The sequence below is a fragment of the Kitasatospora sp. NPDC088548 genome (genome assembly GCF_044753005.1).
GTDB lineage: Bacteria > Actinomycetota > Actinomycetes > Streptomycetales > Streptomycetaceae > Kitasatospora.
This window is the reverse complement of sequence record NZ_JBIVMI010000022.1, coordinates 56,556-151,482: the sequence shown is the minus strand read 5'-3', so window position 1 is coordinate 151,482 and position 94,927 is coordinate 56,556. Positions and strand designations below refer to the sequence as shown.

The 94,927-nt window shown below is 72.4% G+C and carries 85 protein-coding genes and 1 tRNA gene (1 of these 86 running past the window's edge); 24 read left to right on the top strand and 62 right to left on the bottom strand.

All coding sequences use genetic code 11. The features are described from left to right. Window positions 1-252 precede the first annotated feature (252 nt). The 8 genes from ACIP82_RS26240 to ACIP82_RS26205 all read left to right on the top strand — a co-directional run bounded on the left by ACIP82_RS26240 (window position 253) and on the right by ACIP82_RS26205 (window position 8,078). Window positions 253-1,116 carry a helix-turn-helix domain-containing protein gene (locus ACIP82_RS26240; RefSeq protein ID WP_400656726.1) on the top strand — a complete coding sequence of 288 codons (864 nt, stop codon included), beginning with the start codon at window positions 253-255 and terminating at the stop codon, window positions 1,114-1,116. After that, complete coding sequence (locus ACIP82_RS26235) at window positions 1,109-1,312, top strand: DUF397 domain-containing protein (RefSeq protein ID WP_400656724.1); 204 nt, start codon at window positions 1,109-1,111, stop codon at window positions 1,310-1,312. The genes ACIP82_RS26240 and ACIP82_RS26235 overlap by 8 nt, the downstream gene beginning before the upstream one ends. Before the next feature lie 41 nt (window positions 1,313-1,353). Next, window positions 1,354-1,557, top strand: coding sequence for a DUF397 domain-containing protein (locus tag ACIP82_RS26230; protein ID WP_400656722.1), 204 nt, complete (start codon window positions 1,354-1,356; stop codon window positions 1,555-1,557). A gap of 720 nt (window positions 1,558-2,277) precedes the next feature. Then, window positions 2,278-3,513 (top strand): branched-chain amino acid ABC transporter substrate-binding protein, encoded by a 1,236-nt coding sequence (locus ACIP82_RS26225; protein WP_363607378.1) that lies wholly within the window; start codon window positions 2,278-2,280, stop codon window positions 3,511-3,513. Window positions 3,514-3,644: 131 nt separating this feature from the next. Then, window positions 3,645-4,574: a branched-chain amino acid ABC transporter permease gene (locus ACIP82_RS26220; protein ID WP_363607377.1), complete on the top strand. Its 930-nt coding sequence runs from the start codon at window positions 3,645-3,647 to the stop codon at window positions 4,572-4,574. Next, on the top strand, window positions 4,571-6,514 hold the full coding sequence (locus tag ACIP82_RS26215) for a branched-chain amino acid ABC transporter permease (protein ID WP_400656719.1): 1,944 nt from the start codon (window positions 4,571-4,573) through the stop codon (window positions 6,512-6,514). The genes ACIP82_RS26220 and ACIP82_RS26215 overlap by 4 nt, the downstream gene beginning before the upstream one ends. Before the next feature lie 8 nt (window positions 6,515-6,522). After that, entirely contained in the window at window positions 6,523-7,365 is an 843-nt protein-coding gene (locus ACIP82_RS26210; protein WP_400656738.1) for an ABC transporter ATP-binding protein, read from the top strand. Beyond that, the gene (locus ACIP82_RS26205) at window positions 7,362-8,078 is read left to right on the top strand and encodes an ABC transporter ATP-binding protein (RefSeq protein ID WP_400656717.1); all 717 of its coding nucleotides are present in this window, start codon (window positions 7,362-7,364) and stop codon (window positions 8,076-8,078) included. Before ACIP82_RS26210 ends, ACIP82_RS26205 begins: the two co-directional genes overlap by 4 nt. A 55-nt stretch (window positions 8,079-8,133) precedes the next feature. Here the strand turns inward: ACIP82_RS26205 and ACIP82_RS26200 are convergent, their stop codons facing one another. Further along, window positions 8,134-8,793 (bottom strand): ANTAR domain-containing response regulator, encoded by a 660-nt coding sequence (locus ACIP82_RS26200; RefSeq protein ID WP_400656714.1) that lies wholly within the window; start codon window positions 8,791-8,793, stop codon window positions 8,134-8,136. Window positions 8,794-8,893: 100 nt separating this feature from the next. Here ACIP82_RS26200 and ACIP82_RS26195 point away from each other — a divergent pair. Next, a tRNA-Leu gene (locus tag ACIP82_RS26195) sits at window positions 8,894-8,966 on the top strand. Between the two features lie 63 nt (window positions 8,967-9,029). Next, complete coding sequence (locus ACIP82_RS26190) at window positions 9,030-9,272, top strand: hypothetical protein (RefSeq protein WP_400656711.1); 243 nt, start codon at window positions 9,030-9,032, stop codon at window positions 9,270-9,272. Between the two features lie 54 nt (window positions 9,273-9,326). On the opposite strand, the gene pyk is transcribed toward ACIP82_RS26190, so the two are convergent. Next, window positions 9,327-10,757: a pyruvate kinase gene (gene pyk, locus ACIP82_RS26185; protein ID WP_363607373.1), complete on the bottom strand. Its 1,431-nt coding sequence runs from the start codon at window positions 10,755-10,757 to the stop codon at window positions 9,327-9,329. Between the two features lie 279 nt (window positions 10,758-11,036). On the opposite strand from pyk, the gene ACIP82_RS26180 reads away from it, so the two are divergent. From ACIP82_RS26180 to ACIP82_RS26165, 4 genes are all read left to right on the top strand, one after another. Continuing rightward, the gene (locus ACIP82_RS26180) at window positions 11,037-12,125 is read left to right on the top strand and encodes a hypothetical protein (RefSeq protein WP_363607372.1); all 1,089 of its coding nucleotides are present in this window, start codon (window positions 11,037-11,039) and stop codon (window positions 12,123-12,125) included. A 14-nt stretch (window positions 12,126-12,139) separates the two neighbouring features. Next, window positions 12,140-13,795 carry a VWA domain-containing protein gene (locus tag ACIP82_RS26175; protein WP_400656707.1) on the top strand — a complete coding sequence of 552 codons (1,656 nt, stop codon included), beginning with the start codon at window positions 12,140-12,142 and terminating at the stop codon, window positions 13,793-13,795. Beyond that, complete coding sequence (locus ACIP82_RS26170) at window positions 13,782-14,336, top strand: hypothetical protein (protein ID WP_400656705.1); 555 nt, start codon at window positions 13,782-13,784, stop codon at window positions 14,334-14,336. Before ACIP82_RS26175 ends, ACIP82_RS26170 begins: the two co-directional genes overlap by 14 nt. 217 nt (window positions 14,337-14,553) lie before the next feature. After that, window positions 14,554-14,982 (top strand): phage tail protein, encoded by a 429-nt coding sequence (locus ACIP82_RS26165; protein WP_363607369.1) that lies wholly within the window; start codon window positions 14,554-14,556, stop codon window positions 14,980-14,982. Between the two features lie 51 nt (window positions 14,983-15,033). Here the strand turns inward: ACIP82_RS26165 and ACIP82_RS26160 are convergent, their stop codons facing one another. Next, a complete protein-coding gene (locus tag ACIP82_RS26160; protein ID WP_400656702.1) occupies window positions 15,034-18,015 on the bottom strand; it encodes an AAA family ATPase in 2,982 nt (993 codons plus the stop codon). A gap of 574 nt (window positions 18,016-18,589) precedes the next feature. Between ACIP82_RS26160 and ACIP82_RS26155 the strand changes: the two genes are divergently transcribed. The 3 genes from ACIP82_RS26155 (at window position 18,590) to ACIP82_RS26145 (ending at window position 22,137) form a co-directional block, all read left to right on the top strand. Then, entirely contained in the window at window positions 18,590-19,303 is a 714-nt protein-coding gene (locus ACIP82_RS26155) for a LuxR C-terminal-related transcriptional regulator (RefSeq protein ID WP_400656736.1), read from the top strand. Window positions 19,304-19,595: 292 nt separating this feature from the next. Beyond that, complete coding sequence (locus ACIP82_RS26150; RefSeq protein ID WP_400656700.1) at window positions 19,596-21,434, top strand: bifunctional metallophosphatase/5'-nucleotidase; 1,839 nt, start codon at window positions 19,596-19,598, stop codon at window positions 21,432-21,434. A gap of 133 nt (window positions 21,435-21,567) precedes the next feature. Next, window positions 21,568-22,137 carry a Uma2 family endonuclease gene (locus ACIP82_RS26145; protein ID WP_400656698.1) on the top strand — a complete coding sequence of 190 codons (570 nt, stop codon included), beginning with the start codon at window positions 21,568-21,570 and terminating at the stop codon, window positions 22,135-22,137. 13 nt (window positions 22,138-22,150) lie between these two features. On the opposite strand, the gene ACIP82_RS26140 is transcribed toward ACIP82_RS26145, so the two are convergent. The 20 genes from ACIP82_RS26140 to hisI all read right to left on the bottom strand — a co-directional run bounded on the left by ACIP82_RS26140 (window position 22,151) and on the right by hisI (window position 43,748). Next, window positions 22,151-22,942 (bottom strand): maleylpyruvate isomerase family mycothiol-dependent enzyme, encoded by a 792-nt coding sequence (locus ACIP82_RS26140; protein WP_363607364.1) that lies wholly within the window; start codon window positions 22,940-22,942, stop codon window positions 22,151-22,153. Between the two features lie 152 nt (window positions 22,943-23,094). After that, window positions 23,095-24,552: an aldehyde dehydrogenase family protein gene (locus ACIP82_RS26135; RefSeq protein ID WP_400656695.1), complete on the bottom strand. Its 1,458-nt coding sequence runs from the start codon at window positions 24,550-24,552 to the stop codon at window positions 23,095-23,097. A gap of 70 nt (window positions 24,553-24,622) precedes the next feature. After that, a complete protein-coding gene (locus ACIP82_RS26130) occupies window positions 24,623-25,489 on the bottom strand; it encodes a helix-turn-helix transcriptional regulator (RefSeq protein WP_363607362.1) in 867 nt (288 codons plus the stop codon). 272 nt (window positions 25,490-25,761) lie between these two features. Continuing rightward, window positions 25,762-27,222, bottom strand: a complete 1,461-nt coding sequence (locus ACIP82_RS26125; protein ID WP_363607361.1) for a glutamate synthase subunit beta — start codon at window positions 27,220-27,222, stop codon at window positions 25,762-25,764. Next, complete coding sequence (gene gltB, locus ACIP82_RS26120) at window positions 27,215-31,816, bottom strand: glutamate synthase large subunit (RefSeq protein ID WP_363607387.1); 4,602 nt, start codon at window positions 31,814-31,816, stop codon at window positions 27,215-27,217. The genes ACIP82_RS26125 and gltB overlap by 8 nt, the downstream gene beginning before the upstream one ends. A gap of 529 nt (window positions 31,817-32,345) precedes the next feature. Continuing rightward, a complete protein-coding gene (locus ACIP82_RS26115; protein ID WP_363607360.1) occupies window positions 32,346-33,083 on the bottom strand; it encodes a VIT1/CCC1 transporter family protein in 738 nt (245 codons plus the stop codon). Window positions 33,084-33,227: 144 nt separating this feature from the next. Continuing rightward, window positions 33,228-34,259 (bottom strand): prolipoprotein diacylglyceryl transferase, encoded by a 1,032-nt coding sequence (lgt, locus tag ACIP82_RS26110; RefSeq protein ID WP_400656692.1) that lies wholly within the window; start codon window positions 34,257-34,259, stop codon window positions 33,228-33,230. Between the two features lie 141 nt (window positions 34,260-34,400). After that, window positions 34,401-35,264, bottom strand: coding sequence for a thioredoxin domain-containing protein (locus ACIP82_RS26105; RefSeq protein ID WP_400656690.1), 864 nt, complete (start codon window positions 35,262-35,264; stop codon window positions 34,401-34,403). A 52-nt stretch (window positions 35,265-35,316) separates the two neighbouring features. After that, window positions 35,317-35,829, bottom strand: a complete 513-nt coding sequence (locus tag ACIP82_RS26100) for a MauE/DoxX family redox-associated membrane protein (protein WP_400656688.1) — start codon at window positions 35,827-35,829, stop codon at window positions 35,317-35,319. Between the two features lie 125 nt (window positions 35,830-35,954). After that, a complete protein-coding gene (locus tag ACIP82_RS26095) occupies window positions 35,955-36,230 on the bottom strand; it encodes a hypothetical protein (protein WP_363607356.1) in 276 nt (91 codons plus the stop codon). A 230-nt stretch (window positions 36,231-36,460) separates the two neighbouring features. Then, the gene (gene trpA, locus ACIP82_RS26090) at window positions 36,461-37,270 is read right to left on the bottom strand and encodes a tryptophan synthase subunit alpha (RefSeq protein ID WP_400656686.1); all 810 of its coding nucleotides are present in this window, start codon (window positions 37,268-37,270) and stop codon (window positions 36,461-36,463) included. A gap of 2 nt (window positions 37,271-37,272) precedes the next feature. Beyond that, window positions 37,273-38,523 carry a tryptophan synthase subunit beta gene (gene trpB, locus ACIP82_RS26085; RefSeq protein ID WP_363607354.1) on the bottom strand — a complete coding sequence of 417 codons (1,251 nt, stop codon included), beginning with the start codon at window positions 38,521-38,523 and terminating at the stop codon, window positions 37,273-37,275. A 49-nt stretch (window positions 38,524-38,572) separates the two neighbouring features. Then, window positions 38,573-38,722, bottom strand: a complete 150-nt coding sequence (gene trpM, locus ACIP82_RS26080) for a tryptophan biosynthesis modulator TrpM (protein ID WP_400656683.1) — start codon at window positions 38,720-38,722, stop codon at window positions 38,573-38,575. Between the two features lie 10 nt (window positions 38,723-38,732). Beyond that, window positions 38,733-39,539 carry an indole-3-glycerol phosphate synthase TrpC gene (gene trpC / locus ACIP82_RS26075; RefSeq protein ID WP_363607353.1) on the bottom strand — a complete coding sequence of 269 codons (807 nt, stop codon included), beginning with the start codon at window positions 39,537-39,539 and terminating at the stop codon, window positions 38,733-38,735. A 193-nt stretch (window positions 39,540-39,732) separates the two neighbouring features. Next, entirely contained in the window at window positions 39,733-40,173 is a 441-nt protein-coding gene (locus ACIP82_RS26070; protein ID WP_363607352.1) for a DUF2752 domain-containing protein, read from the bottom strand. Between the two features lie 88 nt (window positions 40,174-40,261). Next, the gene (locus ACIP82_RS26065; RefSeq protein WP_363607351.1) at window positions 40,262-40,507 is read right to left on the bottom strand and encodes an HGxxPAAW family protein; all 246 of its coding nucleotides are present in this window, start codon (window positions 40,505-40,507) and stop codon (window positions 40,262-40,264) included. Between the two features lie 152 nt (window positions 40,508-40,659). Next, a complete protein-coding gene (locus tag ACIP82_RS26060; protein WP_400656678.1) occupies window positions 40,660-41,286 on the bottom strand; it encodes a TIGR02234 family membrane protein in 627 nt (208 codons plus the stop codon). Continuing rightward, the gene (locus ACIP82_RS26055) at window positions 41,283-41,783 is read right to left on the bottom strand and encodes a Uma2 family endonuclease (protein ID WP_363607349.1); all 501 of its coding nucleotides are present in this window, start codon (window positions 41,781-41,783) and stop codon (window positions 41,283-41,285) included. Before ACIP82_RS26055 ends, ACIP82_RS26060 begins: the two co-directional genes overlap by 4 nt. Window positions 41,784-41,815: 32 nt before the next feature. Next, entirely contained in the window at window positions 41,816-43,336 is a 1,521-nt protein-coding gene (locus ACIP82_RS26050; protein WP_363607348.1) for an anthranilate synthase component I, read from the bottom strand. A 40-nt stretch (window positions 43,337-43,376) separates the two neighbouring features. Continuing rightward, window positions 43,377-43,748, bottom strand: a complete 372-nt coding sequence (gene hisI / locus ACIP82_RS26045; RefSeq protein ID WP_400656674.1) for a phosphoribosyl-AMP cyclohydrolase — start codon at window positions 43,746-43,748, stop codon at window positions 43,377-43,379. A 153-nt stretch (window positions 43,749-43,901) separates the two neighbouring features. On the opposite strand from hisI, the gene ACIP82_RS26040 reads away from it, so the two are divergent. Together ACIP82_RS26040 and ACIP82_RS26035 are read left to right on the top strand one after the other, a co-directional pair. Beyond that, window positions 43,902-44,471, top strand: a complete 570-nt coding sequence (locus ACIP82_RS26040) for a hypothetical protein (RefSeq protein ID WP_400656671.1) — start codon at window positions 43,902-43,904, stop codon at window positions 44,469-44,471. 82 nt (window positions 44,472-44,553) lie between these two features. Beyond that, complete coding sequence (locus ACIP82_RS26035; RefSeq protein WP_400656669.1) at window positions 44,554-45,192, top strand: TIGR03085 family metal-binding protein; 639 nt, start codon at window positions 44,554-44,556, stop codon at window positions 45,190-45,192. A gap of 68 nt (window positions 45,193-45,260) precedes the next feature. Here ACIP82_RS26035 and hisF read toward each other — a convergent pair whose 3' ends face one another. From hisF to hisD, 8 genes are read right to left on the bottom strand one after another with little or no spacing between them, the layout of a single operon-like run. Further along, on the bottom strand, window positions 45,261-46,031 hold the full coding sequence (gene hisF / locus ACIP82_RS26030; RefSeq protein WP_363607344.1) for an imidazole glycerol phosphate synthase subunit HisF: 771 nt from the start codon (window positions 46,029-46,031) through the stop codon (window positions 45,261-45,263). Next, window positions 46,028-46,459 carry a RidA family protein gene (locus ACIP82_RS26025; protein ID WP_363607343.1) on the bottom strand — a complete coding sequence of 144 codons (432 nt, stop codon included), beginning with the start codon at window positions 46,457-46,459 and terminating at the stop codon, window positions 46,028-46,030. Before ACIP82_RS26025 ends, hisF begins: the two co-directional genes overlap by 4 nt. Then, window positions 46,456-47,181, bottom strand: coding sequence for a bifunctional 1-(5-phosphoribosyl)-5-((5-phosphoribosylamino)methylideneamino)imidazole-4-carboxamide isomerase/phosphoribosylanthranilate isomerase PriA (gene priA / locus ACIP82_RS26020; protein ID WP_400656666.1), 726 nt, complete (start codon window positions 47,179-47,181; stop codon window positions 46,456-46,458). The genes ACIP82_RS26025 and priA overlap by 4 nt, the downstream gene beginning before the upstream one ends. Window positions 47,182-47,203: 22 nt before the next feature. Continuing rightward, window positions 47,204-47,839: an imidazole glycerol phosphate synthase subunit HisH gene (gene hisH / locus ACIP82_RS26015; RefSeq protein ID WP_363607341.1), complete on the bottom strand. Its 636-nt coding sequence runs from the start codon at window positions 47,837-47,839 to the stop codon at window positions 47,204-47,206. 37 nt (window positions 47,840-47,876) lie between these two features. Beyond that, window positions 47,877-48,029: a hypothetical protein gene (locus ACIP82_RS26010; RefSeq protein WP_363607340.1), complete on the bottom strand. Its 153-nt coding sequence runs from the start codon at window positions 48,027-48,029 to the stop codon at window positions 47,877-47,879. Then, entirely contained in the window at window positions 48,026-48,619 is a 594-nt protein-coding gene (gene hisB, locus ACIP82_RS26005) for an imidazoleglycerol-phosphate dehydratase HisB (protein WP_363607339.1), read from the bottom strand. The genes ACIP82_RS26010 and hisB overlap by 4 nt, the downstream gene beginning before the upstream one ends. 7 nt (window positions 48,620-48,626) lie before the next feature. After that, the gene (locus ACIP82_RS26000) at window positions 48,627-49,724 is read right to left on the bottom strand and encodes a histidinol-phosphate transaminase (RefSeq protein ID WP_400656662.1); all 1,098 of its coding nucleotides are present in this window, start codon (window positions 49,722-49,724) and stop codon (window positions 48,627-48,629) included. Further along, entirely contained in the window at window positions 49,721-51,028 is a 1,308-nt protein-coding gene (gene hisD / locus ACIP82_RS25995; RefSeq protein WP_363607337.1) for a histidinol dehydrogenase, read from the bottom strand. Before hisD ends, ACIP82_RS26000 begins: the two co-directional genes overlap by 4 nt. A 91-nt stretch (window positions 51,029-51,119) precedes the next feature. Here hisD and ACIP82_RS25990 point away from each other — a divergent pair, with 91 nt between their 5' ends. From ACIP82_RS25990 to ybaK, 3 genes are all read left to right on the top strand, one after another. Continuing rightward, entirely contained in the window at window positions 51,120-52,700 is a 1,581-nt protein-coding gene (locus tag ACIP82_RS25990; protein WP_363607336.1) for an oxidoreductase, read from the top strand. A 55-nt stretch (window positions 52,701-52,755) separates the two neighbouring features. Next, window positions 52,756-53,493, top strand: coding sequence for an LON peptidase substrate-binding domain-containing protein (locus tag ACIP82_RS25985; protein ID WP_400656734.1), 738 nt, complete (start codon window positions 52,756-52,758; stop codon window positions 53,491-53,493). Between the two features lie 82 nt (window positions 53,494-53,575). Continuing rightward, entirely contained in the window at window positions 53,576-54,070 is a 495-nt protein-coding gene (gene ybaK, locus ACIP82_RS25980; protein ID WP_400656659.1) for a Cys-tRNA(Pro) deacylase, read from the top strand. Window positions 54,071-54,086: 16 nt separating this feature from the next. Here ybaK and ACIP82_RS25975 read toward each other — a convergent pair whose 3' ends face one another. The 6 genes from ACIP82_RS25975 to ACIP82_RS25950 all read right to left on the bottom strand — a co-directional run bounded on the left by ACIP82_RS25975 (window position 54,087) and on the right by ACIP82_RS25950 (window position 60,532). Further along, window positions 54,087-54,977 carry a hypothetical protein gene (locus ACIP82_RS25975; protein WP_400656657.1) on the bottom strand — a complete coding sequence of 297 codons (891 nt, stop codon included), beginning with the start codon at window positions 54,975-54,977 and terminating at the stop codon, window positions 54,087-54,089. Between the two features lie 64 nt (window positions 54,978-55,041). Next, complete coding sequence (locus ACIP82_RS25970) at window positions 55,042-55,854, bottom strand: ABC transporter permease (RefSeq protein ID WP_363607332.1); 813 nt, start codon at window positions 55,852-55,854, stop codon at window positions 55,042-55,044. Window positions 55,855-55,909: 55 nt separating this feature from the next. Beyond that, window positions 55,910-56,908 (bottom strand): ABC transporter ATP-binding protein, encoded by a 999-nt coding sequence (locus ACIP82_RS25965; protein ID WP_363607331.1) that lies wholly within the window; start codon window positions 56,906-56,908, stop codon window positions 55,910-55,912. 84 nt (window positions 56,909-56,992) lie between these two features. Then, on the bottom strand, window positions 56,993-58,210 hold the full coding sequence (locus ACIP82_RS25960) for an NYN domain-containing protein (protein ID WP_363607330.1): 1,218 nt from the start codon (window positions 58,208-58,210) through the stop codon (window positions 56,993-56,995). A gap of 253 nt (window positions 58,211-58,463) precedes the next feature. Next, the gene (locus ACIP82_RS25955; RefSeq protein ID WP_400656653.1) at window positions 58,464-59,492 is read right to left on the bottom strand and encodes an aspartate-semialdehyde dehydrogenase; all 1,029 of its coding nucleotides are present in this window, start codon (window positions 59,490-59,492) and stop codon (window positions 58,464-58,466) included. 110 nt (window positions 59,493-59,602) lie between these two features. After that, window positions 59,603-60,532: a dihydrodipicolinate synthase family protein gene (locus ACIP82_RS25950; RefSeq protein WP_400656651.1), complete on the bottom strand. Its 930-nt coding sequence runs from the start codon at window positions 60,530-60,532 to the stop codon at window positions 59,603-59,605. A gap of 51 nt (window positions 60,533-60,583) precedes the next feature. Between ACIP82_RS25950 and ACIP82_RS25945 the strand changes: the two genes are divergently transcribed. Continuing rightward, window positions 60,584-61,471, top strand: coding sequence for a LysR substrate-binding domain-containing protein (locus ACIP82_RS25945; RefSeq protein WP_400656649.1), 888 nt, complete (start codon window positions 60,584-60,586; stop codon window positions 61,469-61,471). Between the two features lie 30 nt (window positions 61,472-61,501). On the opposite strand, the gene dnaE is transcribed toward ACIP82_RS25945, so the two are convergent. The 9 genes from dnaE to ACIP82_RS25900 form a co-directional block, all read right to left on the bottom strand. Then, complete coding sequence (gene dnaE / locus ACIP82_RS25940; protein ID WP_400656647.1) at window positions 61,502-65,035, bottom strand: DNA polymerase III subunit alpha; 3,534 nt, start codon at window positions 65,033-65,035, stop codon at window positions 61,502-61,504. Between the two features lie 140 nt (window positions 65,036-65,175). Beyond that, window positions 65,176-65,997 (bottom strand): hypothetical protein, encoded by an 822-nt coding sequence (locus ACIP82_RS25935; protein ID WP_363607326.1) that lies wholly within the window; start codon window positions 65,995-65,997, stop codon window positions 65,176-65,178. A gap of 19 nt (window positions 65,998-66,016) precedes the next feature. After that, on the bottom strand, window positions 66,017-66,619 hold the full coding sequence (locus ACIP82_RS25930) for a dienelactone hydrolase family protein (RefSeq protein WP_400656645.1): 603 nt from the start codon (window positions 66,617-66,619) through the stop codon (window positions 66,017-66,019). 61 nt (window positions 66,620-66,680) lie between these two features. After that, complete coding sequence (locus tag ACIP82_RS25925; RefSeq protein WP_363607324.1) at window positions 66,681-67,583, bottom strand: ABC transporter permease; 903 nt, start codon at window positions 67,581-67,583, stop codon at window positions 66,681-66,683. Continuing rightward, complete coding sequence (locus ACIP82_RS25920) at window positions 67,580-70,432, bottom strand: alpha/beta fold hydrolase (RefSeq protein WP_400656641.1); 2,853 nt, start codon at window positions 70,430-70,432, stop codon at window positions 67,580-67,582. Before ACIP82_RS25920 ends, ACIP82_RS25925 begins: the two co-directional genes overlap by 4 nt. A gap of 120 nt (window positions 70,433-70,552) precedes the next feature. Beyond that, window positions 70,553-71,023 (bottom strand): GNAT family N-acetyltransferase, encoded by a 471-nt coding sequence (locus ACIP82_RS25915; protein WP_400656639.1) that lies wholly within the window; start codon window positions 71,021-71,023, stop codon window positions 70,553-70,555. An 11-nt stretch (window positions 71,024-71,034) separates the two neighbouring features. Continuing rightward, complete coding sequence (locus ACIP82_RS25910) at window positions 71,035-71,973, bottom strand: RluA family pseudouridine synthase (RefSeq protein WP_363607321.1); 939 nt, start codon at window positions 71,971-71,973, stop codon at window positions 71,035-71,037. Window positions 71,974-72,005: 32 nt separating this feature from the next. Continuing rightward, window positions 72,006-72,605, bottom strand: coding sequence for a signal peptidase II (lspA, locus tag ACIP82_RS25905; protein WP_363607320.1), 600 nt, complete (start codon window positions 72,603-72,605; stop codon window positions 72,006-72,008). Window positions 72,606-72,776: 171 nt separating this feature from the next. Continuing rightward, complete coding sequence (locus ACIP82_RS25900) at window positions 72,777-73,283, bottom strand: TraR/DksA family transcriptional regulator (protein WP_363607319.1); 507 nt, start codon at window positions 73,281-73,283, stop codon at window positions 72,777-72,779. Window positions 73,284-73,883: 600 nt separating this feature from the next. On the opposite strand from ACIP82_RS25900, the gene ileS reads away from it, so the two are divergent. Then, window positions 73,884-77,012: an isoleucine--tRNA ligase gene (gene ileS, locus ACIP82_RS25895; RefSeq protein WP_400656634.1), complete on the top strand. Its 3,129-nt coding sequence runs from the start codon at window positions 73,884-73,886 to the stop codon at window positions 77,010-77,012. Between the two features lie 154 nt (window positions 77,013-77,166). Here the strand turns inward: ileS and ACIP82_RS25890 are convergent, their stop codons facing one another. From ACIP82_RS25890 to rsmH, 16 genes are all read right to left on the bottom strand, one after another. Beyond that, window positions 77,167-78,516, bottom strand: coding sequence for a DivIVA domain-containing protein (locus ACIP82_RS25890; RefSeq protein WP_363607317.1), 1,350 nt, complete (start codon window positions 78,514-78,516; stop codon window positions 77,167-77,169). Between the two features lie 59 nt (window positions 78,517-78,575). Next, on the bottom strand, window positions 78,576-78,857 hold the full coding sequence (locus tag ACIP82_RS25885) for a YggT family protein (protein ID WP_148645520.1): 282 nt from the start codon (window positions 78,855-78,857) through the stop codon (window positions 78,576-78,578). A gap of 92 nt (window positions 78,858-78,949) precedes the next feature. Then, window positions 78,950-79,549: a cell division protein SepF gene (locus ACIP82_RS25880; protein WP_363607316.1), complete on the bottom strand. Its 600-nt coding sequence runs from the start codon at window positions 79,547-79,549 to the stop codon at window positions 78,950-78,952. A gap of 302 nt (window positions 79,550-79,851) precedes the next feature. After that, window positions 79,852-80,658 (bottom strand): YggS family pyridoxal phosphate-dependent enzyme, encoded by an 807-nt coding sequence (locus ACIP82_RS25875; RefSeq protein ID WP_363607315.1) that lies wholly within the window; start codon window positions 80,656-80,658, stop codon window positions 79,852-79,854. Then, window positions 80,658-81,389 carry a peptidoglycan editing factor PgeF gene (pgeF, locus tag ACIP82_RS25870; protein WP_400656629.1) on the bottom strand — a complete coding sequence of 244 codons (732 nt, stop codon included), beginning with the start codon at window positions 81,387-81,389 and terminating at the stop codon, window positions 80,658-80,660. The genes ACIP82_RS25875 and pgeF overlap by 1 nt, the downstream gene beginning before the upstream one ends. A 19-nt stretch (window positions 81,390-81,408) precedes the next feature. Then, complete coding sequence (gene ftsZ / locus ACIP82_RS25865) at window positions 81,409-82,629, bottom strand: cell division protein FtsZ (RefSeq protein ID WP_363607313.1); 1,221 nt, start codon at window positions 82,627-82,629, stop codon at window positions 81,409-81,411. Window positions 82,630-83,037: 408 nt separating this feature from the next. After that, window positions 83,038-83,814, bottom strand: coding sequence for an FtsQ-type POTRA domain-containing protein (locus ACIP82_RS25860; RefSeq protein ID WP_363607312.1), 777 nt, complete (start codon window positions 83,812-83,814; stop codon window positions 83,038-83,040). Continuing rightward, window positions 83,807-84,913, bottom strand: coding sequence for an undecaprenyldiphospho-muramoylpentapeptide beta-N-acetylglucosaminyltransferase (gene murG, locus ACIP82_RS25855; protein WP_363607311.1), 1,107 nt, complete (start codon window positions 84,911-84,913; stop codon window positions 83,807-83,809). Before murG ends, ACIP82_RS25860 begins: the two co-directional genes overlap by 8 nt. A 6-nt stretch (window positions 84,914-84,919) precedes the next feature. After that, complete coding sequence (gene ftsW / locus ACIP82_RS25850; protein ID WP_400656626.1) at window positions 84,920-86,296, bottom strand: putative lipid II flippase FtsW; 1,377 nt, start codon at window positions 86,294-86,296, stop codon at window positions 84,920-84,922. A 236-nt stretch (window positions 86,297-86,532) separates the two neighbouring features. Continuing rightward, window positions 86,533-87,966 (bottom strand): UDP-N-acetylmuramoyl-L-alanine--D-glutamate ligase, encoded by a 1,434-nt coding sequence (gene murD / locus ACIP82_RS25845; protein ID WP_400656731.1) that lies wholly within the window; start codon window positions 87,964-87,966, stop codon window positions 86,533-86,535. Then, window positions 87,963-89,024, bottom strand: a complete 1,062-nt coding sequence (gene mraY / locus ACIP82_RS25840) for a phospho-N-acetylmuramoyl-pentapeptide-transferase (RefSeq protein WP_363607310.1) — start codon at window positions 89,022-89,024, stop codon at window positions 87,963-87,965. The genes murD and mraY overlap by 4 nt, the downstream gene beginning before the upstream one ends. Further along, window positions 89,024-90,427 (bottom strand): UDP-N-acetylmuramoyl-tripeptide--D-alanyl-D-alanine ligase, encoded by a 1,404-nt coding sequence (murF, locus tag ACIP82_RS25835; RefSeq protein ID WP_400656624.1) that lies wholly within the window; start codon window positions 90,425-90,427, stop codon window positions 89,024-89,026. Before murF ends, mraY begins: the two co-directional genes overlap by 1 nt. Next, window positions 90,424-92,076, bottom strand: coding sequence for a UDP-N-acetylmuramoyl-L-alanyl-D-glutamate--2,6-diaminopimelate ligase (locus ACIP82_RS25830; protein WP_400656622.1), 1,653 nt, complete (start codon window positions 92,074-92,076; stop codon window positions 90,424-90,426). Before ACIP82_RS25830 ends, murF begins: the two co-directional genes overlap by 4 nt. A gap of 6 nt (window positions 92,077-92,082) precedes the next feature. Further along, window positions 92,083-94,248: a penicillin-binding transpeptidase domain-containing protein gene (locus ACIP82_RS25825; RefSeq protein WP_400656619.1), complete on the bottom strand. Its 2,166-nt coding sequence runs from the start codon at window positions 94,246-94,248 to the stop codon at window positions 92,083-92,085. Further along, the gene (locus ACIP82_RS25820) at window positions 94,245-94,757 is read right to left on the bottom strand and encodes a cell division protein FtsL (protein ID WP_363607306.1); all 513 of its coding nucleotides are present in this window, start codon (window positions 94,755-94,757) and stop codon (window positions 94,245-94,247) included. Before ACIP82_RS25820 ends, ACIP82_RS25825 begins: the two co-directional genes overlap by 4 nt. Window positions 94,758-94,830: 73 nt before the next feature. Beyond that, a protein-coding gene (gene rsmH, locus ACIP82_RS25815; protein ID WP_363607305.1) for a 16S rRNA (cytosine(1402)-N(4))-methyltransferase RsmH crosses the window boundary here: on the bottom strand, window positions 94,831-94,927 show its end. It continues 878 nt past the right edge of the window; 97 of the gene's 975 nt are visible here — the last part of the coding sequence; its start codon lies off the right edge, out of view; it ends in the stop codon at window positions 94,831-94,833.

Here is a 94,927-nt window from a genome sequence, read left to right as displayed (position 1 = left end):
GTGACGCCACGCATGGCTGCTCTGCGGTGCGGGGGCAGCAGGCGCCTACTGCCCGGGAAACAGGCGTTACTGACGATCCGTCGGACCGACCGTGAGATAGACCATAACGCACGAGCGCTTAAATTTAAGCCCGATGCGAGAAGGTTCCCTCTCAGGGGGGATGCTGGCCATACGAGGCGACACTCCGGCACCAAATAGACCCATTCGCGAGCAGCGCGGCACACTGGCCTCAGCACCCGCAGAGAGGACACCATGGCCCTTCGCCCCAACCCAACCCTTCGTCAGCGCCGCCTCGGCGCCGAACTGCGGAGGATGCGAGAGCAGGCCGGCTTCGGAGGCAGCCACCTCGCCCGCACGCTCGGTGTGACCCCTGCCCAGGTGACTCAGATGGAGAACGGGAAGACCGGCGTCAGCGTGGAGCGTCTGCGCGCGATCACCGCGGCCTGCAGGTGCGCCAATGGACCCCTGGTCGACGCACTCGCCGACATGATCGGGGAACGAGGAAAGGGCTGGTGGGAGGAGTACCGCCACAGCTTGACCACCGACCTGCTTGACGTGGCGGAGATTGAGGGCCACGCCCAAAGAATCTTCACCTACACGATCACCTTCGTTCCTGGGCTGCTCCAAACCCCTGCATACGCAACCTCCGTGTTCACCCGCGCGATCCCGCCCCTGCCGCGCTCCGATGTCGACCTCAGGATGGCCTTCCGCATTCAGAGGCAGCACATCATCCGATCGGGCGCGACGCCCTACACGGCATTCGTCCACGAGGCCGCACTCCGCATGCAGTTCAGCGGACCACGGGTTCTCGCTGCGCAGCTCGGCGCTCTCATCCAGGACTCCGAGAGCCCCGGCATCTCAGTTCGAGTTGTGCCGTTCGATATCGAGTCGCTGCCTGGCCCCAGCGAGAACTTCACCTACATCGAGGGCCCTGTCCCCGAGCTGGACACGGTGCAGATTGACACCAGCTTCGATTGCCAGCTCTTCGACGCTCCCGCCCAACTGTCAAGTTACCGCGAGATCCTCGCCCGAATGGCATCCGTAGCCCTCTCGGAAGAAGACTCACGAGACTTCATCCAATCCATCAAGAAAGAGATAGTGAGCAAACATGGGTAGCCCCGCATGGCAGAAGTCCAGCTACAGCGGCGCAAACAACGCCTGTGTCGAGGTGCGTACCGTCAACGGGCTGGTCGAACTCCGCGAGTCGGACAGCGGTGACATCATCGTCCGCACCACCCCCGTCAAGTTCGCCACGTTCCTCCAGGGCGCCAAGGCCGGCGAGTTCGACCACCACGCCAGCCCCACCACCTGACCCAGACCGACCAGCAACACACCTCACGACCCGGGGCTGAAATGTCCAACACCGACTGGCAGAAGTCCAGCTACTGCGCCTCGAACGACGAGTGCGTCGAGGTCCGCACCGTCGACGGGCTGGTCGAGCTGCGTGAGTCCGACGAGGGTGACGTCATCGTCCGCACCACCCCCGTCAAGTTCGCCACGTTCCTCCAGGGCGCCAAGGCCGGCGAGTTCGACCACCACGCCAACTCCACCGCCTGATAGCCCATGGCGGCCCTCGCTCACCCGAGCGAGGGCCGCCATGCATCAGGCAGCAGGCGTCGGCCCGCAGCGCCGTCCGGAATGTCGAGCGGCGGCCGGTCACGGCACCTCGGGGAGCAGCGGAGGCCGCAGGCGCAGCAGAAGATGCCGTTCGCCGCGAGCGCGGGGCTTCCGGTTCCGACTGATCGTCACATCCCTTGTCCGCCCCCTTGTTTGACCTCCATCTGCCCTGGGCAGGCGTTGGAACAGACAAGGGGGCGGTGACATGTTCACACACTTGCAAAGATGTAACAGTACGTAACAAGTAGGAAATCCAAGCATTCGGCGGCTCCAGGGCCTCTCGGCCACCTCGGAGCCCCTCTCCAGCCCCTCCACTGTCCGATATCCGGACACCTGCGTTCGGCGCCAGTGCGGCGGACAGGCATGTCCGATTATCGAACAGGCCAGTAGTCACAAGCATTTCTGGGCCTTACAGTCGGCTACTGTCGAGTAGATCCCCGGCAGTTCCGGGTCGATCGAGCCAGAACGACCACATAATGAGACAGCTGCTCTGTGTGCTCATAACAAGAGAATCACAGCCTCGCCACATCACTGCCCGAGTAGCCCAGAGGCATCTAGAGTCACGGCCAGTCACCGCGCCACCGGATTGGGCCAGGCCCATCGCGCACCCCGGCTCCCGCCACTCAGGCGCGGCGCCTTCCTGAACCGAAGGGGACCCTCGTGCGTCATCGTTCAGCAGTTGTCGTGAGCATTGCCGTGATCGGCGCTCTCAGCCTCAGCGCCTGCGGCTCCCGCGACGATAAGAAGTCCGGTGACGGCAACAACACCGGCGGGGCCACCACCACCGTCACCATCGGCATCGACGCCCCGCTCACCGGCGACCTCTCCGCCCTCGGCCTCGGCATCAGGAACTCCGCCGAACTCGCCGTCAAGCAGGCCAACGAGAAGAACGAAGTCCCCGGCGTCACGTTCCAGATCAAGGCCCTCGACGACACCGGCAAGCCCGGCCCCGGCCAGCAGAACGCCACCCAGCTGGTCGCCGACAAGAGCGTCGTCGGCGTCGTCGGACCGCTCAACTCCAGCGTCGCCCAGTCGATGCAGCAGATCTTCAACGACGCCAACCTGGTCGAGGTCTCCCCCGCCAACACCGGCGTCGCCCTCAGCCAGGGCGAGAACTGGGCCACCGGCACGAAGGTCCGCCCCTTCAAGTCCTACTTCCGCACCGCCACCACCGACGCCGTCCAGGGCCCCTTCGCCGCCCAGTTCCTGGTCAACGACGCCAAGAAGACCAAGGTCTTCCTCATCGACGACCAGAAGACCTACGGCGCCGGCCTCGCCGCCACCTTCAAGGGCGAATTCACCAAGCTCAAGGGCACCATCGTCGGCGAGGAGCACGTCAACCCCGACGACCGCGACTTCTCCGCCATCGCCACCAAGGTCAAGAGCTCCGGCGCCGAAGCCGTCTACTACGGCGGCGAATACCCCGCCGCCGGCCCCCTCTCCCTCCAGCTCAAGGAAGCCGGCGTCAACATCCCCCTGATGGGCGGCGACGGCATCCAGAGCGGCGACTTCATCAAGCTCAACCCCAAGAGCCAGGGCGACTACGCCACCGCCGTTGGCCTCCCCGTCGACCAGCTCCCCACCGCCGCCAAGTTCATCGCCGACTACAAGGCCGCCGGCTACAAGGACGCCTACGAGACCTACGGCGGCTACGCCTACGACAGCAGCTGGGCCATCATCCAGGGCGTCAAGAACGTCGTGACCGCCAACGGCGGCAAGCTCCCCGCCAACCCCCGCGCCAAGGTCGTCGAAGCCGTCCAGAAGGTCACCTTCGATGGCGTCACCGGCAAGGTCTCCTTCGACGAGTTCGGCGACACCACCAACAAGCAGCTCACCGTCTACACCGTCAAGGACGGCAAGTGGGCCGTGGAGAAGTCCGGCACCTTCAACGGCTGAGCCTGACCAACCGTCAAGCCGCCCACCACACACAGGAACAACCCGCGCGGGGGCACCACCAGTGCCCCCGCGCGCACCCACATCCCACCACCCACGCGGACCCACGCGACACGCACAACGGAGGCCCAGCGGTGCACGATCTACCGCAACAGCTGGCCAACGGCCTGATCCTCGGCGCCCTCTACGGGCTCGTCGCGATCGGCTACACGATGGTCTACGGCATCGTCCAGCTCATCAACTTCGCCCACGGCGAGATCGTCATGGTCGGCGGCTTCGGCGCCCTGACCGCCTACCTCGCCCTCCCCGGCGGCACCACACTCTGGCTGGCCCTACCGCTGATGCTGCTCACCGGCATCCTGGTCTCCACGCTCACCGCCGTCGCCGCCGAGCGCTTCGCCTACCGGCCGCTGCGCACCGCACCCCGACTCGCCCCGCTGATCACCGCGATCGGCCTGTCGATCGTCCTCCAGCAACTCGTCTTCTCCTTCTACCCCGACGCCAAGAAGGCCCGGGTCTTCCCCAAGATCCCCGGCGACCCCTTCGAACTCGGCTCCGTCACCATCCAGCGCAGCGACATCTTCCTGATCATCGCCGCCCCGCTCTGCATGCTCGCCCTCGGCTGGTTCGTCACCCGCACCCGCTCCGGCCGCGCCATGCAGGCCACCAGCCAGGACCCCGACACCGCCAAGCTCATGGGCATCGACACCGACCGGATCATCGTCATGGCCTTCGCCATCGGCGCCGCCTTCGCCGCCGTCGCCGCCGTCGCCTACGGACTGCGCAGCGGCCAGGTCGACTTCCGAATGGGCTTCATCCTCGGCCTCAAGGCCTTCACCGCCGCCGTCCTCGGCGGCATCGGCAACATCTACGGCGCCATGCTCGGCGGCCTCGCCCTCGGCCTCGCCGAAAGCCTCGCCACCGGCTACATCCAGCACCTCCCCGGCATGCACCTCTTCGGAGGCGGCGCCTGGAAGGACGTCTGGGCCTTCGTACTCCTCATCGTCGTCCTGCTCGTCCGACCCCAGGGCCTGCTCGGCGAGCGCGTCGCGGACAGGGCGTGACCACCATGACCACCACCCCGGGCACCGAGACCACCCCGGTCATCCCGCTCCCCGCCCGCGCCGCCGCCCTCCTCACCGGCCTCGGCGCCACCGCCACCGCCGCCTCCGCCCTGATGTCCTGGACCTGGACCTCCGACTTCCCCGGCGACCTCACCTACTACGGCTCCCCCGCCGGCCTCCAATGGCTCGCCCTCACCGGCGGCCTGCTCACCCTCACCCTGCTGCTCGCCACCCACGGCACCCCCGGCCTGCGCTGGGCCGCCCCCGCCCGCAGCCACAACGCCGTCCTCCTCGCCGCCGTCGGCGCCTTCGCCGTCAGCTGGTTCTCCGTCATCGCCATCGCGGCCCACCTCGGCGGCCTCGCCAACCTCGACCCCGGCGGCTGGGTCGCCGCCCTCGGCTCCCTGCTCGCCCTCGCCGGCAGCCTCGCCCTCCCCCTCGACCGGCGCGACCGGGTACCGCTGCGCCTCCTCGACCGCAGGCTCTTCCTGCTCGTCCCCGCCGCCCCGATCGCCTGGTTCGGCGCCCACGCCGTCCCCGGCGACAAGCCGGTCGCCCCCGTCCTCACCGCCCTCGCCGGCGCCCTGCTGATCGCCGCCGGTCTCGTCGTCCTCATCCAGCTCGGCCACCTCGCCCACACCTGGCTGCGCCCGGGCACCGTCCGGCGCCCGCTCCCCGCCGCCCGTGAACTCCCCTCCTGGGCCGAGGTGCTGCTCATCGTCGCCGCCTTCGCGGTCGGCCTGTTCGCGATCACCTTCGGCATCGACACCGAGTACGGCGAACTGTTCACCGGCTACCTGCTGCTGGCCGCCGGCGTGGTCGCCGCGCTCGGCAAGGCCGGCCTGCTGGCCCGGCTGCGCGCGCTCACCGTCAAGCACCGCCCGGTCACCACCGGCGCCGCCTTCGCCGCCGCCGCCGGCTTCCCGTTCACCCAGACCAGCGACCAGTACACCTCCGTCGCCGCCAACATCCTGATCTTCGCCACCGTCGCCCTCGGCCTGAACATCGTCGTCGGCCTGGCCGGCCTGCTCGACCTCGGGTACGTCGCCTTCCTCGGCGTCGGCGCCTACGCCGCCGCCCTGGTCTCCGGCTCCCCCGCCTCGCCGATCCACGTCCAGCTCCCGTTCTGGGCCGCCATGCTGACCGGCGCCGCCGTCTCCATGGTCTTCGGCGTCCTCATCGGCGCCCCCACCCTGCGGCTGCGCGGCGACTACCTCGCCATCGTCACCCTCGGCTTCGGCGAAATCTTCCGCATCACCATGCTCAACCTCAACGGCACCACCGGACCCAAGGTCACCAACGGCTCCAACGGCATCCCGCGCATCCCCGACCTGGAGATCTTCGGCTTCGACCTGGGCAAGCCGCACACCGTCGCCGGCGTCGAACTCGGCCGGTTCTCCAACTACTACCTGCTGATGCTGCTGGTCACCGCCTTCGTCGTGCTCGTCTTCGCCCGGGTCGGCAACTCCCGGATCGGCCGCGCCTGGGTCGCCATCCGCGAGGACGAGACCGCCGCCGAGGCCATGGGCATCAACGGCTTCCGGCTCAAGCTGCTCGCCTTCGCCCTCGGCGCCTGCCTGGCCGGCCTCGCCGGCACCGTCCAGGCCCACGTCAGCTACACCGTCACCCCCGACCAGTACACCTTCGCCGAAGCCCTGCCGCCGAACTCCGCCTTCCTGCTCGCCGCCGTCATCCTCGGCGGCATGGGCACCATCAGCGGCCCGCTGGCCGGCGCCACCCTGCTCTTCCTCATCCCCAAGAAGCTCGAATTCCTCTCCAACTACCAGCTGCTCGCCTTCGGCATCGCGCTCATCGTGCTGATGCGGGTCCGCCCCGAGGGCCTCATCCCCAACCGGCGGCGGCAGCTGGAGTTCCACGAGGCCGACATCCCGGCGCAGGCGTCCGGCGACGCGGTCGCACTCACCAAGGCAGGGGCGTGACCAGCCAGATGACCACCACCGACGCCCCCGCCGCGGCCGGTACTCCGGCCGCCCCCGCCAAGCCGCTGCTGGAGGTCTCCGGCGTCACCATGCGCTTCGGCGGCCTCACCGCCGTCAACAACGTCTCCCTCACCGTCGGCGAAGGCGAGATCATCGGCCTCATCGGCCCCAACGGCGCCGGCAAGACCACCTTCTTCAACTGCCTCACCGGCCTCTACGTCCCCACCGAGGGCCGGGTCGCGTACCGGGGCACCGTGCTCCCGCCCAAACCCCACCTGGTCACCCAGGCGGGCATCGCCCGCACCTTCCAGAACATCCGGCTCTTCGCCAACATGACCGTCCTGGAGAACGTCCTGGTCGGCCGGCACACCAGGACCCGCGAGGGCCTCTTCTCCGCCATCCTGCGCGGCCCCGGCTACCACCGCGCCGAGGCCGAGAGCCGGGCCCGGGCCATGGAGCTGCTGGAGTTCACCGGGCTGGCCGACAAGGCCGAGCACCTCGCCCGCAACCTCCCCTACGGCGAGCAGCGGAAGCTGGAGATCGCCCGGGCCCTCGCCTCCGACCCCGGGCTGCTGCTGCTCGACGAGCCGACCGCCGGCATGAACCCGCAGGAGACCCGGGCCGCCGAGGAACTCGTCTTCGCCATCCGCGACCAGGGCATCTCCGTCCTCGTCATCGAGCACGACATGCGGTTCATCTTCAACCTCTGCGACCGCACCGCCGTACTCGTCCAGGGGCAGAAGATCGTCGAGGGCGACCGCGAGACCGTCCAGAGCGACGAACGCGTCATCACCGCCTACCTCGGCGCCCCGCTCGAAGGCACCACCGCCGCTACGGAGACCGACCAGTGACCGCACTCCTCGAGGTCCAGGACCTCCGCGTCGCCTACGGCAAGATCGAAGCCGTCAAGGGCATCAGCTTCACCGTCAACCAGGGCGAGGTCACCACCCTGATCGGCACCAACGGCGCCGGCAAGACCACCACCCTGCGCACCCTGTCCGGGCTGCTCAAGCCCACCGGCGGGACGATCACCTTCGACGGGCAGGACCTCACCGCCGTCCCCGCCCACAAGATCGTCGCCCTCGGCCTCGCCCACTCCCCCGAAGGCCGGCACATCTTCCCCCGCATGACCATCGAGGAGAACCTCCTCCTCGGCGCCTTCCTGCGCAGCGACACCGCCGGCATCACGGCCGACGTCGGACGCGCCTACGGCCTCTTCCCCATCCTCGGCGAACGGCGCGGGCAGGCCGCGGGCACGCTCTCCGGCGGCGAACAGCAGATGCTCGCCATGGGGCGGGCGCTGATGTCCCGGCCCAAGCTGCTGATGCTGGACGAGCCGTCGATGGGCCTCTCGCCGCTGATGATGCAGAAGATCATGGCGACGATCGTGGAGCTGAAGGCCTCCGGCACCACCATCCTGCTGGTCGAACAGAACGCCCAGGCGGCGCTCTCGCTCTCCGACCACGGCTATGTGATGGAGACCGGCCGGATCGTCCTCAAGGGCACGGGGGCGGACCTGCTGCACGACGAGTCCGTGCGGAAGGCCTACCTCGGCGAGGACTGAGCACCACGACGCGCCAGGGCCCGGCAGGCGTACCTGCCGGGCCCTGGACCTTGTCTCAGCCCTCGGACCCGGCCTCCTCGGCCTTCTTCTTGTCCTGGGCCTCGCCCTCCTCGATCACGGCCTCGGCGACCGCCGCCATCGTCATCCGGCGGTCCATCGAGGTCTTCTGGATCCACCGGAACGCGGCCGGCTCGTTCAGGCCGAACTTCGTCTGCAGCACGCTCTTCGCCCGGTCCACCAGCTTCCGGGTCTCCAGCCGCTGGGTGAGATCCGCGATCTCCTCCTCCAGCGTCCGCATCTCGGTGTACCGGGAGACGGCCATCTCGATCGCGGGCACCAGGTCGCTCTTGCTGAACGGCTTCACGATGTACGCCATCGCGCCCGCGTCCCGCGCCCGGTCCACCAGCTCCCGCTGCGAGAACGCCGTCAGCATGAGGACCGGCGCCAGGTGCGCCTCGTGGATCCGCTCGGCCGCCGAGAGGCCGTCCAGCACGGGCATCTTCACATCCAGGATCGCCAGATCCGGGCGGAGCTCCTCGACCAGCCGGAACGCCGTCTCGCCGTCACCGGCCTCGCCGACGACGGTGTACCCCTCCTCTTCGAGCATCTCCTTCAGGTCGAGGCGGATCAGCGCCTCGTCCTCGGCGATCACAATTCGGGTGATCTGGGGCATTTCGGTCTCAAGCGGCTCGGGCTGCTCGTCGGCGGTGCTCACGGGGCTCCTCGTTCCGGCGGGGTACTGCATGCACGAGGGTACCTAGACACGGTATGTTTGAACTCAAGCAGGGTCGGGGGCAACCTTCGAATCTGTGGGCGCCCCGGTAGCCCAGCGGAAGAGGCAATGGTCTCAAACACCATCCAGCGTGGGTTCGAATCCCACTCGGGGTACTTTTCCTTTAATTCAAAGGCGACCCAGGGCGGCCTGACGGTTGGCGATCTTCATCATTTCGAATGAAGATTCGCACGTCTCTTTTATCGTCGAGCGCGGCAACTCAAGGCCGCCGCCACGTCCACGCCCTCCGCATCGCCTGCGGCGACGCGCGGCCCGGGCTCATCGAGAAATGCTCACGGGCGATCACCGCCGTCGGCGTGCGGTGGAAGGCCGTCGCCCGTCCCTGTGGCGCCGTCAACGTCTCCGTCGCCCGCAAGCCCTGCGTCGCCCTCATGGACGCCCGCATCGGGCCCAAGTACTGACGGGGGCGCGGCCCCGCCCCCGGGGGAGGGAGGCCGCGCCGGCGTCAGGGGCGGTCAGGTGTCCAGCGTCCCCACGTGGTGGACGCGGACGAGGTTGGTGGAGCCGGTGAGGCCGGGCGGGGAGCCGGCCGTGATGACGACGATGTCGCCCTTCTGGCAGCGGCCCAGGGAGAGGAGGGCCGCGTCGACCTGCTCGACCATCTCGTCGGTGGTGGGGGCGAACGGGCCGAGGAAGGTCTCCACGCCCCAGGTGAGGGCGAGTTGGCTGCGGACGGCGGGTTCGTAGGTGAAGGCGAGGACGGGGATGGGCGAGCGGTAGCGGGTGAGACGGCGGGCGGTGTCGCCGGACTGGGTGAAGGCGACGAGGTACTTGGCGCCCAGGAAGTCGCCGATCTCGGCCGCCGCGCGGGCCACCGCGCCGCCCTGGGTGCGGGGCTTGCTGCCCGCGGTGAGCGGGGGGAGGCCGACGGCGAGGACGTCCTGTTCGGCGGCCTCGATGATCCGGCCCATGGTCTTGACCGTCTCGACCGGGAACTTGCCGACCGAGGTCTCACCCGAGAGCATCACCGCGTCGGTGCCGTCGAGGACGGCGTTGGCGACGTCGGAGGCCTCGGCCCGGGTGGGGCGGGAGGTGTTGATCATCGAGTCGAGCATCTGGGTGGCGACGATGACCGGCTTGGCGTTGCGCCGGGCCAGCTTGACGGCGCGTTTCTGAACCATCGGGACCTGTTCGAGGGGCATCTCCACGCCCAGGTCGCCGCGGGCCACCATGATGCCGTCGAAGGCGTCCACGATGGATTCCAGGTTCTCGACCGCCTGCGGCTTCTCCACCTTGGCGATGACCGGGACGAAGCGCCCCTCCTCCGCCATCACCCGGTGGACGTCCTCGATGTCGCGGCCGCTGCGGACGAAGGAGAGCGCGATCAGGTCGGCACCGGCCCGCAGGCCCCAGCGCAGGTCGGCGACGTCCTTGTCGCTGAGCGCGGGTACGGAGACGGCGACGCCGGGGAGGTTGAGGCCCTTGTGGTCGGAGACCAGGCCGCCCTCGATGACGATGCAGTGGACGCGCGGCCCGTCGACGTGGGTGACCTCCAGGGTGACCCGGCCGTCGTCGACGAGGATCCGCTCACCGCGCGACACGTCCGCGGCGAGGCCCGGATAGGTGGTGCCGCAGATGTCCTTGTCCCCCACGACGCCGTTGTCGGTGGAGATGGTGAACTCGTCGCCGCGTTCGAGAAGTACGGGCCCGTCCGCGAAGGTGTCGAGCCGGATCTTCGGGCCTTGAAGGTCGACGAGCACGCCGACACTGCGGCCCGTCTCGTCGGCGGCCTTGCGGACCCGGTGGTACCGCTCCTCGTGCTCAGCGTGGGAGCCGTGGCTCAGATTGAATCGGGCGATGTCCATCCCGGCGTCGACCAGGGACTTGATCTGGTCGTACGAGTCGGTGGCGGGCCCGAGAGTACAGACGATTTTTGCTCGGCGCATACTGCTGAGGGTAGGCATTACCCGCGCGTAACAACGACGTTCGTCCGGTCAGCGGGATGACCTTTGCCGGAAGGTGAGTTGAACAATCTGACACATCCTCGGACCGGTGTGCGACCCGGGGTGGCGTCACGGCCGGCGAACCCTCCGTCGATGCGATTCCGTGAAGGGGTGTTCACCTCCGGTTCATCGTGACTTCGGCCGCCGCTCGCGGCCCGGCGGGACGCTCGTCACCCGGGTGGACACCCGGGCGACGGATCGGACGAGGGGGAAACGTTCGGTATGAAGCGTGCATTCGGGGTGCTCGCGGCACTGCTGCTGCTCGGCGGGGTGGCGTATGCGCTGCTGAAGCCGTCCGACTCCGACCCGGCCGACGGGGCCGTCACGGTCACCGGCGTGATCGGGTCGGAGAAGCGCGCCTTCTTCCAGGATCCCGACGTGATCGCCGAGTTGGCCAAGCAGGGCCTCAAGGTGAACACCGAGACCACCGGTTCATGGCTGATGGGAGAGGTCAAGCTCAACACGATGGACTTCGCCTTCCCGGCCAGCATCTCGGCGGCCGAGGCACTCCGGAACCAGCTGACGATCAAGGACGCGCCGGTGCGCCCGTTCTACTCACCCCTGGTGATCCTGGCCCACGGGCCGGTGGCGGAGGTCCTGGCGCAGAACGGGCTGGCCAGCATGGACCCGGCCACCAGGGTGTGGACGTTCAAGATGGACGCCTATCTCGACGCGGTCAAGGCGGGGCGCAAGTGGCAGGAGCTGAAGGGGGCGGACGCGCATCCGGAGCTCTCCGGGTCCGTCTACCTGACCACCACCGACCCCGCCTCGTCCTCCTCGGGGGCGCTGTACCTCGCGGTCCTCTCCTACCTTCAGAACAACCACCAGGTGGTGTCGGACCCGGCCGGGGTGGCCGCCACCAAGGACGTGCTGCGCACGGTGACCACCATGCAGGGCGACCAGAAGAGCAGCAGTGACGAGCCGTTCAAGGACTTCGTCTCCGGCTTCGGCAACCCACTGGTGCTCGCCTACGAGTCCCAGGCGGCCGAGCTGGCCGTGAAGGGGACGCCGACGGGCGACATGGTGGTGCTGTACCCGGACACCACCGTCTCCTCCGACCACACCATCGTCGGGCGCACCGAGGGCGGGCGGAAGCTGGCCAACCTGCTGCGCGACAACGCCCGGCTGCGTGAGCTGGAGGCCCGGTACGGCTTCCGTCCGCAGGCCGACCCGGCCGCGTTCGCCACGGCGGTGAAGGGCAGGACGAACCCGACCTTCGCCCCCGATCTCGCGGCGGCGAAGCTGAAGCAGGCCCCGGTGCCGTCGTCCGAGGTGCTGACCATGCTGACCGACGCGGCCAAGGGGAAGTGAGGGTGAAGAGCCTGATGAAGCACAGGGGTTGGAAGGGTTCCGGGCAACTGCTCGCGGCGGGGCTGACGCTGCTGCTGGTGACGGCGTGCACGTCCGGCGGGGACGGCCCGCCGAGCCCCCGGCCGAGCGACCCGCCCGCGCCGACCGCGAAGGCGGGGGTGCTGCGGATCCTGGCCGGCAGTGAACTCCAGGACATGGCACCGGTGCTGGAGGAGGCGCGGAAGGCCACCGGGGTGACCGTCCAGTTCTCCTGGACCGGTTCGCTGGACGGTGCGGACACCGTCTCCTCCGGCCGGGCGGACGGCAAGTACGACGCGGTCTGGTTCCCGTCCAACCACTATCTGCGGCTCGACGACGGCGGGAGGTCCAAGCTGCTCTCCGAGACCCCGGTGATGGCCTCGCCGGTGGCGGTGGGCGTGCGCGCCTCGGTGCTGGGCGAGTTGGGCTGGGGCGACGGTTCGAAGGTCACCTGGGCGCAGCTCGGGGACGCGGCCTCGGCGGGCAAGTTGTCGTACGGAATGGCCGATCCGTCCCGTTCGAACTCGGGTTTCTCGGCGCTGGTGGCGGTGGCGTCGGCGTTCTCGGGCGCCGACTCCGCGCTCACCGAGGCGGATGTGCGGAAGGCGACGCCTTCGCTGAAGCAGTTCTTCACCGGGCAGAAGCTCACCTCCGGGTCCTCGGGCTGGCTGGCGCAGGCGTACGGCCGGGCGGAGCCGGGCCGGGTCGGGGCGCTGGTCAACTACGAGTCGGTGCTGCTGTCGTTGAACAAGTCGCTCGCCCCGGAGCAGCAGTTGACGGTGGTGCGGCCGCTGGACGGGGTGGTGTCGGCGGACTATCCGCTGTCGTTGCTGGGTTCGGCCGCGCAGGGTGAGCGGGATTCGTTCAAGCGGCTCACCTCGTATCTGCTGAAGGAGGACGTGCAGCGCCGGATCTCGGAGCTGACGCTGCGCCGTCCGGTGACGCCGGGTGCGGCGGCGGCGCCGTCGCTGCCCTCGGACCGGCGGCGTGAACTGCCGTTCCCGGGCAGCAAGGTGGTCGCGGACGGGCTGTTGGCCTCGTACCAGAACGAGCTGCGCCGCCCGTCCCGGACGGTGTACGTGCTGGACACCTCGGGTTCGATGGCGGGTGACCGGCTGGCCGCGCTGAAGGCGGCGCTGGGGCGGCTGACGGGGGCGGACGACACCCGGTCGGTGCGGCGGTTCCGGGACCGGGAGGAGGTCACGCTGATCTCGTTCGCGTCCAAGGTGAAGTACGCGAAGACGCACGCGGTGCCGGCGACGGGTACCCAGCCGGGCCCGCAGGCCGAGCTGGCGGCGATCAACGCGGATGTGCAGGCGCTGTCGGCGGACGGCGGGACGGCGGTCTACAGCTCGCTGGAGGAGGCGTACCGGGTGATCGAGCGGCAGCAGGCGGCGGCCGCGGACGACCGGTTCACGTCGATCGTGCTGATGACGGACGGGGAGAGCAACGAGGGCGCCACGGACGGCGACTTCAGGAAGTTCCATCAGGAGCTGTCCTCGGCGCAGAAGGCGGTGCCGGTGTTCCCGATCCTGTTCGGGGACGCGGCGAAGAGCCAGTTGCAGGGGATCGCGGATCAGACCGGCGGCAAGCTGTTCGACGGCACGGGTTCGCTGGACGGGGCGTTCGAGGAGATCCGTGGCTACCAGTAGCGGTGGCGGTTCGGGCGGCCGGCGGGTGCTGGGGTATCTGGAGTCCACCCGCAATCTGGTCGGCTGCGCGGCCGGTGCGGGCGGGCTGGGGCTGCACTTCGCCGGGCTGGGCGGTTCGTGGTGGCCGGGGGTGGTGGTCGCGCTGTACGGCGCGGGCGCGCTGCTGACACCGGGGGGCCGCCGTGCCGAGGGCCTGGACGCGGGCCGGGGCGGGGTCGAGGAGTCGGCCGGTCCCGGTCCCCTGGAGCGGGTCGTCCCGCCGCCCTCCGTGCCCGCGCTGGCGGCGGAGGTGGACGCGCTGGCCGAGGCGCTGCGCGGGGTGCCGCTGCCGGACTCGGCGAAGCTCCCCGAGCTGCTGGAGCAGTTGCGGGCCGCGGCGCCGGGGCCGGAGGCGGAGCGGATCGTCCGGTACCGGCTGCCGGTGGCGGTGGACGGCTACCTCCGGGCCCGGACCTGGCAGCGCTGGACGCCGGGCGCTCCCGATCCGGGGGCGGAGCTGGACCGCGAGATCGAGCGGATGACGTCCGGGCTGGCCGGCTGAGCCGTCGGCCGGGCCGGTGCCTGGCTGTGCCGGCCCGTCGTGGGCCGTCCGGGTTGCCCGATCGGGCAACGGGGACGGCCCACGACGGCGTCCGGAGGTCCCTGGCGGCGGGCGGGGGGCAGCGGGGAGGCTGTTGCCCGGCAGCGGCTCGGCCCGGAGCGCGCGGGCCGCGGCCGCTGACGAAGACGCACGCCCCTGTCTCCGAGAGAGCCCGCCCGTGACCCTCCCCCACTCCGGTACCGCCGTCCATTTCCAGCTGCAGATCGGCGGCATCGATCTGGGCGACTTCTCCACCTGTAGCGGCCTCGGCGCCCAGGTGGAGGTCGAGCAGCGTCAGGAGGACGGCAACGACTCCTTCGTCTGGCAGCAGCCGGCCCGGATCACGTACCCGAATGTGACGCTGTCGCGCGGGCTGACGCCGGACACGGCCAAGGTGGCGAGGTTCCTGGCCACCCTGTCGACCAGGGTGACCAGGGGAATGGCGCAGATCACCGCGCTGACGCCGGCCCTGGCCACCGGGCCGGTACTGGCGACGTGGGCGCTGCGCGAGGCGGTGCTGGTCCGCTGGACGGGCCCGTCCTTCGAGCCGGGGCGCTCCGGGGTCGCGACCGAGAGCATCGAGCTGGCCCACCACGGCTTCCTCTGAGCCCGTCGGCCCCGGCTGCCGACCACCGGGCCCGCCGCCCGCCCGGCCCGCTCACCCCTCCAGGGCCCCGGCCAGTTCGGCCCGCCGCCGCACCCCCAGCTTGCGGAAGCTGTTCGTCAGATGCGTCTCCACCGTGCGCACCGCCACATGCAGGATCCCGGCGATCTCCGCGTTGGAGTGCCCGGCCGCGGCCAGTCGGCAGATCCGCAGCTCGCTGTCGGTGAGCGCCTCCGTGCCGGCCTGCCCGCCCCGGGCGATCCGGGCGCCGGAGGCCCGCAGGAACTCCAGCGCGACCCCTCGCAGCCGCTGGGCGCCGAGCCGTTCGGCCCGGCCGGCGGCCTCCCGGAGGGTCCGGCGGGCGGCGCCGCGCCGGCCGCTCTCGCCGAGCAGCCGCCCGTGGGTGATCAGCGCGGGGATCAGCTCGGTCTCCACCTCGGCGCCGCGCAGGAGTCCGACCGACTCGGCGGCGAGGTCCAGCCCGTGCCGGCCGCCGGTGGCGGCGGCGAGGGCGCGCAGGGCCCGGCCGACGGTGCGCGGGGTGCCCCAGACCCGGGCGAGCCGCAGCTCCTCCTCGGCGAGGGCGACGGCCGGGCCGGGCTCGCCGAGCAGCGTGTGGCAGTCGGCGGCGGCGGAGCGCCAGGGGGTGACGATCGGGCTCCAGACCTGCCGCTCGTCCTGTCGGCGCCCGCACTCCAGGAGGTCGGCGAGCGCGTCGGCCGGGGCCCCGGAGGCGAGGTGGAGCAGGCCGCGGGCGTACAGGAACTCGTTCCACTCCCAGGAGCCGCACACCCGGTCCTCGCCGGCGGCGCGGGCGAGCCCGTGGGCCTGCCAGAGCCGCCCGGTCTCGGTGAGGGCGATGACGGCCTGCGCGACCAGGTGGGCGTTCTCCTTGCCGAACAGCCCGGCGCAGCGGACGGGGGCCGGCCCGGTGTCCGCCGGGTCGCCGTGCCACCAGGACGGCTCGCCGTCCGCGAGACCACCCGCGCGGCCACCCGCGCGACCGCCCGGGTGACCGCCCCCGCCGCCCTGCCCCGCCGGTGGGACGGGGGCGGTGAGCGCGAACTCGTCCAGCAGGGCCTGGTATTCGCCGCGCATCACCAGCAGTTCGGCGTGGACGCTCAGCAGGCACTGGTAGCCGGGCTCCAGGGAGGACGACGGGTAGGCGGCCATGCCGCGCTCCACCAGCCGTTCCGCCTCGGGGAGCAGGTCCGCCCACTGGGCCAGGGTGGCGGCGGAGACCAGGACGTACGAGCGGCCGAGCGGGTCGAGCCGGCAGTCGGCCAGCTCCCGGACGCGCTCGGCCACCTCGGCGGCGGAGAGCACGCCGCTGGTCGAGTCGAACTCGGTGAGCAGCGCGTACGCGGGCGGGGCGAGGCGGTGCGGGGAGCGGACGGCGATCCGGCGCAGGCCCTCGACCACCTGGAGCCAGCTCTGGCCGTCGTGCGCGGCGATCAGCGCGGCGGCGCCCTGGACGGCGTGGACCAGGTCCTCGTGGCCCGCGAAGCGCTCGGCCAGCTCCTCCATCACCTCCAGCGCGGCGGGGGTGTCGCCGCGGGCGGCCAGCGCGGCCCCGAGCGTGTTGGCGGTGTGGAAGACCCCCTCGTCGGACTGCTGGAGGTGGACGGCCTCGGCGAGGTGCCGCACGCCCGCGGTGCGCTCGGCCCGGCCCAGGGTGACTTCCAGCCGACCGAGTTCGGTGAGGACGAGGCCGCGCCGGCGCTCGCCCAGCGGCTCGGCGAGGACGCGGCGCAGCAGGGCGACGGCCTCTGCGGGGCGGTCGGCCCGCGCGGCCGAGCGGGCGGCGCGGCGCAGGGCGTCGACGGCCCAGCGGGGGGCCGGGGCCAGGGTGAACAGCAGGTGCCCGGCGACGAGTTCGTCGGGTTCGCCGTTGCGGTGGAGGAAGTCGGCGGCGGCGAGGTGGACCGTGGCGCGGTGGTCGGGGCCGCTGCCGGCGAGGACGGCGTGGGCGAGGAGCGGGTGCGCGAACCGGGGCCAGTGGCCGGGCCCGGGGGTGTCCAGCAGTCCCTGGGCGGTGAGTTCGGCCAGCCAGCCGGTGATCTGCTCGGGGTCGGTGCCGGCGAGTTCGGCGAGCATCGACGCGGGGTCGCAGTGGCCGGTCACCGGTTGCCGCGGGGCCTGGGCGGCGGGGTGTTCCTGGAGCCGGGCGAGGGCCCGGGCGGCGGTGACGGCCCGGTCGCCGCCGCCGCGCAGCCACTCTTCGACGGCCTCGGGGAAGGCTCCGCCGGGCAGTCCGGCGCAGCTGGCGGGCAGCGCCGGGAGGCCGGGTCCGCCGGGGTGCTCGCCGAGGTCGTCGAGCAGGGCGCCGAGCAGCAGGGGGTTGCCGCCGGTGGCGCGGACGCAGTCGGCGGCGAGTCCGGGGGGTGCGGCGGGCCCGAGCCGGTGGCCGGCCAGCCGGACGGCGGCGGGTGTGCCGAGCGGTTCGAGCCGGCAGGTCTCGGCCAGTTCGGGGGACAGGCCGTGGCCGAACCGCGCGGGCACCGCGCCGAGGCCGCGCTGTCGGCGTTCGGTGACCAGCAGCAGGACGGGCAGGCGGTCGATCCGCCGGCTGACCTGGAGCAGCCAGCGCCGGGAGGGCTCGTCGGCGAACTGGATGTCGTCGATCGCCAGCAGCAGCGGGCTGTGCGCGGTGTGCAGGCGCAGCAGCGACCAGAGGGCGGCCTCGGTGTCCGGCCCCCGGGAGGCCGCCGCCGGGGCGGTCTGCGCCCGGTAGGGGTGGGGGCCGGTCTCGAACAGCTGGCGGGCGGCGGCGTGGGCGGTGGCCGACTCGTCGGCCGAGCAGCGGGCCCACAGGACGGTGCTGCCGCGGGCGGCCTCCTGGCGGGCGGCCTCGCCGAGCAGGGCGCTGCGGCCGGTGCCGGCGGCGCCGGTGAGCCGCAGGACGCTGCCGGTGCCGGCCCTGGCGCGTTCGGCGAGGTCGGCGATCAGCTGCAACTGTGCTTGGCGTTCGACAAGTTGACGGGTCGCGGGCGCGGACCGACCGGGCTGCCGCCCGCGCGTGCTGACGGTACTCATCTGCTGTTCCTTCCCCCGGGCCCGCGCCTGGGGTGACCGATCGGGCACTTATCGCTAAGACGCCGGGAAGCGGCTTGACGGTTCGTCAATGTGTCGGTTACGGGTGTGATTCTCGTCGCATCCCGGCCGCTCGCGAGCGTCGCCCGGTCGGCGGCGGCGGATCCGTTGGCTCTCCCTCCCCCGCCGGGGCCCGGAGCGCGGCCGTCCGTTCCGGCACCGGGGCGGGTCGGCCCGGTCCGTCCGGCGCGACGCCGCCGCCGCGGCGCCCGTCCCGCGGTCGGCGGCGGCCCGATCTCGTGGGGCACCACGATGGCCGGGGGGCGCCTGGGGCGGGGAGCATGGGGTCCTGACCGGGCGACCATCGAGCCCGGCCACATACCGCCGCACGGCCCACCACCTGTCGGATACATGCCACGCCCCCCAGTGCGGAGGCCCGACCACCCCGGTGGCGGGCCCGACTCTCCAGGAGGGGGCCAGATTGACTGTCCTGCACACCGGACACGACCCGCGCGGTACCACCCGGCGCACCGCCGCCGGGCCGGCCGCGTCCGGCAAACCACTCGCACCGGCTCCACTGCGCGAGACGGCACGCGTCGTCCCGCCGCAGCGCCCCGCACCCGCCCAGCACGCCACCGCGCACACCGCACCCCCGCGCGCCGGCGCCGGCGCCCGGACCAGTGTCGCGGTCCACGCCGCCGATCCGATCTCGCGGGCCGGCGCCGAGGCCCAGCTGCGCCAGTGTCCCGGCCTGGAACTGGCCGAACAGGAGACGGCCGGCACTCCCGGCGCGGTCACCGTGGTGATCGCGGAGGCCGTCGACGCCACCACCACCGCCAGTCTGCGCCGCCTGGTCCGCGGCGACCAGCGGGTCGTCCTGGTGGTCGAGCGGATGCGCGAGGGGGAGCTGCTGGACGCCGTGGAGTGCGGGGTCGCGGCGATCCTCTGGCGCCGCGAGGCGACCGCCGCCCGGCTGGGCCAGGCGGTGCTCGCCGCGGCGCGCGGCGACGGCGACCTGCCGGCCGACCTGCTCGGCCGGCTGATCGCCCAGATGGGGCGGCTGCAGCGCAGCGTCCAGAAGCTGCCCGGCTACACCCCGCCGGGCCTGTCCGAACGCGAGTCCGACGTCCTGCGCCTGGTCGCCGAGGGGTGGGACACCGCGGAGATCGCGGCGAAGCTGTCGTACTCCGAACGCACGGTCAAGAACGTGCTGCACGGTCTGACCACCCGCCTCCACCTGCGCAACCGGGCGCACGCCGTGGCCCACGCCCTGCGCGAGGGCTACATCTAGGCCGCCGGACCGCCGACGCCCGGTACGGCCCCGTCCGCCCCCACTCCCCCATCGCCCCGCCGCGCCCTCCCCACGGGCCGGCGGGTGCCGCCGTCCCGGCCCCGGGACACCCCGCGCCCGCCCGTCTCGGCGTCACGAACGAGTCGCCAAGATCTCACTTGCCGGAAACGTCGGGGGGCTATCAATCCGGCAGGTCGCGCGGCACACTTCTACGCGCGTCCTTCTACGCGCGTCGCTGCGTCACACCCACCAGTTGACGGTCCATTCGCAGTCCCACCCGGGAGAGTCGTCCATGCCCCTGAACCGCCGTGACTTCGTCACCCGGTCCGCCGCCACCGCCGCCGGCGCCGCCCTGGCCGGCAGCGCCGGCCTCGCCGCCGCCTCCCCCGCCGCGGCCGCCGCGGCCGCCGGGCCGGACGACGCCCGCGCCAAGGGCAAGAGCCCCAAGAAGCAGGCCTTCACCGTCATGGGCACCACCGACCTGCACGGCCGGGTGCTCAACTGGGACTACTTCACCGACGCGGTCTACGCCGACAAGGCGCACAACGAGGTCGGCCTCGCCAAGATCTCCACGCTGGCCAAGCAGGTCCGCGAGGAGAAGGGCTGGGACCGCACCCTGCTGATCGACGCCGGCGACACCATCCAGGGCACCCAGCTGACGTACTACTACGCCCGGGTCGACCCGATCGCCACCGACGCCGACACCGCGCCCGAGCACCCGATGGCGCTCGCCATGAACACCATGGAGTACACCGCCGCCGCGCTCGGCAACCACGAGTTCAACTACGGCATCGACACCCTGCGCGCCTACGAGGAGCAGCTGGACTTCCCGCTGCTGGGCGCCAACGCGCTGCACGCCAAGAACGACAGGCCGGCCTTCCCGCCGTACGTGATCCGCAAGATCAAGCTGAGCGGCGGCCCGGCCGTCAAGGTCGGCATCCTGGGCCTGACCAACCCGGGCATCGCGATCTGGGACAAGGCGAACGTCTCCGGCAAGATGACCTTCCCTGGCATCGTGGAGACCGCCCGGATCTGGGTCCCCAAGCTGAAGGCGGCCGGCGCGGACGTCGTCGTGGTGGCCTGCCACTCGGGCATGGACGAGGCGACCTCGTACGGCGACCAGCTGCCCTGGGCCGAGAACGCCTCGGTCGCCCTGGCCGAGCAGGTCGCGGGCATCGACGCGGTGCTGGTCGGCCACGCGCACAAGGAGATCGCGCAGCGGCTGGTCGTCAACAAGGAGACCGGCAGGACCGTCGTGCTCTCCGAGCCGCTCTGCTGGGGCCAGCGGCTGACCTGCTTCGACTTCGAGATGGAGCTCGACAACGGCGCCTGGAAGGTCGCCTCGCTCTCCTCCCGGGTGCTGAACTCCAACACCGTCCCGGAGGACCCGGAGATCGTCGACCTGATGACCGACCAGCACAAGAAGGTGGTCGAGTACGTCAACCAGGTCATCGGCACCGCGAAGACCGAGCTGTCGATCGCCGAGGCCCCGTTCAAGGACGTCCCGATCATCGACCTGATCGGCCGGGTCCAGGCCGACGTGGTGAAGGCCGCGCTGGCCGGCGGCCAGTACGCCAAGCTGCCGGTACTGGCCCAGGCCGCGCCGTTCAACCGCACCGCGGTCATCCCGGCCGGCCAGGTCAAGCTGCGCGACGCGGCCGGCCTCTACATCTACGAGAACACCCTGGAGGCCCGTGTCCTGACGGGCGCCCAGCTCAAGGACTACCTGGAGTTCTCAGCCCGGTACTACAACCAGCTCGCCCCGGGCGCGCCGGTCGACAAGGCCACCCTCACCAACGCGCAGAACACCCCGGACTACAACTACGACTCGGTGTACGGCCTGAGCTACGACATCGACATCGCCCAGCCGATCGGCTCGCGGATCGTCAACCTCTCCTTCGAGGGCAAGCCGATCGACCCGACCGCCCAGTTCGTGCTCGCGGTCAACAACTACCGGGCCAACGGCGGCGGCAACTTCCCGCACGTCGCGGCCGCGCAGAAGGTCTGGGCGAACTCGGACGAGATCCGCAACGCGATGATCGCCTGGGTCAAGGCCAAGGGTGTCATCGACCCGGCCGACTTCGCCACCGAGTCCTGGCGCCTGGTCCGCGCCGGCCGGCCGGTGTTCTGAGTCCAGCCGTTCCGACGGGCAGCCCCGGGCCGCACGGCCCGGGGCTGCCCGGTTTCCACGCCACCCCGGCCCTCACCCGCCACCGGAACGGCGCTCACCCCGTGCGCGGGCCCGGCGGTGCGAGGATGACGGCATGACCGAGTTCGACGTCCCCGAACGGCATACCCAGCTCCTGGCGTACGCGCGGAGCCTGACCCCGCCGTCGGGATGGAAGATCGAGGTGTCCGGTGACGAGATCATCATGACGGCCGGTCCATCGGTGATCCATCAGCGGAACCTGCTGATCGTCCGGGAGCAGTTCGACGCACACCGGCCCGCCGACCTGATGCCGAGCGAGAACACCGGCCTCGCGTCGCCGAACGTCGGCAAGCTCCGCAACCCGGACCTGACCTACATCCCGGTCTCGGTGGTCGAGTTCGGCGGCAACGACGTGCCGGCCGAGCTGGCCACGATCGCCGTCGAGATCGTCTCGCCGCCGAACCCGGAGAACGACCTGGTCGGCAAGGTTCGCGACTACCCGCTGACGCACATCCCGCTGTATCTGCTGATCGACCCGCGCGATGGCGTGCTCGTCCTCTACTCGGCCCCCTCCGGAGGCGTCTACCACCAGCGGTGGAGCGGCAGGTTCGGCGACCGGGTGCCGATCCCGGAGCCGTTCGCGTTCGACCTCGCCACCGACGCACTGATCCGCTACCCGGCCTGACCGCCGTACCCGCTCACCCGAAGCTGACCCGCTCCAGCCAGAAGTCGAGCAGGGCCGCGTCGCCGGCCACCTCGACGGCCCCGCCCCCGGCGGGGCGCCGCTTGTAGACCAGCAGCAGCAGGTCGGTCAGCGGAGCCCGCACGGTGACGGCGGCCGGCTCCCCGGAGCGGCGCCAGGCGAGGGCGTCGCCGGTGAGGTCCACCAGCCAGCCGGCCGCCGGCCCGGGCGGCAGATCGGTGGCCCGGAAGGCCAGGGTGCGGCCGGGGCCGAGCAGTTCGCGCATCCCGGGGCGGATCTCCAGGAGTACCGGCAGCGCACCGAGCTCCATCCACTCGTCAAGACCGTCCAGGGCCACCTCCCGGTCGACGGCGAACTCCGCGCCGAGGGCCAGGGTCGCGTCGGCCCGGTGGATGACGGTCTCGTGCAGGAACCGGCGCGCGTAGAAGGGCGCGCCGCCGCCCGGGACGGGCGACCACAACGCCGCCCCCGGGTCGGCGGCCCGCAGGGTGGCGGCGAGCCGCTCGGCGCCCTCGGCGAGCCAGGGGCCGAGTACGGCCGGGTCCTCGTCCGTGTAGGCGGAGAGGTCGCGGAGGTCGCCGTCGGGGACGGGCGCGGTGGCCCGGGTCCGCACGATCGTCTCGGCCCAGCGCTGGGCCCCGCCGAGGTGACGCAGCAGCTGGCCGACGTTCCAGTCGGGGCAGGAGGGGACCGGGACGGTGAGATCGGCGCCCTCGATCCGGGCCGCCAACAGCCCGGTCTGCGCGGCGATTTCGGAACAGAAGCGGTCATAGTCCAGAGAGCTCATGACGCCACGGTAGATCGAACAGCGGAAGCGCGACACCACCGGCGGCCCCGGCCGGGTCCGGAACGGCAACGGCCCGCCGCCCCAGGAGGGGTGACGGGCCCTTGGACGCCCCGGCGCACCGGCACACAAGGCCGCTCGGGACGGGAAGCGACTCAGAACGGGAAGCGGCTGCGCCCGTGCTGGACGGAGATCCACTTCACCGTGGTGAACGCGTCCACCGTCGACTCGCCGTTCAGCCGGCCCACGCCCGAGTTCTTCTCGCCGCCGAAGGGGACGACCGCCTCGTCGGCGATGGTGCCGTCGTTGACGTGGATCATGCCGGTCTCGATCCGCTTGGCCACCCGGACGCCACGCTCGACGTCCGCGGTGTGCACCGCGCCGCTGAGGCCGAACGGGGTGTCGTTGGCGAGCCGGACCGCCTCGTCCTCCCCGTCGAACGGGACCACCAGCACGACCGGGCCGAACAGTTCGCGCTGGAGGATCGGCGCGCCGGCCGGCAGGCCACCGAGCACGACCGGGTCCATCAGGCTGCCGCTGGTCCCGCCGCGCAGCAGCGCGGTGGCGCCGGAGGCGATCGCCTGGTCGACCTGGACGGTGAGGGAGTCGGCCTGGACGGGGTTGATCAGCGGGCCGATCTGGGTGGCCGGGTCCTTCGGGTCGCCGACCTTCAGCGAGGCGACCTTGCGGACGAACTTCTCGGTGAACTCGGCCTCGATGCCGCGGTCCACCAGCACCCGGTTGGCGGCCATGCAGACCTGGCCCTGGTGGGCGAAGCGGCTGAACACCGCCGCGTCCACCGCGTAGTCGATGTCGGCGTCGTCCAGCACGATCAGCGCGCTGTTCCCGCCGAGTTCCAGTACCGTCCGCTTGAAGTGCGAGGCGGCGACGGTGGCGACGTGCCGGCCCACCTTGTCGGAGCCGGTGAAGGAGATCACCTTGGGCACGGGGTGCTCGATGAAGGCGTCGCCGATCTCGGCGATGTCGGTGACCACGACGTTCAGCAGGCCGGCCGGCAGGCCCGCCTCCTCGAAGATCCTGGCGATCAGGGTGCCGCCGACCACCGGGGTCTCCTGGTGCGGCTTGAGCACCACGCCGTTGCCGAGGGCCAGGGCCGGGGCGACGGCCTTCAGCGACAGGAACAGCGGGAAGTTGAACGGGCTGATCACACCGACCACGCCGACCGGGAGGCGGTAGAGGCGGTTCTCCTTGCCGTCCACCGGCGAGGGCAGCAGCCGGCCCTCGGCGCGCAGTGACAGCTGCATCGACTCGCGCAGCATGTCCTTGGTGAGGGCGAGTTCGAACCCGGCCTTGAGCGCGGTGCCGCCCAGCTCGGCCATGATGGCCTCGGTGATCTCCTGCTCGCGCTCCTCGACGATGCGCAGCGCGCGCTCGAAGACCAGCCGGCGGGCGTAGGGGTTGGTGGCGGCCCACTCCTTCTGCGCCCGCTCGGCGGCCCGGTACGCCTGGTCGATCTCCTCGACGGTGGCGACGGTGATGGCGGCGATCTTGTCGCCGGTGAAGGGATCCACGTCGACGATGTCCCAGGATCCGCTGCCGGCCCGCCACTCGCCGTCGATGTACTGCAGCGCCAACTCGGAAAGGTACGACATCTGATCCCTCTCGTGCCGATTGGGGAAAACCCTACGATCAGATCTGATCGGCACTCATCGTACTGACGCTTTACAGTTCTTGGCGTACGGAGCGAAGAAGTTCCCGTGTCCGCTCGGGGGACAGGCCGTCGCCCAGCAGGCCGTTCATCGCGTCCGTGTACTCGGCCACCTCGGCGGGCTTGTCCAGATAGAGCGCGGTGGTGAACTGCTCCAGGTAGACCACGTCGGAGAGCTCCGGCTCGGCGAAGCTCAGCACCGAGAACGCGCCGCCCTCCGCGCGCAGGCCGCCGAAGCCCAGCGGCATCACCTGCAGCACCACGTGCGGCAGTTCGGTCAGCTCCAGCAGCCGGTCGATCTGCGCCCGCATCACCCCGGATCCGCCCCAGGGGCGGCGCAGCGCGGCCTCGTCCAGGACGGCCAGCAGCCGGGGCGCCCGCTCGGCGGTGAGCACCTCCTGGCGCTTGAGCCGGACCTCCACCCGCCGTTCGATCTCCTCGGCCTCGGTGACATGGCCGCCGACGGCGATCACCGCCCGCGCGTAGTCGGCGGTCTGCAGCAGGCCGTGGACGAACTGGACCTCGTAGCTGCGGATCTCGGCGGCGGCCTCCTCCAGTCCGACGTAGGTCTGGAACCAGCCCGGCAGGACGTCGCCGTACCCGTGCCACCAGGACGTCGCGTTGGCGTCCCGGACCAGCCCGAGGACGGAGGCCCGCTCCTGCTCGGCCTCGACGCCGTACAGGGTGAGCAGGTCGGCGACGTCGCGCTCCTTGAAGCCGACCCGGCCGAGCTCCATCCGGCTGATCTTCGACTCGGAGGCCCTGATCGAATAACCGGCCTCCTCCCGGCTGACACCCCGGGCCTCGCGCAGCCGGCGCAGCTGGGATCCCAGCAGCAGGCGCCGTACCGTGGCACCCCCGCCTGCCTGAGTCGTGCTCATCGCGTGAACCTCCGCACCTCGCGCAGCCCCCCGGCCGTCGGCGGCAGTCTGCCACCTGGCACCGACAAACAACAGCCCGTGAGCACAGGCGCTCACGGTGTGCTAGTCCCCCGCACCACCGCACCCCGGTGACCTGGCCCGCAGCACAGAACGGCGCCTGCCCTCCACTGGTCGGGGAGAGGGCAGGCGCCAGGGACCGCGTTGGCCCGGCGACGCTGACGGGAGAGCGGCTCATGTTGCCCGGCGATGCGGCGCCGGACGTTCAGGGGGTGTCAGACCACCAGGGGGCGGTCGGTCGGGCGGATCGGGGCGGGCAGCGGGGTCTTGCCGCCGAGGTACCGGTCCACCGCGGCCGCGGCCGAGCGGCCCTCCGCGATGGCCCAGACGATCAGCGACTGTCCGCGCCCTGCATCACCGCAAACGTACACGCCGTCCACGGTGGTGGCGAACTTGCCGTCCCGCGCGACGTTGCCACGGGCGTCCAGCTCGACGCCGAGCTGCTCGACCAGGCCGTTGCGGACGTCCGTGCCGGTGAAGCCCATGGCCAGGGTGACCAGCTGCGCCGGGATGGCCCGCTCGGTGCCGGGGACGGGCTCGAACCGGCCGTCCTTGAACTCGACCTCGACGAGGTGGAGCTCCTGGACGTTGCCGTCCTCGTCGCCGGTGAAGCGGGTGGTGTTCACGGCGTAGATCCGGTCACCGCCCTCCTCGTGCGCGGAGGTGACCTTGTAGGTCATCGGCATGGTCGGCCAGGGCTGGTGGCCGGGGCGCTCGTCGGCCGGCCGGGGCATGATCTCCAGCTGGGTGACGGAGGCCGCGCCCTGGCGCAGCGCGGTGCCGAGGCAGTCGGCGCCGGTGTCGCCGCCGCCGATGACGACGACGTGCTTGCCCTTGGCGCTGATCGGGGACTCGACGAAGTCGCCCTCCTGCACCTTGTTGGCCAGCGGCAGGTACTCCATGGCCTGGTGGATGCCCTTGAGCTCGCGCCCGGGCACCGGCAGGTCGCGGGCGGTGGTCGCACCCGCCGCGACCACGACGGCGTCGAAGCGCTCGCGCAGCTGCTGGCCGGTGATGTCCTCGCCGACGTGGACACCGGTGCGGAACCGGGTGCCCTCCGCGCGCATCTGCTCGACGCGGCGGTTGATGTGGCGCTTCTCCATCTTGAACTCGGGGATGCCGTAGCGCAGCAGGCCGCCGATGCGGTCGGCGCGCTCGTACACCACCACGGTGTGCCCGGCCCGGGTGAGCTGCTGGGCGGCGGCGAGTCCGGCCGGGCCCGAGCCCACCACGGCGACGGTCTTGCCGGAGAGCCGCTCGGGGATCTGCGCGGCGACGCCGCCCCGGTCCCAGGCCTTGTCGATGATGGTGACCTCGACGTTCTTGATGGTCACCGCGTCCTGGTTGATGCCGAGGACGCACGCGGACTCACAGGGCGCGGGGCAGAGCCGCCCGGTGAACTCCGGGAAGTTGTTGGTCGCGTGCAGGCGCTCGATGGCGCCGGACCAGTCGTCCCGGTAGGCGAGGTCGTTCCACTCGGGGATGAGGTTCCCGAGCGGGCAGCCGTTGTGGCAGAACGGGATGCCGCAGTCCATGCAGCGGCCGGCCTGCTTGGTGATGATCGGCAGGAGGCTGCGCTCGACGTAGACCTCGTTCCAGTCCCGCAGACGCACGTCCACGGGCCGGCGCTCGGCCAGCTGCTTGCCGGTGGTCAGGAAGCCCTTGGGGTCAGCCACGTGCCGCCTCCATCATCTTGCGAGTGGTCTCGGACTCGGAGAGTCCATCGCGCTCAGCGGCGTCCTTGGCGGCGAGCACAGCCTTGTAGTCGGTCGGCATGATCGTGGAGAAGCGGGAGACCCCGCTGCCCCAGTCGGCCAGGAGCTCGGCGGCCACGGTGGAGCCGGTCTCCTCGTAGTGCTGCTGCACGGTCGCGCGCAGCCAGTCGCGGTCGTCGGCGCTCGGGGCCTCGATGCCCACCATGCCGTCGTTGACGTTCGCGGGGCGCAGGTCCAGCACGTAGGCGACACCGCCGGACATGCCCGCCGCGAGGTTGCGTCCGGTCTCGCCGAGGATGACGACCCGGCCGCCGGTCATGTACTCCAGGCCGTGGTCGCCCACGCCTTCGACGACCAGGGTGGCACCGGAGTTGCGGACGGCGAAGCGCTCGCCGGCCTTGCCGCGCAGGTGGATCCGGCCGCTGGTGGCGCCGTAGCCGATGGTGTTGCCGGCGATGACGTGGTTCTGGGCGTCGTTGCCGATGGCGGCGGCGTCGCGGGCCGGGCGGACGATCACCACGCCGCCGGAGAGGCCCTTGCCGACGTAGTCGTTGGCGTCGCCCTCCAGGCGCAGGGTGATGCCGCTCGGCACGAAGGCGCCGAAGGACTGCCCGGCCGAGCCGGTGAAGGTGACGTCGATGGTCCCCTCCGGCAGGCCCTCGCCGCGGTACCGCTTGGTCACCTCGTGGCCGAGCATGGTGCCGACGGTGCGGTTGACGTTGCGGATCGGCAGCTGGATGCGGACGGCGTCGCCGTTCTCCAGCGCGTCCTGGGCGAGCACGATCAGCTGGTTGTCGAGGGCCTTGTCGAGTGCGTGGTCCTGCGTGGTGGTGCGGTGCAGGGCCGCGCCCTCGGGCAGCTCGGGAACGTGGAAGAGCGGGGCCAGGTCGAGCCCGGCGGCCTTCCAGTGGTCGATCGCGGACTCGGCGTTGATGTGCTCGGCGTGGCCGACGGCCTCCTCGATCGTGCGGAAGCCCAGCCCGGCGAGGATCTCGCGGACCTCCTCGGCGATGAACTCGAAGAAGTTGACCACGAACTCGGGCTTGCCGGAGAAGCGTTCGCGCAGCACCGGGTTCTGGGTGGCGACGCCGACCGGGCAGGTGTCGAGGTGGCAGACGCGCATCATGATGCAGCCGGAGACGACCAGCGGCGCGGTGGCGAAGCCGAACTCCTCGGCGCCGAGCAGCGCGGCGATGACCACGTCACGGCCGGTCTTCAGCTGGCCGTCGGTCTGCACCACGATACGGTCGCGCAGGCCGTTGAGCAGCAGGGTCTGCTGGGTCTCGGCGAGGCCGAGCTCCCAGGGGCCGCCGGCGTGCTTGAGCGAGGTGAGCGGCGAGGCGCCGGTGCCGCCGTCGTGGCCGGAGACCAGCACCACGTCCGCGTGCGCCTTGGAGACGCCCGCCGCGACCGTGCCGACGCCGACCTCGGAGACCAGCTTCACGTGGACGCGGGCCGCCGGGTTGGCGTTCTTGAGGTCGTGGATCAGCTGGGCCAGATCCTCGATGGAGTAGATGTCGTGGTGCGGCGGCGGGGAGATCAGGCCGACGCCCGGGGTGGAGTGCCTGGTCCTGGCGACCCACGGGTAGACCTTGTGGCCGGGCAGCTGGCCGCCCTCGCCGGGCTTGGCGCCCTGGGCCATCTTGATCTGGATGTCGTCCGCGTTGACCAGGTACTCGGAGGTGACGCCGAACCGGCCGGAGGCGACCTGCTTGATCGCCGAGCGGCGCTCCGGGTCGTACAGGCGGTCCGGGTCCTCGCCGCCCTCACCGGTGTTGGACTTGCCGCCGAGGCGGTTCATCGCGATGGCGAGGGTCTCGTGCGCCTCACGGGAGATGGAGCCGTACGACATGGCGCCGGTGGAGAAGCGCTTGACGATCTCGGAGACCGGCTCGACCTCCTCGACCGGGACGGGGGTGCGGCCGAGGGCGTCCAGCCGGAACAGGCCGCGCAGCGTCATCAGACGCTCGGACTGCTCGTTCACCCGGTCCGTGTACTGCTTGAAGATGTCGTACCGGCGGTTGCGGGTGGAGTGCTGGAGCCGGAAGACGGTGTCCGGGTCGAACAGGTGCGGCTCGCCCTCGCGGCGCCACTGGTACTCGCCGCCGATGTCCAGCGCGCGGTGCGCGGCGGGGATGCCGGAGGCCGGGTAGGCCTTGGCGTGCCGGGCGGCGGTCTCCTTGGCGATCTCGTCCAGGCCGATGCCGCCGAGCTTGGTGGTGGTGCCGGCGAAGTAGGCGCGGACCAGCTGCTCGGAGAGGCCGATCGCCTCGAAGACCTGCGCGCCGCGGTAGGAGGCGACGGTGGAGATGCCCATCTTGGACATGACCTTGAGCACGCCCTTGCCGAGCGCCTTGATCAGGTTCCGGATGGCCTTCTCGGGCTCGATGCCGGTCAGGAAGGTCCCCTGGGCGACCAGGTCCTCGACGGACTCCATGGCCAGGTACGGGTTGACCGCGCCGGCGCCGTAGCCGATCAGCAGGGCGACGTGGTGGACCTCGCGGACGTCGCCGGCCTCGACCAGCAGCGACACCTGGGTGCGCTGCTTGGTGCGGATCAGGTGGTGGTGGATCGCCGAGGTGAGCAGCAGCGAGGGGATCGGGGCGTGCTCGGCGTCGGAGTGCCGGTCGGAGAGGACGACGATCCGGGCGCCCTCGGCGATCGCCGCGTCGGCCTCGGCGGCGATCCCGGCCAGGCGGGCGGCCAGTCCCTCGCCGCCGGTGGCGACCTTGTAGAGGCCGGAGAGCGTGACGGCCTTGAGGCCGGGCTGGTCGCCGTCGGCGTTGACGTGGACGAGCTTGGCCAGCTCGTCGTTGTCGATCACCGGGAAGGTGATGCCGACCGAGCGACAGGAGGCGGCCTCGGCGGCCAGCAGGTTGCCCTCCGGGCCGAGGTTGCTCAGCAGCGAGGTGACGAGCTCCTCGCGGATGGCGTCCAGCGGCGGGTTGGTGACCTGCGCGAAGAGCTGCACGAAGTAGTCGAAGAGCAGTCGCGGCTTCTCGGAGAGCGCGGCGATCGGGCTGTCGGTGCCCATCGAGCCGAGCGCCTCGCCGCCGGTCTTCGCCATCGGGGCGAGGATGACCCGCAGCTCCTCCTCGGTGTAGCCGAAGGTCTGCTGACGGCGCGTCACCGAGGCGTGGGTGTGGGCGATGTGCTCGCGCTCGGGGAGCTTGGCGAGCTGGATCTGGCCGGCCGCGACCCACTCCGCGTAGGGGTGCTCGGAGGCCAGCGCGGACTTGAGCTCCTCGTCCTCGACGATGCGGTGCTCCGCGGTGTCGACGAGGAACATCCTGCCGGGCTGGAGCCGGCCCTTCCTGACGACCTTCTCCTGCTCGATGTCGAGGACGCCGACCTCGGAGGAGAGGACGACCAGGCCGTCCTCGGTGATCCAGTAGCGGGCCGGACGCAGGCCGTTGCGGTCCAGGACGGCGCCGATCTGGGTGCCGTCGGTGAAGGTGACGCAGGCCGGGCCGTCCCAGGGCTCCATCAGGTTGGAGTGGTACTGGTAGAACGCGCGGCGGGCCGGGTCCATGGTGGCGTGGTTCTCCCACGCCTCCGGGATCATCATCAGCACCGAGTGCGGCAGCGAGCGGCCGCCGAGGTGGAGCAGCTCCAGGACCTCGTCGAAGGAGGCCGAGTCGGAGTGGTCCGGGGTGCAGACCGGGAAGATCCGCTCCAGGCCCCGCCCGTCGGCGGAGGCCGGGATGAGGTCGGTGGCGAGCTGGGACTCGCGGGCGGTCATCCAGTTCCGGTTGCCCTTGACCGTGTTGATCTCGCCGTTGTGCGCGACGAAGCGGTACGGGTGGGCGAGCGGCCAGCTCGGGAAGGTGTTGGTGGAGAAGCGCGAGTGCACCAGGCCGAGCGCGGAGGCGTAGAGCCGGTCCGACAGGTCGGGGAAGAAGGGCTCCAGCTGGCCGGTGGTCAGCATGCCCTTGTAGACGATGGTGCGGGCGGAGAGCGACGGGAAGTAGACGCCCGCTTCGCGCTCGGCGCGCTTGCGGACGACGAAGGCGACCCGGTCCAGCTCGATGCCGGCCTTCTCCGGGTGCGACAGGAAGACCTGGCGGAAGCGCGGCATCACGCTGCGGGCGGTCGTGCCCAGCAGGTCCGGGGTGACCGGGACGTCGCGCCAGCCGAGGACGGTCAGGCCCTCCTCGGCGGCGATCGCGTCGATCCGGGCGACGGCGGCCGCGTCGGCCTCGTCGGCGTCCGGGAGGAAGGCGATGCCGACGGCGTAGGAGCCGGCCGCGGGCAGCTCGAAGGGGACCTTGGCGCGCAGGAAGGCGTCCGGGATCTGGGTGAGGATGCCCGCGCCGTCACCGGAGTCCGGCTCGGCGCCGGTGGCACCGCGGTGCTCCAGGTTGCGCAGGACGGTCAGCGCCTGCTCGACGATCTTGTGATCGGCGATGCCGGTCAGCGTGGCGACGAAGCCGACGCCACAGGCGTCGTGCTCGTTCCGCGGGTCGTACAGGCCCTGAGCAGCAGGTCGCGCATCCGGAACGAGCGCGTACGGCGGGCGGACCGCGCCGGCCTGGGGCTCGTTGGCGGAGTGCATGGATGCAGACAGCATCGGCTCTCCCGTCGTCGTCTTGAGCAATGAGCTTGGGCAATAGGGACGACGTTGGCCCTCTGCGAGTTGGTGCAGGTTACATGATGCCGGAGATCCCGGGGAGTGGGACATCACGTCCATATAGCGGACATGACCCCAGGTCAGAGGCTATTACCTGCTAGTAGTCCGGGTGGCGGGAGACAGCTGTCCGGCCACGCGCTCCCTCAAGTGTGCCCCCACCCCCGGGGACCGAAACAGGGGCGAAATCCCCCGTCGGCACGACCGCCCCTAGAGCGCCTTCGATTCGATCCCCCGAAACCGGCCCGGCGATGGAAACCCTCGAAAGGGCGGGCTCGCGACCCACGACCAAAAAAGCGGGCCGTCCGACCCGTGTGCGGAACGTCACGCAGTACACGGCATAACCATGCAGTCACCGCGCGCCGGTCCCGCACCCCTCCGCGCCCCCGCCGGCCCGTCCACCACCTCCACCGCCCCCGGCCCCCGCCCCGACCCGCCGGCCCGCCGGCCGCCGGCCTCAGCCGACGTGCCCGCCGATCAGCCAGCCCAGCAGATACGTCACCCCGGCCGCCGCACCGCCCAGCACCAGCTGCCGCAGCCCGCTGTACCACCAGTTGCGCGCCGTCACCCGGGCCACCACCGCACCGCAGGCGAACAGGCCGACCACCGCGATCAGCAGCGCCGGCAGCAGCGAGGTCGCGCCCAGCAGGTACGGCAGCAGCGGCAGCAGCGCGCCGACCGCGAAGCAGACGAACGAGGACCCGGCCGCCACCCACGGCGAGGGCAGGTCGTTGGGGTCTATGCCCAGCTCCTCCCGGGCGTGGATCTCCAGCGTCTGGTCCGGATCGGCGGAGAGCTGCCGCGCCACCTCGTGCGCCAGCGCCGGCTCCACCCCGCGGGCCACGTACAGCTGTGCCAGCTCGGCCAGCTCGCCGTGCGGGTTGCGGTGCAGCTCCAGCCGCTCGGCCTCGATCTCGGCCTGCACCAGCTCGCGCTGCGAGGCCACCGAGGTGTACTCCCCCGCGGCCATCGAGCAGGCGCCGGCCGCCAGGCCCGCGAGGCCGGTCAGCACCACCGTGCCGCTGGAGACCGCACCGCCGACCACACCGGTCATCAGCGCGAAATTGGAGACCAGCCCGTCCATCGCGCCGAACACGGCGGGCCGCAGCCAGCCGCCGTTCACATCGCGGTGGTGCCCCGCAGCAGGGATGCGGGGGTGGTTCCCGGCCTCGGGCTCAAGGGTGGTCGCACTCACTTTTTCGGGCCTCCGTTCGATCGTCTGACCTGAACGTAGCCCGCCCGACCTGGGCATTTCCAGCAAAGTAAGGCTGTCCGAACAGCGCTCCGGCCGCCCTGCGCACGCGGTGCGGGGGCGGCCGGAGAGAGAAGAGGTCGCAGGTCAGGTGAGGTTCTTGGCGTCCTTGCCGGCCTTGTCGGCGGCCGCACCGGCGGGCGCCGCGTCCACCTTTTCGTCCGAGGAACGGGACGGCTTGCCCGCCGAGGCCTTCGCGGCCTTCGGCTCCGAGCCTTCCGCGGCCTTCGCCTTCGAGTCCTCGACGGCCGCGACGGAGACGGCGGAAGCACCCGCGCCCTCGGCGTCGTTCGCGGCCGGGTCGATGCTCGCCGGGTCCTCCCGGCCGGGCCTCTTCCGGCCGACGATCACGAGGTAGGCGACGGCGCCCAGGAAGACCGCGATCGCGGTCCAGTCGTTGATCCGCAGACCCAGGACGTGGTGGGCTTCGTCGATCCGCAGGTACTCGGTCCAGAACCGGCCCGCCGTGTACGCGGCCGCGTACAGCGCGAAGGCCCGGCCGTGCCCGAGGGTGAACCGGCGGTCCGCCCAGATCACCAGCAGCGCGACTCCCACGCACCAGAGCGACTCGTACAGGAAGGTCGGGTGGTAGATGCCCTTGACCACCTCGCCGCCGGGCAGGGTCTTGTCGATCTCCAGACCCCACGGCAGCGTGGTCTCCCGGCCGTACAGCTCCTGGTTGAACCAGTTGCCCCAGCGGCCGAACGCCTGGGCGAGCGCGATACCGGGCGCGATGGCGTCGGCGTACGCGGGCAGCGGCACGCCCCGGCGGCGGGCGCCGATCCAGGCACCGACCGCGCCGAGCGCGACGGCACCCCAGATACCGAGGCCGCCCTCCCAGATCTTGAAGGCGTTCCAGGGGTTCTTGCCGTCACCGAAGTAGAGCTGGTGATCGGTGATCACGTGGTACAGCCGGCCGCCGACCAGGCCGAACGGCACGGCCCAGACGGCGATGTCGCCGACCGTGTGCTTGGCACCGCCCCGGGCGACCCAGCGCTTGCTGCCGAGCCAGACGGCCACGACGACACCGAGGATGATGCAGAAGGCGTAGGCGCGCAGCGGGATCGGTCCGAGGTACAGGACGCCCCGCGACGGGCTGGGAATGTAGGCGATATCCATGGCAGCTCCGACGCTACAGGGTCGACGGCCCGCGCCGGGCACCCCCGGGGTCACAGATGCCGAACAACGGGGTGCGGAAGGCGCCGCCGCCCCCTCCGGACGGGAAGGGGACGACGGTGGCCGACGAGCGGGGCGGGTGCCTCAGCCGGCGTTCGGCGACGGGTTGTTGGCCTCCGAGGCGGTACTGCTCGGCGCCGGGGACTGCCCGTGCGATCCGGGTGTCCCCAGCTGCTTGCCCTGGTTGGCGGCGTCCACCCACTTCACCAGGTTCTCCGGGGTGATCTCCTCGTTGCCGTTCTTCGGGTAGATCGGCTGGCCGTTGAGCAGCACCGTCGGCGTGGACTTGTAGCTGGACTTGTCGAAGTCCTGCTGCACGGCGGAGACCCAGCCGCCGAACTTGTTCTCGTTGACGCAGGCCTCGAAGGCCGGCGTGTCCAGGCCGTTGACCTGCTTGGCCAGGTTGATCAGGGTGGCCTTGTTGCCGAAGGCGTCGTTGGTCTCTTCCGGCTGGTTGCGGTAGAGCACGTCGTGGAAGTCGCGGTAGTGCCCGGCGTCCTGGGCGCAGGCCAGCGCGTTGGCGCCGTACTTGGAGCCCTTGCCCGACACGGCCCGGTCGATGAACGAGACGACGTGGGCGTTGGTGTAGATCTTGCCCTGGTCCTCGAGCTGGTCGATGGTGGGGGCGAGCTCGCGCTCGAAGATGCCGCAGGCGGGGCAGCGCGGGTCCTCGTAGACGGTGAGGACGGACGGGGCGTCGGCCGCGCCGACCGGGATGACCAGGTTCTTGTCGCCGATCGCGCCGGCCGGGGCGGCGGTCGGGGTCTCCGGCTTGGAGCGCTCGTTCTGTACGACCACGCCGGTGACCACGGCGGCGGCGATCACCGCCAGGACCACCCCGCCGATCACCAGCTTCTTCTTCTTCCTGGTGCGGGCCTCGTCGGCCACCCGCTCCGCCTGCATCCGCTCGCGGGCGGTGCGCTTGCCTTCTCGGTTCTTCTCGCTCATTGCCTTGGGTCCAGGGTCGGGGTGCGGGTGGGGTGGGGGTGGGATGTGCCGGTCAGCTCGCCAGCCAGCCGTCCACCGAGAGCCTGGTCCGGGGCCGCCGGAGCAGCCACCCGGCCAGCAGCAGGAACCCGGTGTCGCGCAGGATCTCCTGCAGGTACTCGGTCTGCGAGGCGTCCACCGCTCCGCCGCCGCCGAAGCAGCCGCAGTCGATGGAGATGCCGCGCGCCCAGGCGGAGGCGATCCCGGCGATGAAGGCGAGCAGCAGCAGGGCGGAGACGCCCGCGACCAGCCGGACACCGAAGCCGATGACCAGCAGCAGGGCGAGCGCCAGCTCCAGGAACGGCAGGGCGTAGCCGACCGGCTTGACCAGCGCCTCCGGCAGGATCTCGTAGGCGCGCACCGCCTGGGCGGCCTCGGCCGGGTCGGCGATCTTGGCCAGACCGGCCCAGCCCCAGACCACGGCGAGGCCCAGCCGGGCGGCCGTACCGAGCCATTCGGTCCAGGCCGGCCAGACCCGCCGTACCGTGGACGCGGTGCCGCTCCGCTGCGCTGCCGAGCCGGCCATCGGGAAACCCCCCTCGGGAAACTCGTTCACTTCCTGATGAACCGTAAGGGATGAAGGACGGTTCCTCCATTTTCAGGAATTAAGCCGGATGAGTGACACCTGATGACGGTGTGTCCGAATCCGTTCTAACGCCCGTTCGGCTCGCACTCCGGCGGCCGTCCCGGCTCGTCCGCGGCGGGCCGCCCCCGCGGGTACGAGCGCGCCGCCCTGACCACCACGTCCGCCCGGGCCACCGCGTCCGCCCGGGCCGCCCCGGCGCAGACGGACGCGTCCCGCTCGGCCCGCTCCGCACCCCGCCTGGCCAGCGCCTGCCCGACCTCGGTGTCGGCCCCGACGGCGGCGCTCAGCGCCAGCACGGCCGCGGCCGCCCGCAACAGGACGGCTCGCTGGAGACCAGGCACCGGCAGACCCCTTCGCTCGCTCCGTGTCCGCCGCAAGCCGCCGGGCACGTCGTTCGTGCACTCGTCCCTCCACTCAACGCCGGTCAACCCCGCCTGATGCGTCTCCCCCGCACTGTTCACCCGTTCGGGGTCCGACCGGCCCCGGCGGGACCGCCCCGGAAACGCCCGGCGGCCCGCCACCCCGGGCGGGGTGGCGGGCCGTCGGGCACGAATGCCGTCGGCGGGTGCCGTCAGCGGCGGCGGACGCCCTCGGCCAGCTCGCCGGCCAGCGCGCGCACGGCCGCCAGCGCGGTCGGCTCGTCGCCGTCGGCGTCCAGGATGCGCTGGACGAACGCGGAGCCCACGATCACGCCGTCCGCGAAGCCGGCCACCTCGGCGGCCTGGTCGGCGGTCGAGACGCCGAGGCCGACGCAGACCGGCAGCTCGGTGGTGGCCCGGGTCCGGGCGACCAGGTCCTCGGCGAGGTTGCCGACCTGGGCCCGGGTGCCGGTCACGCCCATCACGGCGGCCGCGTAGACGAAGCCGCTGCCGGCCGCGGTCACCTCGGCGAGGCGCTTGTCCTTGCTGCTGGGGGCGACCACGAACACGGTGTCCAGACCGTGCTCGTCCGCCGCCTTGCGCCACTCCTCGGACTCCTCCACCGGCAGGTCCGGCAGGATGCAGCCCGCGCCGCCCGCGGCGGCCAGGTCCGCGGCGAAGCGCGCGGTGCCGTAGCGGTCGACCGGGTTCCAGTACGTCATGACCAGCACCGCCGCCTCGGGGTGCGCGGTGGCGACCTCCTGGACGGTGTGCAGCACGTCCTTGATCCGCACCCCGCCCCGCAGCGCGATGTCGTCGGCGGTCTGGATGGTCGGGCCGTCCAGCACCGGGTCGGAGTGCGGCAGGCCGACCTCGACGATGTCGCAGCCGCCCTCGATCAGCGCGTTGACGGCGCGTACGCCGCCCTCCACGCTGGGGAAGCCGGCCGGCAGGTAGCCGATCAGCGCGGCGCGGTGCTCCGCCCCGGCCGCCGCCAGAATGCCACTGAGCTTCGAAGCCATGGTCACTTACCCCCGTTGGCGGCGCCGTCGGCAGCCTCGTCGTACAGGCCGAAGTACTGGGCCGCGGTGTGCATGTCCTTGTCGCCACGCCCGGAGAGCGAGACCAGGATGGTGGCCTCGGGGCCGAGCTCGCGGCCCAGCTCCAGGGCGCCGGCGAGCGCGTGGGCGCTCTCGATGGCCGGGATGATGCCCTCGGTGCGGGACAGCAGCCGCAGCGCCTGCATGGCGGCGTCGTCGGTGACCGGGCGGTACTCGGCCCGGCCGGTGTCCTTCAGCCAGGCGTGCTCCGGGCCGACGCCCGGGTAGTCGAGGCCGGCCGAGATGGAGTGCGACTCGATGGTCTGCCCGTCCTCGTCCTGCAGGACGTAGGTGCGCGAGCCGTGCAGCACACCGGGGTCGCCCTTGGTGAGGGTGGCGGCGTGCCGGGGGGTCTCGGCGCCCTCGCCGGCCGCCTCGCAGCCGATCAGGCGCACACCGGCGTCCGGGATGAACTCGTGGAAGATGCCCATCGCGTTGGAGCCGCCGCCGACGCAGGCGACCACGGCGTCCGGGAGCCTGCCGGTGCGGTCGAGGACCTGCTGGCGGGCCTCGACGCCGATGACCCGGTGGAAGTCCCGGACCATCATCGGGAACGGGTGCGGGCCGGCCACGGTGCCGAACAGGTAGTGGGTGGAGTCGACGTTGGCGACCCAGTCGCGGAACGCCTCGTTGATGGCGTCCTTGAGGGTGCGGCTGCCGGACTTGACGGCCACCACCTCGGCGCCGAGCATCCGCATCCGGGCGACGTTCAGCGCCTGGCGCTCGGTGTCGACCTCGCCCATGTAGACGGTGCAGTCGAAGCCGAACAGCGCGCAGGCGGTGGCGGTGGCCACGCCGTGCTGGCCGGCGCCGGTCTCGGCGATGATCCGGGTCTTGCCCATCCGGCGGGTGAGCAGGGCCTGGCCCAGCACGTTGTTGATCTTGTGCGAGCCGGTGTGGTTGAGGTCCTCGCGCTTGAGCAGGACGCGCGCGCCGCCCGCCTCGGCGGAGAAGCGGTGCACGTCGGTCAGCGGGCTGGGACGGCCGGTGTAGTCCTTGAGCAGCGCGTTCAGCTCGGCGGCGAAGGCAGGGTCGGCCTTCGCCTTCTCGTACTCCTCGGCGACCTGTTCGACGGCGGCGACCAGCGCCTCCGGGATGAAGCGGCCGCCGTAGGCGCCGAAGTAGCCGCGGGCGTCCGGTACCTCGGCACCGGGCAGGTAGTCCTTCTCGGACATGGTGAAGTCCTTCTGGAAGATGACGGCAGTGACGTCGGAACGGCTGGGATCAGCCGGGCGTCCTGCGCCATCGGCGGCCCTGCACCTGCCCGGGCTCGCAGCCGATCACATAGCGCACCCGCCTGCCCAGCACCCGGCGTGCGGGCGCGCGGCAGCCGCGCGGGCGGCAACCGGGGGCGAGACGGGAGGCGAGTTTCATGGCGGCGGGGTCAGTCCTTGTGCCGCAGGGCGGGGTGGGCGCCGGCCGCGACCAGGTCGGCCACGGCGGCCCGCGGGTCCTTGCCGGTCACCAGGGACTCGCCGACCAGCACCGCGTCGGCGCCCAGGTTGGCGTACGAGATCACGTCCAGCGGGCCGCGCACGCCGGACTCGGCGACCTTGACGACACCGTCCGGGATGGCGTGGACGACGTTGCCGAAGGTGTTGCGGTCCACCTCAAGGGTCTTGAGGTTGCGGGCGTTGACGCCGATGATCCGCGCGCCGGCGTCCACCGCGCGGGCGATCTCCTCCTCGTCGTGCACCTCGATCAGCGGGGTGAGGCCGATCGACTCGGCGCGCTCGATCAGCGACACCAGGGCCGGCTGCTCCAGCGCGGCGACGATCAGCAGGGCCAGGTCGGCGCCGTGGGCGCGGGCCTCCCAGAGCTGGTAGGCGGTGACGATGAAGTCCTTGCGCAGCAGCGGGGTGTCCACCGCGGCCCGGACGGCGTCCAGGTCGGCCAGCGACCCGCCGAAGCGGCGCTGCTCGGTCAGCACGCTGATCGCGGCGGCCCCGCCGGCCGCGTAGTCGGTGGCCAGGGCGGCCGGGTCCGCGATCGCGGCCAGGGCGCCCTTGGACGGGCTGGAGCGCTTGACCTCGCAGATCACGCGTACACCGTCGCCCTTGAGGGCGGCGACGCCGTCCTTGGCGTCCGGGGCCTTGGCCGCGAGCTCCTTGAGCTCGTCCAGCGAGACCAGGGCCTGCCGCTCGGCGAGGTCCTCACGGACACCTTCGATGATCTTGTCGAGCACACTCACTCTTGCGCCCCCATCATGTTCTGCTAGTTCGGCTGGCGAAGAGCCGGACGGCCAGTGGGTCGGCCGGCTCTTCGATGGTATCGGCACCGGGGAGCGCGGGGCGCGGCAGCCCGGCGCGCGTCTCGCGGGCCGGACGCCCCCCACCTCGGCCGATCCCTCACGAACACCCCGGACGCGACGCCGGTACCGGGCCTCAGACCAGCGGTGGCGCCAGTCCCGCCCCGACCGGCAGATTGCGCACCACCGTGAAGACCAGCACCAGCAGGGCGATCAGCGCCCAGCGCCGCGCCCCGACCGAGACCCGGGGCGCCGGACCGCCGCTCACCGCGGCCCACACCCAGCGGAGCCACAGCACCGCCAGGACGGCGAACAGCAGGACGGCGGGCGCGTTGTCGTGCAGCGCGCCGGTCAGGTCCCCGTGGCTGAGCGCGTGGACGCAGCGCAGACCGCCGCAGCCCGGGCACCACCAGCCGGTGGCGGCCAGGAACGGGCAGGTCGGGTAGTGACCGGGGGCGTTGGGATCCACCACCGCGATGTACACGGTGGGGAGGGCCACCGCGGCCAGGGCGGCCAGCGGAGGGCCCAGCCGGCGCACTGCGGGCGGCCGGGCGGAGGCGGTGGGGGCGGCGTTCACGCCCCTGATTGTGCCCGTTCGGTGCAAGCGGGGAGCAGAACGAAACGGCGGGCGTGGCGCCCGCCGTTCAGCCGTGCGAACTCCGGGGTCAGGCGGTGACGGCGGCGGCCGCGCGGTCCTCGGCGGTCTCCACGTTGACGCTCGGCTGCTTGCCCATGCCCGCCATCGACATGGCCTTGCCGACCACGCCGCCGAGCAGGATGACCGCCAGGCCGCCCCAGACCACCGGCACGGACGGGAGGATCATGGCGACGCCCGCGATCGCGAAGCCGATGAAGGAGATGGTCACGCCGGTCCAGGCGGCGGGGGTGTGGCCGTGTGCTGCTGCCGACATCTGATGGTGCTCCTTGCTTCTCCGGGCCCCGGCCGGGCCTGCGGGCCCCTCGCGGGTTGACGTGTTCCATTGTGCCGGGCCACACACCGGCACCCCAAAGGGGGTGGCGGGTCTATCGCGTCACAGCGCCCGGCCCGCCCCGGGCGGGCCGCTCAGACGGCCGTCGGGTCCTCGCCCCGGTCCAGCGCCTTCCACAGGTCGGCCGGCGTCTCGGCGGCCTTCGCCGGGGCCTTTCGGGTCGGCGCCTCGTAACGGCTGCCCATGGCCGGCCAGGACCGGCCGAAGCGGACGGTGAGCAGCCCGGCCGCGGCCAGCAGCAGCCCGCCGAACAGGGCGAGCCACGGCCAGGCCGAGCGGCTGACCTCGGTGGCCGTCGTCCCGGAGAGCGCGAGGATCCGGGCCGCCTCGCTGTCCAGCGCGGCGCTGTCGCCGGCGCCCGCCGCCGCGCTCGCGGCCGCGCCGAGACCGGCCAGCAGTGTGAGCACGCCGACCGCGGCCCGCCCTGCGCCGCGGACCGCGAACACCGCGACCGCCGCCGCCAGCGCCACCAGCGCCAGCCCGCCGGGCAGTTCGGAGATCCGGCCGCCGGTGACGGACACCGCCAGCGTCCCGGCCCGGCCCTCGGCCCAGACCCGGCTCACCGCGGTCAGCACCAGGACGGCGCCCAGCGCGGTCAGCAGCAGCATCAGGCCGAGCGTCCGCCGCCCGGCCTTGGCGGGGGCGGCGGCGGGGGCGGGGGCGGGCCCGGCGTCGGGGCGGGGCTGGGGAGAGGCGCTCACCCGTCCACTATCCCCCGGCCGCCGCCCGGCTCCGCATCCGGGGTGGCCGGCCCGACCGGGAAGTCGTCGGTCCGCAGCACCAGCGTCCGCTCCGCCAGCGGCAGGAAGAGGTCGTTGCCGAACGGCACCCGCTCCGCCTCCCGGTACGTCCCGCCCGGCTGCGGCGCGCTGTGCACGGTGCAGACCGCCGCCACCGGGTCGACCACCACGTACAGCGGGATCCCGCACTCGGCGAGGAAGCGGTGCCGGCCGGCCGGGTCACCGGCCCGCCGCGACCGGTCGGTGACCTCCAGCACCGCCTCCAGGTCGGCGGCCCGGTAGCCGCCTCCGGCGGCGTGTTCCGCACCCGGCGCGACCACCGCGAGCTCGGCGGCCCGCCCGCTCCGCCCGGACGGCGCCCGGACGACGACGTCCTGGCGGACCGCGCCCCGGCCGGCCAGCTGGCCGTCGATCTGGGCCCTGGCCGCGGTGACGATCTGCTGCCGTTCGTCCGGCATCCTGCTGCTCCTTCGGCCCCGCGCCGCCGGTCCTACACCGTCGGCGTGCGCAGCGTATTGGCGGTGGCGACGGCGCGCAGGACGGCGGCCGCCTTGTTGCGGCACTCGGTGTCCTCGCCGTGCGGGTCGGAGTCGGCGACCACTCCCGCGCCCGCCTGGACGTAGGCGGTGCCGTCGCGCAGGACGGCGGTGCGGATGGCGATCGCGGTGTCGGAGTCCCCGGCGAAGTCCAGATAGCCGACGCAGCCGCCGTACAGGCCCCGGCGGGTGGGCTCCAGCTCTTCGATGATCCGCATCGCGCGCGGTTTCGGCGCGCCGGACAGGGTGCCGGCCGGGAAGCAGGCGGTCAGCACGTCGAAGGCGGTCCGCCCGGGCGCCACCCGGCCGGTGACGGTCGAGACGATGTGCATGACGTGGCTGTAGCGCTCGACCTGCATGAAGTCGACCACCTCGACGCTGCCCGGCTCGCAGACCCGCCCGAGGTCGTTGCGGCCCAGGTCCACCAGCATCAGGTGCTCGGCCCGCTCCTTCGGGTCGGCGAGCAGCTCGGCGGCCAGCTCGGCGTCCTCGTGCGGGGTGGCGCCGCGGTGCCGGGTGCCGGCGATCGGGTGCACCATCGCCTCGCCCTCGGTGACCTTGACCAGCGCCTCCGGGCTGGAGCCGACCACGTCGAAGCCGCCCTCGGCGGTGCCGTCCGGGCCGGGGAAGCGGAACAGGTACATGTACGGGCTGGGGTTGGTGGTCCGCAGCACCCGGTAGACGTCCAGCGCGGAGGCCGGGCAGGGCGCCTCGAACCGCTGCGAGGGCACGACCTGGAAGGCCTCGCCCGCCCGGATCCGCTCCTTGACCTCCTCGACGGCGGCCCGGTACGGCGCCCCGCCGAACGGCGAGCGGACGTCACCGGGGCCGGACGGGGTGAAGGTGGCGAGCCCCGGGTCGACCGGCTTGAGCAGGTCGGTCTCCATCGCGTCGAGCCGGGCCACCGCGTCCGCGTAGGCCTCGTCGACGCCGCTGGCCAGGTCGTTGTGGTTGACCGCGTTGGCGATCAGCAGCACCGTGCCGTCGACGTGGTCGAGCACGGCCAGGTCGGTGGCGAGCAGCATGGTCAGCTCGGGGAGCTTCAGGTCGTCCGGGTTGAGGTCGGGCAGCTTCTCCAGTCGGCGGACGATGTCGTACCCGAGGTAGCCGACCAGGCCGCCGGTGAGCGGGGGCAGGCCGTCGTCGGTACGGCGCGGGGTGTGCAGGGCCTCCAGCGCGGCGCGCAGCACCTGGAGCGGGTCGCCGGTGGTGGGGATGCCGACCGGCGGGGTGCCGAGCCAGCGGGCGGTGCCGTCCGGCCCCGCGGTCAGGGTGGCGCCGCTGCGGACGCCGACGAAGGAGTAGCGGGACCAGCTGCGGCCCTGCTCGGCGGACTCCAGCAGGAAGGTGCCGGTGCGCTCGGCCGCGAGGCTGCGGTAGAGGCCGATGGGGGTGAGACCGTCCGCGAGGAGCCTGCGGGTGACCGGGATGACCCGGGTGTCGACGGCGAGCTTGCGGAAGGTTTCGAGATCCATGGGGAGCGGCACCGTTTCTGGTCGTTTCGGCGGGGCGGGGTCAGGCGAGCGGGAGCACGTCGGCGTCGAAGCAGGTGCGGTCGCCGGTGTGGCAGGCGGCGCCGGTCTGGTCGACCCGGACCAGCAGGGTGTCGCCGTCGCAGTCCAGCGCGACGGACTTGACCTGCTGGACGTGGCCCGAGGTGTCGCCCTTCACCCAGTACTCCCGGCGGCTGCGGCTCCAGTAGGTGCAGCGGCCGGTGGCGAGGGTACGGTGCAGCGCCTCGTCGTCCATCCAGCCGAGCATCAGCACCTCGCCGGTGTCGTACTGCTGCGCGATGGCCGGGAGCAGACCGTCCTCGGTCCGCTTGAGGCGGGCGGCGATCGCGGGAGCCAGGGCGGTGGTGCCGGGGGCGGCGGGTGTGGAGGACATGGGTCCCATTGTGTCAGCCCGGCGCGCCGGGCTCCCGGTCCGGGCCTGCCGGGCGCACCCGGCCCCTCCGGTGCTATCTGTCCGACCGATCCGCTCGTACGAGTTGTGCCAACCGCCTGCCGGAAAGCCCCGGCGTGGGTCATTCTCGTGGCCATGACCTCCGAGCCGCCGCCCGAACCCGCCGCCACCCGCCCGTCGCGGGGCCTGGTCCTCGCCGTCGTGGCCGTGCTGGCCGTGCTGCTCGCGGTGGTGGCCACCGTGCTGCTCTGGCCCGAGAAGAAGCCGGCCGCGCTGCCACCCCCGCCCTCCCCCACCGCGACCCCGACGCCGACCCCCACCCCCACGCCGAGCCCGACGCCCAGCCGGGTGGTGCCGTACACCTTCCTCCCGGTCGGCTCCTGCTTCGACCACCCGCAGCTGAGCAAGACGATCACCAAGCCCGAACCGCGGCCCTGCGAGGGCGAGCACGACGGCGAGGTGATCGCCGACCAACTGCTGCCGGACGGCCTGACCGGCGACAACCAGCTCGCCAAGGCGATGCGGGAGGGCTGCAAGGAGACGCTGGCCGCCGCCGAGGCCCGCCAGGGCGGCGGCGGACCGTACTACGGCTACCCGTTCGGCCCGTCCATGACCTACTACCAGCAGGGCTGGCGGGACTACACCTGCACCATGACGGCGAGCAACCGTCAGGGCTCCACCAAGCTCAGCGGCCACCTGCGCTGACGGCCCGTGGGAGAAACCCGGGGCGTGTCCGACGATTCGCGCGCGCGGCGGGAGCCGTCAGGCACGCCCTAGGCTGAGCGGCATGTCGAACCATGCCCTCGCCGAGCGCCACCGGCTGACCGAACTCCTGGCCGCCGCCGGGCCGGACGCCCCCACCCTCTGCGCCGGGTGGTCCACCCGGGACCTCGCCGCCCACCTGGTGGTCCGGGAGCACCGGCCGGACGCGGCGGCCGGCATCCGCGTCGGCGCCCTCGCCGACTGGACCCACCGGGTGCAGGCCGGCTACGCCGAGCGCCCGTACGAGGAGCTGCTGCGGCTGTTCCGGGCCGGCCCGCCGCTGCTCTCCCCGTTCGCGCTGCCCGGCGCCGACGAGGCCGCCAACACCGTCGAGTACTTCGTGCACGCCGAGGACGTCCGCCGGGCGGGCGAGGAGTGGCCGCCGCAGCCGGTGCCGCCCGGGCGGGCCGAGGCGCTCTGGCGCCGGCTGCCGCTGCTCGCCCGGCTGGAGGCGGGCCGCCGCTCCCCCGTCCGGCTGGAGCTGCGCCGCCCGGACGGGCAGAGCCTGACGGTCGGCCCCGCCGGGTCGCCGACCGTGCGGATCACCGGCGAGCCGGGCGAGCTGGTGCTCTTCGTCTACGGCCGCGGCGCCCGCGCCGAGCTGGCCGTGGACGGCCCGCCGGACGCCGTCACCGCGCTGCGTCACGTGCTGCCGCTGCCGTAGGGTGGCGCCGTCCTACGGGGCCCGCCTCCCACACCGGGGGCGGGCCCTGCCGCGGTCGGTGGACGCGGTCAGCGGACGGGGTGCCCGGCCTCCCGCAGCGCGTTCTTGACCTCGCCGATCCGCAGATCGCCGAAGTGGAAGACGCTGGCGGCGAGCACCGCGTCCGCGCCGGCCGCCACGGCGGGGGCGAAGTCGGCGAGCTTCCCGGCGCCGCCGGAGGCGATCACCGGGATGGAGACGGTCTTGCGGACGGCCCGGATCAGCTCCAGGTCGTAGCCGTCCTTGGTGCCGTCCGCGTCCATCGAGTTGAGCAGGATCTCACCGGCACCCAACTCGGCCGCGCGGCCCGCCCATTCGACGGCGTCCAGGCCGGTGCCCTGGCGCCCGCCGTGGGTGGTGACCTCGAAGCCGGAGGCCGTCTCGGTGCCCTCCGGGCAGCGCCGGGCGTCCACCGAGAGCACCAGCACCTGGCGGCCGAAGCGCCGGGCGATCTCCCGGATCAGCTCCGGGCGGGCGATCGCCGCGGTGTTGACGCCGACCTTGTCGGCGCCGGCCCGCAGCAGCTTGTCGACGTCCTCGACGGCCCGGACGCCGCCGCCGACGGTGAGCGGGATGAAGACCTGCTCGGCGGTGCGGCGGACGACGTCGTAGGTGGTCTCGCGGTCCCCGGAGGAGGCGGTGATGTCGAGGAAGGTCAGCTCGTCGGCGCCCTCGGCGTCATAGAGCTTGGCCATCTCCACCGGGTCGCCGGCGTCCCGCAGGTTCTGGAAGTTGACGCCCTTGACCACCCGGCCGGCGTCGACGTCCAGGCAGGGGATGACACGTACTGCGAGGGTCACGGCTGTTTGCCTTCCAGAGTGCTAGCGAGCCCGGCACGGTAGGCGTCGAGCTCGACCTCGACCATCATCCGGGAGTCGATCAGGCCCTCGACCACCACCATGGTGGCCGCCGGGCGCGCGACGTCGAAGAGCGCGTGGTGGGCACGGCCCACCTCGTCGGCGTCGCGGACGTGGGTGATGTACATCCGGGTGCGGACCACGTCGTCCGCCGTCAGACCGTACGCGGCCAGGGCCTTGAGGCCGACGCCGAAGGCGGCGAGGGTCTGGTGGTACGGGTCGCCCTCGTGCTCGATCTTCCCGTCCACCCAGGCCGTGGAGCCGGCCACGTGCACGTGGTCCCCGGCGGCGACCGCCCGCGAGTAGCCGAACTGCTCCTCCCAGGGGGAACATCCGGCGACCCGACCGCGCACGATCCGACGTTCCGTCATCCTGAAACCGCCTCCAGGGCCTCTTCGAGGGTGAACTTCTGCTCGTAGAGTGCCTTGCCCACGATCGCGCCTTCGACACCCTCGCCGACGAGCGTGGCGATGGCCCGCAGGTCGTCGAGCGAAGAAACACCGCCGGAGGCGACGACCGGGCGGTCGGTGGCGGCGCAGACGTCGCGCAGCAGCTGGAGGTTGGGGCCGGTCAGGGTGCCGTCCCGGTTGACGTCGGTGACGACGTAGCGGGCGCAGCCCTCGGCGTCGAGGCGGGCCAGCACGTCGAAGAGCTGGCCGCCGTCGCGGGTCCAGCCGCGGCCGCGCAGGGTGGTGCCGACCACGTCCAGACCGACGGCGATCTTGTCCCCGTGCCCGGCGATGACCTTGGCGACCCACTCGGGGCTCTCCAGGGCGGCGGTGCCGAGGTTGACCCGGGTGCAGCCGGTGGCGAGGGCGGCGGCCAGCGACTCGTCGTCACGGATACCGCCGGACAGCTCGACCTTGATGTCCAGCGCGCCGGTGACCTCGCGGAGCAGGTCACGGTTGCTGCCGGTGCCGAAGGCGGCGTCGAGGTCGACCAGGTGCAGCCACTCGGCGCCGGCACTCTGCCAGGCGAGGGCGGCGGCGAGGGGCTCGCCGAAGGAGGTCTCGGTACCGGACGCGCCCTTGACCAGGCGGACGGCCCGGCCGTCCCGGACGTCGACGGCGGGGAGGAGTTCGAGGCGGCTCATCGTGTTGGCAACTCTCAGCTAGTCAGAGGGTGTTGACCCAGTTGGTCAGCAGGGCGGCGCCGGCGTCGCCGGACTTCTCGGGGTGGAACTGGGTGGCCCAGAGCGGGCCGTTCTCGACGGCCGCGACGAACGGCTGCCCGTGGGTGGCCCAGGTGACGAGCGGGGCGTGCATCCGCGCGCTGTGGACCTCCAGCTCCCAGTGGCGCACCCCGTAGGAGTGCACGAAGTAGAAGCGGGTGTCGGGGTCGAGGCCGGCGAAGAGCCGGCTGCCCTCCGGTGCCTGGACCGTGTTCCAGCCCATGTGCGGGACGACCGGGGCGTCCAGCGGCTCGACGGTGCCCGGCCACTCGTCGCAGCCGGCCGTCTCCACCCCGTGCTCGACCCCGCGCTCGAACAGGATCTGCATCCCGACGCAGATGCCCAGCACCGGGCGGCCCCCGGCGAGCCGGCGGCCGATGATCTGCTCGCCGCGGACGGCCTTCAGCCCGCGCATGCAGGCCTCGAAGGCGCCGACGCCGGGCACCAGCAGGCCGTCCGCGTCCAGCGCGGCCTGGAAGTCGGAGGTGACGGTGACGTTCGCCCCGGTGCGCTCGACGGCGCGCTGGGCGGAGCGGAGGTTGCCCGACCCGTAGTCGAGTACGACGACGTTCTTGCCCATGTTCAGGTGTCCATGTCTGTGGGGTCTCTCGACGGGTTCAGATGCGCATGACGCCGGAGGCCAGGCAGAGCACCGAGCCTATGGCGAGCACCGCGATGACGCCCTTCGGGATCTTCTGCTTCCAGAACGAGATCACGCCGCCGGCCAGGAAGAGCCCGACGAAGATGAGGACGATCGCGGCCTTGCTCACAGCGCACCCTTGGTCGACGGGAGGATGCCGGCCGCGCGCGGGTCACGCTCGGCGGCGTAGCGCAGGGCCCGGGCCAGCGCCTTGAACTGGCACTCCACGATGTGGTGCGCGTTGCGCCCGTACGGCACGTGGACGTGCAGGGCGATCTGCGCCTGGGCCACGAAGGACTCCAGGATGTGCCGGGTCATCGTGGTGTCGTAGCTGCCGATCATCGGCGCGATCCGCTCCGGCTCGGTGTGCACCAGGTAGGGGCGGCCGGAGAGGTCCACGGTGACCTGGGCGAGCGACTCGTCCAGCGGGACGGTGCAGTTGCCGAAGCGGTAGATGCCGACCTTGTCGCCGAGCGCCTGCTTGAAGGCGGCGCCCAGGGCGAGGGCGGTGTCCTCGATGGTGTGGTGGGTGTCGATGTGCAGGTCGCCGTCGGTCTTCACGGTGAGGTCGAAGAGGCCGTGGCGGCCGAGCTGGTCGAGCATGTGGTCGTAGAACCCGACGCCCGTGGAGATGTCGGTCTTGCCGGTGCCGTCGAGATCGATCTCGACGAGGACCGAGGTCTCCTTGGTGGTGCGCTCAACGCGTCCGATACGGGACATGGCGGATCTACAGCTCCTTGATCACGGTGCGGACGGCGTCCAGGAAGGCGTCGTTCTCGGCGGGGGTGCCGGCGGTCACCCGCAGCCACCCGGGGACGCCGTTGTCCCGGACCAGGACGCCCTGGTCGAGGATGGCCTGCCAGACGGCGTGGGTGTCGGCGAAGCGGCCGAACTGGACGAAGTTGGCGTCCGAGTCGGTGACGTCCAGCCCGAGGCCGCGCAGCGCGTCCACCAGCCGGTCGCGTTCGTCCTTGAGCCGGCCGACGTACCCGAGCAGGGTGTCGGTGTGCTCCAGGCAGGCCAGCGCGGTGGCCTGGGTGACGGCCGACAGGTGGTACGGCAGCCGGACCAGCTGCACGGCGTCCACCACGGCGGCGTCGGCCGCCAGGTAGCCCAGGCGCAGCCCGGCCGCGCCGAAGGCCTTGGACATGGTGCGGCTGACCACCAGGTTGGGGCGGCCCTCCAGCAGCGGCAGCAGCGAGGCGCGGTGCGAGAACTCGACGTACGCCTCGTCCACGACCACCAGGCTGGGCCCGGCGGCCTGCGCGGCCCCGTACAGCCGCAGCACGGCGTCGGCGGCGACGGCGGTGCCGGTCGGGTTGTTCGGCGAGCAGATGAAGACCACGTTCGGCCGGTGCTCGGCGATGGCCTTCTCGGCGGCCGCCAGGTCGATGGTGAAGTCCTCGTTGCGCGGGCCGGAGATCCACTCGGTGCCGGTGCCCCGGGAGATCAGGGCGTGCATCGAGTAGGAGGGCTCGAAGCCGAGCGCGCTGCGGCCGGGCCCGCCGAAGGTCTGGAGCAGCTGCTGCAGCACCTCGTTGGAGCCGTTGGCCGCCCAGACCTGCTCGCGGGTGCGGGCGAACCCGGTGGTCCGGGTCAGGTAGCCGGCCAGGCCCTCGCGCAGCTCGACCGCGTCCCGGTCGGGGTAGCGGTTGAGGTGGCGGGCGGCCTCGGCGACGCGCTCGGCGATCCGGGCCACCAGCTCCTCGGGCAGCTGGTACGGGTTCTCGTTGGTGTTCAGCTGGACGGGCACGTCGAGCTGCGGCGCACCGTACGGGGACTGCCCGCGCAGCTCGTCACGGATGGGGAGATCGTCAATCCTCATGAACCGGGAACCGTCCACTCGAAGCGGGCCTTGATCGCGTCGCCGTGACCCGGCAGGTCCTCGGCCTCGGAGAGGTTGACCACGTGCGCGGCGATGCCGGCCAGGGCCTCGCGGTCGTACTCGACGACCTGGACGCCGCGCAGGAAGGTCTGCACGGACAGCCCCGAGGAGTGGCAGGCGCAACCGCCGGTCGGCAGCACGTGGTTGGAGCCGGCCGCGTAGTCGCCGAGCGAGACCGGGGTGTACCGGCCGATGAAGATCGCGCCGGCGTTGCGGACCCGGGCGGCGACCGCGTGGGCGTCGCGGGTCTGGATCTCCAGGTGTTCGGCGGCGTAGGCGTTGACCACCGCGAGGCCCTGGTCGAGGTCGTCGACCAGGATGATGCCGGACTGCCGGCCGCCCAGCGCCTCGGCCACCCGCTCGCTGTGCCTGGTCCGGGCGACCTGCGTCTTCAGCTCGGCCTCGACGGCCTCGGCCAGCGCGGGCGAGTCGGTGACCAGCACCGAGCCCGAGGTCGGGCCGTGCTCGGCCTGGCTGATCAGGTCGGCGGCGACCTCCGCCGGGTCGGCGCTGTCGTCCGCGAGGACGGCGATCTCGGTCGGCCCGGCCTCCGAGTCGATGCCGATCCGGCCGGCGAAGTAGCGCTTGGCGGCGGCCACGTAGATGTTGCCCGGGCCGGTGACCAGGTTGACCCGCTCGCACTCCTCGGTGCCGAGGGCGAACATGGCGACCGCCTGGGCCCCGCCGACCGCGTACACCTCGGTGACGCCCAGCAGCGCGCAGGCCGCCAGGATGGTCGGGTGCACCCGGCCGCCGAACGCCTTCTGCGGCGGCGAGGTCACCGCGATGCCGGTGACGCCGGCCTCCTGCGCGGGCACCACGTTCATCACCACGGACGACGGGTAGACGGCGAGGCCGCCCGGCACGTACAGGCCGACCCGGTCCACCGGCACCCAGCGCTGGGTGACGGTACCGCCCGGCACGACCTGGGTGGTGTGCCCGGCGCGGCGCTGGTCGGCGTGGACCAGGCGGGCGCGGCGGATCGACTCCTCCAGCGCGGCGCGCACCTTCGGGTCCAGCGTCTCCAGGGCCTCGGCGATCTGCTCGGCCGGCACCCGGGTGGACTCCAGCCGCACACCGTCGAACCGCTCGGTGATCTCGATCAGCGCCGCGACCCCACGATGGCTCACGTCCTCGGCGATCGGCCGCACCTTCTCCAGGGCGGCCGCCACGTCGAACTCGGCACGGGGCAGCAGGTCACGCGGGTCGTCGAGCGAGCCGCGCAGGTCGATTCGAGAGATCACGCCACCCAGTGTAAGGAGTGGCCGGAACCACCGGCCCCGCATTTCAGTCCGTGATACGAAAGGCGAGACGACCGGGGGAAGCGGGGGGACCATGGCAGAACCGGCACCGGACGGCTGGAGTCCGGTCGAACAGGGCCTCTGGGAGGCGTTCCGGCAGGGCGAGGTGTACGACCTGAGCACCGGCGACGCCGAGCTGGACGCCCCCTTCGGCACCGCCGTCTGGGGGCCCGGGCGCAGCGTACGCGCCGAGGTCCTGGCCCACCTGCTGCTGGACGGCCCCGCCCCCGCCCCGGGCCGGGTCGCCTCGCTCCGGCTCACCGGCGTCCGGATCACCGGCCCGCTGAACCTGGCCGGCGGCACCATCCGGCAGTACGTCGAACTGCGCGACTGCCGCTTCGAGCGGAAGGTGCTGATCTCCGAGGCCGACGCCGCCACCCTGCGCCTGGTCCGGTGCCTGATCCCGCGGCTGGAGGCCTCCCGCCTCGTCACCTCGGGCGATCTGCACCTCGCCCGCTGCCGGCTCCCGCAGGGCCTGCGGCTCACCGACGCCCGGATCGGCACCGACCTGCTGCTCAACCAGGCCGTCCTGGGCGGTGACCGGTTCGGCCGGGCGCTGTCCGCCGACGGCATGGCGGTCCACCAGGACTTCGAGGCCGACCGGCTGGAGTCCCGCGGCGAGATCAGCCTGCGCACCGCGCGGATCGGCGGCCGGCTCTCCCTGCGCGGCGCCCAGCTGCACGCCGTCCCGGAGAACCGCAACGCCCTCAACGCGGTCCGAATAACCGTCGGCCACACCCTGTACCTCAGCGGCTCGGCGGACGGCGGCTGGTACGGCTCGCAGTCCTACTACGGCTCCGGCTACGGCGAACTCCCGCCACCCGGCTCGCCCAGCACCCCGTTCCGCGCCTTCGGCCAGGTCCGGCTCTCCGACGGCCGGTTCGAGAACGCCTGTCTGCTCTCCGACGCCGAGTTCCACCTCGGCCCGGACGACGAGGTCACACTGCGCCGCATCCAGACCCCCGAACTGCGCTTCACCTGCCGCTTCCCGAACGAGGGCGCCGTCTCGCTCTCCCGCGCCCGGATCGGCAACCTGGTCGACGCCCCCGGCTCCTGGCCGCACGGCCGCAGCCTCGGTCTGACCGGCTTCACCTACGAGTGCCTGCGCCCGGCCGTCCCGTTCACCGTCCAGCAGCGGATCGCCTGGCTGGAGGGCTCCTCGGTGGAGTTCCAGCCCGAGTCGTACGAGCAGCTGGCCACCGCCCTGCGCCGGGACGGCGCCGACGACGACGCCCGCGAGGTGCTCTACGCCAAGCAGCGCCGCCGCCGGCAGAGCCTGCCGCTGCCCGCCCGGGTCTGGGGCCGGATCCAGGACGTCACCGTCGGCTACGGCTTCCGCCCCGGGCGGGCCGCGCTCTGGCTGCTGCTCGCCTGGGCGCTGGGCAGCCTCTACTTCGCCACCCACCGGCTCGAACCGCTGAAGGCCGACGAGCGCCCGCACTGGAACCCGGTCCTCTACGCGCTCGGCCAGCTGCTCCCGGTCGTCGACCTCGGCCAGCAGGGCTGGAACCCCGGCGGCACCGCCCAGTGGGTCTCCTCCGGTCTGGTGATCGTCGGCTGGGTGCTCGCCACCACGGTCGCCGCCGGCGCCACCCGGATGCTCCAGCGCGGATGACCCCGGATGCGCCGGTGGAGAACCCGGGAGCACTCGCCCGCTCCGGGGAACTACGCTGTCCGCCGTGACAGAACGGCTGCCGCTCTTCCCGCTGAACACCGTGCTCTACCCGGGCCTGGTGATGCCCCTCAACGTCTTCGAGGAGCGCTACCGCCGTCTGGTCGCCGACCTGCTCGCCCTCCCCGAGGACCAGCCGCGCCGGTTCGGCGTGCTCGCCATCAAGGACGGCCGTGAGGTCGCGCCGGTCCGCGCCGACGACGGCCCGGCCGGGCCGCTGGACGGCCTGGGCACCGCCACCGGCGACCCGCTGGAGGCGCTGTACCACATCGGCTGCGTGGCCGACCTCGCCTCGGCGCAGGAGCAGCCGGACGGGCAGTACGAGCTGCTGGTCACCGGCACCACCCGGTTCCGGCTGCGCTCGGTGGACACCGGCGGCCCCTACCTGACGGGCGAGACCGAAACGGTCGAGGAGCAGTCCGGCGAGGGGGCGGGGGCCCTGGCCGCGGGCGTCGAGCGGGCCTTCCGGACGTACCAGAAGCGGCTCGCCGGGGCCAACGAGGCCAGCACCGTCGGCCGGCAGGAGCTGCCGGCCGACCCACAGGTGCTCTCCTACCTGGTGGCCGCGGCCACCGTGTTCGAGACCCCGGTCAAGCAGCAGCTGCTGGCCTGCCCGGACACCGCGCAGCGGCTGCGCTCCGAACTGGAGCTGCTGCGCCGCGAGACGGCGGTGCTCAGCTGGCTCCCGTCGCTGCCGGCGGTGGATCTCACCCGCCAGTCCTTCAGCCCCAACTGACCGGCCCGAACGACCAACCCGACCCGAGCACCCGACCGACCCGGCGGGCCCGTCGCGGCCCGCCCACCCCTGGAGAACCGGTATGGCCAAGAAGCCGAAGAAGGGCGGCCAGGGCACGCCCGCCACCGTGGCCCTGGAGAACGCCGCCGTGGCGTTCACCGTGCACGCGTACGAGCACGACCCGGCCGCCGCCTCCTACGGCGGCGAGGCCGCCGAGGTGCTGGGCGTCCCGGCCGACCGGGTGTTCAAGACCCTGGTCGCCGACGTGGACGGCGTCCTCACGGTGGGCGTCGTCCCGGTGGCCGGCCAGCTGGACCTCAAGGCCCTCGCCGCCGCCGTCGGCGGCAAGCGGGCCGCGATGGCCGACCCGGCCGCCGCCGAGCGCAGCAGCGGCTACGTCCTGGGCGGCATCTCGCCGCTCGGCCAGCGCCGCCCGCTGCGCACCGTCGTGGACGACAGCGCCCTGGCCCACCCCACGGTGTACGTCTCGGCCGGCCGGCGCGGCCTGGAGGTCGAACTCGCCCCCGCCGACCTGATCACCCTCACCGGCGCCCGGACCGCCCCGATCGGCCGCTAGGGCTGCTCAGGGCTGCTCAGGGCTTCCGCCCGTCGAACGGCTGCTCCACGGGGTGCGCCTGCGCCCCGTGGAGGGGCTGCTCCACGCCGCCGGGCCGGTCCACCGGGTGCGGCTGGTCCACCGGCGCACCGCCGGCCACCGTGGGCGGGCCACCCGCTCCGGGTGCCCCGCCCGTGGCCGCGGGCAGTCCGTACGGCCCGGCCCAGTACGGCGGCGGGTCCTCCTCGCGCTTGCCGAACGCGGCCGACAGGGCCAGCAGCACCACCATCGCGGCCATCGGCCAGACCAGCACGGCGCCGTACGCCCCGAGGTCCAGGTCGGCGCTGAAGTGCCCGCCGTCGCCGACTTTCCGGGCCTGCGCGACCAGGTCACGGCTGGGGCCGAGCCAGCGGCCCAGCCCCCAGGCGCCCAGCGAGGCCAGCAGGCCGCCGACCGTCAGCCCGACCGCGACCGCGATGCCGCCGCCGCGCCGCCGGGTCACCAGGAACGCCCCGAGCGCGGTCAGGATGCCCAGGCCCAGCCCGATCAGCACGAAGACGCTGTCGGCCCCGGCCCGCTGCTCGCCCTCCGGGTCGCCGTAGAGGATCCGGTTGCCGTCCACCACCAGCGGTACCTTCGGCGCCAGCCAGACCCAGAGCCCGGCCATCGCCAGGCCCAGCAGCAGACAGACCAGCACCATGATCGCCCCGACCTGGAACTCGGGCAGCAGCCGCCGCAGCGACGCCCGCGGGTCGGCCTTGCGGACGGGCGCGAACTCCAGGCCCGGCGGCGGTCCGTACGCGGGCGGCGCCCCGTACGGGTTCGCCGCGGCGGCCGGGGCCCGGTCGACGGGTGCGTCCGCGGCGGTTCCGGCGGTCGCGTCCGCGGCGGCCCGCGAGGGATCCGGAGGTGTGTTCGGTACGGTCACGGGGCCCATCGTTTCACGATCGCCGCCCGAACGGCCCCGGCACCCGTACCGCAGGATCGTTCCGCTACCGGGTGGTGGCCCGCCGGTACGCCCAGGTGGCGACGGCCAGCGACACCACGCCCACGCCGGCGCAGACCGCCAGGTCGCCCGCGACCAGCGCCCAGTCCGGATCGGCCGTGAACGTACGGGCGAACGCCTCGACGCCGTACGTGGACGGCAGCAGGTCGCGCAGCCAGAGCACCGGCTGCGGCAGGTGGTCCACCGGGAGCACGCCCAGCAGCAGCGCCGCCGACATGCCGAGCTGGCCCAGCATGGTGGCGATCTCCTGCCGGGGCGCGAGCAGCCCGCAGGCCGCACCGAGCCCGGACAGCGCCGCGCCGGAGAGCGGCACCACGGCGAGCAGCACCCACAGGTGGGTCACCGGGAGCCCGAACATCCAGGCCCCGGCGGCGGCCGTCACCAGCGTGCCGGGCAGCGTGAACGAGGCGTACGCGGCGGCCGCCCCGAGCACCACCGAGGCCGCCGGGACGGGCAGCGTCGCGTAGTGGTCGAGGCCGCCGGTGGCCCGCAGCCGGCCGAAGTACTGGGCGAGCAGGTTGAGCGCGACGAACGCCACCACCAGCACGCTGGAACCGGCCACCACCGAGCGCGCGGCCGAGGTCTGCCCCGGGTCCACGACGCCGCGCATCATCACCAGGATGCCGAGCGACTGGAAGGTGGCCACGAACAGCAGCGGGATCCGCGCCACCTTGGCCCGGGCCAGCTGCGCCCGGTAGACGGCGGCCAGCGCGGGCAGCAGCCGGGCGGCGGGCGCCAGCGGGGCGGGCCCGCCGTCGGCGACGGCGGCGGCCTGCGGCGGCACCGAGAGCAGCGTCATCGGCGGCCATCTCCCCACACGCCGCCGGTGGCGCACCGGCGGCTCTCTCGCAGCATCACTTGGCCAGTCCTCCGTGGCGGCCGCCCAGCTTGAGGTAGGCGTCCTCAAGGCTCGGGGTGGCCAGGGTGAAGTCGTCCAGGGCGGCGAAGGCGGGGCCGGTGGTGACGGCCGCGACCAGTTCGCGGGCCTGCTCGGGGCTGGTGCGCACGGTCCAGCGGCGGCCGGTGCGCTCGGCCCGCTCGGCGAGGGCCGCGACGGCGGGCACGTCCAGCGGGGCCTCCGTCCGCCAGACCAGGTCCAGCCGGACGTCGCCGTCGACGAGTGCCTTGAGTCCGCCCGGGGTGTCGCAGGCGATGACCCGGCCCTCGTCCATCACCGCGACCCGGTCCAGGACGGTCTCCGCCTCGATCACGTTGTGGGTGACCAGCAGCACCGTCGTGCCGCGCTCGGCCCGGCGCCGGTCGACGGCGCTCCAGACGGAGCGGCGGGCGACCGGGTCCATGCCGGTGGTCGGCTCGTCCAGCACGAGCAGCGGCCGCTCCCCCACCAGCGTGGCGGCGAAGCAGGCGAGCCGGCGCTGCCCGCCGGACAGCTTGGCCAGCGGCCGGTGGGCGAGCGGTTCGAGGGCGAGCTCGGTGAGCACCTCGGCGGTCTCGGCGCGGGCGTGCGCCCGGCTGAGCCCGCGCAGCCGGCCGGTGGTCTCGGCGGCGAGCGCGACGGTCAGCTCGTCCAGCGCGGTGGACTCCTGACCCAGGTAGCCGAGCAGCCGGGCGGCCCGCTCGGGGTGGCGGACCACGTCGTGGCCGAGGAGTTCGATCGAGCCCGAGTCCGGGCGCAGCAGCCCGGTGAGCTGGCGGACCAGGGTGGACTTGCCGGCCCCGTTGGGCCCCAGCAGCCCGAAGATCTCGCCCCGCCGGACGGTCAGGCCGACGCCGTCATTGGCCCGGACCTCGGTGGCGGCGCCGCCGCGCCCGGCGCGGTACGTCTTGACCAGGTCCCGTACGGCACAGCACGGCGAGGTCTCCCGGGGTGCCCGCCTGGCCGTCTCACTCACGAGCGAAGACTCTACGCGGTGGAGCGCCCGAACCCGACGACGGGTCCTGATCACCGGAGGCGGGGCGGCCGTCCCTAGCCGTCCCTAGTCGTCCGCGACCAGGTCGCCGCCGGGGACGCGGGCGGCCAGTTCCTTCCAGAAGCCGGCCCGGATCGCGTACCGGTCGTGCTCGTCGATCTGGTCGTCCTTGTGCGCGAGCAGGCCGAAACGGGCGGCGTAGCGCAGCAGTTCGCCGTCCACCCGGTGCGGGATGCGCGGATAGTCGGGCCAGAGCACGGTGAGCCGTTCGACGTCGCCGAGCCGCTCGGTCCAGCGGCGGGCGAAGACCTGGCCGACCTCGTGGGCGTCGCCGCCGACGGAGGTGATGTCCTCCTCGCGGTCGGCCCAGCGCTGTTCGGAGGTGGTGAGCTGGGCGAGGGTGGGCAGGCCGTCGCCCGCGGTGACGGCGGGTTCGGCGGTGGGCCGCTCGACCCAGCCCCGGTCGGAGGACCAGCGCAGCACCGGGCCGGTCTGGCTCGCCAGGGTCGCGGTCTGGGCGGGGGCCGCCCGCCCGGCGAGGTCCTTGGGGGTCGGGACGACCTTGAGGGCGGTGGCGGCCGGCTGCGCGTGCCCGTTCGCCGCGGGGACGGCCGCGACGGCGGGCTCGGGCAGGGCGGCGGGCCGCACGCCGGGCACCGGGGCGGCCGCGGGCGGGGCGGCGAGGATCTTGGCGATCTCGTGGCGCGGCCCCGGGGCGGGGAAGACGGCCGCGCTCTCGCGCGGGCTGAACGAGCCCTCGATCCACTCGCGGTCCAGCACCCGGCGTTCGTCGGCCTCGCCGACCAGGTCCTCGGACTGGTTGAAGTCCCCGTCGGCGGCCTGGAGCGCCCACAGGTGGACGACCACGCCGTGCTCCTTGGCGGACATCATGCCCGGCAGCAGGTCGCCGTCGCCGGTGATCAGCACGACGTCGGCGCAGGCCCGGTTGCGGGCGAGTTCGGAGAGTTCGGCGTGCATGGCGGCGTCCACGCCCTTCTGCACCCAGCGGCCCTCGGCGCGGGTGAGGGCGCCGAGCCGGACGGTCACCCTGGGCAGCACCCTGAGCCGGCGGTGCTCGGGCATCGGGCGGCGGTCGGGGGCGGCGTCGAACCAGTAGATCCGCAGCAGCGGCAGGCCGGTCTCGGCCTCGGCCCGCTCACGCAGTGCGGTGATCAGCGCGGTGTGGTCGACCGTCACCCGGGAGCGGGACGCGTCCCCGGCGAGGAGGCTGGCGGCGGCGCCCAGCAGGTATCCGGCATCCACCAGGACGACACAGCGATCCATCGCGCACCTCTTTTCGCTCGCCCTCGGGTCAGGCCGCCGGGGGATCGGCGGTACGGGGTGGGCACGACCGGCCCGGCGCCGCGGCGGCGGCGGGGGTGAGGGGGGTGCCCGCAGCCGCCCGATCGTTGGGTCACCTTTACCCCTGGTTCGCGCGCCGAACCTCGGCGGATGTCGCGGTCCCGCAACAGGCGTCCCAACGAAACGCAAAGCGGGCCCCGTCCAACGACGGGGCCCGCCAGGGGTTACGGGGGCGTCAGCCCCGCAGCTCGGCGGCGACCAGCTCGGCCAGCTGGACGGCGTTGAGCGCGGCACCCTTGCGCAGGTTGTCGTTGGAGACGAACAGCGACAGCCCGTGCTCCACCGTCTCGTCCACCCGGATGCGGCCGACGTAGCTCGGGTCCTGGCCGGCGGCCTGGAGCGGGGTGGGGATGTCGCTCAGCTCGACGCCGGGGGCGGCGGCCAGCAGCTCGACCGCGCGCTCGACGCCGATCGGGCGCTCGAAGCGGGCGTTGATCTGCAGCGAGTGGCCGGAGAAGACCGGGACGCGCACGCAGGTGCCGGCGACCTTGAGCTCCGGGATGCCGAGGATCTTGCGGCTCTCGTTGCGGAGCTTCTGCTCCTCGTCGGTCTCGTTGGAGCCGTCGTCGACGACGGAGCCGGCCAACGGCAGCACGTTGAAGGCGATCGGCCGGGCGTACACCTTGGGCGCGGGGAACTCGACGGCCGAGCCGTCGTGGGCCAGCGCGGCGGCGCCGTCCACGACCTTGGCGGCCTGCTCCTGGAGCTCGGCCACACCGGCCACGCCGCTGCCGGAGACGGCCTGGTAGGTGGAGACGACCAGGGCGGCGAGGCCGGCCTCCTCGTGCAGCGGGCGCAGCACCGGCATCGCGGCCATGGTGGTGCAGTTCGGGTTGGCGATGATGCCCTTGGGGCGGTCGGCGATCGCCTCGGGGTTGACCTCGGAGACGACCAGCGGGACCTCGGGGTCGCGGCGCCAGACGGAGGAGTTGTCGATCACGACCGCACCGGCCGCGGCGGCCTTGGGGGCGAGGGCCTTGGAGGTGGAGCCCCCGGCCGAGAAGATCACGATGTCCAGGCCGGTGTAGTCGGCCGTGGCCGCGTCCTCGACGGTGACCTCGGTGCCCTGCCAGGGCAGGGTGCGCCCGGCCGAACGGGCCGAGGCGAACAGCCGCAGCTGCTCCACCGGGAAGTTGCGCTCCGCAAGGATCTCGCGGACGACGCCGCCGACCTGGCCGGTGGCACCGACAATGCCGATCTTCATTCCGACTACTCCTCTTTGATGTCGCTGTTCACAGCCGCACTCTGCCCATCATGCCTTGTCACGGGGGTGGGGCGACCTGTCATTCCACGGTGTGAGAGGGCGGACCAGCCCTAGTGGTCCAGACCACTGGCGAACTCCGGACCAGTAACGAGGTCCAGCGCCGCCGCGACCTCCGCCGCGCCGGCCGGCAGCAGCGGCAGCCGCACGTCCGGGGTGGGGATCCGCCCCTGGGCGTGCAGCACCCCCTTGACCACGGCCGGGTTGGGCGCGGCGAAGACGGCACCCGCCAGCGCGGCGAGCCGGTGGCCCAGCGCCCGGGCCCGCGGCACGTCCCCGTCCTCCCAGGCGGCGGCCAGTTCGGCGAACCGGGCGGTGGCCAGCTGGGCGGAGGCCAGGATGCCGCCGGCCGCGCCGAGCGCCAGCATCGGCGAGAGGAAGGCGTCCTCCCCGGTCAGCACCGCGAAGCCGGCCGGTGCGGCGGCGAGCAGCTCCACGGCGTCCTGATCGAGCCCGCCGGTCGCGTACTTGACGCCCACCACGCCCGGTACGGCGGCGAGCCGGAGCAGCGCGGCGGCGGAGAGCGCCTGCCCGGTGCGGTAGGGGATGTGGTAGACGACCAGCGGCAGCGGGCTCACCTCGGCGAGCCGGCGGAAGTGCTCGACCGTCCCGGCCTCGCCGGGCCGCAGGAAGGCGGGGACGGTGACCAGCGCCGCCGCGGCCTGCGGCACCTGCTTGCCGAGGACGGCCAGTGCCTCCCCGACGCTCCGGGTGTCGCCGCCGTGGGCGCCGACCACCAGCTGCCCGCCGCGCTCGGCGCAGGCCGCCGCGCAGACCTCGACCACCGCCTGCCGCTCCGGCGCGCTCAGCGCGGCGGGCTCGCCGGTGGTGCCGAGCGCGACCAGGCCGGCCGCGCCGTCGTCGAGCACCGAGCGGGCGAGGCGGTCGAGTGCGTCCAGGGCCACCGAACCGTCCTCGGCGAACGGGGTGACCAGCGGGACGTGGATGCCCTTGAGTTCCATGACCACGATCCTGCGATCCATCGATCCCCCAGGTCCAGTTCAGATTTCCGAGGCTTCTCGTAAGCTGATCCGATGCTCGATGTACGACGCCTGCGTCTGCTGCGCGAACTGGCCCATCTCGGCACCATCGCCGCCGTCGCCGAGGCGCTGTCGTTCAGCCCTTCGGCGGTCTCCCAGCAGTTGTCCGTGCTGGAGAAGGAGGCCGGTGTCCCGCTGCTGGAGCGCACCGGGCGGCGGGTCGCCCTGACGCCCGCCGGGTGGAACCTGGTCCGGCACGCCGAGGCGGTGCTGGCCCGGCTGGAACAGGCCGGCGCCGAACTCGCCCACGCCAGGCAGGGGCTGGCCGGTCCGCTGCGGATCGGCACCTACCCCTCGGCGGCCCGCGCGATCATCCCGGCGGTGCTGGCCGAGCTGGCGGCCTGGCACCCCGGCCTGGAGCCGATAGTGACGGAGGTGGACCCGGCGGGCGTGGCGGCGGCGCTGCGCGCGGGCGAGCTGGACGTGGCGCTGGTGCACGAGTACGACCTGGTGCCGGCCGAACCGGAGCCGGGCCTGGCGCTCACCCGGCCGGTGTTCACCGAGCCGATGTACCTGGCGGCCCGCGCGGCGGGCACGGTCGCCGAGCAGCGTGCCGCCCCGTGGATCATGGCGCCGCCGGGCACGCTCTGCCACGGCATGGCCGTCCGGGCCTGCGAGGGCGCCGGCTTCACGCCCAGGATCCGGCATCAGATCGACGACTTCACCACCGTGCTGGCCCTGGTGGCGGCCGGTCAGGGGGTGGCGCTGGTGCCACAGCTGGGCGCCGCGCAGCCACCGCCGGGCGTGGTGCTCACCCGGCTGCCGATGTACCGGCGCACCCGGGCCGCCTTCCGCGCGGGCGCGGGCTCGCACCCGGCGATCTCGGCCTTCGTCTCGGCCCTGCACACGGCCGTCCCGCCGGGCCTCGGCGGCGGGTCGTGAGTCCTCGACGACCCGCCGCCGCGGCCTGGTTCAGCTGGCCAGGCAGCTCGGCCCGAGCAGCTGCTTGAGGTCCCCGAACAGCGCCGGGTCGGACTTCACCCGGTGCCGGTCGAGCCGCAGCACGGTGGTGCGCCGGTGACCCTCCAGCCGCAGCCGGACCTCGGTGGTGCCCTTGTGGTGGGTCAGCACCTCGCCGAGCCGGGCGACCAGCGGCGGGGTGATCCTCACGCTGGGGATGTTGATGATGATCGGCGCCTCGGCGTGCGCGTTGGAGAGGTCCGGGACGGACAGCTCCATCCCCATCAGCCGTGGCACGTCCTCCCGCTTGTCGAGCTTGCCGCGGACGAACACCACGGTGTCCTCGACGAGTTGGGAGGAGACCAGCTGGTAGCTGGCGGGGAAGAACATGCAGTCGATGGAGCCGGCCAGGTCCTCCACGGTGGCGATCGCCCACGCGTTGCCCTGCTTGGTCATCTTCCGCTGGAGGCCCGAGATGATGCCGCCGATGGTGATGATGGTGCCGTCCGGCCGATCGGCGAGGTCGGCCACCGCGCAGTCCGCCTTGTCGGCGAGCACGTGCTCGATGCCGTGCAGCGGGTGCGAGGAGACGTACAGGCCGAGCATCTCCCGCTCCTGGGTGAGCAGGAAGGACTTCTCCCACTCCTCCTCGGAGAAGACCACGTCCAGCCCGAAGCTCGGCTCGTCGCTCACCGTGTCGCCGCCGAAGAGGTCGAACTGCCCCTCGGCCTCCTTGCGCTTGACCCCGACGACGTTGTCGATCATCGGCTCGAACTGCGCGGTCAGGCCCTTTCGGGTGTGCCCGAGCGAGTCGAACGCGCCCGCCTTGATGAGGGATTCGACGGTCCGCTTGTTGCAGACCACCGACTCGACCTTGTCCAGGAAGTCGGGGAAGGAGCTGAACTTCCCCTTGGTCTTCCGGGTGCGGATCATCGAGTCCACCACCGGCCCGCCGACGTTGCGGATGGCCGTCAGACCGAACCGCACCAGCTCGTCACCGTGCGGGGTGAAGTCCGAGTCCGACTCGTTGACGTCCGGCGGGAGCACCTGGATGCCCATCTTGCGGCACTCGTTGAGGTACACCGCCGACTTGTCCTTGTCGTCCTTGACGGACGTGAGCAGGCCGGACATGTACTCGGCCGGGTAGTTGGCCTTGAGGTACGCCGTCCAGTACGAGACCAGCCCGTACCCGGCGGTGTGCGCTTTGTTGAACGCGTAGCCGGAGAAGGGGACGAGCACGTCCCAGACCGCCTGGATCGCCGCGTCGGAGTAGCCGTGCTCGCGGCAGCCCTTCTGGAACGGGACGAACTCCGCCTCCAGGATCTCCTTCTTCTTCTTGCCCATCGCGCGGCGCAGCAGGTCGGCCTGGCCGAGCGAGTAGCCGGCCAGGATCTGCGCGGCCTTCTGCACCTGCTCCTGGTAGACGATCAGGCCGTAGGTCGGCTTGAGGATCTCCTCCAGGGGCTTCTCCAGCTCCGGGTGGATCGGGGTGATCTCCTGCTGGCCGTTCTTGCGCAGCGCGTAGTTGGTGTGCGAGTTGACGCCCATCGGGCCCGGTCGGTACAGCGCGAGAACGGCGGAGATGTCCTCGAAGTTGTCGGGCTTCATCAGGCGCAGCAGCGAACGCATCGGCCCGCCGTCGAGCTGGAAGACGCCGAGCGTGTCACCGCGGGCGAGCAGTTCGTAGGTCGGCTTGTCGTCGAGGGGCAGATCAAGCAGGTTGATCTTGATGCCCTTGTTCTTCTCGATCGCCTTGACGGCGTCGTCCATGATCGTCAGGTTGCGCAGGCCGAGGAAGTCCATCTTGAGAAGGCCGAGGCCCTCACAGGTGGGGTAGTCGAACTGCGTGATGGTGACGCCGTCGGTGTGCCGGGTCCAGACCGGGATGTGGTCGGTCAGCGGCTCGGCGGACATGATGACACCGGCCGCGTGCACACCGGGCTGGCGGATCAGGCCCTCGATACCGCGCGCGGTATCGATCACCTTGCGGACGTCCGGGTCGGTCTCGTACAGCCCGCGGATCTCGCCGGCCTCGCTGTACCGCGGGTGCGAGGAGTCGGTGATGCCCGACAGCGGGATGCCCTTGCCCATGACGTCCGGCGGCATCGCCTTGGTGATCCGGTCGCCCATCGCGTACGGGTAGCCGAGGACCCGCGAGGAGTCCTTGATGGCGGCCTTCGCCTTGATGGTGCCGTACGTGACGATCATGGCGACCTTGTCGGAGCCCCACTTCTCCGTCACGTACCGGATCACGTCACCGCGCCGGCGCTCGTCGAAGTCGATGTCGACATCGGGCATGGAGATGCGCTCGGGGTTGAGGAAGCGCTCGAAGATCAGACCGTGCGGGATGGGGTCGAGGTCGGTGATGCCCATCGCGTAGGCGACCAGCGAACCGGCCGCCGAGCCACGGCCGGGGCCCACCGCGATGCCCTGCTCCTTGGCCCACATGATGAAGTCGGCGACCACGAGGAAGTACGCCGGGAACCCCATCTGGATGATGGTGTCCATCTCGTACTCGGCGAGCTTCTTGTGCTCCTCGTCGTACCCGTTCGGGAAGCGCCAGTCCATGCCCTTCCACACCTGGGACTTGAAGAAGTCCGCCTCGGACTCGAAGCCCTCCGGGATCGGGAAGCGCGGCATGAGGTTCTTGAACTCGAACATGCCGGCGGTGTCGACCCGGGAGGCGACCAGCAGCTGGCTGTTCCGGCAGCCCTCCTGCCAGGCGTCCGAGGAGTCCAGCGCGTACATCTCGGCGGCCGACTTGATGTAGTAGCCGGTGCCGTCGAAGCGGAAGCGGTCCGGGTCCGAGAGGTTCTTGCCGGTCTGCACGCAGAGCAGCAGGTCGTGGGCGCCGGCGTCGCCCTCGGTGGTGTAGTGCGAGTCGTTGGTGACCACCGGCGGGATGTTCAGCTTCTTGCTGATCTCGATCAGCCCGTCGCGGACCCGCTTCTCGATGTCCAGGCCGTGGTCCATCAGCTCCAGGAAGTAGTTCTCCTTGCCGAAGATCTCCTGGTAGTCGGCGGCCGACTTCAGCGCCTCGTCGAACTGCCCGAGCCGCAGCCGGGTCTGCACCTCGCCGGAGGGACAGCCGGTGGTGGCCATCAGGCCGGCCGCGTGCTCGGAGATGATCTCCTTGTCCATCCGGGGCCACTTCACCAGCCAGCCCTCGGCGTAGGAGCGCGAGGTCAGCTTGAAGAGGTTGTGCAGCCCCTGCTTGTTGCGGGCCCAGATGGTCTTGTGGGTGTAGGCACCGGACGCCGAGACGTCGTCCCGCTTCTGGTGCGGCTGCCCCCACAGGATGCGCTTGGTGTTGGAGCGCGAATCCGGCGCGACGTACGCCTCGATGCCGATCACCGGCGTGATCCCGGCGGCCGTGGCCTGCTTGTGGAACTCCGCGGCGCCGTACATGTTGCCGTGGTCGGTCATCGCGACATGGGTCTGCCCCAGCCGTTCGACTTCCTTGAACAACTGCTTCAGCCGGGCGGCACCGTCCAGCATCGAGTACTCGGTGTGGACGTGCAGATGCGCGTACGGCTGATCGCTCACGGCGGGGCCTCCGGAGGCTCGTGCTGTCTGGTTGGCCGGCGAACGCGCAGGTCACAGCGGATGATCACGCCACGCTGAAACAACTGAGGCCCGAGCCTGCACCAGCGCCCGGACCGACCTCACACGTTCACCCCCCTACTCTAGCCCCCCGCAAACACCGCCAGCCGCACCCGCGCGGCCGCCCGCACCGCGGCCTCCTCCATCGGATCGTCGCGCAGATACGCCAGCCGCTCACGCACCACCGGCCCGTCCGGCGCCCGCTCCACGCCCAGCAGCCGGGCGCTCTCCTCGCAGTCCCAGAGACACTCCGCGTACGCGTCGGCCAGCCCGGCCGGGCCGATCGCGGCCAGCGCCTCCAGGTACGCGGTCCGCTCGTACGAGTGCGGCGTCCAGAGCCAGAACCGGCGCAGCAGCGACACCGCCCCACCCGCCCCGGCCCCGAACCTCGCCAGCCCGAGCGCCGTACCGTCCGGGCCGCACCACTGCCGCTCCACCCAGCACCGTTCGAGCTCCGCCACCAGCGCCGGCACCCCGGGGTCGAGGTCGGGCCCAGGGTCGGGCCGGTGGTCGCCCCGTGGCGGTGCTTGCGGACCGAGGCCGTGCCCGCCCTCCCGGACGTGCTCGCGCAGCGCCTCCCGGGCCTGCGCCGAGCCGCCGAGCGCCAGCAGCTCCAGCACCCGGGTGGCCCGCTCGCAGGTGTCCCGGTCCGCCGTCAGCAGCGCGGTCACCGGTTCCGGGGACAGTCCCAGGTCCCGGATCAGCCGGGCCAGGTACAGGTGCCGGCTGTCCGCCTGGCCGTCCCACCGCCAGTCCCACCGGACGCAGCCGTACACCAGCCCGGCGGCGGCCGACGGATCCTCCGCGGCCATCCGGGCGCCCAGCCCCCGGCCGCGCTGGAGCAGCCCGGGCAGCGTCCCGGCCGGCGCGTAGTCGAGTCCGCACCGCGCCCTGTCGCCTGTCACCACTCCCCCGCCCCGGCCCTCAGCCGTCCAGCTCGGCCAGGAAGTCCAGCGCGACGGCCCAGGTCCGCTCGGCGGCCTCGGCGTCGTAGTCGGCCAGGTCGGGGTCGGTGAAGAGGTGCCCGGCACCCCGGTAGCGGTGGATCTCGACGTCCGCGCCGGCCTTGCGCATCCGCAGGTACCAGGCGTTCAGCCAGTCCTCGGTCTCGAACGGGTCGGGCTCGGCCACGTGCAGCTGGACCGGGATCGAGGTGGCCGCGTCCTCCCGCAGGTCGGAGGTGCCGTGCAGAAGCAGCAGCCCGCACGCCTGCTCGTCGGCGAGGGCGAGGTTCTGGGCGAGCGAGCCGCCGAGCGAGAAGCCCGCGTAGACCAGGCCCTCGGCGACCGGGGCCTCGCCGTTGACCGGGGTGAGCAGCGGGGCGGCGGCGCCGACGGCCCGGCGCAGCAGCTCGTCGCTGCCGACCTCCTCCTTGTACGCCATGCCCGCCTCGACGTCGTCGAAGGTCCGGCCGTCGAAGAGGTCGGGGGTGTGCACGGTGTGCCCGGCGGCGCGCAGCCGGTCGGCGGCGGCGTGGACGGCGGGGCGCAGCCCGTAGACGGAGTGGAAGAGGACGATCTGGGCCACGGTTCGGCTTCCTTAGAGCTTCAGGTCAGGACCTCCATGATCCCGCACCCCGCGCTGCCCGCTACGACACCACGTCCTTGCGGGCGAAGCCGCGGAACGCCAGCGCCAGCAGCACCGCCGCGTACGACAGCGAGAGCGAGACGCCCTGGATCATGCCGCCCCACTCCAACTGCGGCTGCAGGGCGTCCGCCCAGGCGTACTGCCAGTGGGCGGGCAGCCACTCCCGCAGGTCCCCGAGCGCGGTGACGGCGTCCAGCACCCCGGTGACGATCGAGGCGAACACCGCCCCGCCGACCGCGCCCAGCGGCGCGTCGGTCGCGGTGGAGAGCCAGAACGCCAGCGCGGCGATCACGACCTCGCTCAGCAGGACGAAGGCCACCGCGATCGCCAGCCGGGGCAGCGCCTCCCCCGCCGGGAGGCTCACCCCGGCGGGCAGCTTGAGGTCGCCCCAGCCGTACGCGGCGGTGCCGACCAGCAGCCCGATCGCCGGCAGCAGCACCACGGCCGCCGCCGAGAACGCCAGCCCCACCGCGAACTTGCGGGCCAGCAGCCGGGCCCGGGGCACCGGCGCGGCCAGCAGGTACCGCAGCGAGGACCAGCTCGCCTCGGAGGCCACGGTGTCCCCGCAGAACAGCGCGACCGGGATCACCAGCAGGAAGCCGGTGCCCATGAAGAGCATCGTGGTCGCGAAGTTGGGCCCGGAGGCGGTGGCCAGTTCGATGAAGGTGGTCCGGTCGGTACGGCCGGGGGTGCCGCCGATCTGGAACGCCGCCAGGATGACGAACGGCATCGCGGCCAGCACCCCGCCGATCACCAGGGTGCGCCGGCGCCGCAGTTGGCGCATGGCCTCGATCCGCAGCGGCAGCGTCCGCCCGGCCCGGTAACCGGGCGCGTGGTCCGGCGACACCCCTCCGGACCGGGTGGCCCCCGGCGAAACACCATCCGGCGAAACAACGGCGGTCATGCCGCACCTCCGATCAGCGACAGGAACGCGTCCTCCAGCCGGCGGTGCGGCCCGGCCCGTTCCACCGGCACACCCAACCGCACCAGCTCGGCGATCAGCCGGCCGGCCGCCATGCCGTCCAGCCGCACCAGCAGCCCGCCCTCGACCGCCTCCGCCGAGCCGACACCGGCCAGCGCGCCCGTCTTCTCGGCGGCCACCGCCAGCTCGTCCGGCCCGTACGAGGCGGGCGTGCCGACCAGTAGCAGCTCGCCCCCGCCGACGATCTCGGCGACGGCACCGGTGGTGACCAGCCGGCCCCGGTCCATCACCACCAGGTCGGTGCAGCTCTGCTCCACCTCCGCCAGCAGATGGCTGGAGACGATGACGGTCCGTCCTGCGGCCGCGTAGCGGATCATCACCTCGCGCATCTCGCGGATCTGCGGCGGGTCGAGCCCGTTGGTCGGCTCGTCCAGGATCAGCAGGTCCGGCAGGCCGAGCATGGCCTGGGCGATGGCGAGGCGCTGGCGCATGCCCTGCGAGTAGGTGCGCACCGCGCGGTCCAGCGCCTCGCCGAGTCCGGCGATGGCGAGCGCCTCGTCCAGGTGGGCGTCCTCGTCCGGGCGGCCGGTGGCCTGCCAGTAGAGCCGCAGGTTGGCCCGGCCGCTGAGGTGCGGCAGGAAGCCCGCGCCCTCGACGAAGGCGCCGACCCGGGAGAGCACCGGCGCACCGGGGCGCACCAGGTGGCCGAAGATCCTGATCTCGCCCTCGTCCGGCCGGATCAGACCCATCAGCATCCGCAGCGTGGTGGTCTTGCCTGCGCCGTTGGGCCCGAGCAGGCCCAGCACCTGGCCCTGCTCGACCCGGAAGCCCAGCTCCCGGACGGCGTACCGGTCGGTGGATCCCCGGTAGCGCTTGCTGAGGCCGGTGATCTGCAGCGGCACCCCGGCCAGCGCCGGGTCGTAGGCCGGTGCCCGGCCCGCGCGGCGGCGCCGCCGCAGCCGGGGCGCCAGGAGCAGCGCGGCCGCCGCGGCGACGGCCACCAGCGGCAGTACCCAGGTCCGCACGGGCAGCGGCGCGGCCTCGGTGACCAGGCCGTCGACGGTCGGCGCGGTGAGCGCCCCGGCCATCGCGACCCGGTAGGTGGCGGGCTCGGCCGGCGAGGCGTAGGCGAGGTCGGTGCTGGCCAGCACGAGCCGCAGCCGGTGTCCGGCGGCGAAGGTGTGGTCGACGGCGGGCAGCGCGACGGTGACGGTCCGGCCACCGGCCGCGTCCGCGCCGGTGACCCGCAGCGGGGCGACCAGCTGCTGCGGCAGGCTCGCCTTGCCGTCCGGGCCGACGTCGTACAGCTTCGCGAAGAGCACCGCGTCCGGCCGGTCCGCCTGCACCCGGACGGCGACGGTGGGCTGCCCGGTCAGGTGCAGCGGGCCGTCCAGCGGCGCGGATTCGAAGGAGGCGTGCTGCCCGGGGAAGTCCAGGGAGAGCCCGGCGCCCAGCGCGGCGGCCTGGCCGAGCGCGCCGATGCCGGGCAGTGAGGAGATGTTGGGCGGGGCGCCGCCGGGCGGGTTGGCGAAGGTCTGCTCGGCGCCGGCCGGTCCGCCGGTCAGCTCGACGTCGCGCGAGCCGGTCCCGGCCAGGCCGGGGTAGGCGTCGGCGGAGGCGCCGCGCAGCACGGCCTGGAAGCCGGTGGAGTCGACGCCGCCGGTGCGGGTGACCCGGAAGGCGGGCCCGGTGCCGGCGCCCGCGTCCTTGGGGTCGTCACCTTTCAGGCTGCCGCTCTTCGAGCTGCCACCCTTCAAGAAGTGATCGAACCAGGCGCCGACCCGGTCGTCCACCCGCGCGCTGGTGTCGGTGCCGCCGTCGTGGCCGCCGGCGAACCAGTCCACCGCCACCGGCGCGCCGTTGGCGGCGACGGCCCGGGCGATGGCGTCGCCCTGGTCGAGCGGGAACAGTGAGTCCTGCTGGCCCTGGACGACCAGGGTGGGCGCCTTGAGCTGCCCGGCCACCGAGGAGGGGCTGGAGCGGTCCAGCAGCGCCACGGCCTCGGGGTCGGCGTGCCCGGTGGTGGCGACCCGGTCGTACATCTGGCAGAGCGTGTCGAGGAACCGCCCGCAACCGACCGGCGCGTCCTCGGCTGCCCCCGGCCCGGAGGTGGCGCGCGGCGCGCCGCCCGAGGGGCCGAGGTCCCCGGCCGAACCGGTGGTGAAGAAGATCCCGGCCCAGAGCTTCTTGAACACCCCGTCGACGGCGCCGGAGCCCCGCACCCCCTGCGGGAACAGCGCGTCGGCCAGGTTCCACCAGGTGATCTGGCTGGCCACGGCGTCGATGCGGTGGTCGTACGCGGAGCCGAGCAGTGCCACCGCGCCGCCGTACGAGGCGCCGGTGATGCCGACCCTCGGGTCTCCGGGGGCGTCCTGCTGCACCTCGGGCCGCTGGGCGAGCCAGTCGACCAGGTGCCTGACGTCCTCCACCTCGCGGTCGGGTGCGTTGAGGCCGATCTTCCCGCCGGAGTGGCCGAAGCCGCGCGCCGACCAGGTCAGCACCGCGTAGCCCTGCCGGGCGAGCTGCTGGGCGCGCTCGCGCTCGCCCTCCTTGGAGCCGCCGAAGCCGTGGGCGAGCAGGATCGCCGGCCGGGGGTCGGATCCGGTGGTGAAGTACGAGGTGTCGAGCTGGATCTGCCGGCTGCTGCCAGGGGTCTCCGGCATGCTGAGGAAACGATCCTCCTGCCGGACCGCCTGTTCCCCGCCGGCTGCCACGGCCACCGCCGTCCCGACTCCGGCCACCGCCACCAGGGCCACGGCACCGGCCAGCACCCTCCGTCCGGCCGCCGTCCCGCGGCCGCGCCACCGGCGCCATGCGCCACCGAGCTCCATGGTCGGTGATCGTATCCGCCGGGCGGGTAGGCGTCCGGTAAAGCCGCTGGAGAGACCCGCGACCCGCCCCACTGGACGACCCAGCCCTCCCCCGCGCACGGGAGAGGGCTCACAGGACGGTCAGAGCACCCGGGTCATGGTCCGGTGCGGAATCCCCGCGTCGTCGTAGACCGGGCCCTCGGCGGTGTAACCGAGCCGCTCGTAGAAGCCCAGCGCCTGGACCTGCGCGTGCAGCTCGACCTCGCGGGCACCGCGCCCACGCCCGGCCGCCTCCACCGCGCGCACCAGCCCGGCGCCCAGCCCGGTCCCGCGCGCCGCGCGCACCACCGCGAGCCGGCCGAGCAGCACCCGGCCCTCGATCCCGTCGGTGAGCCCGCGCGCCTGCTCGCCGTGGATCAGCCGGGCGGTGCCGAGCGGCTGGTCCTCCGGACCGACCGCGAGCAGGTGCTCGGAGGTGGCGTCGAGGTCGTCGTACTCCAGCGCCTCCGGCACGCCCTGCTCGACGATGAACACCTCGCGCCGCACCGCGCGGACCAGCGCCAGGTCGTCCGCGCTCCCGGCGACCCTGATCCGTACCGCGAAAGCGCTCATCCCGCCGTCCCTCAGCTCTCGGAGGAGATGATGTCGAGCGCCTTGCGCAGGTCCGCCGGGTACTCGCTGGAGAACTGCACCCACTCGCCGTCCGCCGGGTGCTCGAAGCCGAGCGAGACCGCGTGCAGCCACTGCCGGGTCAGCCCGAGCCGCTTGGCCAGCGTCGGGTCGGCGCCGTAGGTCAGGTCGCCCACGCAGGGGTGGCGCAGCGCCGACATGTGCACCCGGATCTGGTGGGTACGGCCGGTCTCCAGCTTGATGTCCAGCAGCGAGGCGGCGCGGTAGGCCTCGATCAGGTCGTAGTGGGTGACGGACGCCTTGCCGTCCTTGGTCACCGCCCACTTCCAGTCCGAGCTGGGGTGACGCCCGATCGGCGCGTCCACCGTGCCGCTCATCGGGTCCGGGTGGCCCTGCACCAGCGTGTGGTACTTCTTCTCGGTCACCCGGTCGTGGAACTGCCGCTTGAGGTCGGTGTAGGCGCGCTCGGACTTGGCGACCACCATCAGGCCGGAGGTGCCGACGTCGAGGCGGTGCACGACGCCCTGGCGCTCGGCGGCGCCCGAGGTGGAGATCCGGTAGCCCGCCGCGGCGAGGCCGCCGATCACGGTCGGGCCGGTCCAGCCGGGGCTGGGGTGCGCGGCGACGCCGACCGGCTTGTCGACGAGCACGATGTCCTCGTCGTCGTGGACGATGTGCATGCCCTCGACGTGCTCGGCGACGATCCGCACCGGCGCGGCGGGGGCGGGGATCTCGACCTCCAGCCAGGAGCCTGCGGTCACCCGGTCCGACTTTCCGGCCACGGCGCCGTCGAGCGTCACCTTGCCCTCGGCGGCCAACTCGGCGGCCTTGGTCCGGGAGAAGCCGAACATCCGGGCGAGGGCGGCGTCGAGACGCTCACCCTCCAGGCCGTCGGGTACGGGAAGGCTGCGGATCTGCGCTGCGGTACTCACCCGTACGAGTATGCCGGACGCGGAGCCCGCCCCTACTCGCTCTTGTCCGCCTGCTGGTGGACGGTGCCGTCCGGGTTGCTGCCGCGGAAGGAGAGCAGGACGACCAGGATGCCGCCGCAGACGATCGCCGAGTCGGCGAGGTTGAAGACCGCGAAGTGCTGTACCGAGATGAAGTCGACCACGTGGCCGCGGAAGACGCCCGGCGAGCGGAACAGCCGGTCGGTGAGGTTGCCGAGCGCCCCGCCGAGCAGCAGCCCGAGCGCGATCGCCCAGGGCAGGCTGTAGAGCTTGCGGGCGATCCGCCAGATCACCACGATGACGGACGAGGCGATCATGGTGAAGACGACGGTCAGGGCCTGGCCCATGCCGAACGCGGCGCCGGAGTTGCGGATCACCTGGAAGGTCACCACGTCGCCGATCACCTTGATCGCCGCGTGGTTCTCCAGCCGGGCCACCACCAGCAGCTTGCTGCCGAGGTCGATCAGGAAGGCGAACAGTGCGATCACCAGCAGCACGCCGATCCGCCGGCGCCCCTTCGGCGTCGTCTCCTCGGCCGGTGCGGCCACCTCGCCGGGCTCGGCCACGGCCTCCTCCACAGCGTCGGCGGGAGTCGGGACGGACTCGTCCCGCATCTGGGGGGAACCTTGCGTACTGATGATCCGCTCCGCTGCCGATGGAGGTCCCCCCGGACCGAAAGGCGGGGGGAGAGTGGGCCGGTGATCGCCGACCGGGACGAGTCGGGCGACGTTACGGGGTTGAGCGTACGGCAAGCCCGCACGCCCTCGCCGCCCCGGTCGGCCCGATCAGCGACGCTCCTGCTTGGCCTTGCACTGGACGCAGAGCGTGGCCCGGGGGAAGGCCTGCATCCGGGCCTTGCCGATGGCCTGGCCGCAGGACTCGCAGACGCCGAAACCGACGGTCTCCAGGCGGGCCAGGGCGTGTTCGGTCTGGGCGAGGCTGTCGCGGGCGTTGTTGGCCAAGGCCAGCTCGCTCTCCCGCGAGATGTTCTTCGTACCGGCGTCCACCTGGTCGTCACCGGCTCCGTCGTTGGAGTCACGCATCAGCCCGGAGATGGTGGCCTCGGAGGCGTCGATCTCGTTCTGCAGCCGCTCCAGGTCGCTGATCAGCTCGGCGTGCAGCTCGCGCACCTCCTCCCCGGTCCACGGCTCCTCGCCCGGACGGACGGGCAGCTCGGCCGGGTCCACCGACTCGGCGCCCCCGCGGGCGCCGGGGGCGGCCGGCGTCCGGGTGCGGCCGGCGGCGACGCGAGCGGTGTCGTTACTGGTCTTGTGCCGTGCGGTAGTGGTCACGGTCCCCTCCCCTGGATCGCCTGCCACAGCCTTGCGCGCCCGCTTGGTGGCGGTACCCGCGACGGTTGTCTTCTCAGCCATGGCTTCGACCCCATCTACGAACGAATCGAGCCGCCGGTTCCCGGCGGCCTCCAGTGCCGGAACGATAATCCCCATCAAAACCGGTCACAACATGACATACCGGCACCTCACCATGTTCCCACCCAGGCAGCCGCCCCAGCCGCCACGCCCCGCACGCTGACCAGATGTGTGCCCAGAACACCCCCGCCTAACCACCCCTCGCGCGCCGGACAAACCGACTTGCGACGGCCGATACACTGGGCCTGCAAGGCGCAGATGGGACGAGTACCGACGTACGCAGCCACCAGCGACCCGGGGACGGTGCGAGCCCGGGGGTGTGCACGACGGGAAGATCACCCCGGAGCCGCCGGAAGAACGGCCAGCGACGCAGGTCGCAGCGGCCCACTAGACCCGGCAGCAAGCCCAAACAAGAGGGCCGCAGTCAGCACCGCGGCCAAGGAGGGTGGTACCGCGGGGCGGCATGCCGTCTCGTCCCTCCGTCGGATCCCGTCCATGTCCGCCGGAGGTATGACACCCGCGATGAGCTCCTACAACTCCGTCCCCGCGCAGGTCGACCTGCCCGCCCTCGAACACCAGATCCTGTCCTTCTGGCAGGACAACAAGATCTTCCAGCGCAGCCTGGAGCAGTCCGAGGGCCGCCCCGAGTGGGTGTTCTACGAGGGCCCGCCGACCGCCAACGGCATGCCCGGCGCCCACCACATCGAGGCCCGCGTCTTCAAGGACGTCTTCCCGCGTTACCGGACGATGAAGGGCTACCACGTCGCCCGCAAGGCCGGCTGGGACTGCCACGGCCTCCCGGTCGAGCTGGCCGTCGAGAAGGAGCTGGGCTTCTCCGGCAAGCAGGACATCGAGGCGTACGGCATCGCCGAGTTCAACGCCAGGTGCCGTGAGTCGGTGACCCGCCACACCGACGCCTTCACCGAGCTCACCACCCGTATGGGCTACTGGGTGGACCTCGACGAGGCCTACCGGACGATGGACCCGTCCTATGTCCAGTCCGTCTGGTGGTCGCTCAAGCAGATCTTCGACAAGGGCCTGCTGGTCCAGGACCACCGGGTCGCCCCCTGGTGCCCGCGCTGCGGCACCGGCCTGTCCGACCACGAGCTGGCCCAGGGCTACGAGACCGTGGTCGACCCCTCGGTCTTCGTCCGCTTCCCGCTGACCAGCGGCCCGCTGGCCGGCGAGGCCGCGCTGCTGGTCTGGACGACCACCCCGTGGACCCTGGTCTCCAACACCGCCGCCGCCGTCCACCCCGGCGTCACCTACGTCGTGGCCACCGACGGCACCGAGAAGCTGGTGGTCGCCGAGCCGCTGCTGGCCAAGGCGCTCGGCGAGGGCTGGGAGGCCACCGGCCAGTCCTTCACCGGCGCCGAAATGGAGCGCTGGGCCTACCGGCGCCCGTTCGACCTGGTCGAGATCGAGAACGCGCACTACGTCCTCAACGCCGACTACGTCACCACCGAGGACGGCACCGGTATCGTCCACCAGTCCCCCGCCTTCGGCGCGGACGACCTGGCGACCTGCCGCCGCTACGGCCTGCCGGTGGTCAACCCGGTGCTCGCCGACGGCACCTTCGCGCCCCAGGTCCCGCTGATCGGCGGCCAGTTCTTCAAGAAGGCCGACGAGGCCCTGGTCCAGGACCTCGACGAGCGCGGCCTGCTCTTCCGCCACCTGCCGTACGAGCACAGCTACCCGCACTGCTGGCGCTGCCACACCGCGCTGCTCTACTACGCGCAGCCCTCCTGGTACATCCGGACCACCGCCGTCAAGGACGCGATGATCCGTGAGAACGAGGCCACCAACTGGTACCCGGAGACGGTCAAGCACGGCCGCTTCGGCGACTGGCTGAACAACAACATCGACTGGGCGCTCAGCCGCAACCGCTACTGGGGCACCCCGCTGCCGATCTGGCGCTGCGAGGAGGGCCACCTGACCTGCGTCGGCTCGCTGGCCGAGCTGTCCACGCTCACCGGCACCGACCAGAGCGACCTCGACCCGCACCGCCCGTACATCGACGACGTCGCCTTCGCCTGCCGCGAGTGCGGCGGCACCGCCACCCGGGTGCCCGAGGTGATCGACGCCTGGTACGACTCGGGCTCCATGCCCTTCGCCCAGTACGGCTACCCGTACCAGAACAAGGAGCTGTTCGAGAAGCGCTACCCGGCGCAGTTCATCTCGGAGGCGATCGACCAGACCCGCGGCTGGTTCTACACGCTGATGGCCGTCGGCACCCTGGTCTTCGACAGGAGCAGCTACGAGAACGTCGTCTGCCTGGGCCACATCCTGGCCGAGGACGGCCGCAAGATGTCCAAGCACCTGGGCAACATCCTGCAGCCGATCCCGCTGATGGACCAGCACGGCGCGGACGCGGTGCGCTGGTTCATGGCGGCCGGCGGCTCGCCCTGGTCGGCCCGCCGGGTCGGCCACGGCACCATCCAGGAGGTGGTCCGCAAGACCCTCCTCACCTACTGGAACACCGTCGCCTTCCAGGCCCTGTACGCCCGCACCTCCGGCTGGGCCCCCTCGGCGAACGACCCGGCCCCGGCCGACCGCCCCCAGCTGGACCGCTGGGTGCTCTCCGAGCTGAACACCCTGGTCCGCGAGGTCGACGCGGCCTTCGAGGCGTACGACACCCAGCGGGCCGGCAAGCTGCTCTCCGGCTTCGTCGACGACCTGTCCAACTGGTACGTCCGCCGCGGCCGCCGCCGCTTCTGGCAGGGCGACGCCGCCGCACTCGCCACCCTGCACGAGGCGCTGGAGACGGTCACCCGGCTGATGGCCCCGCTGACCCCGTTCATCACCGAGCGGGTCTGGCAGGACCTGGTCGTCCCGGTCGCCCCGGACGCCCCGGCCTCGGTCCACCTGGCCGCCTGGCCGGAGGCCGACGAGTCGCTGGTCGACGCCGACCTCTCGCGCCACATGGCGCTGGTCCGCCGGCTGGTCGAGCTCGGCCGGGCCACCCGCGCCGAGTCCGGTGTGAAGACCCGCCAGCCGCTCTCCCGGGCGCTGATCGCCGCCCAGGGCTGGGAGGAACTGCCGGCCGACCTGCGCGCGCAGATCGCCGAGGAGCTCAACGTCGCCACCCTGGAGTCCCTGGCGGAGGTGGGAAGTTCGCTGGTCGACACCACCGCCAAGGCCAACTTCCGCGCGCTGGGCAAGCGTTTCGGCAAGGGCGTGCAGGACGTGGCCAAGGCCGTCGCCGCCGCCGACGCCGCCCGGCTGGCCACCGAACTGCGGGCCGACGGCAGCACCGGCGTCGAGCTGAACGGCGAGACCGTCACGCTGAGCCCGGACGAGGTGATCATCACCGAGACCCCGCGCGAGGGCTGGGCGGTCGCCAACGAGTCCGGCGCCACCGTCGCGCTCGACCTGGCCATCACCCCGGAGCTCAAGCGCCTCGGCGTCGCCCGCGACGCGATCCGCCAGATCCAGGAGGCCCGGAAGAACTCCGGCCTGGACGTGGCCGACCGGATCGTGCTCCGCTGGCGGGCCACCGACGAGGAGACCGCCGAGGCGATCGCCGAGCACGGCCCGCTGGTCGCCGAGGAGGTGCTGGCCACCGACTTCGCGGCCGGCGCCGCCGACTGGGAGTCGGAGACCTTCTCCGACGACTCCCTCGGCCTCGCCTTCCAGCTCCGCAAGGCCTGACCGACCGAAGCGGCCGCCGTCTCCCCGGGGAGACGGCGGCCGCTTCGCCGTACCCGCGTCGCGGTCTCGGGACCGCCGTGGAAAACGAGGGCGCCCCCGCCATGACCGCAAGGTCACGGAGGGGGCACCCTCGATGTACTGCCCGGCTACAACCTCAGTTGTCGCCGTCCTCGTCGATCAGGAACCCGCGCATCGGCGCCGGCGCCTGCTGCATCGGCTGCGGAGGCTGCGGCCGGACGGCGGCCATCGGCTGCGTCATTCCGGCCGGCTGCATCTGCGGGGCACCGGAGTTGCCACCGGAGGACTGCCCGCCGAAGCTCGGCGCACCGTTGTTGCCGCCGCCGAAGGAGCTCTGCCCGCCGAACGACGGCTGGTTCCCGCCGAAGGACGGCTGGTTGCCACCGAAGCCCGGCGCACCGCTGCTCATCGCGGACGCACCGGCCGGAGCCATCGACGACGCGGCCGGCGGCAGCGAGGCGGTGGCCGGAATGCGCGGCGGGGCGAGCGAGTCGTCCGCCTGCGACTCCAGCTGGCGCAGCTGGGTCTCCAGGTACGACTTCAGACGCGTCCGGTACTCACGCTCGAACGCCCGCAGGTCCTCGACCTTGCGCTCCAGCGTGGCCCGCGCGGACTCCAGCGAGCCCATCGCGACCCGGTGCTTCTCCTGCGCGTCCCGCTCCAGGGCGTCGGCCTTGGCCCGGGCGTCGCGCTCCAGACCCTCGGCCCGGCTGCGCGCCTCGCCGACGATCTTGTTGGCCTCGGAACGGGCCTCGGAGATCGCCTGGTCGGCGGTCTGCTGAGCGAGCGCCAGAACGCGGGCGGCACTGTCGCCACCGGGCTGCTGCTGTTGCTGCATCGGGCCGCCCATCGGGCCGCCCATCTGCTGCGGGCCGCCCATCGGGCCACCCATCTGCTGCATCTGCTGCTGGCCCATGCCCTGGCCCATCGGGTTGCCCTGGCCGGGGACCTGCTGGCCCATCGGGCCGCCCATCGGCTGGAGCATCTGACCGCCCATCGGCTGGACCAGCTGCTGCTGGCCGCCCATGGTCTGGTTCATCTGCTGCTGCTGGCCGCCCATCTGCTGCGGGCCACCGGGACCGGCCGGGAGCTGCGGGGCACCGGACGGCAGGCCGAGCGGCTGGTTGCCCATCTGCTGCTGCTGCGGGCCACCCATCTGCTGCTGCGGGCCGCCGGGGCCGCCCATCTGCTGCGGACCGGGGCCCTGCTGCTGCCCGGGCACCGGCGGACCGGATATGGCGGCCGGCACGGGCGCACCGGGACGCGAGTCCTGCGGCGGCTCCTTGCGCATGTTGGCCTGGTTCTGCGCGGCGGCACGGGTCGCGGCGGCCAGCTTGGCACGCAGGTCCTCGTTCTCGCGCAGAAGGCGGGTCAGCTCCGCCTCGACCTCGTCGAGGAAGGCATCGACCTCGTCCTCGTCATAGCCTTCGCGCAGGCGGACGGTCGTGAACTGCTTGTTCCGAACGTCCTCGGGGGTCAATGGCATCTCTTCACCTCAACGTGATCGTCGGCACACCGGCATCCTGTCGCATCGCTCACCTACGACTAGGGCCGCACAAGCGAGATCAGGACATACACAATGATCATCAGTACGAAGAAGGACAGGTCGAGCGCCACGCCCCCGAGACGCAACGGCGGAATAAACCGCCGAAGAAGCTTGAGCGGCGGATCCGTGACAGTGTACGTGGCCTCCAGGACCAGGACCATGGCCTTGCCGGGCCGCCACGAACGCGCGAACTGGAAGACCCAGTCCATCACCAGCCGCACAAGCAGAAACACCAGGAAGACGGTCAGCGCGTAATAGAGCACCGCCCATACGATCCCCACGCGCTTCCCTCTCCCCGGTCCTCGGCCCCTTGGGCCTGCCGCCTGTCGCTAACTCACTGTTGATCAGATCCACACGTAAAGTCGTGGCCGGGTCAGCTCTGGTTGAAGAACCCACCCTCGGCGATCCGAGCCTTGTCCTCCGCCGTGACATCGACGTTAGCAGGCGACAGCAGGAACACCTTCTGTGTCACGCGCTCGATACTGCCGTGCAGACCGAAGACGAGTCCAGCGGCGAAGTCTACGAGCCGCTTCGCGTCGGTGTCGTCCATCTCGGTCAGATTCATGATCACCGGGGTCCCGCCACGGAACTGTTCCCCGATGGTACGGGCCTCGTTGTAGGTCCGGGGGTGCAACGTGGTGATGCGGTAGGGCTCTCGTTCGTTCACTACCTTGGGCATGATCACCGGTGCGCTCTTCTCCAGGTTGTGGCGACGTTCGGGTGTGATGGACGACACTGGGGCCATCCTCGGGGATTCCTGGCGGATCGGGACCGCGGCCGGCACCGGCTGCGGGGTGATCGAGGAGACCGGCGAAGGCGCGGCGGCCGGCCGGGGGATGTCCTCCGTCCGCCCCGTGCGAATCGGCTCGGGGTCCGCGTCGTAGTCGTCGTCGGGGTCGTACCCCTGGCCGTCGTACGTCTCGTCCTCCACGAGGCCGAGGTAGACCGCCATCTTGCGCATTGCGCCGGCCATGCTCCTGTCTCCTCCGCTCATTCCCACCTCGCTGCGCTCGGTGGGCGCTTCACGGGCGCGCGCCCTTCGCTGGTCGCTCGCTCCGCTCGCTCCGTGGTGAATCGGCTCCGTCACCGGCGGTCAGGCCGTACGGCCCTGCCTGCGGATTCCGCGGTCCGCCCACGACGGTCCGTCAGGCCGACGGCCGGTCAGAAATTGTGGGTGGGGGCCGCGGAGTTGCGATCCACGGTTCGCTAGCGTTCTGGAAAGCTGCTAGCTTCTGTCCTATTTTGTCCTGCAGTCTGATCTACTACCCGGTGACGTTACCTGAGGGGTGACCGCACTCCGAGTACCGCCGTTCCGACGCGCACATGTGTCGCCCCGGCAGCCACGGCCTGCTCCAGGTCACCGCTCATTCCTGCGGAAACCATGGTGGCAGCAGGATGAGCCGTCCGTACGGAGGTTGCGATTTCCGCCACCCGCGCGAATGCTTCGGCCGGGTTCCCGGCGAGCGGTCCGGCCAGCGGAGCGACGGTCATCACACCGTCCAGGCGCAGCCCGGGCGTGTCGGCGATCGCGTCGGCCAGCGCCTCGACGTCCTCCGGCGCCACCCCGGCCCGGCCCTCGCCCGCGCCGTGCTCCTTCTCCAGCGCGACCTGCACCAGGCAGCCGAGTTCCGGGCGTTCGGCCTTGAGCACCGCGGCGGAGAGCGACTCCACCAGCCGCAGCCGGTCCACCGAGTGCACGTGGTTCGCGTACCGGACCACCGAGCGGACCTTGTTGGTCTGAAGCTGGCCGACGAAGTGCCAGTCCAGCGGAAGGTTTCTGCACTGCTCCGCCTTGGGCGCGGCGTCCTGGTCGCGGTTCTCGGCGACATCGGTGACGCCCAGTGCCGCCAGCAGCGCGGTGTCCTCGGCCGGGTAGGTCTTGGTGACGACCACCAGCCTGACCTCCTCGCGCGGCCGCCCGGCGGCGGCGCAGGCGTCGGCGATCCGGCGCTCCACCACCTCCAGGTTGGTCCCCAGTTCTTCGTACCGGGCGCGCTGGCCCTCCGTCAGCGCGGCCAGCCAGGCCGCGTCGGGGAAACCGGGGGCGTCCCCGGGGAACGGTCCGTAGATGTCATTCGTCATCAGAGTTCAGAGCCCAACCAGACGTAGCTCGCGAGCCGGCCGGTGCGCTGCTCGCGGCGATAGGAGTAGTGATCGGCGGATTCGAGGGTGCAGACCGATGATCGCACCACCTCGGTGACGCCTGCGGCGGCCAGCTGGGCCGCCACTCCCTCCGCCACGTCCAGGGCCGGGGTCCCCCAGGAGGTCTCGGCGTACGCGGCCGGCACCAGCGCGGCCACCTCGGCGCGCAACGCGGCCGGCACCTCGTAGCAGCGACCGCAGACCGCCGGGCCGGTGGCGGCGGTGATCCGCCCGGGCTCGGCCCCCAGCTCCGTCATCGCCCGGACCACCGCGGGCACCACCCCGGCCGCGAGCCCGGGCCGGCCCGCGTGGGCCGCGCCCACCACACCCGCCACCGGGTCGGCCAGCAGCACCGGGGTGCAGTCGGCGGTCAGCACCGCCAGCGCCAGCGGCCGGGCGGTGACCACCGCGTCCACCGTCGGGGCCTCCCCCACCGGCTGGCGACCGGTCACCACCGCGACGTCGACGCCGTGCACCTGGTTCATCCAGACCACGTCCGCCGGGTCCAGCCCCAGCGAGCGGGCCGCGAGCGTCCGGTTCTCCCGGACGGCGGCCGGGTCGTCCCCCACCGCACCGCCGAGGTTGAGCTCCCCGTACGGCGAAGTGCTCACCCCGCCCCACCGGTCGGTGAAGGCGAAGTGAGCACCGTTGCGAACTGCGTGATCCACCACTGCCTGTTTCAGTCCGCGCTTACTTCAGGAAGTCCGGCACGTCGAGCTCCTCCGCGGGGCTCTCGACGTACGGCTGACGGGCCGGCTGCACCTGCGGCGGCACCGGGGCGGCGGTCACGGTGGGCGTCTCGGCCGGACGCCGCTCGGCGTGCGACTCGTTCTCCGAACGCGACGTCACCGAGCCGATGCTCCCGTACGAGGGCCGGCTCGCCGGACGCTCGGGGGCGGCCGGCGGCGTGGCCGGGGCGGTCGGGGTGGACTTGACCACCGGGTCGCGGACGATGGCCGGCGGCTGGCCGCCGTCGAAGCCGGCGGCGATCACGGTGACCCGGACCTCGTCGCCGAGCGCGTCGTCGATGACCGCGCCGAAGATGATGTTCGCCTCGGGGTGCGCGGCCTCGCTGACCAGCTGGGCGGACTCGTTGATCTCGAACAGGCCGAGGTCGGAGCCGCCGGAGATGGAGAGCAGTACACCGCGGGCGCCGTCGATGGACGCCTCCAGCAGCGGCGAGGAGATCGCCATCACGGCGGCCGCCTTGGCGCGGTCCTCGCCCCGGGCCGAGCCGATGCCCATCAGCGCCGAACCGGCGTCCGACATGACGGACTTGACGTCGGCGAAGTCGAGGTTGATCAGACCCGGGGTGGTGATCAGGTCGGTGATGCCCTGGACGCCGGAGAGCAGCACCTGGTCGGCGGAGCGGAACGCGTCCAGCACGCTGACCTGGCGGTCCGAGATGGACAGCAGCCGGTCGTTGGGGATGACGATGAGGGTGTCGACCTCTTCCCGCAGGCCGGCGATGCCGTCCTCGGCCTGGTTGGCGCGACGGCGGCCCTCGAAGGTGAAGGGGCGGGTGACCACGCCGATGGTCAGCGCGCCGAGCGAGCGGGCGATGTTGGCCACGACGGGCGCGCCGCCGGTGCCGGTGCCGCCGCCCTCGCCTGCGGTGACGAAGACCATGTCGGCCCCCTTGAGGACCTCCTCGATCTCCTCACGGTGGTCCTCGGCGGCCTTGCGGCCGACCTCGGGGTTGGCGCCGGCGCCGAGGCCCCGGGTGAGTTCACGGCCCACATCGAGCTTGACGTCGGCGTCGCTCATCAGGAGGGCCTGCGCATCGGTGTTGATCGCGATGAACTCGACGCCCTTGAGACCGACCTCGATCATCCGGTTGATGGCGTTGACACCACCGCCGCCGATACCGACGACCTTGATGACTGCGAGGTAGTTCTGCGGTGCTGCCACGTCGAAGGCCTCTCGCCTCGAATTTCCGGGTCGGCCCGGACCCCGTGGGGTGCCGTACCGACGGATGTCGATGGGTAGGGAGCCTGGTTTCTGACTGAATGTCCGAAATGCCGACCGCCGACCCCAACCCTAAACTTGACCTTTAGGGTTAGTCCTGTGTCTCCGTCACATCACCAAGGGACACAGTCTGGTGACACAGGACACTAGGTGGCTCCAGGCACGTGTTTCAACGAACACGCCGAGCTTCCCTTTTTCTTTTGAGCCTATGTGATCATCGGCCGGCTAACGAAACCGGGGGTGACCACCAAGGGTCGGGCCGACACCGAAAAGCGTCAAGCCCGCCCGTCGCCCACCGCCACCTTTTCGGCGGCGCGCTCCGCGCACCCTTGTGGCAGAGAACCTACCGGATCATCCCGACACCGCCGGCGCCTCAGGAGCGCTGACGTCGTAGTTCGTACCCTTCTGGTTCATCAGCGCCACCAGCACCCGGGCCTTTCGGTCGGTCTGCTCCGGGCTCCCCCAGCGAACCGTGGCACCCCCGCTGAGCTGCAGCTGGATGTCGTCGTAGGAGTGCACCAGCACCGCGCCGGCCCGGGCCGCCACCTCGGCCGGCAGGCCGGCCGCCACCGTCACCGCGCCCTGCACCAACTGCGGACGGGTGATCACCCCGCCCGCGTCCAGGGCCGGCTGACCGAGCTGGAGTTCCACCACCGGTACCCCCTCGGGGGCGGCCGGCTCGGTGGCGAAGCTCACTCCGGTGGCGTCGACCTGGGTGAACTGGCCGTCTTCCCCCTTGACAGCGGCGACCGCCTTGCGCTGGGTGACCTTCACCCGCAGGGTGTGCGGCCAGCCCCGCCAGACCTCGGCCCTGGCCACCCGAGGGATGGCCTCGACCCGTTGCCTGACGTCGTCCAGGTCCACCCGGGCCAGCGGGCCGTCACCGACCCCGCCGATCACCGCCCGCACCTGGTCGACCGTCAGTTTTTCGTCCTCCGCCCCCTGGACCGAGACGTTGCGCACGTCCAGCACCGAGGAGAAGAACACCAGCCAGGCCAGCACGCCCAGCACCGTGGCGCCGAGCACGCCCAGCACCACGATGCCCCGCCGGGAGAGCCGGAGCCGGGGAGCGGACTCCTCGGCCTCCAGCTCCTCGTCCAGCGGATCGGCGAGCCGGCCGTCAGCCACGGCGGCGACCACCTCGGGCGGCCTCGATCGCCTCGTACACCATGCCCACCAGCAGCTCGTCGGCGTCCCGGCGGCCGAACTCGGCGGCGGCCCGGCTCATGTCCCAGAGCTTCTGCGGGTCGGTGAGCACCGGCAGCACGTTCTGCAGCACCCAGTCCGGGGTCAGCTCGGCATCGTCCACCAGCAGACCGCCACCCGCCTTGACCATCGGCTGGGCGTTCAGCCGCTGCTCGCCGTTGCCGATCGGCAGCGGGACGAAGGCGGCGGGCAGACCGACCGCCGCCAGCTCGGCCACCGTCATGGCGCCGGCCCGGCAGAGCATCAGGTCGGCGGCGGCATAGGCCAGATCCATCCGGTCCACGTAGGGCACCGCGCGGTACGGCGGCATCCCGGGGATGTCGTCCACCTGCGGCAGCTCGTTCTTCGGGCCGACCGCGTGCAGGATCTGCACGCCGTACTGCTGAAGGCGCGGCGCGATGGTCTGCACGGTCTCGTTGAGCCGGCGCGCGCCCTGCGAGCCGCCGGAGACCAGCAGGGTGGGCAGCCGCTGGTCGAGGCCGAAGTAGTGCCGGGCCTCCGGGCGCGCCGCGTTGCGGTCCAGAGTGGCGATGGTCCGGCGCAGCGGGATGCCGATGTACCGGGAGTCGCGCAGCTTGCTGTCCGGCGTGGAGACGGCGACGAAGTCGCTGTAGCGGGCCCCGATCTTGTTGGCCAGACCGGGCCGGGCGTTGGCCTCGTGCACCACGATCGGCACCCCGGCCCGCTTGGCGGCCAGGTAGGCGGGCATCGCGACATAGCCGCCGAAGCCGACCACGGCGTCGGCGTTGACCCGCTCGATGATCTCCTGGGCGGCCCGGACGGTGCCGCGCAGCCGGCCCGGGACGGTGATCAGCTCGGGAGTGGGCTTGCGGGGCAGCGGGACGGCCGGGATCAGCTCCAGATGGTAGCCGCGCTCGGGTACCAGCCGCGTCTCCAGACCGCGCTCGGTACCCAGGGCGGTGATCCCGATGGACGGGTCGTGCCTGCGGAGGGCGTCCGCGAGGGCGAGGGCCGGCTCGATGTGACCGGCGGTCCCCCCGCCGGCGAGTACGACATGCACCGAAATTCACCGCTCCCTGCGTGCCGGCCGCGGGGCCGGGCGCGCTGTGGTTCGTCGTCGTGGCAGCACCCGGGCCAGTCGTCTCCTGATCCGGGAGTTCTTGCTCCGGGCGGCCAGGGCCGCCTTCGCGCCCGAGGTGCTGCGTGCGAGGCAGAGCAGCACACCGATCGCGGACATGGCCGACAGCATGGCGGAACCGCCGTAGGAGAACAGCGGGAGCGGGACGCCCGCGATGGGCAGCAGTCCCAGCGCCGACCCCAGGTTGATCATGGCCTGCGCCGTGATCCAGGTGGTGGCGGCTCCCGCGGCGTACCTGACGAAGGGATCCTTCGTACCGATGGCCACACGGATACCCGCGTAGCCTAGTGCCGAGAAGAGACCGATCACCGACAGCGTCCCCACCAGACCGAGTTCCTCGCCCGTCGCGGCGAAGATGAAGTCGGTGTGCGCCTCGGGCAGCTGGCCCCATTTCTCGACGCCGGCACCGAGGCCGGAACCGAACGGACCGCCGAGCGCGAACGAGTAGACGCCGTGCAGGGCCTGGAAGCAGGCCCCCTCGGGATCGAGTTTGGTGACGCCGATGCAGCCGAGCCGCTCGGCCCGGTGCGGCACGGTGACCACCAGCGCGGTGCAGACCACGACGGCGACGCCGACGGTGGCGACGAACAGCCGCAGCGGGGCGCCGACCATCCAGAGCATCGCGAACAGCATGGCGACCAGGATCATCGAGGTGCCCATGTCCCCGCCGACCATGATCAGCGCGAGCAGCAGCAGCGCACCCGGCACCAGCGGCACCAACAGGTGCTTCCACTGGCTCAGGGTGCCGGCCTTCTGCTTGCGGGCCAGCAGGTCCGCGCCCCAGAGCACCAGGGCCAGCTTGGCGAACTCGGACGGCTGGAACTGGAAGAAGCCGAAATCCAGCCAGTTCCGGTTGCCGTTGATCTCCATCCCGATCCCGGGGATGGCGACCAGGGCCAGCGCGCCGATCACACCGAACATCACGGGGTAGACGATCACCCGCAGCACCGCCAGCGGCACGGAGGCGAAGCCGATCAGCAGCACCAGGCCCAGCAGGGCGGCGATCAGCTGCTTGAGGAAGTAGTACTGGGCCGAGTGGTGCTGGCCCAGGGCGAGGATCTGCGAGGCCGAGAAGACCATCAGCAGGCCGAGCACGACCAGCAGCAGCGTCGAGCCGATGATCAGCAGATAGGGCGTGAGCGGGCGGTCCAGGGCGTACCGGAGCCGGGCCCGGAAGGCCTGCACCCGGGCCACCGGGCCGGCGGACTTGTACGCGGTCGTAGTGGCCGAGATCACCCGCCACGGGTTGGCGGCGCCCTGCTCCGGCGCACCGGAGCCGCCCTCCCTGCCCTGACCCGCCACCACGCCCTGCTCTCCCTTTCCTGCGGCTCGCTCGCCTCCGGGCCGCTCGGATCCGGTGCCGACGGTCGTCGCTCCAAGACCCCTCGTACCTCAGGGCCTCCTCGCTCCATCCCTCTCGACACCGGCGCGGCCCTTCGGCTCACGAGCCGTGCACCGCTCCAAGACCCCTCGTACCTCAGGGCCTCCTCGCTTCATCCCTCTCGACACCGGCGCGGCCCTTCGACTCACGAGCCGTGCGCTCAGCTGTCCGCCAGCTCCCGGACGGCGGCGGCGAAGAGGTCGCCGCGCTCGCCGTAGTTGGTGAACATGTCCATCGAGGCGCAGGCCGGGGCCAGCAGCACCGTGTCACCCGATTGGGCGAGTGACGCGGCCGTACGAACCACTTCGGCCATCGCCACCGCGCCAGTCTGGCCCTCGGCCGCCTCGATCACCGGGACATCCGGCGCGTGTCGCGCCAGCGCCTCGCGGATCAGCGCGCGGTCCTCACCGATCAGCACGGCGGCGCGCAGCCGCTCGGCCGCGCCCTGGACCAGGTCGTCGAAGGTGGCGCCCTTGGCCAGTCCGCCGGCGATCCAGACGATCGGCCGGTAGGCGGCCAGCGAGGCCGCCGCGGCGTGGGTGTTGGTGGCCTTGGAGTCGTCGATGTACGTGACCCCGCCGACCACGCCGACCTCGGCGATCCGGTGGGCGTCCGGCCGGAAGGCCCGCAGGCCCTCACGGACGGCCGCCGGCTCGACGCCGTACGCCCGGGCGAGCGCGGCGGCGGCGAGCGCGTTGGCGATGTTGTGCGGGGCCGGCGGGTTCACGTCCTCGACGGAGCCCAGCTCGGCGGCGCTCTTGGCGCGGTCCGGCACGAAGGCCCGGTCCACCAGCAGGCCGTCCACCACGCCGAAGTTCGACGGGCCGGGCGAGCCGAGGCCGAAACCGATCGCCCGGCAGCCCTCCTCGACGTCGGCCTCGCGGACCAGCGCCTCGGTGGCCGGGTCGGCCAGGTTGTAGACGCAGGCGACGACGTTGCCCTCGTAGATCCGGCCCTTGTCGGCGGCGTACGCCTCCATCGAGCCGTGCCAGTCGAGGTGGTCGGGCGCCAGGTTGAGCACGGCCGCCGAGTACGGGCGCAGCGAGGGAGCCCAGTGCAGCTGGTAGCTGGAGAGCTCGACGGCGAGCACGTCGTACGGCTCCTCGGCGAGCACCGCGTCCAGCACCGAGACCCCGACGTTGCCGACGGCGGCGGTGCGCCTGCCGGCGGCGGTGAGGATCGAGGCGAGCATCTGGACGGTGGTGGTCTTGCCGTTGGTGCCGGTGACGGCCAGCCAGGGGGCGGGCTCGCCGGTGGACTCCAGCGGCTTGCGCAGCCGCCAGGCCAGTTCGACGTCGCCCCAGACCTCCACGCCGGCCGCCTCGGCGGCGGCGAACAGCGGGCTGCTGGGCGGCCAGCCGGGCGAGGTGACGACCAGCCGGGTGCCCTCGGGCAGAGTGTCGCCGTCGCCGAGGCGGACGGTGACGCCCTGCTGCTCCAGCTCGTCCGCGCGGGCCTTCAGGCCCTCGCCGGAGCCGCCGTCCACGACGGTGACCCGGGCGCCGAGGCCGCGCAGCACGCGGGCGGCGCTGATGCCGGAGACGCCGAGCCCGGCGACGGTGACCGGCAGTCCGGCCCAGGCGAGGTCGGTCATCCGGTCACCCATCCCGCGTAGAAGAGGCCGAGACCGACGGCCACGCAGAGGCCCTGGATGATCCAGAACCGGACCACGATCAGGACCTCGCTCCAGCCCTTGAGTTCGAAGTGGTGCTGCAGTGGCGCCATCTTGAAGACGCGCTTTCCGGTCATCCGGAACGAGCCGACCTGGATGATCACCGACAGGGTGATGATCACGAAGAGGCCGCCGAGCAGCGCGAGCAGCATCTCGGTGCGCGAGCAGATCGCGAGGCCGGCCAGGGCGCCGCCGAGGGCCAGCGAGCCGGTGTCGCCCATGAAGATCTTGGCCGGCGAGGTGTTCCACCAGAGGAAGCCGAAGCACGAGCCCATCAGGGCGGCGGCGACCACCGCGAGGTCCAGCGGGTCGCGGACGTCGTAGCAGTTGGCGGTGGCGGAGATCGAGTAGGCGCAGCTCTGGCCGTACTCCCAGACGCCGATGAAGGTGTAGGCGCCGAAGACCATCACCGAGGCGCCGGTGGCCAGGCCGTCCAGACCGTCCGTCAGGTTCACGCCGTTCGACATCGCGGCGATCATGAAGTAGGCCCAGATGACGAACAGCACCGGGCCGACGGACCAGCTGAAGTCCCGTACGAAGGAGAGGTGCTGGGACGCCGGGGTGAGCCCGCGGTCGTCGGCGAACTGCAGCGAGAGGATCGCGAAGGCGAGGCCGACGAAGGACTGGCCGAACAGCTTCGCCTTGGCCCGCAGGCCGAGCGAGCGGCGCTTGACGACCTTGATGTAGTCGTCCAGGAAGCCGACCAGACCCAGACCCACCGTCAGGAACAGCACCAGCAGACCGGAGGCGGTCGGGGTCTCGCCCGTTATCGCCTTGGTCGCGAAGTAGGCGATCAGCGTCGCCAGGATGAAGGCGATACCGCCCATCGTGGGCGTGCCGCGCTTGCTGTGGTGGGCCTTGGGGCCGTCGTCACGGATGTACTGGCCGTAGCCGTGCTTGGCGAGCAGCTTGATCAGGGCCGGGGTGCCGAGCAGCGACAGGACCAGGCCGATCATGCCGGAGAAGAGGATCTGCTTCATCAGTTGGCCGCACCGTCCGCGAGCAGCGTTTCGGCCACCTTCTCCAGCCCCACCGAACGGGACGCCTTCACCAGGACCACATCCCCCGGCCGCAGCTGACTGCGCAGCAACTCGACCGCCGCGTCCGCGTCGGACACCAGCACCGACTCCTCACCCCACGAACCTTCGTTCCTAGCGCCCAGTTCCATACAGGCCGCCTCACGCCCGCCGACCGCCACCAGCTTGGTGACGTCGAGCCGGACCGCGAGCCGCCCGATGGAGTCGTGCTCGGCCAGGCTTTCCTCGCCGAGCTCCCGCATCTCGCCGAGCACCGCCCAGGTACGGCGGCGCTCCGGACCGCGCCCTCCCATCGAGACCAGCGCCCGCAGCGCGGCCCGCATCGAGTCGGGGTTCGCGTTGTAGGCGTCATTGACGACGGTGACACCATCGGCCCGGTCGACGACCTCCATGCGCCAGCGGGACAGCGCACCCGCCTCGCTCAGCGCTTCGGCGGCGTCGTCGACGGACATCCCGAGCTCCACCGCCACCGCTGCGGCGGCGAGGGCGTTCGAGACGTGGTGCTCACCGTACAGGCGCAGCTGCACGGGTGCGGAACCGGCCGGGGTGGTCAGCGTGAACGATGGCCGTCCGGTGGAGTCCAGGCGAACATCCTGTGCGCGGACGTGGGCGTCCGGCGACTCCCCGAACAGCACCACCCTGGCCCTGGTCCGGGCCGCCATCGCGCGCACCAGCCGGTCGTCGGCGTTGAGGATCGCGGCGCCGTCCGCGGGCAGTGCCTCGACCAGCTCGCCCTTGGCCTCGGCGATCGCCTCCTGGGAGCCGAACTCGCCGACGTGCGCGGTGCCGACGTTCAGCACCAGGCCGATCCGGGGCGGGGTGATCGAGGTGAGGTACTCGATGTCGCCCTTGTGCCGGGCGCCCATCTCCATCACCAGGTGCCGGGTGCCGGGCTCGACCCGCAGCGCGGTCATCGGGTGCCCGATTTCGTTGTTGAGCGAGCCGGGCGGGTAGACGGTGTCGCCCAGGCGCTGGAGCAGCTGGGCGATCAGGTCCTTGGTGCTGGTCTTGCCGGCCGAGCCGGTCAGCGCCACCACGGTGGTCGCCTCGGCCCGGGCGACCACGGTCCGGGCCAGCTTGCCCAGCGCGTCCACCACGCTGTCGACCAGCACGGCGGGCACACCGACCGGCCGGGAGGCCAGCACCGCGACGGCGCCGGCCGCGACGGCCCGCTCCGCGTAGTCGTGTCCGTCCACGTGCTCGCCGGCGAAGGCCGCGAACAGGCAGCCGGGGCGCACCTTGCGGGAGTCGACCTCGACCGGGCCGGTCACCGGGGTCGCGGGGTCGGCGCCGTCCAGGGTGCCTCCGACTGCTGCGGCCACCTCGGCCAGGGTCAGTGCGATCACGGCTGCTCTACTCCTCCGGTGCCCCGGGCGGCCGTGGTCTGCGTGATGGATTCGCGCAGCACCTCCCGGTCGTCGAAGGGGCGGATCTCGTCTCGTACGTACTGGCCGAGCTCATGGCCCTTGCCGGCCACCAGCACGGTGTCCCCGGCCTGGGCGCGGGCCACCGCGAGGTGGATCGCCTCGGCGCGGTCGGGGACGACCAGGACGGCCCCGCGCTCGGCCTCCGGCACCGAGGCGGCGCCGGTCAGCATGGTGGCGAGGATCGCCACCGGGTCCTCGCTGCGCGGGTTGTCGCTGGTCAGCAGGGCGGTGTCGGCCAGCCTGGCGGCGATGGCGCCCATCGGGGCGCGCTTGTGCGGGTCGCGGTCGCCGCCGCAACCGACCACCACGTGCAGCCGGCCCTTGGTGACCTCGCGCAGCGAGGCGAGGACGGCCTGCAGCGCGTCGGGCTTGTGCGCGTAGTCGACCACCGCGACGAACGGCTGTCCGGCGTCCACCCGCTCCAGCCGGCCCGGTACCCCGGGCACCGCGGCGATCCCGGCGACGACCTGCTCCAGCGGCAGCCCGGCGGTGACCAGCACGGTGATCGCGGCCAGCGCGTTGGCGACGTTGAACGGACCGGGCAGCGGGACGGCGGCGTCGGCCTCGGCGCCGTCGGGGCCCAGCACCCGGAAGGTCGAGCCCACCGGGCCGAGCTGGACGTCCACGGCCCGCCAGTCGGCCTCGGGCGCGCCGTTGGCGGAGAACGAGGCCACCGGGATCTTCGCCTCGGCGGCCAGCCTGCGCCCGTACTGGTCGTCCAGGTTGACCACGCCGCGCCGGGACTTGCCGGGCTGGAAGAGCCGGGCCTTGGCCTGGAAGTAGTCCTCCATGTCCGGGTGGAAGTCGAGGTGCTCGGGGGTGAGGTTGTTGAACAGGGCGACGTCGTACGTCACCCCGTCGGTGCGGCCGAAGACCAGCGCGTGGCTGGAGACCTCCATGGTCACCGCGTCCGCGCCGCGCTCGCCCATCACGCCGAGGATCGCGTGCAGGTCGGTGGCCTCGGGGGTGGTCCGCTCGCTCTTGATCCGCTCGCTGCCGACCCGCATCTCGACCGTGCCGATCACCCCGGGGTTGCGCCCGGCGCCACGCAGGCCGCCCTCGACCAGGTAGCACGTGGTGGTCTTGCCGTTGGTACCGGTCAGCCCGAGCATCAGCAGCCGCTCGGAGGGCCGGCCGTAGACGGCGGCCGCCAGCTCGCCCATCCGGGCCCGCGGCCGGTCGACCACCAGCAGCGGCAGGCCGGTGCCGGCCGCCAGCTCGGCGCCGGGCGGGTCGGTGAGCAGCGCCACCGCGCCCGCCGCGGCGGCCTGGGCCGCGAAGGCCGCGCCGTGGTGGTTGGCGCCCGGGAAGGCCACGTACACGTCGCCCGGGCGCACCGCGCGGGAGTCGTGGGTGACGCCGGTGACCGGGCCTCCCTCGACGGGCGCGAGGCCCAGCAGACGGGCCAGCTCGGCGAGCGGCAGGGCGGCCGTCTCGGCCGGGCGGGGCGGGCTCACGGTGATTTGATCGGGTTTCGGCACGGCGGGAAGGCTATCCGCCGAAGGGTGTCCAGGGCCAAACCGGGCCCTCGCCGCGCCGTCGTCCCACCCCGCCCGCTCGTTGCTCATGGTCGATCACGGCTTCCACTCGACGGCCAGGTTGGGCGCCTCGCTACCGCTCGGCGGCACCTGCAGGGTCTTCAGGGTGAACTCCATCACCTGCTTGAACACCGGACCGCAGAGCTGGCCGCCGAAGTGGCCGTTGACCGGGCCCTGGAGCACGCAGGAGACGGTCACCCGGGGAGCGTCGGCGGGGGCGAAGCCGATGAAGGACGCGGTGTAGCCGTCGTAGCCCTTGCCGTTCGCCGCCCCCCGGTTGGCCGTACCGGTCTTGCCCGCGATGCGGTAGCCGGGGATGGCCGCCTTGCCGCCGGTGCCCTGCTCGTCGGAGACGACCGACTCCAGCATCTCGGTGAGGGTCTTGGCGGTCTGCTCGCTGACCACCCGGGACTCCGCGCCGGGCGCGGCCGGGGTGTACTTCCCGTCGGGCGCGGTGGTGCCCTGGACGACGCTGGGCGCCACCCGCACGCCCCCGTTGGCGATCGTGGAGTAGACGGAGGTGGCCTGCAGCGCGTTGACCGTCAGCGGGCCCTGGCCGAACGAGATGTTGTACTTCTCCGACGCGACCAGGTCCTCCGGCTTCTTGAGCCCTCCGGCGGTCTCCCCGGGGAAGCCGAGACCGGTGGGCTCGCCGACGCCGAACTTGCGCATGTAGCCGTCGAGGATCCGGTTGGCCTCGGCCTGGTCCGCGCCGAGCGTCTCGGCGGCCTCGATGGTACCGATGTTGGAGGACTTGGCGAGCACCCCGGCCAGCGTCAGGTACCAGGTGCTGTGGTCGATGTCGTCCTTGAACTCCTGGCCGGCCCGGACCAGCCGGTTGGGGACGGTGACCTTGGTGTCCCAGGTCGCCTTGCCGGAGTCCAGCACGGCGGCCATGGTCATCAGCTTGGCGGTGCTGCCGGGCTCGTACGCGTCCTGCAGCGCGGGGTTGCCGAGCTGGGAGGACCTGGCCGTGCTCAGGTCGTTGGGGTTGAAGCCGGGCGAGGAGGCCATCGCCAGCACCTGGCCGGTCTTCACGTCCTGGACGATCACATAGCCCTTCTCCGCCCCGGAGTTGGCGACCTGGTCGGTGATGGCCCGCTGGGCGGCCCACTGGATGTCCCGGTTGATGGTCAGCCGCAGGTCGGTACCGGGCACGGCCGGGTCCAGCGAGCCCCCGGCGGTGGGCACCAGCCGGCCGCCCGCCTGGGCGTAGCTGCTGTGGCCCTCCTTGCCGGCCAGCTGCTTCTGGTACTGCTGCTCCAGGCCGCCGGCGCCCTCGCCCTCGGCGTTGACGAAGCCGACCAGGTTGGCGGCGAGGCCGTCCGAGGGGTAGACCCGCTTCTGGGTGTCCCGGTTGAAGACCCCGGCCAGCGGGTTGGCGCACTCGTTGTCCACCCTGGTCCGCCCGCCCTCCTCGGCCGGCTTGTTCAGCAGCCGCTTCTGGGCCAGGCAGGCCTTGGAGTTCGCCTTCTTCTCCAGGCTCGACTTGAGGTCGCTGATCTGGTTCTTGGTGTCCGGGGTCTGCTGGGCGGCGAGCCGCTTGTAGCGCGTCTTGGGGGTGTGCAGGTCGGCGGCGATCTTCTCCTTGGGCAGGCCGAGGATCGGTGCCAGCAGCGCGGCCGCCTGTTCCGGCGCGTCCGGGATCCCGGAGGACGCCGGGGTGAACATGGCCGGGTCGGCGGTGATGTCGTACGCGTCGACGGTGGTGGCCAGCGCCACGCCGTCGGCGGACGTTATCGAGCCGCGCTCGGCGGTGATCGGGATGCTCTGGTAGCGGTTGGTGTTGGCGTCGGCGGCCAGCGCGTCCGAGTCCAGCAGCTGGAGCTGGACCAGGCGGCCGGCGAACACCGAGAACACCAGCGACATCACGACGGTGATCACCCGCAGCCGGCGGCGCGGGTCGGCCAGCCGGATCCCCTTCGGCCGCTGCGGCGGGCGGGGCCTGGGGCGCGGCTTGGCGCCCGCCTGACCGCGGGCCGGCGGGCGGCCCTCCGGGCGGCGCTGCTGCGGGGCCCGGGGCGTCCTCGCGGCGGACGGCTGCTGCGCCCTGGGGGGCTGCCCCTTGGGCGCCTGGGCCTTCGGGGGCTGCTTCGACCGCGCGGACTGGGGCTTGGCCGGCTGGGCCTTGCCGGACTGGCCGCGCGGGGCGGGCGGCCGTCGGCCGCCCGTGCCGCCGGTGGGCTGTCGGGGCGTGCTCATCGGCCCGCACCTCCGCTCGCGGGCGGCGCCGGGTTGATCTGGACGGTGCCGTCACCGACGGTGGCCGCCGGCGCCGGGGCGCTCTGCTGCGCACTCGGCGCGGGCTGCCTGCCCGGCCACGGTTCGGCGGTGGACCGCTTCACCGGGGGGCTGTCCTGGGCCGGACCGGGTTTGCCGATCACCGTGCCACCGTTCTGGAGATCGAGGAAGGCCATCCCGCCGGCCGGCACCATGCCCAGCTCGCCGGCCCGGCGCGCGAGCGCGTCCGGCGCGGAGCTCTGGTCGATCTGGTGCTGGAGGCCCTGCTGCTCGTCGGTGAGCACCGTGGTCTGCCGCTGCAGCTTGGACAGCTCGAAGGAGCCTTCGTTGAGCGCGGTGTTCAGCGCGAGCAGCCCGAGCATCCCCGCCGCCAGCAGGACCACCACCAGGACGGCGAACGGCGTCCGCCCCCGGGAGCGCCGCCCCGGCCGGACCGTGATCCGCGCCCTGCCGCCCTGTCCGGGGAGCACTGCTCTCCCCGCCCCGCCTCCGGCCACCGGCCCCACGCTCTTCCTCCGCCCTTCGGACCGCCCCGGAGCCTGGTCAGCCCCGGGTGCTTCGGTCCCTGATCCTCTCCGCCACCCGCAGCCGCACGGGCGCGGCACGCCGGTTCTCCTCGATCTCCTCCTCGGTAGCCAGT

What these genes read in the sequence shown, in the direction of transcription:
- ACIP82_RS25890 (WP_363607317.1), bottom strand. Translation starts at nt 78,516, where the DNA reads ATGCCATTGACCCCCGAGGACGTTCGGAACAAGCAGTTCACGACCGTC.
- ACIP82_RS26135 (WP_400656695.1), bottom strand. Translation starts at nt 24,552, where the DNA reads ATGTCGTACCTTTCCGAGTTGGCGCTGCAGTACATCGACGGCGAGTGG.
- ACIP82_RS26130 (WP_363607362.1), bottom strand. Translation starts at nt 25,489, where the DNA reads ATGAGCACGACTCAGGCAGGCGGGGGTGCCACGGTACGGCGCCTGCTG.
- trpB (WP_363607354.1), bottom strand. Translation starts at nt 38,523, where the DNA reads ATGTCCGAGAAGGACTACCTGCCCGGTGCCGAGGTACCGGACGCCCGC.
- murD (WP_400656731.1), bottom strand. Translation starts at nt 87,966, where the DNA reads ATGACCGACCTCGCCTGGGCCGGACTGCCGGTCACCGTCGCCGGGCTC.
- ACIP82_RS26100 (WP_400656688.1), bottom strand. Translation starts at nt 35,829, where the DNA reads ATGGCCGGCTCGGCAGCGCAGCGGAGCGGCACCGCGTCCACGGTACGG.
- ACIP82_RS26000 (WP_400656662.1), bottom strand. Translation starts at nt 49,724, where the DNA reads ATGAGGATTGACGATCTCCCCATCCGTGACGAGCTGCGCGGGCAGTCC.
- ACIP82_RS25875 (WP_363607315.1), bottom strand. Translation starts at nt 80,658, where the DNA reads ATGACGAATGACATCTACGGACCGTTCCCCGGGGACGCCCCCGGTTTC.
- ACIP82_RS26240 (WP_400656726.1), top strand. Translation starts at nt 253, where the DNA reads ATGGCCCTTCGCCCCAACCCAACCCTTCGTCAGCGCCGCCTCGGCGCC.
- hisH (WP_363607341.1), bottom strand. Translation starts at nt 47,839, where the DNA reads ATGGGCAAGAACGTCGTCGTACTCGACTACGGGTCGGGCAACCTCCGC.
- ybaK (WP_400656659.1), top strand. Translation starts at nt 53,576, where the DNA reads ATGGCCAAGAAGCCGAAGAAGGGCGGCCAGGGCACGCCCGCCACCGTG.
- mraY (WP_363607310.1), bottom strand. Translation starts at nt 89,024, where the DNA reads ATGAAGCAGATCCTCTTCTCCGGCATGATCGGCCTGGTCCTGTCGCTG.
- ACIP82_RS26210 (WP_400656738.1), top strand. Translation starts at nt 6,523, where the DNA reads ATGACCACCACCGACGCCCCCGCCGCGGCCGGTACTCCGGCCGCCCCC.
- trpM (WP_400656683.1), bottom strand. Translation starts at nt 38,722, where the DNA reads ATGAAACTCGCCTCCCGTCTCGCCCCCGGTTGCCGCCCGCGCGGCTGC.
- ACIP82_RS26150 (WP_400656700.1), top strand. Translation starts at nt 19,596, where the DNA reads ATGCCCCTGAACCGCCGTGACTTCGTCACCCGGTCCGCCGCCACCGCC.
- ACIP82_RS26065 (WP_363607351.1), bottom strand. Translation starts at nt 40,507, where the DNA reads ATGTCGGCAGCAGCACACGGCCACACCCCCGCCGCCTGGACCGGCGTG.
- pyk (WP_363607373.1), bottom strand. Translation starts at nt 10,757, where the DNA reads ATGCGCCGAGCAAAAATCGTCTGTACTCTCGGGCCCGCCACCGACTCG.
- ACIP82_RS25825 (WP_400656619.1), bottom strand. Translation starts at nt 94,248, where the DNA reads ATGAGCACGCCCCGACAGCCCACCGGCGGCACGGGCGGCCGACGGCCG.
- ACIP82_RS26230 (WP_400656722.1), top strand. Translation starts at nt 1,354, where the DNA reads ATGTCCAACACCGACTGGCAGAAGTCCAGCTACTGCGCCTCGAACGAC.
- trpA (WP_400656686.1), bottom strand. Translation starts at nt 37,270, where the DNA reads ATGGCTTCGAAGCTCAGTGGCATTCTGGCGGCGGCCGGGGCGGAGCAC.
- ACIP82_RS26145 (WP_400656698.1), top strand. Translation starts at nt 21,568, where the DNA reads ATGACCGAGTTCGACGTCCCCGAACGGCATACCCAGCTCCTGGCGTAC.
- ACIP82_RS26160 (WP_400656702.1), bottom strand. Translation starts at nt 18,015, where the DNA reads ATGAGTACCGTCAGCACGCGCGGGCGGCAGCCCGGTCGGTCCGCGCCC.
- ACIP82_RS26105 (WP_400656690.1), bottom strand. Translation starts at nt 35,264, where the DNA reads ATGAGCGAGAAGAACCGAGAAGGCAAGCGCACCGCCCGCGAGCGGATG.
- ACIP82_RS25955 (WP_400656653.1), bottom strand. Translation starts at nt 59,492, where the DNA reads ATGAAGATCGGCATTGTCGGTGCCACCGGCCAGGTCGGCGGCGTCGTC.
- ACIP82_RS25945 (WP_400656649.1), top strand. Translation starts at nt 60,584, where the DNA reads ATGCTCGATGTACGACGCCTGCGTCTGCTGCGCGAACTGGCCCATCTC.
- ACIP82_RS26190 (WP_400656711.1), top strand. Translation starts at nt 9,030, where the DNA reads ATGAAGATTCGCACGTCTCTTTTATCGTCGAGCGCGGCAACTCAAGGC.
- ACIP82_RS26050 (WP_363607348.1), bottom strand. Translation starts at nt 43,336, where the DNA reads ATGGATCTCGAAACCTTCCGCAAGCTCGCCGTCGACACCCGGGTCATC.
- ACIP82_RS25960 (WP_363607330.1), bottom strand. Translation starts at nt 58,210, where the DNA reads ATGGATCGCTGTGTCGTCCTGGTGGATGCCGGATACCTGCTGGGCGCC.
- ACIP82_RS25920 (WP_400656641.1), bottom strand. Translation starts at nt 70,432, where the DNA reads ATGGAGCTCGGTGGCGCATGGCGCCGGTGGCGCGGCCGCGGGACGGCG.
- ACIP82_RS25830 (WP_400656622.1), bottom strand. Translation starts at nt 92,076, where the DNA reads ATGAGCAACGAGCGGGCGGGGTGGGACGACGGCGCGGCGAGGGCCCGG.
- ACIP82_RS25880 (WP_363607316.1), bottom strand. Translation starts at nt 79,549, where the DNA reads ATGGCCGGCGCAATGCGCAAGATGGCGGTCTACCTCGGCCTCGTGGAG.
- priA (WP_400656666.1), bottom strand. Translation starts at nt 47,181, where the DNA reads ATGAGCCGCCTCGAACTCCTCCCCGCCGTCGACGTCCGGGACGGCCGG.
- ileS (WP_400656634.1), top strand. Translation starts at nt 73,884, where the DNA reads ATGAGCTCCTACAACTCCGTCCCCGCGCAGGTCGACCTGCCCGCCCTC.
- ACIP82_RS26140 (WP_363607364.1), bottom strand. Translation starts at nt 22,942, where the DNA reads ATGAGCTCTCTGGACTATGACCGCTTCTGTTCCGAAATCGCCGCGCAG.
- ACIP82_RS25915 (WP_400656639.1), bottom strand. Translation starts at nt 71,023, where the DNA reads ATGAGCGCTTTCGCGGTACGGATCAGGGTCGCCGGGAGCGCGGACGAC.
- hisB (WP_363607339.1), bottom strand. Translation starts at nt 48,619, where the DNA reads ATGTCCCGTATCGGACGCGTTGAGCGCACCACCAAGGAGACCTCGGTC.
- gltB (WP_363607387.1), bottom strand. Translation starts at nt 31,816, where the DNA reads ATGCACTCCGCCAACGAGCCCCAGGCCGGCGCGGTCCGCCCGCCGTAC.
- ACIP82_RS26175 (WP_400656707.1), top strand. Translation starts at nt 12,140, where the DNA reads ATGAAGCACAGGGGTTGGAAGGGTTCCGGGCAACTGCTCGCGGCGGGG.
- ACIP82_RS26035 (WP_400656669.1), top strand. Translation starts at nt 44,554, where the DNA reads ATGTCGAACCATGCCCTCGCCGAGCGCCACCGGCTGACCGAACTCCTG.
- lspA (WP_363607320.1), bottom strand. Translation starts at nt 72,605, where the DNA reads ATGCGGGACGAGTCCGTCCCGACTCCCGCCGACGCTGTGGAGGAGGCC.
- ACIP82_RS26025 (WP_363607343.1), bottom strand. Translation starts at nt 46,459, where the DNA reads ATGACGGAACGTCGGATCGTGCGCGGTCGGGTCGCCGGATGTTCCCCC.
- ACIP82_RS26235 (WP_400656724.1), top strand. Translation starts at nt 1,109, where the DNA reads ATGGGTAGCCCCGCATGGCAGAAGTCCAGCTACAGCGGCGCAAACAAC.
- hisI (WP_400656674.1), bottom strand. Translation starts at nt 43,748, where the DNA reads ATGTCCTCCACACCCGCCGCCCCCGGCACCACCGCCCTGGCTCCCGCG.
- ACIP82_RS26055 (WP_363607349.1), bottom strand. Translation starts at nt 41,783, where the DNA reads ATGCCGGACGAACGGCAGCAGATCGTCACCGCGGCCAGGGCCCAGATC.
- ACIP82_RS25970 (WP_363607332.1), bottom strand. Translation starts at nt 55,854, where the DNA reads ATGACGCTGCTCTCGGTGCCGCCGCAGGCCGCCGCCGTCGCCGACGGC.
- ACIP82_RS25990 (WP_363607336.1), top strand. Translation starts at nt 51,120, where the DNA reads ATGGCAGAACCGGCACCGGACGGCTGGAGTCCGGTCGAACAGGGCCTC.
- lgt (WP_400656692.1), bottom strand. Translation starts at nt 34,259, where the DNA reads ATGGATATCGCCTACATTCCCAGCCCGTCGCGGGGCGTCCTGTACCTC.
- ACIP82_RS26040 (WP_400656671.1), top strand. Translation starts at nt 43,902, where the DNA reads ATGACCTCCGAGCCGCCGCCCGAACCCGCCGCCACCCGCCCGTCGCGG.
- ACIP82_RS25925 (WP_363607324.1), bottom strand. Translation starts at nt 67,583, where the DNA reads ATGACCGCCGTTGTTTCGCCGGATGGTGTTTCGCCGGGGGCCACCCGG.
- ACIP82_RS26180 (WP_363607372.1), top strand. Translation starts at nt 11,037, where the DNA reads ATGAAGCGTGCATTCGGGGTGCTCGCGGCACTGCTGCTGCTCGGCGGG.
- ACIP82_RS25950 (WP_400656651.1), bottom strand. Translation starts at nt 60,532, where the DNA reads ATGGATCGCAGGATCGTGGTCATGGAACTCAAGGGCATCCACGTCCCG.